General features: G+C 43.8%; 84 protein-coding genes, 2 tRNA genes and 1 pseudogene (2 of these 87 cut by a window edge). 62 read left to right on the forward strand and 25 right to left on the reverse strand.

Annotated elements, in window-relative coordinates; genetic code table 11:
* The 7 genes from V3V99_06640 to V3V99_06670 form a co-directional block, all read right to left on the reverse strand.
* Positions 1-1117, reverse strand: partial view of an NAD(P)-binding protein gene (locus V3V99_06640; GenBank protein ID MEE9442329.1) — the 5' portion only. 563 nt of this gene lie to the left of the window's left edge; only the first 1117 of its 1680 coding nucleotides appear in the window; it begins with the start codon at positions 1115-1117; its stop codon lies off the left edge, out of view.
* 76 nt (positions 1118-1193) lie between these two features.
* Positions 1194-2624: a cobyrinate a,c-diamide synthase gene (locus V3V99_06645; GenBank protein MEE9442330.1), complete on the reverse strand. Its 1431-nt coding sequence runs from the start codon at positions 2622-2624 to the stop codon at positions 1194-1196.
* Positions 2625-2653: 29 nt separating this feature from the next.
* Positions 2654-2899, reverse strand: coding sequence for a hypothetical protein (locus V3V99_06650; GenBank protein ID MEE9442331.1), 246 nt, complete (start codon positions 2897-2899; stop codon positions 2654-2656).
* Between the two features lie 9 nt (positions 2900-2908).
* Complete coding sequence (dsrB, locus tag V3V99_06655; GenBank protein ID MEE9442332.1) at positions 2909-3979, reverse strand: dissimilatory-type sulfite reductase subunit beta; 1071 nt, start codon at positions 3977-3979, stop codon at positions 2909-2911.
* A gap of 58 nt (positions 3980-4037) precedes the next feature.
* Positions 4038-5246 carry a dissimilatory-type sulfite reductase subunit alpha gene (dsrA, locus tag V3V99_06660; protein ID MEE9442333.1) on the reverse strand — a complete coding sequence of 403 codons (1209 nt, stop codon included), beginning with the start codon at positions 5244-5246 and terminating at the stop codon, positions 4038-4040.
* A 479-nt stretch (positions 5247-5725) separates the two neighbouring features.
* Positions 5726-7978 carry an FAD-dependent oxidoreductase gene (locus V3V99_06665; protein MEE9442334.1) on the reverse strand — a complete coding sequence of 751 codons (2253 nt, stop codon included), beginning with the start codon at positions 7976-7978 and terminating at the stop codon, positions 5726-5728.
* 3 nt (positions 7979-7981) lie between these two features.
* A complete protein-coding gene (locus tag V3V99_06670) occupies positions 7982-9259 on the reverse strand; it encodes a CoB--CoM heterodisulfide reductase iron-sulfur subunit A family protein (protein MEE9442335.1) in 1278 nt (425 codons plus the stop codon).
* Between the two features lie 432 nt (positions 9260-9691).
* On the opposite strand from V3V99_06670, the gene V3V99_06675 reads away from it, so the two are divergent.
* Complete coding sequence (locus V3V99_06675) at positions 9692-10876, forward strand: hypothetical protein (GenBank protein ID MEE9442336.1); 1185 nt, start codon at positions 9692-9694, stop codon at positions 10874-10876.
* Between the two features lie 282 nt (positions 10877-11158).
* Here V3V99_06675 and V3V99_06680 read toward each other — a convergent pair whose 3' ends face one another.
* Positions 11159-11395 (reverse strand): hypothetical protein, encoded by a 237-nt coding sequence (locus tag V3V99_06680; protein MEE9442337.1) that lies wholly within the window; start codon positions 11393-11395, stop codon positions 11159-11161.
* Positions 11396-11683: 288 nt separating this feature from the next.
* On the opposite strand from V3V99_06680, the gene V3V99_06685 reads away from it, so the two are divergent.
* From V3V99_06685 to V3V99_06730, 10 genes are all read left to right on the forward strand, one after another.
* The gene (locus V3V99_06685) at positions 11684-13105 is read left to right on the forward strand and encodes an MBOAT family O-acyltransferase (protein MEE9442338.1); all 1422 of its coding nucleotides are present in this window, start codon (positions 11684-11686) and stop codon (positions 13103-13105) included.
* 8 nt (positions 13106-13113) lie between these two features.
* Entirely contained in the window at positions 13114-14310 is a 1197-nt protein-coding gene (locus V3V99_06690; protein ID MEE9442339.1) for a hypothetical protein, read from the forward strand.
* A gap of 303 nt (positions 14311-14613) precedes the next feature.
* A complete protein-coding gene (locus V3V99_06695) occupies positions 14614-15324 on the forward strand; it encodes a hypothetical protein (protein ID MEE9442340.1) in 711 nt (236 codons plus the stop codon).
* Positions 15325-15532: 208 nt separating this feature from the next.
* On the forward strand, positions 15533-15949 hold the full coding sequence (locus V3V99_06700) for a helix-turn-helix domain-containing protein (GenBank protein MEE9442341.1): 417 nt from the start codon (positions 15533-15535) through the stop codon (positions 15947-15949).
* Between the two features lie 74 nt (positions 15950-16023).
* Positions 16024-16557 carry a macro domain-containing protein gene (locus V3V99_06705; protein ID MEE9442342.1) on the forward strand — a complete coding sequence of 178 codons (534 nt, stop codon included), beginning with the start codon at positions 16024-16026 and terminating at the stop codon, positions 16555-16557.
* Between the two features lie 9 nt (positions 16558-16566).
* The gene (locus V3V99_06710; protein MEE9442343.1) at positions 16567-17238 is read left to right on the forward strand and encodes a hypothetical protein; all 672 of its coding nucleotides are present in this window, start codon (positions 16567-16569) and stop codon (positions 17236-17238) included.
* A gap of 49 nt (positions 17239-17287) precedes the next feature.
* Positions 17288-19027, forward strand: a complete 1740-nt coding sequence (locus V3V99_06715; GenBank protein ID MEE9442344.1) for a response regulator — start codon at positions 17288-17290, stop codon at positions 19025-19027.
* Positions 19028-19066: 39 nt separating this feature from the next.
* Positions 19067-20521 (forward strand): PAS domain-containing sensor histidine kinase, encoded by a 1455-nt coding sequence (locus tag V3V99_06720; GenBank protein ID MEE9442345.1) that lies wholly within the window; start codon positions 19067-19069, stop codon positions 20519-20521.
* Between the two features lie 88 nt (positions 20522-20609).
* Positions 20610-20990: a response regulator gene (locus V3V99_06725; protein ID MEE9442346.1), complete on the forward strand. Its 381-nt coding sequence runs from the start codon at positions 20610-20612 to the stop codon at positions 20988-20990.
* A 221-nt stretch (positions 20991-21211) separates the two neighbouring features.
* Positions 21212-22642 (forward strand): cache domain-containing protein, encoded by a 1431-nt coding sequence (locus V3V99_06730; GenBank protein ID MEE9442347.1) that lies wholly within the window; start codon positions 21212-21214, stop codon positions 22640-22642.
* Between the two features lie 24 nt (positions 22643-22666).
* Here V3V99_06730 and V3V99_06735 read toward each other — a convergent pair whose 3' ends face one another.
* Complete coding sequence (locus V3V99_06735) at positions 22667-23461, reverse strand: PhzF family phenazine biosynthesis protein (GenBank protein MEE9442348.1); 795 nt, start codon at positions 23459-23461, stop codon at positions 22667-22669.
* A gap of 59 nt (positions 23462-23520) precedes the next feature.
* On the reverse strand, positions 23521-24858 hold the full coding sequence (locus V3V99_06740) for a reductive dehalogenase domain-containing protein (protein ID MEE9442349.1): 1338 nt from the start codon (positions 24856-24858) through the stop codon (positions 23521-23523).
* A gap of 128 nt (positions 24859-24986) precedes the next feature.
* Between V3V99_06740 and V3V99_06745 the strand changes: the two genes are divergently transcribed.
* Complete coding sequence (locus V3V99_06745; protein ID MEE9442350.1) at positions 24987-25733, forward strand: class I SAM-dependent methyltransferase; 747 nt, start codon at positions 24987-24989, stop codon at positions 25731-25733.
* Positions 25734-25761: 28 nt separating this feature from the next.
* Here the strand turns inward: V3V99_06745 and V3V99_06750 are convergent, their stop codons facing one another.
* Positions 25762-27891 carry a S9 family peptidase gene (locus tag V3V99_06750; protein ID MEE9442351.1) on the reverse strand — a complete coding sequence of 710 codons (2130 nt, stop codon included), beginning with the start codon at positions 27889-27891 and terminating at the stop codon, positions 25762-25764.
* Between the two features lie 199 nt (positions 27892-28090).
* Here V3V99_06750 and V3V99_06755 point away from each other — a divergent pair, with 199 nt between their 5' ends.
* The gene (locus tag V3V99_06755; protein MEE9442352.1) at positions 28091-28786 is read left to right on the forward strand and encodes a protein-L-isoaspartate(D-aspartate) O-methyltransferase; all 696 of its coding nucleotides are present in this window, start codon (positions 28091-28093) and stop codon (positions 28784-28786) included.
* A 4-nt stretch (positions 28787-28790) separates the two neighbouring features.
* Here V3V99_06755 and V3V99_06760 read toward each other — a convergent pair.
* From V3V99_06760 to V3V99_06780, 5 genes are all read right to left on the reverse strand, one after another.
* Positions 28791-28864, reverse strand: a tRNA-Arg gene (locus V3V99_06760).
* Positions 28865-28948: 84 nt separating this feature from the next.
* On the reverse strand, positions 28949-29935 hold the full coding sequence (locus V3V99_06765) for a Stp1/IreP family PP2C-type Ser/Thr phosphatase (protein ID MEE9442353.1): 987 nt from the start codon (positions 29933-29935) through the stop codon (positions 28949-28951).
* Positions 29936-30040: 105 nt separating this feature from the next.
* The gene (locus V3V99_06770; GenBank protein ID MEE9442354.1) at positions 30041-30691 is read right to left on the reverse strand and encodes a thiamine diphosphokinase; all 651 of its coding nucleotides are present in this window, start codon (positions 30689-30691) and stop codon (positions 30041-30043) included.
* A 57-nt stretch (positions 30692-30748) separates the two neighbouring features.
* The gene (locus V3V99_06775; GenBank protein MEE9442355.1) at positions 30749-32269 is read right to left on the reverse strand and encodes a Wzz/FepE/Etk N-terminal domain-containing protein; all 1521 of its coding nucleotides are present in this window, start codon (positions 32267-32269) and stop codon (positions 30749-30751) included.
* A gap of 170 nt (positions 32270-32439) precedes the next feature.
* Positions 32440-33366 (reverse strand): PorV/PorQ family protein, encoded by a 927-nt coding sequence (locus V3V99_06780; protein ID MEE9442356.1) that lies wholly within the window; start codon positions 33364-33366, stop codon positions 32440-32442.
* Between the two features lie 540 nt (positions 33367-33906).
* Here V3V99_06780 and V3V99_06785 point away from each other — a divergent pair.
* The 3 genes from V3V99_06785 (at position 33907) to V3V99_06795 (ending at position 38707) form a co-directional block, all read left to right on the forward strand.
* Positions 33907-35148: a fibronectin type III domain-containing protein gene (locus V3V99_06785; GenBank protein ID MEE9442357.1), complete on the forward strand. Its 1242-nt coding sequence runs from the start codon at positions 33907-33909 to the stop codon at positions 35146-35148.
* Between the two features lie 161 nt (positions 35149-35309).
* On the forward strand, positions 35310-36893 hold the full coding sequence (locus V3V99_06790) for a class I adenylate-forming enzyme family protein (GenBank protein MEE9442358.1): 1584 nt from the start codon (positions 35310-35312) through the stop codon (positions 36891-36893).
* Between the two features lie 194 nt (positions 36894-37087).
* A complete protein-coding gene (locus V3V99_06795; protein ID MEE9442359.1) occupies positions 37088-38707 on the forward strand; it encodes an ankyrin repeat domain-containing protein in 1620 nt (539 codons plus the stop codon).
* A 103-nt stretch (positions 38708-38810) separates the two neighbouring features.
* Here V3V99_06795 and V3V99_06800 read toward each other — a convergent pair whose 3' ends face one another.
* Entirely contained in the window at positions 38811-39743 is a 933-nt protein-coding gene (locus V3V99_06800) for a hypothetical protein (GenBank protein MEE9442360.1), read from the reverse strand.
* 337 nt (positions 39744-40080) lie between these two features.
* Here V3V99_06800 and V3V99_06805 point away from each other — a divergent pair, with 337 nt between their 5' ends.
* From V3V99_06805 to V3V99_06815, 3 genes are all read left to right on the forward strand, one after another.
* Entirely contained in the window at positions 40081-40887 is an 807-nt protein-coding gene (locus tag V3V99_06805) for a CARDB domain-containing protein (GenBank protein ID MEE9442361.1), read from the forward strand.
* Between the two features lie 135 nt (positions 40888-41022).
* Positions 41023-41376: an SCP2 sterol-binding domain-containing protein gene (locus V3V99_06810; GenBank protein ID MEE9442362.1), complete on the forward strand. Its 354-nt coding sequence runs from the start codon at positions 41023-41025 to the stop codon at positions 41374-41376.
* A 44-nt stretch (positions 41377-41420) separates the two neighbouring features.
* Complete coding sequence (locus V3V99_06815; GenBank protein MEE9442363.1) at positions 41421-41672, forward strand: hypothetical protein; 252 nt, start codon at positions 41421-41423, stop codon at positions 41670-41672.
* A gap of 58 nt (positions 41673-41730) precedes the next feature.
* On the opposite strand, the gene nadE is transcribed toward V3V99_06815, so the two are convergent.
* On the reverse strand, positions 41731-42699 hold the full coding sequence (gene nadE / locus V3V99_06820; GenBank protein ID MEE9442364.1) for an NAD(+) synthase: 969 nt from the start codon (positions 42697-42699) through the stop codon (positions 41731-41733).
* 140 nt (positions 42700-42839) lie between these two features.
* On the opposite strand from nadE, the gene V3V99_06825 reads away from it, so the two are divergent.
* From V3V99_06825 to V3V99_06930, 22 genes are all read left to right on the forward strand, one after another.
* Positions 42840-43094, forward strand: a complete 255-nt coding sequence (locus V3V99_06825) for an acyl carrier protein (protein ID MEE9442365.1) — start codon at positions 42840-42842, stop codon at positions 43092-43094.
* Between the two features lie 75 nt (positions 43095-43169).
* The gene (asnB, locus tag V3V99_06830) at positions 43170-45155 is read left to right on the forward strand and encodes an asparagine synthase (glutamine-hydrolyzing) (protein ID MEE9442366.1); all 1986 of its coding nucleotides are present in this window, start codon (positions 43170-43172) and stop codon (positions 45153-45155) included.
* Between the two features lie 215 nt (positions 45156-45370).
* Entirely contained in the window at positions 45371-46429 is a 1059-nt protein-coding gene (locus tag V3V99_06835) for a T9SS type A sorting domain-containing protein (GenBank protein ID MEE9442367.1), read from the forward strand.
* A gap of 170 nt (positions 46430-46599) precedes the next feature.
* On the forward strand, positions 46600-47331 hold the full coding sequence (locus V3V99_06840; GenBank protein MEE9442368.1) for a dockerin type I domain-containing protein: 732 nt from the start codon (positions 46600-46602) through the stop codon (positions 47329-47331).
* Positions 47332-47371: 40 nt separating this feature from the next.
* Positions 47372-48721: a DUF362 domain-containing protein gene (locus tag V3V99_06845; protein ID MEE9442369.1), complete on the forward strand. Its 1350-nt coding sequence runs from the start codon at positions 47372-47374 to the stop codon at positions 48719-48721.
* 128 nt (positions 48722-48849) lie between these two features.
* Positions 48850-50169 (forward strand): DUF362 domain-containing protein, encoded by a 1320-nt coding sequence (locus V3V99_06850; GenBank protein MEE9442370.1) that lies wholly within the window; start codon positions 48850-48852, stop codon positions 50167-50169.
* 29 nt (positions 50170-50198) lie between these two features.
* Positions 50199-51050 (forward strand): alpha/beta fold hydrolase, encoded by an 852-nt coding sequence (locus tag V3V99_06855; GenBank protein ID MEE9442371.1) that lies wholly within the window; start codon positions 50199-50201, stop codon positions 51048-51050.
* A complete protein-coding gene (locus V3V99_06860) occupies positions 51040-52032 on the forward strand; it encodes a hypothetical protein (GenBank protein MEE9442372.1) in 993 nt (330 codons plus the stop codon). Before V3V99_06855 ends, V3V99_06860 begins: the two co-directional genes overlap by 11 nt.
* Complete coding sequence (locus V3V99_06865; protein MEE9442373.1) at positions 51987-53171, forward strand: beta-L-arabinofuranosidase domain-containing protein; 1185 nt, start codon at positions 51987-51989, stop codon at positions 53169-53171. The genes V3V99_06860 and V3V99_06865 overlap by 46 nt, the downstream gene beginning before the upstream one ends.
* 84 nt (positions 53172-53255) lie before the next feature.
* Positions 53256-54692, forward strand: a complete 1437-nt coding sequence (locus V3V99_06870; GenBank protein MEE9442374.1) for an O-antigen ligase family protein — start codon at positions 53256-53258, stop codon at positions 54690-54692.
* Positions 54693-54790: 98 nt separating this feature from the next.
* Positions 54791-55849, forward strand: a complete 1059-nt coding sequence (locus V3V99_06875) for a FemAB family XrtA/PEP-CTERM system-associated protein (GenBank protein MEE9442375.1) — start codon at positions 54791-54793, stop codon at positions 55847-55849.
* Positions 55850-55855: 6 nt separating this feature from the next.
* Complete coding sequence (locus V3V99_06880) at positions 55856-57040, forward strand: aminotransferase class V-fold PLP-dependent enzyme (GenBank protein ID MEE9442376.1); 1185 nt, start codon at positions 55856-55858, stop codon at positions 57038-57040.
* Positions 57041-57068: 28 nt separating this feature from the next.
* The gene (locus V3V99_06885; protein ID MEE9442377.1) at positions 57069-57599 is read left to right on the forward strand and encodes an acyltransferase; all 531 of its coding nucleotides are present in this window, start codon (positions 57069-57071) and stop codon (positions 57597-57599) included.
* 4 nt (positions 57600-57603) lie between these two features.
* Positions 57604-59907 (forward strand): glycosyltransferase, encoded by a 2304-nt coding sequence (locus V3V99_06890; protein ID MEE9442378.1) that lies wholly within the window; start codon positions 57604-57606, stop codon positions 59905-59907.
* A 2-nt stretch (positions 59908-59909) separates the two neighbouring features.
* The gene (locus tag V3V99_06895) at positions 59910-61061 is read left to right on the forward strand and encodes a glycosyltransferase family 2 protein (protein MEE9442379.1); all 1152 of its coding nucleotides are present in this window, start codon (positions 59910-59912) and stop codon (positions 61059-61061) included.
* Positions 61062-61149: 88 nt separating this feature from the next.
* On the forward strand, positions 61150-62211 hold the full coding sequence (locus V3V99_06900; GenBank protein MEE9442380.1) for a polysaccharide deacetylase family protein: 1062 nt from the start codon (positions 61150-61152) through the stop codon (positions 62209-62211).
* Positions 62201-63928 carry a GNAT family N-acetyltransferase gene (locus tag V3V99_06905; GenBank protein ID MEE9442381.1) on the forward strand — a complete coding sequence of 576 codons (1728 nt, stop codon included), beginning with the start codon at positions 62201-62203 and terminating at the stop codon, positions 63926-63928. The genes V3V99_06900 and V3V99_06905 overlap by 11 nt, the downstream gene beginning before the upstream one ends.
* A 54-nt stretch (positions 63929-63982) precedes the next feature.
* Complete coding sequence (locus tag V3V99_06910) at positions 63983-65095, forward strand: glycosyltransferase (GenBank protein MEE9442382.1); 1113 nt, start codon at positions 63983-63985, stop codon at positions 65093-65095.
* Positions 65096-65138: 43 nt separating this feature from the next.
* The gene (locus V3V99_06915; GenBank protein ID MEE9442383.1) at positions 65139-66299 is read left to right on the forward strand and encodes a glycosyltransferase; all 1161 of its coding nucleotides are present in this window, start codon (positions 65139-65141) and stop codon (positions 66297-66299) included.
* Between the two features lie 306 nt (positions 66300-66605).
* A complete protein-coding gene (locus tag V3V99_06920) occupies positions 66606-67376 on the forward strand; it encodes a hypothetical protein (protein ID MEE9442384.1) in 771 nt (256 codons plus the stop codon).
* Positions 67373-68812: a lipopolysaccharide biosynthesis protein gene (locus tag V3V99_06925; protein MEE9442385.1), complete on the forward strand. Its 1440-nt coding sequence runs from the start codon at positions 67373-67375 to the stop codon at positions 68810-68812. Before V3V99_06920 ends, V3V99_06925 begins: the two co-directional genes overlap by 4 nt.
* 318 nt (positions 68813-69130) lie before the next feature.
* Complete coding sequence (locus V3V99_06930; GenBank protein MEE9442386.1) at positions 69131-70966, forward strand: hypothetical protein; 1836 nt, start codon at positions 69131-69133, stop codon at positions 70964-70966.
* 15 nt (positions 70967-70981) lie between these two features.
* On the opposite strand, the gene wecB is transcribed toward V3V99_06930, so the two are convergent.
* Entirely contained in the window at positions 70982-72085 is a 1104-nt protein-coding gene (wecB, locus tag V3V99_06935) for a UDP-N-acetylglucosamine 2-epimerase (non-hydrolyzing) (GenBank protein ID MEE9442387.1), read from the reverse strand.
* Between the two features lie 249 nt (positions 72086-72334).
* Here wecB and V3V99_06940 point away from each other — a divergent pair, with 249 nt between their 5' ends.
* Together V3V99_06940 and V3V99_06945 are read left to right on the forward strand one after the other, a co-directional pair.
* Complete coding sequence (locus V3V99_06940; GenBank protein ID MEE9442388.1) at positions 72335-73303, forward strand: VanZ family protein; 969 nt, start codon at positions 72335-72337, stop codon at positions 73301-73303.
* Positions 73304-73444: 141 nt separating this feature from the next.
* Positions 73445-73518, forward strand: a tRNA-Met gene (locus V3V99_06945).
* A gap of 451 nt (positions 73519-73969) precedes the next feature.
* Here the strand turns inward: V3V99_06945 and V3V99_06950 are convergent.
* From V3V99_06950 to V3V99_06960, 3 genes and pseudogenes are all read right to left on the reverse strand, one after another.
* A pseudogene (locus V3V99_06950) lies at positions 73970-74074 on the reverse strand (thrombospondin type 3 repeat-containing protein).
* Positions 74075-76197: 2123 nt separating this feature from the next.
* On the reverse strand, positions 76198-76710 hold the full coding sequence (locus V3V99_06955) for an FG-GAP-like repeat-containing protein (protein ID MEE9442389.1): 513 nt from the start codon (positions 76708-76710) through the stop codon (positions 76198-76200).
* Between the two features lie 271 nt (positions 76711-76981).
* The gene (locus V3V99_06960) at positions 76982-77362 is read right to left on the reverse strand and encodes a hypothetical protein (protein MEE9442390.1); all 381 of its coding nucleotides are present in this window, start codon (positions 77360-77362) and stop codon (positions 76982-76984) included.
* Positions 77363-77698: 336 nt separating this feature from the next.
* Between V3V99_06960 and V3V99_06965 the strand changes: the two genes are divergently transcribed.
* The 15 genes from V3V99_06965 (at position 77699) to V3V99_07035 (ending at position 108427) form a co-directional block, all read left to right on the forward strand.
* Positions 77699-78772, forward strand: coding sequence for a hypothetical protein (locus tag V3V99_06965; GenBank protein ID MEE9442391.1), 1074 nt, complete (start codon positions 77699-77701; stop codon positions 78770-78772).
* Between the two features lie 29 nt (positions 78773-78801).
* Positions 78802-79653 (forward strand): hypothetical protein, encoded by an 852-nt coding sequence (locus V3V99_06970; protein MEE9442392.1) that lies wholly within the window; start codon positions 78802-78804, stop codon positions 79651-79653.
* Positions 79654-81912: a hypothetical protein gene (locus tag V3V99_06975; protein ID MEE9442393.1), complete on the forward strand. Its 2259-nt coding sequence runs from the start codon at positions 79654-79656 to the stop codon at positions 81910-81912.
* 210 nt (positions 81913-82122) lie between these two features.
* On the forward strand, positions 82123-84063 hold the full coding sequence (locus V3V99_06980; protein MEE9442394.1) for an FG-GAP-like repeat-containing protein: 1941 nt from the start codon (positions 82123-82125) through the stop codon (positions 84061-84063).
* 515 nt (positions 84064-84578) lie between these two features.
* Entirely contained in the window at positions 84579-85535 is a 957-nt protein-coding gene (locus V3V99_06985) for a hypothetical protein (GenBank protein ID MEE9442395.1), read from the forward strand.
* Positions 85532-86056 carry a hypothetical protein gene (locus tag V3V99_06990; GenBank protein ID MEE9442396.1) on the forward strand — a complete coding sequence of 175 codons (525 nt, stop codon included), beginning with the start codon at positions 85532-85534 and terminating at the stop codon, positions 86054-86056. Before V3V99_06985 ends, V3V99_06990 begins: the two co-directional genes overlap by 4 nt.
* A gap of 899 nt (positions 86057-86955) precedes the next feature.
* On the forward strand, positions 86956-92088 hold the full coding sequence (locus V3V99_06995) for a cohesin domain-containing protein (protein ID MEE9442397.1): 5133 nt from the start codon (positions 86956-86958) through the stop codon (positions 92086-92088).
* A 132-nt stretch (positions 92089-92220) separates the two neighbouring features.
* Positions 92221-94575, forward strand: a complete 2355-nt coding sequence (locus tag V3V99_07000; GenBank protein MEE9442398.1) for a dockerin type I repeat-containing protein — start codon at positions 92221-92223, stop codon at positions 94573-94575.
* A gap of 540 nt (positions 94576-95115) precedes the next feature.
* The gene (locus V3V99_07005; GenBank protein MEE9442399.1) at positions 95116-96081 is read left to right on the forward strand and encodes a glycoside hydrolase family 130 protein; all 966 of its coding nucleotides are present in this window, start codon (positions 95116-95118) and stop codon (positions 96079-96081) included.
* A gap of 82 nt (positions 96082-96163) precedes the next feature.
* Positions 96164-97303, forward strand: coding sequence for a carbohydrate-binding family 9-like protein (locus V3V99_07010; GenBank protein ID MEE9442400.1), 1140 nt, complete (start codon positions 96164-96166; stop codon positions 97301-97303).
* A gap of 44 nt (positions 97304-97347) precedes the next feature.
* Positions 97348-99282: a sodium:solute symporter gene (locus tag V3V99_07015; GenBank protein MEE9442401.1), complete on the forward strand. Its 1935-nt coding sequence runs from the start codon at positions 97348-97350 to the stop codon at positions 99280-99282.
* A 24-nt stretch (positions 99283-99306) separates the two neighbouring features.
* Entirely contained in the window at positions 99307-102387 is a 3081-nt protein-coding gene (locus V3V99_07020) for a glycoside hydrolase family 38 C-terminal domain-containing protein (protein ID MEE9442402.1), read from the forward strand.
* Positions 102388-102391: 4 nt separating this feature from the next.
* Complete coding sequence (locus V3V99_07025; protein ID MEE9442403.1) at positions 102392-103453, forward strand: peptide-N-glycosidase F-related protein; 1062 nt, start codon at positions 102392-102394, stop codon at positions 103451-103453.
* Positions 103454-103980: 527 nt separating this feature from the next.
* Entirely contained in the window at positions 103981-107082 is a 3102-nt protein-coding gene (locus tag V3V99_07030; protein MEE9442404.1) for an amidohydrolase family protein, read from the forward strand.
* Between the two features lies 1 nt (position 107083).
* On the forward strand, positions 107084-108427 hold the full coding sequence (locus V3V99_07035) for an amidohydrolase family protein (protein MEE9442405.1): 1344 nt from the start codon (positions 107084-107086) through the stop codon (positions 108425-108427).
* Positions 108428-108492: 65 nt separating this feature from the next.
* On the opposite strand, the gene V3V99_07040 is transcribed toward V3V99_07035, so the two are convergent.
* The gene (locus V3V99_07040; protein MEE9442406.1) at positions 108493-109482 is read right to left on the reverse strand and encodes an ornithine cyclodeaminase family protein; all 990 of its coding nucleotides are present in this window, start codon (positions 109480-109482) and stop codon (positions 108493-108495) included.
* A gap of 38 nt (positions 109483-109520) precedes the next feature.
* Positions 109521-110567, reverse strand: coding sequence for a proline racemase family protein (locus tag V3V99_07045; protein ID MEE9442407.1), 1047 nt, complete (start codon positions 110565-110567; stop codon positions 109521-109523).
* Between the two features lie 180 nt (positions 110568-110747).
* Between V3V99_07045 and V3V99_07050 the strand changes: the two genes are divergently transcribed.
* Both V3V99_07050 and V3V99_07055 read left to right on the forward strand, forming a co-directional pair.
* Positions 110748-111335, forward strand: a complete 588-nt coding sequence (locus V3V99_07050; GenBank protein MEE9442408.1) for a DNA-3-methyladenine glycosylase I — start codon at positions 110748-110750, stop codon at positions 111333-111335.
* Between the two features lie 44 nt (positions 111336-111379).
* Positions 111380-111889: a hypothetical protein gene (locus tag V3V99_07055; protein ID MEE9442409.1), complete on the forward strand. Its 510-nt coding sequence runs from the start codon at positions 111380-111382 to the stop codon at positions 111887-111889.
* On the opposite strand, the gene V3V99_07060 is transcribed toward V3V99_07055, so the two are convergent.
* The gene (locus V3V99_07060; protein MEE9442410.1) at positions 111876-112580 is read right to left on the reverse strand and encodes a DUF2461 domain-containing protein; all 705 of its coding nucleotides are present in this window, start codon (positions 112578-112580) and stop codon (positions 111876-111878) included. The genes V3V99_07055 and V3V99_07060 overlap by 14 nt on opposite strands.
* Before the next feature lie 128 nt (positions 112581-112708).
* Here V3V99_07060 and V3V99_07065 point away from each other — a divergent pair, with 128 nt between their 5' ends.
* Both V3V99_07065 and V3V99_07070 read left to right on the forward strand, forming a co-directional pair.
* Positions 112709-113506 carry a hypothetical protein gene (locus V3V99_07065; protein MEE9442411.1) on the forward strand — a complete coding sequence of 266 codons (798 nt, stop codon included), beginning with the start codon at positions 112709-112711 and terminating at the stop codon, positions 113504-113506.
* Positions 113507-113752: 246 nt separating this feature from the next.
* Positions 113753-115343: the 5' end (the start) of a TonB-dependent receptor gene (locus V3V99_07070; protein ID MEE9442412.1), read on the forward strand. Its footprint extends 1772 nt past the window's final position; only the first 1591 of its 3363 coding nucleotides appear in the window; the start codon lies at positions 113753-113755; its stop codon lies off the right edge, out of view.

Here is a 115343-nt window from a genome sequence, read left to right on the forward strand (position 1 = left end):
TCGAAAATCCCAGTTCATAAGTATCACCTTCAATCGGCACCGGACGGCGACGACCGGAATCATCCGGTTCACCCAGTTCCATCCTCTGACAGGTCATAGAGGTCGCTGTACCGTTTTCCGATTTGATCGCAATCGGAGCGGCTAGAAATTCAATCTTGACACCTTCTTCCAACGCGCCTTCGATTTCTTCATCGATGGCCGGCATTTCTTCGCGCGTCCGTCGATAAAGAATTGTCGCTTCCGCGCCCAGACGACGCGCGACGCGAGCGGCGTCAATCGCCGTGTCGCCACCGCCGATAACCACAATCTCATTACCGATATCAACGGTTTCTTCCATATTGATTTTGCGCAGGAAATCTGTACCGGTCCGGACGTTTTCAGCGTCTTCGCCCTCAACCCGGAGTTTTAAGCCTTGATGAGCGCCGATACCGATAAAGATTGATTTATATTCCTTCCGCATATCATCCATGGAAATATCAACACCGATTTTGGTATTGAGCTTCAATTCCACGCCCAAATCTAAAATCCGCTGCATCTCGGCATCGAGAATATCCTGCGGAAGACGATAATCGGGAATGCCATAGCGAAGCATACCGCCCGATTTGGGAAACGCCTCAAACACCGTTACCGGATAACCGCGCCGTGCTAAATGGTAGGCGCAAGTCATCCCGGCCGGACCGGAACCGATAACGGCGATCTTCTCGGAACGCTTTTCTTCAGTCAACATCTTCGGAACCAGCTTTTTCTCCAAAGCAAAATCACCCAAAAATCTCTCAAAACTATTGATACCGACCAATCCCTCCAGAGCGACCCGGTTACAATCGGTTTCGCAGGGATGCGGGCAAACGCGGCCGCAGGTGGACAGGAAGGGAGTCGTCTCCATAAAAATGTGAGCCGCTTCCTCCAAAGCCTGCTCGTAGGGTTTACCCAGAGATTCAGCCTTGGATACCGTCATCAACGCCTCACGAATCCGGTTATGATTGGGGCAATTGCTAATACAGGGCGGAATCTTGGATATCTGTTTTGGTCGGAGCGGTGATGTCTCAACGCCTGATCCCCCGGATGAAAACGATCGACCTCTAATTCCTTTTTTCTTTTTCCTGACTATTTTGGCCATGATGGACTCTCTTGTTGAATTTTATGCCGTTTTTTGCCGTTATATCGACCGACAAAAATGCGATTTCCTTTACTTTTTATGCGCACCTGGCGCGGTTCCGGCTCGTCCCCGAATTTCCGCCGCAATTCTTGATATTCCTTGAATAATCTCGGGCACGGGTAATAAATTCCCCGGCCCAATCGGGAACGCCACCGGCATGGATATGCGTATAGCACGCCAGACAATTTCTATACAATAAACCGTCACGCCCGTTACCCAAACCGACGCCACGGCTAAGTTTCAGACAACTATCAGCATTCCGGCCATTCGAAGTTACACCGGAATAATGAAACTCGTGTCCCCGTACGACTTTGTCAACGGGGAAGAAGGGATTCGGTTTTTCGACTTTGAATTCCGTGTAACCATGCCCGACCGGCTTGACTTTCATTTCCAAATCGATTGGGAATATTCCGGCCATTAAATGCGTTTTGCCATCCCATTTAATCGAGCGGCACAGATAAATCAAGCCGCCGCATTCGGCATAAATCGGCATATTGTTCTCAACCGCCGATTTTACCGATTCCATCAGCGAATGATTCCGACACAATTTATCGGCCTGGGTTTCGGGAAACCCACCGCCGATATATAACCCGTCGATATCAGGCAGGATCGAATCAGCCAGTGATGAAATCGGAATTAGCTCGGCTCCATGATTTTCCAGAGCCTCCAGATTTTCGGGATAGTAGAAAGTAAACACAGAATCGCTAAAGTATCCGATACGAACATCTTGTTCGACCGCCTCGGGAAGATCGTCTTCTATGATTTTCAAAGGCGGCGCGGATTTAGCGATCTCGATAAGTCTGTCAATATCAATATTCTTTTCGGCAATCTCGGATAATTTCGCGGCTGCTTCAGTCCGCGACATAAATTCTGCCGGTGGAATAAGTCCCAAATGCCGTCCGGGGATCAACTTTGAGTCGTCGCCTAATTTGGGGATAACGCCAAGAGTCGGCAAACCGCAGTATTCCTCAATCGCCTCCCTGACGATTTTCTCATGGCGGGAACCGGCGACTTTATTGAGGATTACTCCGGCAATATTGACACTGCCGTCAAAAACCTGACAGCCTTTTACCAAAGCCGCAAGAGTCCGGGTAGTTTTGGTCGCGTTTACTACCAGTACCAGCGGAGCCCGCAATAGCCTGGCAAGCTCCGCGGTACTGTGAGATCCTTTTGCGTCCTTTCCGTCGAAGAGGCCGCGATTTCCTTCAATAATGGATAAATCATACCGCTGTGCGTACCGTCCAAATGACCTGGCGACACTTTCAGGTTCGACCATCCAAGTGTCGAGATTGCGACAGGGGATCCCGGCGCAATTCGACAACCAGGCCGAATCGATATAATCGGGACCTTTTTTAAAAGGCGCGATAGTCAACCCTCTTAAACGAGCAGCCGTAATGGTGCTCAGGCTAACTATCGTTTTTCCCGAATCGCCGGAAAGGCCTGCAATTATAAGGCGTGCGCTATTCATACCCTTATTTCCCTACCCGGATAGGGAAATTAGTCGTTTGCGGCGCTTTCCCTGTGAGGAAGTTCGATGAAACTACCACCGAAATATGTATAAACACACTTACCGGAATTGACGAGCTCTTTAATAGCCCCTTTACACAGCTTCTTATCGGCCTCATCGCCATAAAGTTCCCGCATGGCTTTTATCAGATCCGTCGGTTTTAGTTTCTTGATGCCTTGCGCATCTGTTACCATGTTTAACATGGCTTCCGCGATTTCTTCAACAGTCTTGGCCATGTTCGATCCTTAATATGTTAAATGTGTAGAACGCTTAAATGTCAATCCCGCGTACTTAAAGTCATCGATATGTTCTTTCTGGAACTTGATGCCGGTCATGCGGAAGAATTTCGGCCAGCCGATACGTTCAATCCACTCGCCCATGCGTTCATATTTATTGGCATTGGCCGCCCACAGTTCAACAATCTTCTTGATGGCATCGGTAGTCTCAGGCCAGCGAGGCGGATTATTGGGTATGAACGGTATTGCCAGCTTCGAGAACATCGGTTCATGGCGGGCATTGGATACCTTGCCGCCAACCCAAATCGAAATACCGTCGTTGAGTGGGTCGTTCATCGGCATCGCCGGACAGACAGTGTAGCAGTTGGCGCAAAACATACACCGGTCTTCGATTACTTCAACCGAAGGATGTCCATCGACCGTAGCCGGACGAATCGCCGCGGTCGGGCAGGAAGCGCTGACACTCGGGATTTCACACATCTTTTTCACTTTGGTATGATCAATTCTCGGCGGACGACGGTGAATTCCGAGAATCGCGATATCCGAACAGTGAACCGCGCCGCACATATTCAAACAACAAGCCAGAGCGATGCGCAATTTGCCCGGAAGTTTCATGGTTTCAAAGTATTCATGCAAATCATCCATCACGGCCTTGACAACACCCGAAGCATCGGTCGCAGCCGAATGACAGTGTATCCAGCCCTGAGTATGAACAATGCTGGAAATGGAATTGCCAATCCCGCCAACCATGTGACCCAGACCCTTTACGTCGGCAATCAACGGGTCAATGTTTTCTTCCCTGGTCAAAAGAAATTCAACATTATGACGACTGGTGAAACGAAGATATCCGTCGCAATACTTTTCCGCCAGATCGGCGTAATTGCGAATCTTTTCGGTGCTTACCAACCGTGGCGAGCCGACGCGTACTGTGAATAACTTGTCGCCAGTCTCAGAAACATGTACCATTACGCCCGGCTTCAAAACTTCATGATAAAGCCACTTACCGTAATTTTCCTTAATAATCGGCGGCAAAAACTTATCATATTTTGGCGGGCCAATATCTGTTAATCTTTCAGCCATTTTTCAAAACCTCTATATTCGAAAGGTTAAAGTCTTGTTTACGTGTGGTGTTGAGCAATTATTCCTCACCCTCGTCACCATCATCTTCTTCATAATATTCTTCATAAAAGACATATGGATTTTCGCGCGGATGAGCGACCATTTCCGGAAGTGGCTCAAGTCCGATCTCCTCAAGGAAATTGCCCATACCAACACGCTGGATGAATTCACCAATTCGCTCACGAGCCTTACCTTCTTCACACCATAGGTCGTGCATAGTTTCAACCAGGTCTTTCAAGTCTTCGTAGGGCGGTTCAGGTTTCCAGAATGGAATTAACACCGACGATAATAAAGCGCCTTCGACAATCGGTGCCTTGGAACCGAGAAGAACACAGGCGCCACGGTCTTTTCCGGGACGCAGGGCTTTGGGCATGACATTGATGCAGTGCATGCACCTGACGCAGTATTCGTTTTCAATCTTCAACTCGTTGCCATCCCAATCCATACATTTACCGGGGCAGTTGCCAGCGACATCGCGCTGAATATTCAACCCGTTATCGGCATACTTCTTGACTTCGTCCTGATTCATCTGGATGTCGTCGCGCCAGGTGCCGATGATGGACATATCGGCGCGGGCTATCGAGGCAACGCAGTCATTAGGACAACCGGACATTTTGAATTTGAACTTGTACGGAAACGCTGGTCGATGTAGTTCGTCCTGATAATGCATGGTCAAGTCATAAGTTAACGCCAGCGTGTCATAACAGGCCCACTCGCAGCGAGCCGGACCGCAACAACAACTCGGCGTACGGACGTCAGAACCGGAACCGCCAAGGTCAAACCCGGCTTTGGTCAAATCTTCAAAAACCGGTTCCAGCGCATCCGTGCGACAACCCAGAAAAACAATGTCACCGGTCGAACCGTGCATGTTGGTCAAACCGGAACCATGTTTGTCCCAAATATCGCATAGCGTGCGCAGAGCGTCAGCGGTGTAGAACCAGCCCGACGGCTGATTGATTCGAATTGTGTGGAAATGAGAAATGCCTGGAAATTCCTCCGGCATGTCGGAATAACGGCCGATGACGCCGCCGCCGTATCCCATAACGCCGACGATTCCGCCATGTTTCCAATGGCCGATTTTCTCATTGTAGGACAGTTCTAAAACTCCGAGCAGGTCGCGGGCCATAGGGCTGTTTTTGGCAGCCATCTTGATCTCTTTTACAAAACTAGGCCAGGGCCCCTTCTCGAGTTCGTCCAATTTTGGGGTGTTGGGGATTTGATCCGCCATTATGACTCCTTATCTACTTATGTTATTGGACAGTATAAAAAAGTTTCTATTTCCCACCCATAATTTCCTCAAATCCGAGATTGTGCTTTTTTTCACAATATCGGACATTTTTATCCAAAACAGGACAAAAAAACTAAAAATTAACTTTTCTTCATCAAACAATATAACCCAAATCCGGCCAGCAAGTCAAGCAGATTTTGTGAAATATTTCATTATCTTTAAAAATGATCAGGCCACCGAAATTATTAATTTTATAGCCGCATGGCTATTATAAGACGTTATTAATCATTGTATTATGAAAAATATGGGAGTTTTTTGCCGACCTTTATTTGAGTCTTGAAATTCCAACAAAAATCAAAAAGATGGTATAATTATTTATGGCTCGCTTTTATCCGCAAATCCGCATATTGAAAATCGCCCTCCAAAGAATTTTCGAAGGGCGAAAAGAAATGTGACTCTTTATAGTCCTGGTTTGCCAATTACATGCCTTTATATGGATTGGGACCAACCTCTTCCATAGTCTCCAAAAAGTCATCAAATATTTTTGGAATCTTATGATAATCGGAAAGAGCCAGCTCATGAATTTGAACGCGGTCTTCTTCGAGCACCAATTGTTGAAGTTTCTCGCGGACATTCTCCATTCGGGTATTGGCCAGTTCGCTGCCGCGGATAAAGTGACATTGATAATCATCACCGCGCCGACAGCCAATCAGCAAAACGCCGTCGAAACCGACCGACAGGGCGTCACCGACCCAGACGGAATTCATCGAACCCAGGCACCGCAGAGGAATAATGCGCACCATGGCGTTGTATTGCAAACGTTTCAGCCCCGCCAAATCAATAGACGGTATGGCGTCATTTTCGCACACGAAGGCGAGAATACGCGGTTTTTCTTCAAATTCATCGGGAATAAAAACCGACTTAATCATCGATGAAATCATATGAACGGTGTAATTCTTAAATGAAATTATTCGTTCCGGGCAAGCCCCCAAACAAATTCCACACCGCCGACAACGAAACGGATTGGGTTTCGGCGTTCCCTTTTCATCTTCATCCAGCGTTCCAAATGGACACTCTTCCGTACACCGCTTACATTGAGTACATTTCTGGAGATTGAAATCCGGGTATGTTATATCGCCCGAACGAGGATGAACCCCACGACCTTCAGCGATAGCATTGACTGCCTGAATCGATTTCATCGCCGCGCCATAAGCGTCATTAATCGATGAACCGAAATCCATCGGCGCCCGAACCCCTCCGGCCGCATAGATTGCAGTTCTTCTCGTTTCATATGGGAAACAGATAAAATGCGAATCCGGAAAACCGTACTTAAGCGTCGGTAAATCGGTACCCTGACGATAAGTCAGGTTAATGATCTTCGCGCCCTCTTCAGCTCCCGCGGCTTCTTTCTTTCCATCAGCCGTCTCGCCTTCGGCAGGTTTTTCCTCACCCTCGGACCCTTCCGCGGCTTCGCCTTCAACAACCGGCGCAACTTCATCAACTTTAGTCGTCGGTACCATGCCTGTCGCGAGAACCACCATATCAGCATTAACCCGAATGTTCTCGCCCAGCAGAGTCTCCTCGACATCAATCTGAATCTGTCCGTTTTCTGATTTAACCTGAGCGATTTCGCCTTTGGTCAGGAAAATCCCGTCGTCGTTTTGAGCATGAGCATAAAACATCTCAAACTGAGCCGGCGACCGGACATCCTTATATATCACGTACACTTTAGCATCCGGATACATCTCGCGCACATACATCGCCTGCTTCAACGACACCCGGCAGCAAACCGCCGAACAATAGGGGAGATGTTCCTGGTCGCGCGACCCGGCGCACTGAATAAATGCGACACTCTCAACCGGCTTTCCATCCGACGGCCGGTTGATCGCCCCCTGCGAGACCATCTCTTCCATCCGGATATTAGTCACAATATCCGGCGATGAGCCATACCCGAGATGGGTCAGCTTTTTCGCCTCGTATGGTTTCCAGCCGGTGGCCAGAATAATCGATCCGGTCTTCAACTGCCCGCCGCCATTACCGTTATTGAGATCGACTTCAAACATCCCCGGCTGTCCCGATGTTTTGGCGATAGTCGTTCCGAGATGAATATCGATATTCTCATGCGCCTTGACATCGCTGATGAGCTGTTTATATCCGGAATCCTCGAGCTGCCGATAAGGCGGATTTTTCGGAAAAACTTTTTTGAATTTCGTCGCCCAGCCGCCCAATTTATCTTCTTTTTCGACCAGTGTCACTTTATGTCCGGCATCGGCCGCCGCGCGAGCCGCCGTCATTCCGGTAATGCCGCCGCCGATAACAAGGATATCTTTGGAGGTATCGTCCGTGAATGGTTCGGGCACTTCCGCGACTTTCATCGCCGCCACGCCCATCCGAACCTGATCCTCGCCAAGCATCTGCGTATCTTCATCATTGGGCTTTTGACACCAGGCCACCTGTTCGCGCAAATTAGCCCGATGCGTCAATTTATCCGGTCCAAAATCAAACAGTTCCGGAAACACCCGCGGAGAACAGGCGCCGACAACGACACGATTCAATTCTTCGTTCTTGATTTCATCGCGAATAAGCTGAACACCTTCCGGGCTGCACAGGTAATCATGGTCTTTGCATACCGCCGCGCCCTGCTCGGTTCCGGCCCCAAGGATTTTCTCAACATCGAGGGATTTGCCGATGTCACAACCTTTACAAACGAAAACTCCGATCTTTGCTTCCATGGCCTATCTCCTCACCCCGCATGTTAGAGCTTTCAGGGCCGCTCCGGTCGCGTCCATGTTGGCTCCGGATACATCATAAGGACGGCTGGCGACTCCGGCGCCATATATGCCGTTATCATTATCCGGGGCGATAAATCCAAAATCATCGAGCCTGGTATCCAGAGGAGGCGGGTTATCGACTGCGTTGGGAACCATGCCGGTCGCCAAAATCGCCATCTCAACTTCCGTTCGAGTTATCTTTCCTGTTAGTGTATTTTCCGCTTCCAGAATCACATTTCCATTTTCCGGATTTTCGGTAACCTTGCCGACCTTGCCGCGATGGAAATACATTTTTTCGTCTTCCTGCATCTTAAAATAGAAATCCTCGAGCCGTCCCGGGGAGCGAACATCGATATAAAACAGGTGAATATCGGCCTCAGGATATTGCTCGCGCACATAAGTCGCCTGTTTCATCGAAGCCATACAGCAGATAGCCGAGCAGTAGGGGAGATGATTCTCATCGCGCGATCCGGCGCATTGCACAAACCCGATCGTCTTGATTTCCTTGCCATCCGACGGACGCACGATTTTTCCCTCGGTCGGGCCGTTCGGCACGGCCAACCGTTCCATCATAACGTTGGTCAAAACATTTTTTACTTTGCCAAATCCGAGATTATCAATTTTTGTCGCATCATACGGCTTCCATCCGGTCGCCCAAACGATTCCGCCGACTTCGGCCGTAACCGTTTTCTCCTTCATATCCAGATCAATCGCGCCGTACTCGCACGCCTCGGCGACCTTTTTCATCCGGTCGTCCGAAGCGTACTCGGGGTCAACAACGTGGCGCGGGGGATAGGCCAGCATATGCGGTTGATAAATCGCCTTGGTCTTCGACATGCCGTGATTAAATTCGTCATCCCGTTCGATTTCGCAAACTTTTTCGCATTCGCCGCATGAGGTGCACTTTGCGTTGACAAAGCGAGGATTGAGTTTGATAGTGACCGTCAATTTACCGGGCTGTCCGGAAATATCTTCAATATCGGCCAGCGTCAACACTCGAATATTGTTACTGGCGCGAATTCGTTTGAGATTTATTTCGATTCCGCAGGTGGGTGGGCACAGCTTGGGAAAATACTGATTCATCGCCGCCACTCGTCCTCCCAGCGTCGGTGATTTTTCCACAAGAATGACCTGCTTTCCCGTTTCGGCCGTTTCGATGGCGCTGGTAATGCCGGCGATACCTCCACCGACAACCATGACATCGGCCGCGAGTTGATTTTCGACAGGCTTAATCTCTGCCATAGGCTACTCCTTGGTCTTGGCCCAAGATGTTGGGTCGCTGTACGTTACAGACATTATATTCAATCGAGATTGTGAAATTTTTAACAAACCCATACAAAAAAAATCGGCTAAATCGCGTTTACCCTTAATATCCTTTTACAACCTGCCAATAAAAAAAGTTTTTCCCACTTTGTCAAGCAATTTGAAAGAGGCTTAATAGACAGATAAATCTTTTATTTTCAATTGTAGAGAAGAGGCAAGCCCTAACAATCTTTTGTAGGTCGAAACCCTTGCCGAAGGTCCTGAGCGCAGCGAAGGAGGTTTCGACAATTAACAGAAGGTTAGGTGTCTACATTATGCTACCTCAAGATAAAGAGGTTGATTTCCAATACATTTCCGTTGACAATTATGAACCGCCTTATATATTATATCTAATACTTACCAGGAGAAAAAATGAAAAGCCCAACAATCTATACTGTGACCATACTAATTGTATTATCACTGATTCAAATATGCAATGGTAAAATAATATTAATTTCTCCACAGGAAGGTATTGAAGTTGCAATTTCAAATGCTATTGAAGGCGATACTCTCCAATTTCAACCAGGAATATATACTGGTGTCTTAAATAAAAATATTACAATAAATACAAATGGATTATACATCACCTCCATTTCAGGCGCAGAAAATACAATAATTGACCTTGAAAATAATGGTCGAGCATTTAACATCGAAGGTAATGTTGATTCTACCTGCCTTATAGAGGGACTTACTTTTAGAAATGGTAATGTCAACCGCGTAAGCGGTGGGGCCATATCAACATTGTCCGCGACTCCTCGACTAAAAAATTGCATATTTGAAAATAATTACGCCGATCAGGCAGGTGCTATTAGAGGATGTTTCTATTCTGTTGAAAATTGTATATTCAGTGATAATAGAGTTGCGACACACGGAGGAGCTATGACTTTATACGGCGGCTGCAGTACAATTCTCAAAAATTGCCTTTTTGTAAATAATGATGCTATTGAGGGAAGTGCTGTTTCTTGTATTCAATCAAGTCCCATTTTTATTAATTGTACTTTTGTTAAAAATAAAGGTCTATCTGCTGTAAACTTATTTAGCTCGGCCAAGCCGATCTTCGAAAACTGTATATTGGCTTTTAATGAAGAATATGCATTTTCATACATGACATTTTCAGGTGACGACTATAACAATCCTTCATTTTTTTGTACGAATATTTCAGAAAACCAATATGATTGGGATTCAGAAATATCACATCATTTGGGACAAAATGGAAATATATCTTTAGATCCACTATTTTGCGATATTGAGAATAATGACTTTTCGATCTCTAGTGATTCCCCTTGTGCTCTGGCAAATAACGAATGCGGTGTTTTAATTGGGTGTTTTTATGTTCAGTGTGGTGCTCCATTTCAGTGCGGAGACATTAATGGTGATGGTTTAATGGCATTAGATGATGTTGCCTACTTGTCTGCTTTTGTTTTTTGTGAAGGGGAATATATGTATCCCGATAATGCAGGCGATTTAAATAATGATGATTTTATCAATATTGTTGATGTGATGCTCTTATATCGATATGTTGTTAATGACATTACACCGACTAAATGTCTTAATTGATGGATTAGCCGGGCGCCCCACATCTTGCTGAGAGAAAAGCGGTAAAAAACCAAGGGATAAAGAATATTAATATTCACTCGTTCGATCCTTGCCAGGGTGCCCCAAGTCTTCAGACTTGGGATTAGTTTTATCACTCGATAGTTTTGAATCATCTAAATTCATCCGCTTTATTGCCCAAGCTTCCGTTGGCCCCGCCGAACGGGCCAAAGACCGGTTTGGCGGGATTCCTGCCAACCCCCCCATTTCCCCCACAAAACCGCCATTGATTCATAAAACCTCCAATTAGTTGAAAACCAGTACATTCTGAACCGGGGAGAAATAATGGCAAAAATCCAGCTCATCCACGCGACAGCCATAAGGTGGCAATGCCACAATCACCACCGATTTGATATGACCAAAAACGTTAATCTGAGGAAACAAACCCATTTTGGAAGTTGCTCTCTGTGCCGTCGGTTCCTTAGCGAAGCGGTGAACCGACGGTAGGTCATCCGCGCGACAGCCAAAAAGTGGCGTCGCCACCCCGACAGCCAAAAAACAGGCCTTTGCACGTAAAAGGACAAAACGAACCCAATTCCCCGCAATCGAATACCCAACAATAAATTACAAGGAATTTTCAAAAATAAAAATGTGGATAACTCATTGTAAGTCGGGTTCTGAGGCCAATTGGCCAAAAAACCCGACAAAAACCTGTTGATATAAGCTCATCAAAAAATTATCATTTAAGCGATACCCGATAAATACTTAAAACAACAATGGAGAGACCATAAAATCGCACAATTATACGTAGAATAGGCGTATATATATGTTATGAATTTCGCGACTGTTTCATACTTAATATTCTTTGCCGTCGTATTTATCGTTTACTGGCATTTGCGGCATCGCTTCCAGAATATATTTCTGCTTGGCGCCAGCTATCTGTTTTACGCCGCCTGGGATTGGCGGTTTTTGAGCCTGATTATCATTTCGACCCTGACCGACTATATCAGCGGCCACATGATTTACCGAAGCGATTCTGCGTTGCGCAGAAAAATAGTATTGATTATCAGTCTGGTAATAAATCTTAGTCTGCTGGGATATTTCAAATATTTCAATTTCTTTGCCGATAGTTTTATCACTCTGGCCAATTCAGTCGGGTGGAATGTATCCTGGACAGCCGCCAACATTATTTTACCGGTTGGAATTTCGTTTTATACCTTCCAATCGATCAGCTATACGGTCGATATCTATCGCAAAAAGCTTAAACCGACCGCATCATTGATTGATTTCGCCGCCTTTGTCGCTTTTTTCCCGCAACTGGTTGCCGGGCCGATTGTCCGCGCCAGGGAATTCGTATTCCAACTTGAAGCAAAACGTGTTTTCAATACTCAGGAGTTTGAAGCGGGACTCCGGCGTTTTCTATTCGGTTTTTTCAAAAAAGCGTTCATTGCCGACACGCTGGCGATGCATCTGGTTGAACCGGCTTTCGCCAATCCGACCGAATACTCCGGCGCGACACTGTGGCTGGCGTTAATCGGATGGACGTTCCAGATTTACGCCGATTTTTCCGGCTATTCGAGCATGGCTATCGGCTCGGCGAAGATGCTGGGATTTAAGATTCCTGAGAATTTTGATTTTCCGTATCTTTCGAGGAATATTTCTCAGTACTGGCAACGCTGGCATAAAACGATGTCCCGTTTTTTCCGCGACTACGTTTATATCGGACTGGGAGGCAACCGCCGCGGATTGCGCCGCTCGCTAATCAATATCACGATAACAACGTTTGTCAGTGGTTTGTGGCATGGAGCCGGATGGACCTTTGTTACCTGGGGATTATTGCATGGATTTTATATAGCGGTATTCCAAACGTGGCGCAAATGGCGCAAAGATACCGGCCGGTGGAAAGACAATCCCGGCATCACGGGTATTATTCTGGCCTGGATTCTGACACAACTGGCAATATGCTTATCCCGGATTCTATTCCGCTCTCCTGATTTTTCAACTGCCTGGAATTATACCAAAGGGATAGTCCTGGGAAGCGGCAGCGGGACAATTGAGGTGCCCTTTTTGGTATGGGTTGCCTTTGGAGCGATTGTGATTGACCATATCTTCGGATGGTTTTTGGAACACCGGCCACATATTAAAGACAGAGTGCCGGGATATGTCAAGGTTGTGGTTTATGTCGCGATGATTCTGTTTTTGTCGAACAGTCTGCCGGATTTCGTCAACCCTTATATCTATTTCCAGTTTTGAGGTAATTCGTGAGCCCAGACAAACAAAATATCAAACTCTCAACCCCGGTCTGGAAACAGTTATTGAGTATAAGACGGACGGCTCCGATTGTTTTTTATACGATGATGATATACATGGCGGCAGAATTGATAACGGTATTTATTCTTCCGCAAATTATCCCTGATCATTATTATCTGAGATTATATCTGCATGAACATGCTATCGAGCGAACGGAAATATTTTTAAACAACGAAGATCCTTTTAACCAATCGGATGAATTACTCGGATGGCAAAACCGGCCTAACAGCCAGCATGATAATTGGAAAGTCGACAAATACGGCGCCCGGACGACCTTTACCGTATCGAAGCAACCGACCAGGCCGATTCGAATATTATTCCTTGGGAGTTCGCTCATTAACGGAGGACCTCAGATTTCGGTTGAAAACAGCATCTCGGCCCTGATTGAGGATTCGGTTACCGAGGCCGTCAATTTCGGTGTGATGAGATATTCTCTCGACCAGTCCTATCTGGCTTATCGTGAGGAGTTATATGAATTTCAACCCAGAGTATTGGTAGTTGAACTTCCCCGCGAACCGACAGGCGGACTAATAAATCAATACATTCCTTTTCGTCATCCTGAAGCGCACGGAATGCCATTTTTAAAACCCCGTTTTGAAATTAATTCCGGGCGACTGAATTTGATACCGCTGCCGCCGCGTCATATGTTTGACAGTCTCCTTGACAATTCGGAATTATTATGCTGGCTTGAGGTACATGACGGATATTTCGGAAAGTTTGAGGAATTTAAGAAATTCGGAATTTTGCCCATATCGAGGTTATTTTGGCATGGCTATGAGATGATCGAGAAGAAAATTCATTTTTCAAGAGGAAATGAAGAGGGTGCCGCTCTATTGAAAAAAATAATGACTGCATTGGTCGAAGACGCGGCCGCCAAAAATACTCACATCATTTTCCTCTCTTATCCTCATCAGGCCGACACTTATATACCCCGGTGGCGAAGTTTGTTTCCGGATTATTATGGATTGAGAATAGAAGAATTATCTGCTCCTGGATTTGAAATTATTGATTGCCGAGAGATTTTGCGCCGGAGCGGACGTCCGGCTTATGAATTGTATCAAGCGGATATGAGGCATATGACACCTATTGCCAATAAACTAATCGCGGTGAAGTTAAAAGAAAAAATCTCCGATATCCTCTCCGAATAATACGCGGACACCGGCGAGTGCCAAGCCGGTAACCACTCTTTGAATATTCTATAATCACCAAAAATCAATGACCAGTTTTATGTGTATTTTCATAACCCCTTGTTATGCGGCAACATAGGGCGCACGCGGGGATTGTTGAGGTTTGGCGTTAATCCTGCTTCGCAATATTCAGTTGAATAAAACTGTAATATCGAAAGGTAGATAATGAATAAAAACCAAATATTAATCCGCGCCATGATTTGGAGTTTGGTGCTGGTTGTAATTGGGATGAGCGGAGCCTCAGCTCGACACCAAGTCCCAACAATGATTAAGAAAAAACCTAAATCGGTGCAGGTGGGACAAAAGGTGAAAATACTAATCGAAGACAGAAGCATAGTTGAGGGCAAGGTTATAAAGATAAGTAATGATTCAATTCATATTGGACAGGAAGGGGAAGTTCAGATTTATGGTGTTATGAAACATGACAGCACATTTATCAATTTTGCTTATCCGGGCGCCCGATATGATTCTCCGGAACAGACGATAACCGGTAGGTTGGAGTCCGGCGAGAAAATTACCATTCCGCTGACTGAAGTTGAATATGCCGATGTTATCATTAAATTGCCAAGAGATACTGCTCATCTTAAGTTTAAGGCAAAAACAGTTCATGCCCGTTTTCGCTTCGGAGCCAAATATCCGGAATTACGGGTTATCCCGATTGAATCGATTAATGAAATTTATGTATGGCATTCTTCTCAGGACGGGCTAAAGCCAATTTGTACCTTATCCGGTCTGGTTGTAGGGATAATCTGGGGCACCGCGGAGTACCATAATCAGGAAGATAGTTTTATATCGTTCCGAAAGGAATTCTTTACAATAACCTGTGGAGGAATAGGATTATTATTGGGAGTGGCTGTTGGAAAAATCGCGGCCGGTCATGATCATTGGGAAAAGGCTTCAGTTAGTCAATTCAACATTGGCATTGGACAAATCAATAAAGATGCCGTTGGTGTATCTATGGTTTATAGATTTTAACGGTAAATTCTTATAAGAAATGATAAAAAACATTTCCGAGGTAAATATAATCAGGATACCAATTTACAGGTTTTTGATAATAATATGTATTGCTATACAGTAAGTTAGGCGTAAAGTTTGTGAAATATTTCTCAAAAAGGGCTTGACAAATCAAGATGAATACGATTGATTCCGATAATAGTCAGAAAAATCAGAATAGCCATTCATTATGGGTAAAAGGCATTTTACAACATCTGAAGTCGCCAGACTTCTTTCGGTGGCGCCTGACACGGTTCTTAAGTGGGTCAAGGCGGGAAAGATAGCTTCATATCGAACTCCAGGAGGTCATTCTCGAATTCCTGCTGAGGCGATTGAAAAGATGTTGCCCGATGATCGACTTTTGAAAAAGTCAAAAGAGCTTCATCCGGACAGAAATGATTCCTTTCAATATTGCTGGGAATTTTTTGCCAAGTCGAGCGGACTCAATGAAAACTGCCAACATTGCATTGCTTATCGCAGCCGTTCGCAAAGATGTTATGAGATGAAGCATATTCCCAAAGAATTTGGCCATCTGAAATTATATTGTAAAGATAGCTGCGAAGAATGTGAGTATTATCTTCTGACTCATTTTGAGAATAAGTTATAGGGCGATTACAGATCGCCGACGGTTTATACCGGAGGCTTTTCTGTAATTAAATATAAATAAATTGGGAGGGATAAATGAGTGACACGTTGTCTATCAACGGGGGTACTATTCGTCTAATTCAAGATGATATTACTCTCCTTAAGATTGATTCATTCGTATATTATGCCCGTCATGACTTGAATCTGGGTTCTGGATTTGGCGGGGCGATTAGCATCCGGGGTGGTCCTTCGATCCAGGAAGAGCTAAAAGATAAAGGGTCTCTTGAAACTACTGATGTTTATGTATCGGGGGCTGGGGATTTGGAAATGAATTATATTGTTCATGCCGTTGGCCCTCGTTTTCAGGAAGAAGATTTAAATGAGAAGCTCGAACAAACGATTGCCAAAACTCTCAGCGCCGCGGAAGAAAAAGGGATCAATAGCATCGCTTTTCCTCCAATGGGATCGGGGTTTTATGGCGTTCCAATTGATGTTAGCGCCGAAATCACACTGAAAGCGGTTAAGGAATATCTCTCCAATAATCCGAAAATCAAAGATATCGTTGTTTGCGCCAATGACAGACGGGAATATCAGGCGTGCCAGAATCAATTAAGGAAGATGGGAGGGTAGGGATTCAATATGAGTAGTCAATTACATTTTGCCGAGCATACTCTACAGGAGATAGCCCTGGTCTTCATGGCCCTTGTCTATATTATTCGGTTATTCTGGCTGACCCGATTTATGGCGGGCAAGGAACGGCAGGCGCCCACGGGCATTGGTATGCTAAAGCCTCGCAAGAGTATTATATACTCCTGGGCGAATGTCGCCATGCCATGGGCGATGGAAAGTACGCGCACCAAGCTCTTTTTGTATTTACAATTTGTAATCTTTCACCTGGGAGTTACGGTGGCTATCGCGCTGTCGTTTATTATTCCGTATCTGCCGAATTTCCTGATGATTACAGGGGTCATCCCCGCGCTTCAGATTATAATCGGAGCGGCGTTTATTGTCGGATTGATGAGAATTATTCGGCGGGTCGGAAGCAAATATATTCGGGCGATATCAACTCCCGATGATCATTTTTCATTGTGGTTTTTGACAATCTGGTTTGCCTTTGCCTTTTTAGCCGTGCCCAATGATATTTCGGGCGGCGAGACTCTGATGATGATTTACTTTTACCAAACGGCCTTTTTCTTAGTTTACGTTCCGTTTTCCAAGATTTCGCATTATCTGTATTATCCGTTTACTCGTTACTATCTTGGAAAGACGTTAGGGCGACGGGGAGTATATCCGATGCGCCGTTCGTCATGAACGAAGAGCAAAGCGGATAATATATTGATAATGAAAACTGGAGATGGATATGTCTGAAAATAATAGATCACACAAAGCCAAAAAAGTTTTGGAGCGGATGGGTAAAAAACTCAACCGCCAGATAACCAGTTCATTGATAGCCTGCGTTCATTGCGGCAATTGTACCGAAGCCTGCCATTATGTTCTGGCCAATCCTGGCGATCCCACTTTCGCTCCCGCCTATAAAGCTGATAAAATTCGCTCGATATTCAAGAGACATTTTGACTGGACCGGTCGGGTGATACCCTGGTGGGTCCACGCTAAATCGGTTTACACCGATGATGATTTGGAAGAGTTAAAAGATACGGTCTTTGGCAAATGTACTAATTGCCGTCGCTGCACCATTAACTGTCCCATGGGCGTCGATTATGCGACGTTTAATCGTATGGCTCGCGGGCTATTGGTGTCCGTCGGGATTATGCCCGAGGGCGTAGCCGTGGTTAGTAAAGACCAATGGGAACTGGGTAATCAGATGGGGGTTCTCAAAGAGGATTATATCGATACCCTGGAATGGCTAACCGAAGAGCTACAGATGGAGCACGGTGATACTTATCCCGGAATTCCGATTGATAAAAAGAACGCCGATGTTGTATATTCGATAAACCCTCGTGAAGTAAAATACGACCCGCGTACGATCAGCGACGCGGCCTTGATATTTAATGAAGCCGGCGAAGACTGGACGATGCCGTCAGACAGCTGGGACATGACTAACTTTGGCCTATTTTCCGGCGATGATGATTTGGGCGGAGCCGTTGCCCGACGTCTTTATGAAAAAGTAGAAGAACTTGAGGGAAAGAAGCTGGTAATTTCCGAATGCGGTCACGGTTATCGATCGACTCGCTGTGAGGGGCCCAACTGGGCTAAGCGCGATGTTAATTACGTGATGGAAAGCTCAGTTATAACAATGCTGAGATATATAAAAGAAGGCCGAATTAAAGTTGACAAATCTAAAAATCCGGAGCCGGTTACTTTTCATGATTCCTGCAATAATGCCAGAAGTTGCGGATTGTTTGAAGAACCTCGCGAACTTATGAATTTGGTCTGTGAAGATATCCGGGAAATGTATCCCAATCGGGCCGAAAATTATTGCTGTACCGGCGGCGGCGGGGCCATGTCGATGTCGGAATACACGCCGATGCGTTTGAAATCGGCCAAGATCAAGGCTGATCAGATGACGGCAACCGGAGCCAAGTATGTCGTAACTTCCTGTCACAACTGCGTCGATGGATTGGCCGATTGTATCAAGCATTACAAACTTGATATGAAAGTCACCCAATTGGTTAACCTGGTGGCCAATGCCCTCGTGATCGAAAAGGTTGAAGAACCTGTTATCGTGCCTCCGGAAGAAGCGGCGATTGAAGGAAAACTGGCGGGATTTACGATTCTTGTTGTTGACGACGAGCCTGATTTTGTTACATTTGCATCAACGCTCCTTGAAGATAACGGTGCCAAAGTAATAAAGGCTTACACCGGTGAAGAAGCGCTTGAAACCGCGCGCCGTGAAAAGCCGGATTTGATTACTTTGGATTTGAGTATGCCCGGTCAATCGGGTTCTGATGTCTTTGAATCGATTCGCAAAGATCCGGAATTAAGGGGCATGATGGTTTGCATTATTACCGGCAAACCGGAATTACGTCGTTTGATTTACGAGCGAACAGTGAAACCGCCGGATGGTTACGTTGATAAACCGATTACGGAGGAGACGTTGCTCTTTAATGTTCGTAAGATATTAGATACTATGCATAAATAGACAATCGGATATAACGGCCCTTGGAATCGAGAAGTGGGTATGGATAATCTATATAAGACTTATTTTAAGGCGTTACCCTGCTATCTTACGATTCAGGATCGCGATTTTAAGATTATTGATGCCAACGAAAATTTCGTTAAGAATTTTGGAGATTTTAGGGGCCGTTATTGCTATCAGATATATAAGAAACGCCCGGAAAAATGCGAGGACTGTCCGGTTGAAAGAACTTTTTTGGACGGTAAAAGGCACCGCAGCGAGGAATTGGTCAAAACCCTGGACGGTCGGGAAGTTTCCGTAATCGTTTATGCGACACCCATACATGATGAAGACGGAAAAATTACTTCGGTGATGGAAATGTCAACCAATATCACCGAGATAAAAATGCTTCAAAAGCAACTTAAAAACAGCCAGGAAAAGTACCGCCTGCTTTTTGAGGAAGTCCCCTGCTTTATCTCCATACAGGATCGCAATCTCCGCATCGTCGAAGCCAATCGTTTGCATCGTGAAGCATTCGGGACGTTTTATGGCTGTAAATGTTATGAGGTTTACAAGCATCGGGACAAAGCCTGTCATCCATGTGCGGTCCTGAAAACATTTGACAGCGGTAAAGTTCATTTACATGAAGAGGTTGTAGTCGCCCGCGATGGCCGGCAAATGAATGTTATGGTAATGACGGCACCGATTTATAATGATGATGGCGAGATTGAAAGCGTTATCGAGATGTCCACCGATATTACCCAGATTCGGGAACTGCAGACTAAGTTATCCTCGGTCGGGATGATAATCAGTACCATCTCACACGATCTCAAAGGCCTTCTCAACGGCATGGACGGAGGTATTTACCTGGTTAATACCGGAATGCAGAAAGAGGACCGGGACCGCATCGACAAAGGCTGGGAGATGGTTCTGCGAAATGTTGACCGGATTCGCAGCACCGTGCTGGATATCCTGTATTATGCCAAGGATCGCGAACCTGAATGGTCGGAGCTTAGGCTCAGTGAAATTATCGAAGAAATTTATTCGGTTATGAAACCCAAGGCCGAAAGCCTCAAAATTGATTTTTCTAAAGAAATTATTCTGGATAATGACACGTTTAAGGCCGATAGCAATGCGATTCGTTCTATGCTCATAAATCTGATTGATAATTCTTTTGATGCTTGCCGGGTTGATAAGCAAAAAGAGAACCATGAAGTAATGATAAATATCACAGGTGATTCCGAAGAAATAAGATTTGAGATTTCCGATAACGGTATCGGTATGGATCAGGAGACTCGCGAAAAGGCTTTTACACTATTTTTCTCATCCAAAGGATCCGGCGGTACCGGACTGGGACTCTTTATCGCCAATAAAATCGCCCAATCTCACGGAAGTAATATCGAGATCGAGTCGGAGCCGGGGGTGGGTACGAAAATATCTATCGTCATGCCTCGGGACCATGTCGATTCCGCCGCGAGTAATGAATCTGAAGACTCCCAGTCTACTAATAAACCTTAAATTTTTGATCACCAACCTTAAAAATCGTATAAAGATATTGATTGATTGCAGGGCATAGAGTATAATATATACTTGGGAGGATAATGAGATGTCAGATAAAAAAAAGATTCTGATTGTAGAGGATGAAGCCGATCAGAGAGATTGGCTGACCACATTTTTTGAAGATAACGGTTACGACACAATTACAGCCGAAGATGGGCAAAAAGGTTTCGAGCTGGCCAGGACCGAAAGTGTTTCCCTTATCACTCTTGACATAAGTATGGATAATGAATCCGGAATCAAGGCGATAAGAAATCTGCAGGAAACGCCGGCGACCGTCAATATCCCGATCATAATAATAACTGGAGTATCAAGTGATTTTAAGCGTTTTTTGGAGCGTTCCAAAAAAGTAAATCCACCGCAGGGTTATTTTGATAAACCGGTTGATCGGGATGAGCTTCTTAAGAAGGTCAAAGAGCTAATCGGTTAATTATTCGACTTTCAATAAGAAAATTCCCATTATTCTTGAGCGTAATAATCTTGCCCTCTATCAATTGTTTATAGAATTTAAATATCCGCCGATATTATTGATACATATTATAAATTATTTTTTTGAGGACGGGGATAAAATTGACAAAAACGCACAGTCCAGACCTTTATAATTTTCGCAGCCCTTTAATCCTATTGATTTCCGTATTTCTCGGCTTAAATTTGGGCTGTACGAAAAGCGAGACGAAATCATTCAGGGACAATACCTTTTCTCTTTTAGAATCTATAAGAATTGAAAATAAGAATGAAATCCTTGATCATTTTCAAAGTCAATTTCAAATCGCCGGACGGGCCGCCAATGATCCCCGGCTGATTGATATATTTCTTGAATATTATAATCAGGGGCGGAAGTGGAGTATAAATTCGAATCTTGAGTACAACCTCGATAAACATTTTGTTGAACATTATGGCGAGTTTTATGATTTATTATTTCTTGATACGACGGGATTTGTATTCCATAGCATCAGGCAGGAATCCGATTATAAAACGACTTTGATCTCCGATACTCTGCCGGTTAAACTAGCCAAAAGCTTGAAATCTATAAACTCATCTTCCTTTATAGATTATGAGCATTATTGTCCTTCGGATGAGCCCGCGGCATTTATGGTTACTCCGGTTAATATTGGGACGTCCGGCGCGGGTTGGCTCGTTTTTCAGGAACCGATAAATCGCGTTAACGCAATTTTAACCAACCGTCAGGGAATGGGACGGACCGGCGAAGTGTATCTCGTCAATAGTAAAAACGTTATGCTGTCCGAGTCTCGATTTATAAAGGGCCAAACCGTACTTCGCAAGAAAATCCGGACCGAGGCCATCAATACAGCTCTTAGAGAAAAACATGGGAACAAAATAATTGCCGACTATCGCAATGTACCCGTCTTCAGTTCTTTTGAGATATTTGACCTACTCGGCACTGACTGGATTATCATTGCGGAGATAGACGAGGCCGAAGTTTTAACTGAATATTACCGCCAAGTCTCAAAGGAAATTTACGATAACCTGATAACATCAATTAAAAACGCGGCCGGTCCCAAAGAAATATCCATTCCGCGAATATTGTCGTCGCAAAAGGTTGACATGAATGAGTTTGTTGGCGTACGACCGGGACAGACGGCGAAAACTAAAGGCGTATCGACCTGTACCGCTGTCGCGATTTCATTTCCCGGGAAATTTTCGTATCTGGCCCATATTTCGCCAACCGATATTTCTTATGAATCTGAGGATTCGCGGTTCATCTTTGGCGATGATAGTCAAAATCTATTGGGCCGTCTGCTGCAACGCATTCTCTATTTCGATATTTACAACTATGAAATTGACAGCCTGTCGGTGACACTGGTCGCCACCCATGAAGAAAGTTATGAGGGTATTTTGAAGAACCTATTTGAGGTCGGCATAAAAATTAATCAGATTAAATTTTTATTCAATCCAGCGGCAAATTACGTCGATGTCATCGTTGACCCCGTTGACGGCCAAGTGACCGCGGAATGGTATAGTATGAATAATTCATTTCCCTCAATCGAAAGCGACCTATATTGTAAAAACCTGGAACAGGTATTCAAGCGGACGATTTCTTATGCCAGAGAATTACCTTAAGCGAAATTTAATTTCTTTCCGGAATTAGGTATACAATTCACCTCTGATAACAATTACGGCCTTGCCTGCCAAAATTACTCGATCATCTTCTACCCGGACGCGAACCGCGCCTCCTCGAGGTGAAGCCTGATAACCGACCATTTCCGTTTTCCCCAATACATTCATCCAATAGGGCGCCAGGACGCAATGGGCTGAACCGGTAACGGGGTCTTCGGGGATTCCTACCGCCGGTGCGAAAAAGCGAGAAATGAAGTTATAATCGCCGCTACCCCGGGCGGTCACGATCAGTCCGCGCGTCGGGAGTTTTTCAATGGCCGATATATTTGGTGTGAGATTTCGGATTGTATCCTCGGAATCGCATACTGCCATGCAGTCTTCACCAGCTTTCGCGAAATATGAGGGTTTAAATCCTAAAGCACTTTCAAGATTCTCCGGGATTGATTCCTCTCTGGGGATTTTCGCAGGAAAATTCAACTCAATCCACTCCCCATTAAGTGAAGCGTAAAGCGGGCCGCTTAGCGTATGGAATGTAATCCGATTGTCATGCGGTACATGATTGTCTTTGAATAAAACATGGGCCGACGCCAGTGTGGCATGTCCGCACATTTCCACCTCGGCAACAGGAGTAAACCAGCGCAGATTATAGTTATAATCTTTTCCCTGTTTGTAAAAAAAGGCGGTCTCGGACAGATTCATCTCGCTGGCCACCGACCGCATCCAGCTCTCTTTGGCCGGACCATCGAGAAAACAAACGCCGGCAGGATTTCCCGCGAAAGGTTTATCGGTAAATGAATCGACCTGTATGATAGACTGTCTCATGATAATCTCCTCCATTATTTATTTCCCAGAAATGTTGTTACTTTAAATGACGAAAAATATCAGAGATTGTTCATTTTTTGAAAGGGCACCCTTTTACCATAGAATAAATCCTCACCGTACACCGAAATCTTGCGCGCGATGGCCGAATTTTTAATGCCAACCCTGACGAGATTATGTATTAATGACGGCGGATGCGAATACGGACACACTTTCATACACAGCCCGCAATCGGTGCCAATGGAGCACCAGTATTTAAAGCAGGCTTCGATATTTAACGGCCATTTTCTAACTCCGCGAATGGTTTCCGGGGCGCAGTCGGGTATCGCAGCCGAAGGGCAATTTACGGCGCATCTTTTGCATCGATCGCAGAAATCCTGAACGCCAAAATTAATGGGGTTATCAATTTCCAACGGTAAATTGGTTGTGACGGCCCCGAGTCGTATTCGTGATCCATAAGTTGGCGAAATGATATAGCCGTGGCGGCCAATTTCACCAATCCCGGCATCATAGGCGACCGGCGGAAGCATAATTTGATAATTACTGTCGGAGATATGCGCCCGGGCCGGATAGCCCATATCCCTGACGTGGCGGGCCAGAGAAATTGAAATCACGGCCGCTTTTAGATATCCTCGCGCTGTTTCTTCAGTGATGTCAATCCGGGGAGCCTCTTCGACTTTTTCATAATTCATTTCAACCGAAAAAACTATTACATTTTGGTGTCTATTTTTAATCCCCGAGCCATACGGTTCCGGGCCGCATCCGACGTGAGAATAAACATGGTTTTGCCGCAACTTCGCGACGCCGGTTTCAACGGCGTCCAATTGCATTACTAAATTTTTTATCTTATGAGTGAATTTCTCAGGGGATTCGATAATTTTATTCTTTGAAATATCACCATCCACGCTTGCTGTCATGGAAGCGATAGTCTTGAAAATTGCTTCTATATGTTCGGCTCGGATGGCATCATAATATTTACTGTCGGGAGATAATAAACCGGGAAGTTTACGCAGGTTATCATCGGCATCTTTTAGTTCAGGATGCCGTTTATAGTATGAATCGTATTTGGTCGTTCCGGGTTTGTATCCGGCCCGGGCAAACATCGTATCGCGTTCATCAACCTTTTCCGCATTGTCCGTAATTTCTATTCTTCGACCGGTCCCAGTCGGTACAAAGAATATCAGAAAAACGACAATCAAGAAAGCCGGGAAAACATATAAAGCCAAAGAATTTGATTCTGCTACATTAATAATTATGATCCCGGTCGCGATTATTATGATTGCGAAAGTAAAACTGATAATAGCCGCTCTTGGTCTTTTTTCACGGATTGAGGTGACGACAAACATTAAAAAAATAATGGCCGCTAATGAAATAGATAGATAATGAATAATTATCGCCATAAAATTCTCACCATATTGTCAGAATAAAGTACCATAATCAATTAATTTTGGCAAGCGGGTTAATCAATTTGACAATTGTGTACGTCAAGAATACATTAACTGCATCAGCGTTCGCAGAGGAGACAAGAATGACAGAAATGAATCGCTACAACGATTACAATGATTTTGCATGGTTCTATAATCGCTTTTGGTCGGAAAGATTGATTAGACAAATATTTGGAACAATTGAAGATCATTTACTTTCGAAACTAAAACCATCCAACCGCATTCTCGATATATGTTGTGGCAACGGGCATTTGGCCAAGATGATGACCGAGAAGGGTTTTGTGGTAACGGGTATAGACGGATCGGATGAAATGATTAGGTATTCCCGGGAAAATTCGCCGACGAGTGAGTTTCAAATTGTCGATGCCCAGGAATTTGAGTTTGAGCCTGTCTTTGATGCCGCAACGTCGACCTGCGATAGCTTCAATCATATCATGTCGATAGATGAACTGCGCCGTACATTTACAAACGCCTACAACGCAATAAAACCCGGGGGATATTTTCTTTTTGATCTCAATAATCTTGAAGGATATCATAAATACTGGAAAGGTGAATCACACGGTAAGGTTGATGATGACTGCGCTCTTGTCATTAAATTTCTCTATAACGAAGACAGCAAAATTGCGACTATTGATTCGGCATTCTTCAGATTGATTGACAGCATCTGGCGGCGAACCGATTTGCATTTGACGCAGAGATATTATCCGCCGGAAGAAGTTCTCGCGATGCTTGAAGATATCGGTTTTAAAGATATTGAAATGTATGATGTCGAAAAAGATTTGGGGGTTGAGGGAACCGGGAGAAATATGTTTGTCATGAGAAAGGGGTAGGCGAGGCTTACCCCCATCGCATACTTTTTTAGTTCATTTCCAGAATATCCAAAATATAGGCGTATTCAAAAGCTATATCGCGAATGCGATCGTAGCGGCCGGAATAGCCGCCATGACCGGATTTCATATTCGTTTTTAAAATTATGATGTTGTTGTCCGTTTTTGTCGCCCGCAGTTTGGCCGTCCATTTGGCCGGCTCCCAGTATTGAACCCGGGGGTCATAAAGCCCGGCGGTTATCAGCATATTAGGGTAAGCCTGGGCGGAAACGTTATCATACGGTGAGTATGATTTCATGTAATCATAATATTCGATTTCGTTGGGATTTCCCCATTCGGTGTATTCGTTGACGGTCAGCGGAATGGTCGGGTCCATCATGGTATTGATAACATCGACGAAGGGCACTTTGGCAATGGCGGCTTTGAACAATCCCGGGCGCATGTTTACCACCGCTCCGATCAAAAGCCCTCCGGCGCTGCCACCGCCAATAATTAATTTTTCAGGCGACGTGTATCCTTCGGATATTAGATGTTCGGCGCAGGCGATAAAATCCGAAAAAGTATTTTTCTTTTTTAGATACTTTCCATCTTCATACCACCATCGGCCCATGTCGTTGCCGCCTCGGATATGACCCGTTGCGTAAACGATACCTCGATTGAGAAGAGTCAGACGAGTTTTGCTGAAATAAGGCTCACGTCCGAAGCCGTATGAACCATATCCATAAAGATACAGCGGCGCGGGACCATTCTCTATCATGCCTTTTTTGTACACTAATGTAATCGGAACCTTGATACCGTCATTGGCTTCGGCGTATAATCTTTCAGTGACATATTCCGATTTATCATATCCGCCAACGATCTCTTCCTGTTTTTTCAGAGTCTTTTCGCGTGATTTCATGTTGTAGTCGAAAATGGTTTTGGGAGTTATCATCGAAGAATAGCTGACTCGCAGCACGTCGGTATCGAATTCATGATTGCCGGTGCCATAAACGGTATAAATCGATTCGGGAAATTCAATGTAATGCGATATATTGTCATTAAAATTTATAATCCGGATTTGGCGCAGGGCGTTTTCTTTCTCGTACAATACCAGGTAATCCTGAAATAGGTTAAAACCTGTTAACAGAGTCGAATCTCGATGCTCGATTAGTACGCTCCAATTAGAAACGGAAATGTTGTTGTCAGGCGTTTTCATTAATTTGAAATTTTGGGCTTCCTCATTTGTCCGGATATAGAAGAAATTGTCGCGATGATCGATTTCATACTCAACATCAGCAACCCGACTTTTGAATATTCTGAATTTTCCGGTTGGACGGTCGGCCCGGAGGAATCGATATTCAGTGGATCCAATCGCCTCCAAAACCATTAGCAGGTATTTCTTATCGGATGATTTGTGGATATAAAGGTCGAAAGCCCTGTCCTTTTCATGATAAACCAATACGTCGTTTTTGGTTTTTATTCCCAGGACATGCCGGAAGAGTTTATATGGACGTTCAATGTCATCGAGGGTTGTATAAAAAAGGGTTTTGCTGTCATTAGCCCAGACGACTTTACCGTCGGTAGCATGGATAGTATCCGGAAGAATTTCGCCCGTTTCCAGAATTTTTGCATAAATCGTATATTGCTCTCTTCCCGTAGTGTCCACCGTGTAAGCCAATAATTTATGATCGGGACTTATCGAATTACTGCCCAGATAGTAAGTGTCATATCCCTCAGCCAACCGGTTTACATCGAGGATTACCTCTTCCGGGGCTTCCAGAGAATAGAGTTTGCGGCAATAGATATTGTATTGCTTCCCCTCCTCCGTACGCGAATAATAATAAAACGAATCTCTTTTGACCGGAACGGTTAGATCGGTCTCTTTCATGCGGCTTTTTATTTCTTCGAAGAGTTGTTCCTGAAACGGCTCGGTATGCTTCATGACCGAATCTTTGTAAGTGTTTTCCGCCCTCAGATAATTGAGAACATCCTCGCTATCTCGCTCCCGAAGCCAGTAATAATTGTCAATAATGGTATCATTATGGTAGATGAGTTTTTTGGCAATTTTTTGCGCAACAGGCGGTTGATACTCTGTTTTCCCGCATCCGATATATCCGGCAATGAATAAGGAAATAATCGCGATGGCGAATATTTGCGAAATAATCCGCGCTTTGTTACTCATAACTTCATCCTCTCTTTCAATGTCCTAATTCCTTAAGCCGATATTATAAGACAATATGCACCGGTCGCCAAGCTGATTTCGTCACATTCCGCATCCTCTCCGAATGAGAATATCTCTTGACAAGTCGCAATTGCGGAATTTACTTATTAAAAGTATGCGATTATTGAGATTTAATATTTGTCTCGTTTTGTTCCCGGCGGTGATTTTGGCGCCGGTATTGAGTTGTCAGGCAACCGAGAAATCAAAAAATAATTATGAACCAGAACGCCGCGAAATGGTTCGTACTCAAATTGCGGCCCGAGGAATATCCGATTCAACTATTCTTGAGGCTCTTAGACGAGTACCGCGGCATCTTTTCGTGCCCCCTCGATATCGCGCTTTTTCCTATATAGATTCACCGCTTCCGATTGGGAATAACCAGACTATTTCCCAGCCTTATATTGTTGCCTTGATGACGGAGTTGCTTCAATTGAAGGCCACAGATAAAGTCCTTGAAATCGGAACTGGATCGGGTTATCAGGCGGCGGTTTTGGCTGAATTGGCCTCGGAGGTTTATACAATTGAAATTATAGAGCTGTTGGCGCATTCAGCCGATTCACTTCTAATTTCACTGGGGTATAACAATATCTTTGTTCGAGCCGGAGACGGATATAAAGGCTGGCCGGAGGTAGCCCCGTTTGATGCCATTATTGTAACCTGCGCTCCTTCGGATATCCCGGAGCCTCTAATCGAGCAGCTAAAAGAGGGCGGGCGGATGGTTATTCCTGTCGGCGAAAATAGTCAGGAACTGGTACTATTGAAAAAAGAAGACGGGAAAATAATTCAACAGGATATTATACCGGTGAGATTTGTTCCGATGACGGGCGAGGCGGAAAAACTCATAAAAGGCAAATAAAAAATACGCCCAGGAGGATTTGAACCCCCAACCTTCTGGTCCGTAGCCAGACGCTCTATCCAATTGAGCTATGGGCGCATATAATATATATTTTCAGGCGTTTAATATACTAATCGGAATGAAATTGTCAAACAAAAACGCTTAATCGAAAATGCTTGAAAATCAATTCTTGAAGATTATATAAAAAATTGCGACTAATACAATTATTACGAAAATAGCGGCCAGATACGAGACGCCTTTTTTCTTAGGTATAATGACCGTTTCCTCGGTATCGCCCGAAGTCTCGGCGCCCTTTACCGCCCATTCTTCTTCGACTTCATAATAATTTTCGGATTCACCCCCAACAGTTACGGTATCGAGTTCCGGCAGGTACGAGGAATCGACTTTGCCGGTTATCTTTATTGCGACAACGCTGACATTGTCCGAGCCGCCGCGGTCATTGGCGAGCTGAACCAGGTCATCGCAGATTTTATCGATATCCTCATTGCACGCTGCCGTGACATCACGAATATCGCCGTCGTCAACGAATCCACACAGGCCGTCACTACATAAAATATAAATTTCATTTTCAACGATTTTGCGTACGGCGACATCAATGTCAACCGACACTTTGACGCCCAGTGCCCGAGTGATAACGTTTCGATTAACGAGATTTTTGGCCTCTTCGGTCGATATATTTTCATTCTGTTCCAGCTCAGCCGCCCAGCTATGATCGATTGTCAAAGGGGTTAGCTTTTTATTGGCAAATTTGTATATGCGGCTATCCCCGGCGTGGAGGATAGTAATGATATCTTCTTCGATCACTACGGCGACAATGGTTGTTCCCATCCCGGTCAGGGCGGAATTATCGGACGCTTTCTTATAAATCCAGTGATTAGCGATTCTCACCGCCTTGGTCAAAACATCGGTTGACGGGGGAAAGATACGCGGCAGTTTTAGGCGATCATCTTTGAGAAGGTCGGTATAATGATTACAGTATAGACCCTTAACGATATCGCAAGCAGTTGCCGATGCCACCTCTCCTGCATTATGGCCCCCCATACCGTCACAGACAATGAATAGATTTGCGGAAGGAGCCAATCTGATGGAATCTTCGTTTAGTTTCCTGACCAGACCGATATCGGTTTTTCCGGCAGATTTGATAATCATGGACAAGAATCGCGCTCCTTTGCACCTTCCATAGCTTCTCCGTAATATTTTACGATAATGAAATTTTGAGGACAAGAGAATTATTCAATAAATTGCAATAATTTCTCACTTTTTGATAATTAGAAGAGCTTTGCCTTTGATTGAAACCGCGACGCGATTCGACGTTATTTCGTTACGCAGAGACAGCGTTCGGCCTAATCTGAGAGTCTGATTCTTTGCGCCATATTTCACGCCTTTCACGGATAGTATTACTCGGCTTGAGACCGGAACTATCGATAATCTCTCGTTTTTACGCCCGGAAATCATAATCTTATCATTGCATAAGGCGATTATTTCCTGTTTGCTATCAATGAATTTAATTCTCATTCCGGATTTAATACTTGCATTATTTAAAGGCAGCAATATGTTTCCCATCAGGTGATCGGTTTCATAAGCTCGATCATACCAGCCGAAAATCGTTATCAAGGCGGTTTTTTGTTTTCGGCAGTAATCCAGCGCCAATTCGCTATCGGTTTTATCTTTTTCAGAGGGATAGATTTTGATTTCAACGTCCCTGAGAAATCCCTTCTTTATCCGAGGGGCTGAATCCAGGTCGCTAAGCCAAATATCCGGTTTGATTTTTATTTTTTGCAGAAAAGCGATTCCGCCATCTACGGCTATTATTTTCCTTTTGCCTCTGGAAATTCTCAGGATTTTCCTGACAAGACCGGAATCGTTTTTATGATAATAACCGTTCAGGAAGATAAATGCATTCATAAATCGTTCCTGAATCGCATGCCCAAATGGCCGGGAATAATTGCTGGCATAAAAAAATTAACCGGCTTTTATTTTTCCTCTGATTGAGGGAATGTTTGGGATGCTGGCCAATACCGGGGCTTTTAAGATTTCTTCCACATCTTCGATTTTTCTGAAAGAATGATCAAACAATTCCGCCAGAATCGCTGCGGCGCCTCCAATGATCAAACCCAGCACCATACCCATCAGGGATAATTTGAGGCGATCGGGCTTGACGGGCTCCAATGGCATTGACGCCGGCTCCATGACACGATATCTTGATTCCGCGCCGCCTCGCATTAATGATTGCGATATTTCCGATCCAGTCAGCTGATTTTTGAAAGTTTCATAAATATCCCGAGCCGATTGAACGTCATTGGTAAGATTGCTTAACTGAATCTCATATTCCGGTTCGCGGGCGATACGATCGCGTAAGATAGAAAGTGATACCTCGAAATCATTTAATTTTTGCCTCAACACCATTTCCTGAAATTGAAGCGAGAAAAATTCTTTCAAAGATGAGTTGTCTTCATCGGGAGCTTCGGAAAACTGCTCATCCACGGCCAGGACTATTAAATCGTCAACTTCACGGAGCTTGCGGTTGATGGCCAGGTTGGCATTCAATACTTTGGGGTCCGACCAGATATATTTGGACATAAAATCAGCCACACGCCCGGAGTTGTCAAAAATCTCATTTTTGAGATTACTATATTTATCCCCGTGATTTAACTTCAGCTCAGATTTTTTATATTTGTTCAAAGCCTTCCGGACTCGAGTCTGGTTCCTGATGTTTTCATCAATGACAAGCTCGATATTATCAATATCAGCCATAATTGCCCGGATATTAGTATCGGCCGTGACTGATTCATCAAGTTGATTCTGCAAATACTCGGCTTCAAATTCGGTTTTGCGACCCTCTGCGTCAGATAAATTTTTCTGATATATAGCCAGCTGTTCATCGGTAAAATCGAGAGCGCCTCGGACGCCGCTGAGTTCTCGTTTAAGTTGCTCGTCTTTAAAAATCTCAGCCAACCGGGTGGCGAAATTCATTGACAATTCCGGGTCATTAGATTCGGTGGTAATCTCTACGATATTTTGGCCGTTAAAGGCGACCCTGATATTCTCCCGTAAATCCTCAATGAGAATGCGATAAACAAGATTTTGGACGGAAACCTCAGGAAGAGTAATATTCATTTTCTGGGCTTCTTTGATAATATCCTCATCCTGGTATAATCCCAATTCATTTATCAGACGGGAAAGATATCCTGTGGAAATTATTTCATTTCGAATCGAAATCAATTTATCCTGCCGCCTCCGGACGGCCGCATAACCGCCGGGATCCTGCCCTGGGACAAATTGCTGCAATTCCTGGGAGAGATAAAGGGTCTCATCTATGACAACCATGGTAGAAGATTCATATCTCTTTTCAAGCAGAAATGATAAACCGAAGACAATTGCGGTCACGAGAATAAAGGGGAGAATAATGAGCCATTTTCTTCTTCCCAGAATCGAAAAGATTTCTTTGAAATCGATCATTCCGTCTTTGTTTACGAAATCCATATTTTATCCCATCCGTATTATTGCGCCGGTAACATTTTATAAAATCGGCCAATTCACGCGATTATTGACTTTATGTAATTTCTTTCAGGTCCTCATGTCAAGTTATAAAAATCTTGGTATTTATCTATTATACGCCGAGACAGATGGTAATGTCGAGAATATTCGGGGTTTTATAATTGAAAACGCACCGTAAATTGGTGGAGGTATTCCGATGTTATTGAAATCCCGGGGGAAAATGAATAATCAAGATGGCTTGATCCAAGTCTTAAACCGCCTCCCAGAGAATAGCCGCCTGCCATATTCTCCGCGTTATTGTCCTGCGAGATACCATAACCGGCCCGGAGGAAATAATGATCAGAAAATGAAAGCTCAATGCCGTTTTTGTATTTAACCCGATTATAAAACGGAAAATCAACTTCTGAAACGAGAATCAAACTCTGCCCCGAAGGTTTTATTGAAAAGCCGGCGCGGATAAGAGCCGGTAGTTTATTTTGTTTTTCACGGAATATCAGATCAGTACCGATGTTTGCGGCGGTTATGCCTATTGAACCTATTTGAGAATTAAGTCGAAGGCCGAAATCAAAGGCGTTCGCCGACGCTTTAATTCCGGCCAGAGAAACGATTATATGCTTGGCCGTCAAGCCAATTGTCAGTTTGTCTAAAATCCGGTAGCCCAGGGAAATTCCGCCCGCGAAATCATAAGTCGAATTAATATCTCCCGTAGGATTATCCGAAATATCATAACCGGTAATTTCACCGTATGATAAAAAGGCGAAGCTGACCGAAATCGTAATCTCCTCGTTTAGGGGCATAGCGGCAGCCGCATATTCAAATGAGATATCCTGATACCAGCTCTGGTGCGAGCATATCAATTGAATCGAATTAACATTAGCGAGACCGGCCGGATTCCAGAATGATGCCGTGGCGTCATCCGATGCCGAAGTTAATGCGCCGGCGAGGGCCGTTGACCGCGCATCGACGCCAATGGTCAAAAATCCGGCGGCCGTTTGGCCATTGTCAGCGCCCCAGGCTGCGCAGTGCGAAAAAACCGAGATAAGGGCAATTAATAAATGATATCTACAAAACAAACGTTTCATTTTTGAACATCGCCGGTTCGAGAAAATTCCAAAACAGGTAGTATGTTGGGGAAAAGAAGTATTCTTGTAGATACCTGAATCTGTAAATCCCTTATAACCAGCGACTTCCACCATATATAAATTTTTATATATTGTACCACCTTGAAATACAAAATGATACACTCACTCATTGAAATATCCTCAAAAAACAGTCAAAAAATTCATAAAGCTAAATAATAAAGGCGTTTAGTTAAATTATTGTCAACAAAAACTTTATATGGATTTCCGAGTCGTCTTTTGGCAAATATCGTAGATTGCCATTTGGGGATAAAGTTCGGGAGAAGCAGAGTGTTCAAGAAGGGCAATGTTTCATTTTGCTGTTCAAGTTTTGCCGGATGTTTAGCAATGAAACATAATTTTTGACCATTTTCACACCCAAAATCTCTTCAGATATTCCCCAAGTTATTGCGACCTGAGAGGTTATTTAATCACCTCTCATTTTGGCCTGGAATTTGATATACATCAGCGCACATAAAATCAAAAATTAAATTAAGGAGCAGTATGCGAACCTTGGTACTTAAAAAAAACCAACATTCGAGGGGATATTTCAGCCTGATAATCGCCGCTTTAATGACTATTTTGATCTTGGCCGCATCCAATGATATCCTTGCCGCCGATGCTACGCCGACAACGATTACTGTTTACTGGACCTCTCCCGGTGATGATGGCTCTTCGGGAACCGCCTCCGAATATGATATTAGATACTCGACATCGATGATTAACGCCGGTAACTGGGATTATGCCACTCAGGTCACGAGTGAATCTTCGCCGCAGATTGCTGGCAGCCAGGAATCGTTCACGATTACAGGGCTGACTCCATCGACAACATATTATATTGCGATCACTACGGCTGACGAAGTTCCCAACTGGTCGGGGTTATCCAATGTCATATCGGTGACTACTTTGGCCGAAGACACTCCGCCAGCTCGTATCGCCGGTTTATCCATTGATACTAAAACGTCAACTTCTGTGACGCTCAACTGGACGGCTCCGGGCGCGGATGACGATGTCGGGACGGCTTCGGTTTATGATATCAGATTTTCAACGTCTTTTATTACCGCCGCGAATTGGGATGCGGCCACGCAGGTCACCGGAGAACCGTCTCCGCAAGCCGCCGGATCGAATGAATTATTTACTGTCACCGGTCTGTTCCCCAATACTCAGTATTATTTCGCGATTAAAGCGGCGGACGATACCCCCAATTGGTCAGAGCTTTCCAATATCGTGAGCACCACCACTGACCAGGAATCGACAGCCCCGGCTTCGGTTGCTAACTTAGACGTTCAGTCTGTTACCGGCAGTTCTGTCGTATTAACCTGGACCGCTCCGGGTGATGACGGCAACAGCGGCACCGCTTCCCAATATGACATTCGTTATTCATTGTCTCCGATCACCGATGCCAACTGGGATGCGGCGACGCAGGTCGCCGGTGAACCTTCACCGCAGGCCGCCGGTACCGGCGAATCGTCTACGGTCACCGGTCTTAATTCGGACACGCAATATTATTTTGCCATCAAAACGGCGGATGAAGTGCCCAACTGGTCGGGATTGTCCAATGTCGCCACCGCAACAACTCCGGATATAACGCCACCGGCGTCAATTATGGACTTAAGCCGGCTTTTTGAGAAAAATAATAATTATCAGGCAAGCAACACTCTCCCCCTGCATCAGGGTAATGTCTATACGGTTTATCTCAGGCCGGAAACAGGTATTCGGGTCAGCCTGTCCGGGCAAACCGTTTAACACACCTCTCATTTTTTGTACTTCTGTCGCGGAAAAACCTCCCTTTTTCGGGAGGTTTTTCTTTTAAAATTTATACCCACATTTATTGATGATTTTTCGTTCGGGATAGTATATATATCAACGATATGAATCGTACAGGATATTCAACCGATAGATAAATCATGAAACTGATTGATATTCTCAAACGAGGTGGAGCTACTTCGCCCAATAAAATCGCGATCACGCACGGCGATAATAGTATTTCCTACCGAGATCTAATCGGGACGGTTGTAACCCTTTCGGAATATTTGAAGAGCTCACAAATTCCGGCCGGATCATGCGTCAGCATTCTCTATGAAAATTCGATTGAATATATCGTCTCATTCTTTGCGATTACTGCGGCTGATTTAATTCCGGTTCCACTCGATACGTCTTTGAAGCCGGATAAATTCAATTTCATTCTTCATGACTGCGGAGCCAAAGGGCTCATCATCCAGAAAAAATATACCCGGCATATCGACCGGATCATTGACTCCGATTCCCCAGTTGAGTTGGTAATTTCTGATCGCAAAATGGATTTATCTTCATTAGGTAAACGAACCGAATTGCTATCTGATATTTTGGGAAATTCTGAGATAAAAACCGATTTTGAGTCGTTCACGGGTGATATGGATAACAAATTACCGAACGAAAGTCTGACTCATACCGCCATCGGAAATACCCCCCATGAGCTGGCGGCGATTTTTTATACTTCGGGCAGTACCGGTACGCCCAAAGGTGTCATGTTGTCGCATCGTAATCTCTTATCAAATACACTGACAACGGTCGAGTACCTTGAATTAACCTCGGATGATTCGATAATTGTCATTTTGCCGTTTTATTACATCTATGGCAACTCGCTTTTATTAACGCATATTCTGGCCGGAGGACGCGTCGTAATCGATAATCGCTTCGCCTTCCCGCAGGTTGTTTTGGAAACAATGGCCGAAGAAAAAGTGACCGGTTTTTCGGGCGTACCTTCCAATTTCATGATACTATTGAACAATCCAAATTTCAGTTCCGATAAATTTCCGGCTTTACGTTATCTCACCCAGGCAGGGGGAGCGATGGCGCCGGAAGTTATCCGAAAAGTCATGAACGTTTTCTCAGGCAAGCAGATTTTTATCATGTACGGACAGACCGAAGCATCGCCGCGAGTTACCTATCTGCCGCTGGATATGCTCGAAAAAAACGTCGGTTCGATCGGCATCCCGCTTCCGGGAGTGACAGTTCAGATAATAGGCGAGAACGGTCAGGAGGTTCCGATCGGGGATGTGGGCGAAATTGTCGTCTCCGGCGACTGTGTGATGATGGGATACCGCAATCAGCCGGAAGAACAAGCCGAAGTTCTAAAAGACGGCAAGCTCTTTACCGGCGATCTGGCCCGGCGGGATGAAAATGGGTTGATATACATTGTATCCCGCAAAAAAGAGATTATCAAAGTCGGCGGCAACCGGGTCAGCGCCCGCGAAGTCGAGGAAAAGCTTCTTGAGCATCCGGGAGTCTCCGAGGCGGCAATTATAGGCGTCTCTGATGAGATTCTGGGCGAAGCGATCAAAGCTATTATCGTTATCAAAGAAAATCAGTCCATCGAAACCAAAGAAATTCAGGATTTTTGTAAAGCGCATTTGGCGATGCACAAAGTTCCGAAATATGTGGAATTCCTGGATGCCTTACCCAAATATCAGTCTGGTAAAATCAATAAACAGGCGTTGAATGAGATGTGAATTTGATTGAATTTTGGTTCTTATTGGTTAGTAAGATATAGTTTGCAGATCGATAATTTGTCTAATCCCTTATAGTTTAAATTCTGACTAATAATTAGCGAAAAATTCGCATTTGACTTGCGCATGATTAACAAATTATTTAGAATTCAGATAAGAAATTATTAAATGACGGAACTTTTATGGAGTAGATTAACATGTCGAGCGTTATACTATTTTTTACTGTTATCGGGCTAATTTTAATTAATAATACCACGGCCGCTCCGATTCATGATGCGGCGGCTGCGGGAGATATAGAAAAAGTTAAGAAATTAATTGAAGATAACCCGACTTCGGCCGGTTCATTTGATAATGTCCGGCTCCTGCCGATTCACTGGGCCGCCCTGAACGGACATTTGGAAGTAGTCCGCCTGCTTATTGAACAAGGGACCGGGGTTAGCGCTGGTGACGGAGACAACACTACGCCTCTCATATGCGCCGTCGGTCGCGGTCACCTTGATGTTGTGAAATATTTAATACAGCAGGGTGCTTCAGTAGATGAGCGCGATAATTACGGTAATACTCCGATGTTATCCGCAACACGCTCCGGAAGTGTAGAAGTTGTTGCGTATCTGGCTGAACATGGAGGTAATCTTGACGAAAAAACGGAGCATGGCTCGACTTTGCTTCTTATCTGTATTTCGCGAAACCACCCCGAGCTGGCCAGATATCTATTGGAACGAGGGGCCGATGTCAATGCCTGTCCGGATCCGCAATCCCTGCCTATTCTGCGTGCTGTACGAGAAGGCAAGACTGAAATTGTTGAAATTCTTCTGGAATTTGGAGCTCCGGTGGATTATATCGAAGAAAAATACGGGCGGAGTTTTCTTCATCTGGCGGCAATTAAAGGTGATTCGGCTATGGCGAAATTATTTATCGATCATGGTGCGGATATAAATAAATTGGATAATGCCGGTAAGCCGCCTCTCTTTTACGCTTTAAAATATTCACACTCGACTGTGGTTAAATTCCTTAAAATTAAAGGAGCCGAGCGGGATGATGGAAATGCCCAAATGGGCAATACCAATTTATTATCATGTGAACTTAAAAATAAGGAAGCGGTTGTTTGGTATCTCGGTCATTCGGGCTGGGCGGTTAGAACCGCAAATCACTTTCTGATTTTTGATTATTACATCCGGGATACGCAGCCTGATATACCTTGTCTGGCCAACGGATGGATTATTCCTGAAGAAATAAAAGATCTGAATGTCATTGTTTTTTCAACTCATGAGCATTCCGATCATTACAGTTCGAAAATATTCGTTTGGAAGAATGATATACCGAATATTTCTTTTGTTCTGGGGCATAAACCCAATGTGGATGAGGATTTTTTGTTTACGCCTCCAAGAAGCAATCATTCGATTGATGATATAAATATCAAAACCATAGCTTCTATTGATGCCGGTGTTGGATTCGTGATTGAAGTTGACGGTCTGGTAATATTTCATGCTGGCGATCATTCCAACGGGAAGGCAGAGATTGATTCTGATTACACCGTCGAAATCGATTATCTCGCCGAACTTGATTTAGATATTGATTTGTGTTTCCTGCCAATAAGCGGATGTCAACTGGGAACTCCGGAGACAGTTCGAAAGGGTGTGATTTATGCATTGGAAAAACTTGCTCCTCGAGCGTTTTTCCCGCAGCATCTTGTCCACGTTGAATACCTTTTCAGAGAATTTGTCAATGATTTGCACTCAAATGGATTTACCGTTCAAGCGGGTTGCGCCGAAAACGGTGGTGACAGCTTTCTATATTGTAATCAAAGACTTCAATAAACTAAATAGCGATTTGATATAAATAGAGATATCTGTATCCTCGCCATATTACTTTTTGCCGCCAGGTTGCTACTTCATTAATTGCCTGATAGATCCTCTTTAATTATTCAAACGGTTCATCATAATTGCTATTTGGCTTCAGATATAATTTCAGATTATTGTAATCGAAAATAACATTGAACCGTCTCAGGGCGTCGCTCCCAATAATGCCATCGGCGCCCTCTTGCTTGGAGCGAACTTCTGCTTTTGCAAATGCGGTCTTCACATCGGTCATTTCGAACGATGCCAGTTTTAATTTGGCAATGCGTCCGTACCGTCCGTAAATATCACCGCTGAGGCCTGTGCCGAGATATGACTCGGTCAGACTTTCGGGTAAAGTAAATTTCATGTCGGGTCGCTCTAAAAGTTCCAATGCTTCGCCCGCCGCGAAATCGATATAACAAGTGATGGGGATATCATCTTCGCCGGCGATACTAATGGCGGCATCAAGGAAAGGAATATTCTTTTTCAGGTTTATATCCAGAGCGGTCCATGAACTATCAATTGTTAATTTTGCCGGATCGTGCATGGTTATTAGCATTTTATCATAATTTATTTCGACCGCATACGGTCCCAACAAGGTCCATCCGGTGACGCCGTCGGATGAAAAAGTTTGAGTATATTCGCTTTGAGAAATTATTAGCATTTGATTTTCAAATACCATATCCCCGATAAAAGCCGTTGCCGAATCGGCTTGCCATGCTTTCGAACCTTCTCCGCTTCCCGCTCCGGGAACGATTACTTCGCGGAGAGTATTTAAATTCAATTGCTCTTTTAGTTCCTTATGAAAAAAGTAAAACCCTTCGAAACCCATCCCGCTGTCGAGGATGATATCCAGAGTATCCGATGCTCCAATTCTCACCGGTAAAATAGTCCTATTGCGATCTATTCTAAATGTAAAATATCCGACGATAGAGGATGCACACATGCCGAAACCAGAGCATAATAGGATCGTTATTGCCGCAAAAAGCAATCCTGTTTTCAAATCAATTTTCATATTTGATATTCCAGGTATTTACAGGTCAATGATGCCTTATATTCAATATTGTGAATTGGCCATGATTTGTAAAGTGTTCTTAAATGGCATAAGATTTTCAAAATAACTTCTCAGAATTGATAAAATCCGGAATTTTAATATTGACATTATAAATAGTAATAGCTAATATAGAAAAGCTCTTGGGAAATTCTCATTTTGTGTCCTTCGATGACAGCTATATGCAATAAGAGTGTTTGGTAGATCAGAGTCGCATAAATGTGAGCATAATAAATCAATGATATTCTATGATTATTATGGAGTCTGTGTGCATTAAATTAAACAAAAGAAAGGAGAAATTATGACAAGGAGGATTATTGTCGGAGCGCTCTTTTTAGGGGCGATGTTTCTGTTTTCATCGGCAATCAATGCGGAAAGCAGCGCATTGTACAAGTACACCGTAAAATTCATTTGCGGAAAGGAGGGGGGCAAAATATTGGCTCCGGGAGCTTATTGGACCGCGATAAATGTATTAAACGCAAATGATTCTACTGCTTTATATCGTAAGAAATTCGCCATTGCGCTGCCCGGCGAGAAACCAGGACCCGCAACTGATTTTTTTAAGAGTGAATTGCCACCGGGAACCGCTATGGAAATAGACTGCGATGATATACGGAATCATACCAGATCACGCGAGGATTTTATAAAGGGTTTCGTTATCCTTGAAAGCATGGTGAAACTCGATATTGTTGCCGTATATTCCGTTGCCGATCTAAACGGTGAAGTCAAATCCATCGACATCGAACGCGTTTGGGCACAAACTTCTGAAGAGAGCAGATGTCCCGATCTTATTGTTGAAAAGATTGAAAAGCCGATATTTGATGAAAAGAATAAAGGCACCATCGTTAGAGTGACTATAAAAAATATTGGCAATTCAACGGCCGGTTCATCAATTGCGCGCGCAATGGACAAAATAGCTCCACAAAATAATAACGCGATTGCGATAACTCCGGCTCTGGGTCCCGGTCAGAGTGTTCAAGTGGTATTTTATCTGTCAGATTGGGTATTCAAACCCAATGCGATTATTGAAGTAATGGCCGATTACAAAAACATGATTCCGGAGTGTAAAGAGGATAATAATACAAAGGAATTCAGGGGTGTTGGATAATTGTGATATCTCGTAAATTGGCTGAATACAATAGTGTATGAAAATTAGCTCCTTATCTTCCCGCAGGTTGCGATGCCTGCGGGAAGAAAGTAGATATTTCATGATGCAATTTAATAATTTTGAAAGGAGATTTGTATGAAATCTTATCCAAAGCTTCAAGATTATCTTAATAAGGTTGACGGTAATATAACTCAAGCGCTGACTATCATGTCAGAGAAAATGGTGTCAGTCGGAGAGCCCGTCAGTATTCAGTTTGCCATTTATCATGGAGAGATACCTAAGTATATCTTGGTGCATGCTGATAAAGGAAGATTTGGAGCAGAAAAAAGCAAAGTTGATAATCCTGATATAGAAATTGCTCTTGAGCCGGATACTTTAGAAAAAATAATAAGCGGGAAACTTGCTCCGATTACTGCTTTTTTTACTGGTAAGTTGCGATTTCGCGGGGACGAGGAATTGGTTTTGAAAATTGTGGAATCATTACGCTAAAGTAAAATATTTTTATAAAAGTTTTCAATGGAAAGGGAAATAAGATGAGTACGACGGATAAAAGTAAAGTAGATTGGTTGAAGATAAATAAAGCCCGGGCAATGATTAAAATGTCTTCAGGGTATTTGTATGTTTTGTGGGATGATGGTGATAAGCCATTTTCCGCGGACCCGGACTTATATAAATTGTGGGTATCTCAACTAGAGTTAGCGATTGATCGCAATTTTGATATTACGATTCAAATAGAATCGCCTACTGATGGGACGGTAGTATCAGTTATATCATGGGCTAATTGACAGTCAATTGGCCACAAATTAGAAGTCAATAAATTCCCTTGATTGGGTTTATAAGTTCTCAATCATCAACATGAACCGGGGGCATGCGAAGGTAACGGGTGCCACGCATTTTCTGCTGAATATCTTTGTAAACCCGCTCGACCTGTTCGGTCGTCAGGCCTAATGCTTCGGCGACTTCTTCGGGGGGATAGTCGTTTTCAAGGCCGTACCAGCAGGGATCCATAATTTCAAACGGCATCCCGTAGAAAAATTCCTCATGAGTAACTTCGGCGGTGTAAGTATCGGTTGTCGGTTGGCGTTTACGGATTTCTTCAGGGACCGGTAGAGTCTCAGCCAGCATATAAACCTGCATTTTGAATAGATGCGCAATCGGCTTGAAATCGGCTCCGCCGTCGCCGTATTTGACAAAAAATCCAAGTTCGTGTTCGTCTTTCTGACCGGTACCGGCTACGGCGTAATTAAGGCGTTCGGCCTGATAATACAGATGCGACATGCGCGTGCGTTGTTTATAGTTGGACGCGGCGACAATTTGCAAATATTCATCACGAGGCAAGCGTTTGGTTTGTTCGGTTCCATCGGGAGCTATAATTGTGGCATTAAAGAAATTGAACGATGCTTTTTCGAGAGGGCGGGCAGCATTGGTTATTTTGACATCATAACCCTCGCCGTATTCGGGAAAAACTCGTTTCAGAGCATCATCCCGTTTCCGATAACATTCGAAGCCTTCCAGAGCCGGAGCGATATTCACAACGATTGATTCGATACCTAAGCCGTCAGCCAGAATCTGAGCCAGGTTTTTACTATCCGGGCTCGATTCTTTTTCGGGGAGCATAACTCCCAGGACTTTTTCCGGGCCGAGGGCTTTAACGCACAGGGCCGCTACGACCGATGAGTCAATTCCTCCTGAGATGCCGACGACGACACCGCCTCGTTTTAAATCCTGCCTCACCTGCCGCTTAATGGTCCTGGCGATAAACTCGGCTTCCTGTTCGGCATCTATCCTTAAAATATCTTTATGAAACGCCATATTCATACCCCGTAATACTCGGTTAATTATATTGCCTTACGTCTCGATATAACATATATATTGAATTTTTATAAAAGACTCCATACATTTTTGATATTCGGACGTAAGGGAGTATAATTAACCGGATTAAATGGAAGACTATGGATAGACAGGAAATTAGCAAAAGGGTAGCGGAATTCATCTCCGAGCAGTTTATTTTCGATGAAGATTTAAGTATCGGAAATGATGACTCACTTTTGGAGTCAGGGACGATTGATTCGACCGGTATTTTGGAACTGGTGCTTTTTCTGGAGGAAAATTTCTCTATCAAGGTCGAGGATGAGGAATTAATACCCGATAATCTCGATTCAATAAGCAAGATCGCCGATTATGTGACCGCCAAAACGGCGGCATAAGTTCTTTTCCATTCAACTCGCCTGGGGAAAGTTATTATATTTTAGGCGCGAGATTGATAATAAGAATTATGTATTATGTGTGGAATCGCCGGATATTTTCAACTCAATCAAAATACCACTCCCGATTATGATTTAATTATCAGAATGGTGTCAATCCTGCGCCACCGCGGCCCGGATGAATTCGGAGCCTATTTCGATAATCGTTGTGGATTGGGGCAGGCGCGTTTATCGATCATCGATTTGTCGACCGGGTCGCAGCCTCTCTCCAACGAAGATGAAACAATCTGGATATCTTTCAATGGCGAAATATATAATTATGTTGAGCTTCGCCCCGAACTGGAATCGCTGGGGCATAAGTTCAAAACCAAATCGGATACCGAAGTAATTGTCCATTCTTATGAAGAATGGGGCAAAGATTGCCTGAGTCGATTCAACGGCCAGTTTGCTTTTGCTATATATGATAAATCAGAAAAATCTCTATTCATTTCCCGCGACAGATTGGGTATTCGACCGGTATTTTACGCGACTCATAAAGGTCGGTTGTATTTCGCCTCGGAAATGAAGGCGATTTTTTGTGACCGGTCAATTTCGCGCCTGATTGATTATAAAGCTCTCGATGAAACTTTCGCCTGGTGGACTTCGGCGCCGCCGCGGACGCCGTTTGAAAATATCAATGAACTCGAAGCGGGAACATGGTTGGAGATAAAAGACGGTCAGATAAATCAAGGCCGCTATTGGCAAATGGATTTTCCGGCTGAATTTGATTATTCTCGCCCGGTCGAATCATACGCTGAAGAATTAAAAGAAAAATTAACTGAGGCTGTCAGGCTGAGATTGCGCGCCGATGTTCCCGTCGGGGCTTATTTATCGGGGGGGTTGGATTCGTCGGCGACGACGGCATTGATACGCCAGCTTGATAAAACCCGGTTGGAAACTTTTTCGGTAGCCTTCGAGGATAAAGCCTTTGATGAATCGGTTTATCAGAAAGAGATGGCCAAATATCTGGGGACGAGTCATCATGTCGTAACCTGCGATTATAATACGATTGCCGAAGCCTTTCCAAAAGTTATCTGGCATGCCGAGCGGCCGCTTATCAGAACCGCTCCAACACCGCTGTATCTGCTCTCGGCTCTGGTCCACGAAAAAAATTTCAAAGTGGTTCTTACCGGAGAGGGTTCGGATGAAATACTCGGCGGGTATGATATTTTCAAGGAAGCGATTATTCGCGAGTTCTGGTCAAGAAATCCCGATTCGGAAAAGCGGCCCAAATTACTCAAAAAACTGTACCCGACTCTTCCGGTCTCGGGGGCGCGAGCCAAATTTTATCTTGAAACGTTTTATAAATCCGGACTCGAAAAAACAAGCGAATATTATTTTTCTCATATTCCGAGGATTAACACGACATCGAAAATTAAAGATTTCTTTACCAAAGATATTCGCGACAGGGTTGCCGGGCACGATGCCATTTCAGCTTATGGCAACAACCTCCCGAAAAACTATCCGAGATGGCATCATCTGGCGCGGGCACAATTTCTTGAGGCGAAATCATTGTTGGCCGGTTACTTACTTTCTTCCCAAGGTGATCGCGTGGCAGCCGCTAATTCGATTGAGGGGCGCTTTCCGTTTCTGGATCATAACTTTGTCGAATTCGCCGCCCAGATTCCTCCGGGTTACAAGATCAGCGGCCTGAACGAAAAATATGTTCTCAAAAAAGCAATGGCTGATGTTCTTCCCGACTCCATTACCAGGCGGGTTAAACAGCCGTATATGGCTCCCGATTCCAATTGCTTTGTGCAACCGGATTCACCGGAATATGTCGATGAAATGTTGTCTGAGAGTTATTTGAATAAAGCCGGAGTATTTAATCATTCGGCGGTGTCCAAATTAAGAACTAAATGCTCAAGATTTTCGGACACTCATCTGTCATTCAAAGATAACATGTCATTTGTGGCGATTCTGTCTTTTCAGATTTTGTATTGGCTATATATCGATGAATTCGATGACGCACCTCAATTAAAACGAGAATCTTTTTCCATCTGGCGAGACGAATCGACCGACTGAAAAATTGGATTTTTACCATTAACTTTAATCCTGTATAATTCTTGCTCAGTTCTCAATAATCGAACATTTCCGGTATGGGAAAATCCCCATAATTCTTTATTTTTCCGCCTCTAACCACCTGTCAGATAATGCACTTAACATTTCCGTTTATTCGGCCCGAATTTTGTATGTAATCTTTTCGGACATGCGACCGAAGACTTAAATGGGAGTCAAAGATGAGTACCAGGATTTATATACTCGGATACTATGACATGAAAAAACTAATTTTCATATGCCTGATTTTTCTATTGACGATAATGCTTCTGTGTAATTCTCAAACATTTTCCGCCGCTGTGACGGATAATGCCGCTATTGTATCATGGACGGCGCCGGGGGATGATGGGCAGTTTGGTTATGCCGCCCAATATGATATCAGGTATTCCACCGTACCTATTACGGAGGCCAATTGGGATTCGGCGACTCAGGTGCAGAACGAGCCTACTCCCAGTGTGGCCAATACAACCGAGTCATTCGCGATTACCGGACTGGCTTCAGGCGTTCAGTATTATATTGCCATTAAAGCGGCCGATGAAGTCCCTAACTGGTCGGGATTGTCCAATGTATTGACTATAACGACCGCAACGGTCGATACTCTGGCTCCCGATCCGGTTGCTGATTTGCAGGTTGAAACCGGCAGCTACGGAGAATTAATCCTGAGCTGGACTGCTCCGGGTGATGACTGGAATTTGGGCCTCGCCAATCGATATATAATTGCCTATTCGACCGATACATTGACGGCCGAAAACTGGCAATCGGCAGACTTATGGGATACTCCGCCCAATCCGGTACAATCTGGCAATCAGCAGACCGTGACCTTAACCGGATTAATCGAAGCCCAGGAATACTGGGTCGCCGTGGTTTCAATCGATGAGTCGAATAATGAATCGGAAATATCAAACGTTACTCATGGTGAAGCCGGTTTCGATTTTGTCCAGAATGACGATGATGGATTGCCGACCAGATTTGAATTATCTCAAAATTACCCCAACCCCTTCAATCCCTATACTCGATTTGATTATACCATTCCGATTGAATCACATGTTACGATTGCCGTTTACAATATTTTAGGACAGCAGACGGCCGTTTTGGTCGATGAGTACCAGAATGAGGGCGTTTATACGGCCGAATGGGACGGACGCGACAAAAACGGTAATCAAGCCTCTTCCGGAGTGTATTTTTATAATATCTTCACTGAAGATTATTCCGAATCAAAGAAAATGGTTCTTTTGAAATAGTAGCCGGGATCAATATCGATATCGTTTTATAGTGACATTGATCCCGTCTATCTGCGAATTCATCCAGTCAATTAAATACTTTACGCTTGACGTATATGTCTTTGAGTGACATCTTATATAAGTCTGCAAAATAGGGGACAAAAACTGCGGTTTTTGATCCGGGAAGGTTTATGAGAAAGTATGTTCTAATATTTATTCCGATAATCTTACTGATTCCCGTTAATAACGGCTTTTGCCAGGACACCATCTACCCGTCAGGATCTAATATCAATTGCACATACTCATTGAGCGGAAATCAATTTCGCCTTGATGATACTTTGACTATCATCCGAGAAGTTACAAATGATGAATCTTTTACATTGATGGGTCTTTATTTTTCGGAAACGCTGCCTCCCGAGTTTGAAATTATTTCAACGGGCGTTACCATAAATTCATTAAATATTAATCACCGCTATATAGAAAGCGCGATCGGTGAGATTGTCGACGGATATTCGACACATTATTTCGTTTTGGACGATCCCGACAGTCAATCGGTTTATAATAATGTCCTCAATCCGGGGAATACCGCTCGAATTGTCCTGAAAGTAATTAGCAGTCAATCCGGTGATTATCAGTTTCCGATACATTCGGCGGTGATGTATTCCGCGACATCAAACTTTTTTACTATCGCTGACGCCGTCAATGTCAGCGTTCAGTATTTATGCGGAGATGTTAACCGGGATAACAGCGCCGATATCGGGGATATCGTGTTTTTAATTAATTGCGTGTTTAAATTCGGGCCATTGCCGGATCCGATCACTGACGGAGATCTAAATTGTGACGGCAGGTGTAATGTCGGTGACGCGGTTTTTATGATTAATTATGTCTTTAAGGATGGTCCGGATTTATGCTGTGGCGGTTAACTTATTTGAAAGATATTAATTCCCGAAGTCTGAATTAATTATGGCGGAAGATAAACTAACCAGGCGTGAATTTTTACGGCGAGTCGGCTATTATGCCGGAGGCGTAATGGCGGTCGCTAATACTCCATTTGAGAATTTGGTTCAATGGAATCCGGTAGAAAGCAAAAACGCTTCAAATGTCTTTTATGTCAAGAACGGAACTCCAGCCCAGAATGTCGAGAAGATATTTGATATTATGGGTGGCATCGGTAATTTCATTGGCGGCGATGATGTCGTTGTTATTAAGCCCAATTGCCAGCAGGTGTTACAGGGGGGAACCAACACCGATTGCCTGAAAGGTCTAATAGACACCATCCTGAATATTCCCGGTTTTACCGGTGAAATAATCCTCGCTGAGAATATCCATAAAACCAGCCCCGATACAAGCACCAATAATTTATGGAATACTCCTGATATGACGCACAACGGCGCCATGAATGTCAGTACTCTTTTGAATTATTACGAAAATAACCGAGGTTTATATCCTGCGATTCACGATCATGGCGGGGAAATAAATGTCAGCAAATATCATTTACTTGACGTCGGTCGAGGCAGTCAGGAAGTTACCGGCCCTTCTGACGGTGACGGGTATGTCAGAAGAACCGATTTGGAGTATTTTGTCCCTGAGGGCGGATGGGAATTCAATCAGAACCTTAGTTATCCTTCTACCATTATGACTTATCCGATCTTTACATCGACTCATTCGGGAATTACGGTCGATATCAAGAATGGTTGCTGGCAGGGTGGGCAATATCTATCGACTAAATGTTTTTTTATCATGATGTCGGCACTGAATTTCCATAGTGGTTACGCGGGCGTTACCTCGGCCGTTAAGAATTATTACGGTCTCGTGGAATTATCGGGCGCTTTTTACGGCCAATATTCGGATTTCCACCGCATTGGTTTTCCGGCCGGAGGCGGTGCAGTCGGTATGTTTGTCAAGCATATTAGGCGAGCCGATTTGTATATTACTACCGCTGAATGGTGCGGTCATCAGGGACGCCAGGACCCCAATCCGATTCAAACCAAAACAGTCCTGGCATCAACCGATCCGGTAGCGTTGGATTATTGGGCCTCAAAACACATCGTCTATCCGCTTGGCGGTTGGCGTCAGACTTATAATGACCCTGATAATATGGCTGGGCCATTACGGAAATATATGAATAATTATCTGACAGAAGTCGATTGGGGTACCATTGATGAAGCCCAGATGGTTGTCCAGGGCTATGATTTTAATAGTCCCAGTGTCACGCGATCCGATATTGATCGAAAAATTATGCAATTCCGCAACGGTCAGGCAACGGAGCAAGAAGTCCTTAATTTAATTGAGCAGTACAAAAACGGCAAATAAATTCCCCTCAGAAAGTACCCAACATTCAATTGCTCAATTTATGATTAATTATAATTGATTTAGCCGCCGTATTTATTAATGTTTACAAAATATCCCGGACAATGATATTGACGCCTGGGGATTAATTAATGATAATGGATCGCAGACAATTTGTTAAGAATTTACTGATTTCTTTGGCCGGGCTGTGGGTCTTTAGAAAGAAAAAGAATATTTTGGCCGCTGTGAAATCAACGCCGACTAAAATCTTGGTAAGACAATCGGTACCGTCCGATGTCTTTTTAATTAGAAATGGAACTCCGGAAGAAAATATGAGCCGTCTCATCGATTTGATGGGTGGGATTGAGAGTATTATCGGCCGAGAAGATATAGTTATTATCAAACCGAATTCTCAATGGTGGCTTCAGGGAATGACCAATACCGACAGCATGGCCGCTCTGATTCAGATTATACTTGATATTCCCAATTTCAAAGGCGAGATTATCATCGCCGATAATCATCAGTTTCAGGATGACAACTCCCGCGGCTGGACCACCCTGGTGCCCAACGGCCGCTTTAATCTCAATCAATTGGTCGAATATTTCCAAAAGGCCGGATATAAAAATGTAACCAAATATCATTGGCATGACGGTGGCAGTAATCCATCTCCTATGCAGGGCGACGCTTTCGGAGATAGCGTCGTTTCCGGGCCCGAGGCAGGAGATGGATATGTCTGGGACGAAAACAATTATTATCTGGCCAGAAACGGCAATAAATGCGTTATGACCTACCCGATTATGACCTCTTCGTATAGTGGAATTACAATTGATTTGAAAAATGGAGCCTTTGAAAACGGCAAATATACCGAACAACCGGTAAAATTTGTCAATATGCCATCGCTCAATCATCATGGCGCTTATTGCGGCGTAACTGCCTCGGTGAAAAACCTCATGGGTGTGGTCGATATGTCATGCGGGTTTCCGGCTCCCCAGCCAAAAGAAACCTTTAATACTCATTATGTTGGGCTGACTTCCCCCTTTTGGGAAAGATTTCGGCGAACTGCTAATTTCCATTGGCGGGCTCGAGATATGATGAACAGGTTTTTGAAAGAAACTGATTTGGTCGAATTTCATCATACCGGAGGCGCCCTGGGGTATTGGATTCAAAACGTCAGGAAACCGGATTTGAGTATTATAACAGCCGACTGGGTTGGATATGGCAGTCGGATTGTAAAAGCGTTGTCGGCCAGACCAAAGGCATTAGTTGCTTCGACCGATCCCGTCGCCGCCGATTTTATTGCCGCTCAAAAAGTTCTCCTGCCGGTGACCAAAGAACATGCCCCAAAAAGCCGATATGTTCAATTAAATGACCCCGATAATCCGGATGGGCCATTTTATAAGTTTTTGGAATATGCGGCCCGTGAATGCGGCGGAAATCGCGAAAATTCAAGTATCAGGGTCATTGAAAGTTGATAACTTCACAATTGAATTTGAGGTAGTTTTTGTTCAATCAGGATAACTCAATCATCCCGGATCGATGTTTTTCACCAATTGACGGCCATGACCTGTTCATTTCACACTATCAACCTCATGAGTCAAATCAAAATGGTATCGGGATTTTGTTTTGCGATCCGATTTTAGAGGAAAAGCAGGATTCCCGGCGGGCGCTGGCAAACTGGGCCAATTATCTGGCTCAAAATGGATATAATGTTCTGTGTTTTGATTTCCGCGGTCAGGGCGAATCAACCGGGATGTTTTCTGATTTCACTCCCGAAGATGCTTTCAAAGATATTGAATTTTGCTTTCGAGAGTTAAAAGATAAAAAGGGTGTGGAGCGGATTGGATTCTTTGGCATGCGTTACGGTTGTAATCTTGCCGCCCGTGCAGCAATAGAACTGAAGCCTGATTTTATGATTTTGTGGGGGGCAATGATAAACGGCGGGCAATATGCCGATACGATTTTGCGCGCCAACTTGACAACCCAGCTTTTGGTTCACCGCAAAGTCATTACCAATAGAAAAACGTTAGTAGAAAAAATGCGGGCTGGCGAAACCGTAAATATTGACGGATACGATTTGTCCCTGGACTGGTATACATACATGACTGAGCGAGATATCGCGAAAGATTTGAGGAATTTTCAAGGAGCGCTTTGTCTGTTGGAACTCGACCCCAAGCCTCAGCGTCGCGAAAAGAAATGGAATGATTTTACTGAAAGTGTTGAATTGAATGCCAACGGAAACATGTCAGCGATAACGAAATGCGATCAATTCTGGAAATTGATTCCCCGATATATCGCCTGGCCCGACGAACCGATTGAAAAAACGATGGAGTTTTTGAACTCAAATGCCGGATAAGATTCGAAAAATCAAACGGGAAGTGATCCGATTTAAATCAGGTGATAATCATCTTAACGGAATGATTCATCTGCCGGATGAGAATAATCGGCGGGAACTGGGTGCTGTTTTATGTTCGGCAGGACTCAAAAACCGGATTGGTTACGGACGCATAAACGTTATCATCGCTGATTTTCTGGCCGGACATGGATATCCGGTCATGCGTTTTGATTATCATGGGTGCGGTGATTCTCAGGGACATTTATCGCCAACCGGTGAGGTGAACGAATTGCATGCCGATATAAACGGTTTTATACAGACCGGGCTGTTTTCCAACGATGCGTTAAATGCGATTGAGGCGCTTAAGGAAAAATCGGGATGTAAAAAATTTATTCTGACCGGTTTATGCGGCGGTTCAAACACATCGCTATATACAGCGGTAAAATCGGAAGAGGTCATTTCTATCTTCTTATTGAATCTGCCGGTCGCCCTCGATTCCAATCTGGCTCGGCAGGAACGGGCGGGGGAGATGAGTGAATGGCACCTGAAATTTATGTACGAGTCATATTTGAAAAAAGTATTTTCACCCCGCGCCTGGTTGCGGATTTTAAGCTTCAAATCCGATTTCCGAGGCATTGCTCAGATAGTTAAATCGAAATTTTCAGGGGGTAAAAGTACAAATTCTGCCGGGCCTTCCAATGAAGAGAAAAAATTCAATTTTAATGATGACTTATTGGCGAAATTTGACGAATATTTTACCAGCGGGCGCAAGGCGTATTTTGTATTTGCTGAAAATGATCCCTTGAAAAACGAATTTGAGAAATATTTTGAAAATGACAAAGGAGCACAGATACTTGAGAAGTATCGGGAAAGCTATTTCAAAAAGGTCATAAAAGACAGCAATCATAGTTTTACCGAATGGAACTGGCGGAAGCAATTGTTTGAGGAACTGCTCAGATGTATAAAACAGGAAACGAAGACATCCAAAAAAACGGCGGTATAGGACGATTCGGTCTCTATCTTTTAATGATTAAAGACCGACTTGGCCTGTCTAAATCTCAACCGACAGAACACACAACTCATCTGGCCGAAGCGATTAGCTGGCTCACCCGGGCGCAGGATGCGACGCCGGATGACGGTTTCGCTCGGGCATACAATTTGATTCTGGGGTGGGAACCTTCATATCCCGAGACGACCGGCTATATTATCCCAACGCTGATTGATTATTATCATCAGTCCAAAAATGAGGCAATTCTGAAGATAGCAATAAAAGCCGCCGACTGGCTTTTGGGACAGCAATTCCCCGAAGGGGGGATTCCCGGAGGCACGGTAGCGACGATGCCCAAAAAACCGACCATTTTTAACACCGGCCAGGTAATATTTGGATGGGTTAATACCTACAATGAGACAGGCGATGAAAAGTATAAGGACGCTGTCGATCGCGCCTGTAAATGGTTATTTGAAGCCCAGGACGAAAACGGAGCTTGGACTAAACACGGTTCGGTTGTGGCAACGTATGGTTTGAACACTTATAATGTCCGCACTGCCTGGGCTATGATCCGAGGGGGCGAAATCACCGGGAACGATGATTTTATAAACGCCGCGCTAAAAAATATTGACTGGGCCCTGACGCAGAGAAACTCGAATGGATGGTTTGAAAATAATTGCCTGACCGATAATAATAAGCCGTTGACGCATACCATCGCCTACGCAATTCGAGGTATTCTCGAATGCGGATTGGCGGCCTCACGAACTGATTATGTCGACGCCGCCATTGATTCCGCCCGGAAAGTATTGGGCAGATTACGAGAAGACGGGTATCTGGCCGGACGATTCGATAATAAATGGAACGCTGCCGCCGGTTACAGTTGTTTACCCGGAACCTGCCAGATGTCTATTATCTGGAGTAAACTATCATCATTGGGTAAGGACAAAGAATTTCTTGAAGGCGCCGGAAAGGCGCTTGATTATGTCTGTTCGATCCAAAATGTAACAACGGGAAATTTAAATACGCGTGGTGGAATAAAAGGATCTTACCCTATCGATGGACAATACGGGAGGTTCGAATTTCCAAACTGGGCAGCTAAGTTTTTCGCCGACGCTGTCATGGAATTTCAAAAGGCATCAGATAAACAGTTGTAGGCATTATCGCTTATTTATTCGTATAATGTATTATCATTCGAAACAGGGATGTTGTTAAACTGGGAAGAATTTTCGCTGGAGAAAATGACAAGTTCCAAAGATACATTTAGCCGTATGCCGGATCGGCAATTGCAGGCAGCACCGAAGCTGACCTGGCTCTATCTTCTTATAATTACCGCTTCTTTAGCTGGAGGAGTAGGATTAGTTATTGGTGATCAAACGGTGGTTTTCGCGATCATTCTGTCGGTATTGGGGATGGCAATGATCATTCTATATCCATTCTGTGGTTTAATCATTTTTGTTATATTGAATTTTATCAGGCCAACCGATATTATGCCTGCCCTGGCGGTTATTCCACTGGCCAAGATAATTGGCGGAGCGACGTTAATTGCGCTGATCTTTAGCCGCATAAGATCCAGAGATTTTGAATTAGGTGGCCGTCAGGCAGTATTACTGATTGCCTTTGCTGCGACTCTTTTTATTTCAGTGCCTCTTTCTTTTTGGCCGACCAAATCGTTGGACGTGTCGCTGGATTTCCTAAAAATCATCCTCTTCTACCTTCTCTTTGTTAATATTGTCCGGGATCTTAAGAAACTGCGTACAATCACATTGATCGCGATTGCCTGCATTGTCGTATTATGCCTTTCGACTATTTATTCTTTTATTTCAGGGGATATTAGAGCCGGCTCTCTTATTGGTCAGGGGATGTTTGGTGACGCAAATGACGTCGCATTAATATTGGTTACCGCGATTCCCTTAACAATATTTTATAAATTAAAAAACACTCCCGTACCTTATTACAAAATTATTCAGTGGGGTGTCATAGTTCTTCTCATTCTCGGCGTCGTAATGACCAAATCCCGGGGAGGTCTTCTGGGCCTTTTGGCCGTCGTTTTTTTTATGGCTATGAAAGGCAAAAACAAAGCAATCGGATTGGTAGTATTTTTAGTTGTAATCGCGCTAATACTTATGTTGCTGCCTTCTGAATTTACCGATCGATATTCAACAATCGGTACTTATAATCAGGATGCCTCAGCGATGGGCCGAATATATGCCTGGCAGGCAGGCATAAATATGATGATAGCACGACCGGTTACCGGAGTAGGAGTAGGATGTTTTGAAACGGCCTTTGGATTGGCCTTCCGACCGGCCGGATTCGGGGCCGCCAAATGGCAGGCGCCACATAATACGCTTATTCAAGTTGGCGGTGAAACCGGATTGATTGGATTGGCAATTTTTATGTATTTATACTTGTATTGCTTAATGCTGATGAGACGATTACAGCCGGCCGGTACGGATGAGCAGAAGAAAAAGATAACTTTGATAAAAGACGCCATTTTTACAGGCCTGATTGGCTTTGGCGTCAGCGCGTTTTTTCTCACCCAGGCCTTTAATTACATGCTTTACTTCTTGATCGCGTCAACGGCGAGCCTAACGGCAATAAATAGTCAATTAATGAAAACAACCGATAATAATAAGATAGAGAATACTCATGCATCGGAACTCAAGAGGCTAAACTAAGATGGATTTAATACAGAATTTTCAGATGAGTTCAAAATTGCCGACAATGGTGAGAAAATTACTAAAACCGATAGCAATATCACGGGTAGCGATAGTTTATGAACGCCGGTTCTGTTGAAATAAATACGACCACGGTTCGGCGGGTGAGAAACGATGATGGCCAGCGCTGGAATGAGTATGCCGAACAAAATCCGTACTGTACCTATTGTCATCAATGGGAATGGCAGGCTGTTTTTCAAAACTCATTCAAAGCAATGCCCTACTATTATCTGGCAGAACACGATAATAAAATCGTCGGGATTTTTCCCAATATCTATATGAAGAGCGTGCTTTTTGGCCGTTATATGATTTCCCTGCCATGGCTGGATTATGGCGGGCCGGTCGCCGATTCGGCGGAAATTGCCGAGCTATTAATTTCAAATGCCGGCAATGAGGCGCGTGATTTGGGATGTCAGTTTTTAGAAATGCGAGCCGTCGGCATGCATCTACCAAATTTAACAGAGAAACTTGATAAGAGGGAATTTCATCTTGATTTAACGGGGGGGCAAGACAAAGTCTGGGCATCATTCGATGCCAAGGCCCGCAATCAGGTTAGAAAAGCTGAAAAATCAGGACTTATCGTATGTTTTGGTAAAACTGATTTGCTTGATGAATTCTACAGGATATTCTCCCGTAATATGAGAGATCTGGGAACACCAGTCTGGCCCAAAAGTCTATTCGCCGAGATTTTTAATCATTTTGGAGATACTTCTGAAATCGCCCTGGTCAGGATGGACAACGAACCGATTGCCGCGGCGTTGCTTCTTCATTATCGGAAATATTCAACGGTACCGTCGGCATCGGCCCGCCGTGAGTTTTTGAAATATTGCCCCAACAATATCATGTACTGGGAAATAATCAAGCGATGTATAGAAAAAGGCTCGAAAGTTTTTGACTTTGGCCGTAGCAGTGAAGGCGCTGGAACCTATCGGTTTAAAAAGCAATGGGTGAAAAATCCCAAAGAGCAAGTCTGGCAATATCAGCTCTATGCCAAAGACTCTCTTCCGGAATTAAATCCGAATAATCCAAAATTTAAACTGCTTATTGGAATATGGCGAAAATTGCCGGTGCCTATAGCGAATCTTATAGGCCCTAAAATCGTAACCAAGCTTCCTTAACGAATTATGTTTAACACTTTGCCCCCGACCGGCGTACCGATTGACAAACTCGTTATAGACGGGAACGCTTCTTCAGCAGATTCGAGTTTTGCCGAAATGATTTCCGTTAGATTAGGCGGCGAAACATTTTTAACGAATTCGGGCCGGACGGCTTTGTATTTATTGTTAACGTCTCTGAAGAAAATTTATCCGGATAGAAACGAAATCATTATCCCTGACTACACTTGCTGGTCGGTACCGTCAGCGATAATGAAGGCCGGTTTGAAAGTCAAGCCGGTTGATATTGAATTAAATACTTTGAGCATAGATCCCGATATCCTTGTGAATTCAATCGGCGAGAAAACCTGTGCCGTGATCGTAACACACCTCCTGGGTATCCCCGGAGCAGTAGAGAGAATTGAGGAGATTTGCAAAAACAAGGGAGTAGCGCTTATCGACGATGCCGCTCAGGCTTTTGGGGCAAAAGTAAAATCTCGGGAAGTAGGGTCGTTTGGCGATGCCCTGGTCTTGAGTTTTGGGCGAGGCAAATGCATCACGACGCTTCATGGCGGAGCGGTCGTAGTGAGAAATAAAGAATTACTCAGGGAATTTGAAATTCATTATTCCAATCTGCCGGAAGAAGAATATTCGGATAAAAGTGACCGGTTTCAATTGAAGGTATATCAAAAATTATTCAATCGCCGTTATTACTGGATACCGGATAATATGCCGTTTCTAAAAATCGGCGAGACAATTTATGATCCTGATTTTCCCGTTAATAAAATGCCGGATAAAAGGACCCGGCGGGGCCAAATAATGATGGAAAGACTCGATCAGATTAATGAAGATCGCATAAAAATCTCTAATAAATACAGGGCGGTTTTAAGTGGAATAAATGGTATAATGCTCCCGGAAACCCCGATAAATGACGAGCCATGTTATCTAAGGATGCCTGTCCTGATTTACGATAATATAAAAAGAGAGAAAATTTTGAAAAAAGGCCACCCGTTGGGGATTTCCGGCATGTACCCGGGAACGGTTAGCGCCATACCGGAACTATCGTCAGATATGACCAGAGATAGTTATTGTCCCATTGCTGAGAAAGTGGCGGATGCCTTGATTACATTGCCAACGCATTTTGGAGTTACCGATAGGGATATAGATAACATCGCCATTCTATTGGAATCGGCGAATAAATTAAAGAGTAATTAACAATCGACGCGAATTGTGCGGAGGTTTTATGGAAAATTATTACATTATGAGCGAATACCGAAAACAACGGCCCAAAAGATTGGAGCGTTGGGATTGGTTTTTCAAAATCCTTAGCAAATTTACCCGCGATTGGGTCTTCGGCTGGAAAATGAGAAGCCGTTTATATCGTTTTATGGGCGTAAATGTCGCTATGGGCGATGAACCGGCTTATATCTGCCGTGAGACATGGATAGAAGATAATTTCCCCGAACTTGTTACTATTGATGAGGGCGTCGGGATTGGCTGGCGATGTACGATCTTTGTCCATAATACTCAACGAGAACCGCATATTGTCGCCCCGGTGCATATTAAAAAGAAAGTCCTCCTGGGACACTGTGTAACGGTTATGCCGGGCGTAACTATCGGCGAATATAGCCAGATAGGTTGTGGCGCACTGGTTACGAAGAGCATCCCGCCGTACAGTGTTGCTGCCGGAGTGCCCGCCAAAGTGATTCGCCAGCTTACTCAGGAAGAGATCGATATGCGTAATAGGGAAAAGGCGATCAAATCATCACGGTGAGGCTGTGGAAAACAACGGAAATCGCCAAAATGATGCCTTAGTATGCTACGCCGAAGATTGGGGGCGGCTCCCGTCATCGACGCAGCATTTGATGCGAAAATTGTCATCCAATCATACTATTCTTTGGGTTGATAGTCTCGGTTTGCGTGTTCCATCAGTATCTAAAGGCGATGTCGGCCGGATTTTCTCAAAGATTGGCAAATTTTTCGCCGGAGTTAAGGAAGTTGAACCGAATATATTTGTTCTCTCGCCTCTGGTCATTCCGCTTTTCAAATATTCCCTGATTCGGTGGATTAACCGCCAGATTCTCAAATTTAATATCCAACGATATTTAAGGAAAAATAATATAGCCTCGATTATCCAGTGGTCGTCCTGTCCGACCGCGGCGATTATGCTCGATGCCCTGGGTGAAAAAGCAAATGTTTATTACATCGGGGATGAGTTTTCGGAATTTACGCAGTTCGATAAAGATTTGGTCGCTTCGCTGGAACGGCTTCTTTTGATTCAATCCGATCTGCTTCTTGTGGTTTCCGACCGGCTGGTGGAAACCAAATCGAAATATAATCCGTCGATATATAAACTACCGCATGGATGCGATTATGAACATTTCGCGCAAACCGAAAGGTTAACCGAATCAGATATCCCCGGTGATTTGCGCACAATAAAGAAATCCGTTATCGGCTATTACGGTTTGATACGGGACTGGTTCGATTTTGAGATGCTCAAAGATATTTTTTCCCGGCATCCGGAATGGTCGCTGGTTCTTATCGGTCCTTGCGATACCGATACCTCGCTTATTGATAATCTTCCCAATGTTCATCTATTGGGTCCAAAACCGTATGAGGAATTGCCCAACTATCTGAAAGGCTTTGACGTCTGTATCATCCCATATAGAATCAGCGAAATAACGATAAACGCTAATCCGCTTAAACTTCTTGAGTATATGGCTTCCGGCAAACCGGTGATAACGACCGATCTTCCTTCGGTGCATTCATATTCCGAGGGCTTGACAATCGCCAAATCAGCCGGTGATATGGAATCAGGGATTGAAAATCTTTTGTCAGGTCAAACGGATGAGATAAAATCAAAACAGGTTAAGATCGCGCGAGAAAATTCCTGGACAAATCGCGCCGAGAAAATAGAGAGTCTTCTCGAAGAAAAAGTTCATCCGATATATCGAAAACCGAATCGTCCGGTAATCATGCACGTTATTGCCGCGATGGAAATCGCCGGAGCCGAAAAAGTACTTTTAAATTTGATTGACAGAAAAGACAATTGTCCGTACGAAATGCGAGTGACTTCATTTGTCCGGGGATCTGACGGAACCGGAACCAAATTTCTGAAATCTGTGTTCGCGACTGATACGACCGTTGATCGGATTCCGATGTGTCGCCGCTGGGATTTACGGGATGTGAAGGCATTGATGCGAATTATAAAGCGGCAAAAAGTCAGTCTCTTACATACTCACGGTTACAAGAGTGATATCGTGGGAGTTTTGGCGTCTAAATTAACCGGCGTGCCCATTGTCGCTACATCACATGGTTTTACATCTGCCGATGAAAAGTTGAAAAGAAACGAAAAAATCGATCGATTCATATTACGATTCGCCCATAAAATCATTTGCGTTTCGAAAGGGGTTTACGATTCACTGGTCTTTTCGGGAATTGATAAAGATAAATTGATATTAATACCCAATGCGATTGATTTTGAATATTTTTCAAAACCGCCTGATAAAAATTTTCGTGAAAGCTGGGGCGTGGCATCGGATGAGATTATAATCGGCACTGCCGGTCGATTGTCTCTGGAAAAGGCGCATACCGATCTTGTCAAAGGGCTGGCAATAATACCAGAAGATATGCGGAATAGATGTCGCCTGGTAATCGCCGGAGACGGACCGGAAAAGGAAAAGATTCTTGAAGCCGCCAAAGAAAATGGAGTCGCTGATAAACTTATCATGGCCGGGTATGTAAATGATATGCGGTCGTTCTTTAATTCAATCGACGTATTTTGCCTGTCTTCTCTGGCCGAAGGCACTCCCTTGACCGCGCTGGAAGCGGCGGCTTCAGGATTGCCCCTGGTTATGACTTCCGTTGGCGGAAGTACGGCCTTGATAAATGACGGTGTAGATGGTTTTCTGATTGAGCCGTCAGCGCCGAATCAATTGGCGGATGCATTAAGTAAGCTGATTGATGATGAAAAGCTGAGAAATCAATTCGCGCGGGAAGGGCGAGATAAGCTCAAATCGGAATACGATATTGTCAACTGGTCGGAAAAGTTTTTTGATATTTATCGGGGAATATTGAGATAAATATGGAACTGGCAGCTTTAAACATATTCTGGATTTCCCTGGGAGTTTTGTTTTATACTTATATTGGTTATCCGGTGTTGATGTTTGTCCTGGGAGGATCAAAACGAACAAATAATGCCAATAACTACGACCTGCCAAAGGTTTCCCTGATAATATGCGCCTATAACGAAGAAAAAGTAATCGCCGAAAAAGTCCAAAACGCTTTGTCTTGTGATTATCCATCTCATAAGTTCGAAATTATAATTGTTTCTGACGGTTCAAGTGATGCCACAAATGAAATTGTTTCCGAATATACTGACGCGCGAATGAAATTTTTCGCCAACCCCAACCGCGGTGGCAAAGCGACGGCGTTGAATACCGCATTTGGAAACTGTACCGGTGAAATATGTGTATTGACTGACGCGAACGTGATGTTTGAACCTAACGCCGTCAAAAAGTTAGTAAATAATTTCTCAGATGATACTGTCGGAGCGGTCGTCGGCAATGTAATCTTAAAATCGGCCGACGGTGAGATAGCCGGGGAGTCGCTTTATTCGAAATATGAAAAAGCAGTTCACACCGCCGAAAATAACTGGGCGACGATGATTACCGTTGACGGAGCGATGTATGCCATCAGAAGAAAATATGCCCGGACTATTCCTACCGATACAATCACGGATGATTGGTTTCTCGCTTCACGAAGTCTGCTGGATAAGAAGTGCATGATATGCGATTCCCAGGCAATTGGATATGAAGATGCCGCGGCTTCGGTTTCCGGAGAATTCAAAAGAAAAGTACGAATGATTGCCGGCGGATTTCAAATGATGTTTCGGCGAATGAAATTATTTTTCAATCCATTTGCGTACCCCAAAATCTCGTTCATGTTTATATCTCATAAGCTGCTTCGCTGGATAGCGGGATTATTTATGATAATTCTATTGCTGTCTAATATAGTCCTGCAGGGTACCGAGAATATGTTTTACGGATGGATGTTAGGAATCCAGGTTCTTTTTTATTTACTGGCATTAACAGGATGGCTCGGCAAACGCAACCTGACTAATTTTCTTTTTTATGTGCCGTATTACTTCGTGGCCGTGAACTTCGCCTCGATTTTGGGAATGCTAAAATACCTTACCGGTTCCCAGAAAGCGGCCTGGGAAAAAAGCAGGGAATGAATTATAATTGATTTTTGCGTTATCGATAACTTATTTAAAATCGTTGCAGACTATTTGAGTAAATTCATATTCGTATTTGGCAAAACTGATGAGCGTTTATAAGAACACGATAAAATCAAGCATTAGATATTTGCAGCTCTGGCGAATCGCCAAAGCCGTGAATAAAAAATCTCCGTTGGCGCTAATGTATCACGGAGTCACAAATAACCCTGATGTGACAGACTGGACCCAATTATCGCTTCCTGAATTTGAACGCCAGATGAATTATATTAAGGAATTTTATAATATAGTCAAGCCGGAAGAACTATTTGAAATGCTGAAAACGGGATCAATTATTCAGAATACGGCGATACTGACATTTGATGACGGTTATCAAAGTGTTTTTGAACATGCCTTTCCGATCCTGAGGAAATTGAATATTCCCGCGGCCATTTACATAACCAGTCGATTTATTAGGGATAAGGCAGAGAAGATATCGTTTCTGTGGCCAGACCGCGTAAAAATACTGATTAAATCGTCGGGTGAAAAAAATCTTAATTTGGAATCATTTGGCTTAGGACAGTATTCACTAATATCTCCTGAAGAAAAAAGAGACTCAATCAGACAATTAAATTACAGGCTCAAATTAATCCCCGATAGTTTTAGGAAGAGAGTCATTGATCATCTTGAATCGCATTACGGCAGTGAGTTTAAAGCCGGATTAGAAAATCTGTATAATCCGATGTCCTGGAATCAGGTTCTGGAATTGCATAATAGCGGACTTTTTCATATTGGGGCGCATACGAGAAATCACCCAATATTGAGTCAGACGCCGGTTGATGAATTGCGTGATGAGATTTTAGGAAGCAAAAATGATTTAGAGACGAAACTTAATATTAAGATCGCGGGATTTGCCTATCCCAATGGCAGACTCCAGGATATATCCAAAGAGTCTTACCGCCTCGTATCCGAAAATTTCGATTACGCTTTCACTACCGAATCGGGCCGAGTAACGTATAAAGACAATCGTTATCTTCTCCGACGGATTGGCATAGGGAGTGCTGTCCGGTTTAATGATTTTAGAATATTGGTCTCGGGGGCTTATTATTTAAATAAAAAGCCCCTTGAAATGGAGATGCTGGCCACGGGATCGCAATATAATGAGCGATAATATGAGCAATTCTCAGATTGATAGGATTAACACGGTTGATGAGTTTGATGGTTTATGTCAAGTGTGGAATGAATTGGCTGAATCGCAAAAGAATTATTCGATCTTTCAATCATTTAAATGGGCTTCGATATGGTGGGAATGTTTTGGCGATGGACATGACCTTTATATTCTTACCGTAAAAAGAAATGATGATATTGTCGGTATCGCCCCCTTAATGAAGACCGATTTTAATGGCCCCGGAAGACATAAAATAATAAGCTTTTTGGGCGGTAAAGAAAACGATTATAACGGTTTTATCGGGACGGATATCAATTTCATTGTCGATGCCACTCTGCGATATTTAATGTCTCATAAAAATGACTGGACTCATATCGATTTCTCGGAACTTCCGGAATATTCGCATTCATATAAATGCCTCCGAAATATTCTCAATAATAAATATTCCAATTATCGGATTCTGGAATCTGATGTGTGTCTGGCATATGAATATAACGGAAAAAGCATCGAACGCTCAGAATTCTCCGTCAGGAGGAACAAGACTTTTCGAAAGAAATTTAACTATTTTAAAAAAATTGGCGATGTCGAATTAGAAGTCATAAAAAATCCCGATGATGTCGGTCGCCAGATGTACTGGTTTTTTCATAATCATATTAACCGTTGGTTTGAAAAAGGCGGCATTAGTGAATTTGTAAATATCCGCCATCAAAGATTTATTCGGCGGCTAATTGAAGAGCTTTGTCCCGGACAACAAATGTTTTTGTTAAGTCTCAAATGCGACGATACCCGTCTGGCTCAGATGATCGTATTTCACTATCGTTCGTCGATTCATAATTATCTTCTCACACATAACATGTATTATGGCCGAAAATCTCCGGGATTTATTATCTATCTCCAATCTCTCGAGAAATTTATTCGAGAGGGAATGGATATTGTTGATTTTGGCCGCGGCCGGACACAGTATAAGGAATTATTGTGCAATGCGGAGCGCACAAATATGCGAATTAAAATTTATTGCGGTAAGTTTCAATATTTAAATTCCGTTATCTATGATAGTTTAAAAAAACTATTACTTGTTAGGCTTTTTCCGGGGACTGGGATTATAGAGCGCCTGAAAAGCAAATTCAAGTTTTACAAAGCATTTTATGGCTTGAAAGCGACATTCGGCAAAATGCTGACAAGCATATCTCGCAGGATATTCGAATATCGCGTTTTCATAATATTCAACTACAATGGTATCGCAGAAAACGACTTGAAACCAAGAATGGATGGAATTCATTGCCGGAAACTAACACCTAATTGGATAGAGCGGATTGTGTCATTTTACGGCGCTGGAATTGGATCAGATAAGGATAAAACTGTTCGGGCTCGCTTTCAAAATGATTGCGATTGTTTTGCCGCCTTATATAGAAATGAAATCGTCGCTATCACTTGGGGAATATTCACATCCGATACGGAACCGGAGTCAGGATTTACGCTTACTCCGGGGGAAAACGAAGTAATATCATCAGATACGAATACATCTCCGGTATTTCGAGGGATGAGAATCGGACCGTATCTATTGGCTTATGTCTTTGATAATTACAAACAAAAGGGTCTCAAGGTTATTGGGGCAGTCGATAAATCAAATAAAGCGCAAATGCGCAGCAACTTATTTTTGAATCCTACGCCAGTAAGATCGAAAAGGATAGTAAGGATATTTGGCAGAAAAATAAGTTAGGATGGAGATAATAACATAGGGGCCGGCCATTTTTGGTCAGGCCTGCAATCTGTTATGAGTAAAATTTCGGTATTACATATTGTTTTAACAACCGACACCGGCGGAATGGAAAACGTGGTATATAATCTTGGGGTCGGTGTTGATCCTTCACGCATACATACTCAAGTCGGTTATCTGTTATGGCGCGGCCACCTCTCGGATTTACTGGATAAACGCAATATAAAATCAGAGATGATCCCCAGGGGATTTCCTGTTTTATCGCTCATCTATCCCCGCCAGATGATTAAATATATTAAAAGCAGCGGTTGTCAGATTGTCCATGCCCATTCCGGATGCTGGTTCAAAGTGGCGGCGGCCTGCGCACACCTGCCCCATATTAAATTGATTTACACTGATCATGGCCGAACCTATCCCGAAAAAAAACTCCAGATAATGATGGATAGATTCTCCATGCGATATACTGATAAAGTCGTGGCGGTGGGTTCAATCCTTCAGAAATACCTAATCGATGGAATTGGCTTACCGTCAGAAAAGGTTATTAATATCAATAACTGTATCGATACTGGTAGATTCTCCCCGTGCGACACCAGGATTGAGATTCGTAAAGAACTGGATTTTTCGGAGGATGATCTGTTGATCGGTATCGTTGCCCGCCTTGCCCCGGTCAAGAATCATCGATTCTTAATAAAAGCGTTCAAACAAGTTTCTCAAAAATTTCCGAGGGCGAGGTTATTAATAATTGGCTCCGGACCGTTGAAAAATGACCTCGAAATGCAAGTTGACGATTTAAATTTGAAAGAGAAAATAGTTTTTATGGGGGATCGCCAGGATGTCCCCAGACTGCTAAACGCCATGGATTTTACGACTTTGAGTTCCTTAAGCGAGGGAGTTAGTTTAACGATCTTAGAAGCCATGGCCTCCGGACTACCGGTTGTAGCCACGGCTGTAGGGGGGAATTCATCAATTATTAAATCCGGTCTTAACGGAATTCTGGTTGAATCCGGAAATCTTACTGAATATGTAATTGGCCTAAACCGATTACTAGAATCGAAAGTTGTACGTGTCGATATGGGTAATAAAGCTCGGAAATATGTTGTTTCTGAGTGGTCGCTTTCGACAATGACCACAAAATATGAGGATTTATATGAAAGTCTCCTCAGAGAATAAATCAGTACCATTGCAAGGAAAGGACATTATTTGTGTGTCCAGTATGCCGTATGTCGGCATGTGGACCCGCAAACAGCGGTTAATGACATTTCTGGCGGAAGCCGGGAATCGCGTTCTATATGTGGAACCGGTAGAAACCGCATTTGCCACCGATGGCAACAAGGGAAAATGGAGCGACTCGATACAAGAGATTAAGAATAACTTATGGATATTGAAACCTCCCGGAAGATTACCGTTGGCTCGCTTTGCGTTTATGCGGAATTTGAATTTTACAAGATATGTCAAATCAATTCAGAAGCATGCTCGCAGGCTCAAATTCAAAAATCCGGTATTATTTACCTATAATCCGGTAATCCATGCCCATTCTCCATTTATGCAAATGAAGGGATGCTTCGATGAATCCATTCTGGTTTATGATTGTGTCGACGAGCATTCGGAAACAAGACGGCTATTTGGAAAGTCTGCTTTAGCGGTAAAAATAGTCCATGAAATTGATCTCAATTTGACAGCACGAGCCGATATTGTTTTTGTTACTGCCCGCGGTTTATATGAGGATCGAAAGCATCTGAATAAAAATCTCTATTTCTCGCCCAATGGTGTCGATGTCGAGCATTTTTCCAGAGCCTTACTTGACGATACAAAAATCCCGGAAGATCTGAAGACAATTCCAGCTCCGCGAATTGGATTTGTGGGTGGCTTATCCCGCTGGATCGATTTTGATTTAATCGGTAAAATTGCCGATCGTTATCGGGAGTACAATGTTGCTTTGGTGGGACCCGTAGTTCCCGGACCACATATTGAAATGCTCGAAGCCAAAGGCAACATTTATTTCCTCGGCAAGAAAAAACTCGAAGAATTGCCGGGTTATTTGAAGGGATTTGATTGTGGCATAAATCCTTTCAAACGAGTTGGTATTTCCGAAAAAGTGAATCCTTTGAAAGTGTACGAATATCTGGCCGCCGGATTGCCGGTTGTCTCAATCGACATGCCGGAAATATTGCCGTTTGAAGGAGCTATATTGGTTGCCCGAGACGATGAGCAGTTTGTGGATAGCGTCGGCAAGGCCATTTCCGGAGAATTCACTCCTGACCCTGATCAGGTTTCCGAAATCTTAAATCATCATGATTGGCAAAATATTTTTAGATTGCTGATTGAAAAAGTCACACAAATAATTAATCAAACGGAGAGGAATGAGGCAAAATAGGCGATTAACTATTTTAGAATAATGGCAATTTACATGCGCCCTTAGAATGCCCTGCTGGCTATGCCCATTAAGATAATTTCAAATATTCACGGAATAATTGATGCAGACGTGAAGAACACTCAATTCTGTGTGTATAAATACCCTCTTCATCGTCCCAATGTTTTTGGCTTTCTGAAAATATTCCTGCATTCTTTCAGCTATGACTATATTCTTCTCAATTGCGCCTCATTCGATATAATTCTATTTGCATTTTTTAAATTTATCTGCCCTTTTAATAATTGCAAACTCATATCAGTTGATATTGTTTTGAGAAAACCCCATGGGTTTGTCGGCAGTGTATTTCGCGTTATTAGAAAGATATTATTTAAAAAAGTCTATATGTTTGTTGAGCATTTTAGGAATACGGAGGGTTATGAGAAATATTTCGGTATTCGTAAAAGTCAATTTATGTATATCCCATTCAAAATAAATTCGTATGAATTGATATTGAATACTACTATATTTGACGAAGGATATATTTTTTCCGGTGGAAATTCTCTTAGGGATTATCCAACTCTTATAGAAGCGGTCGAAGACCTGGACATTCCCGTCAAAATCGTTACCCAGCCTAATGACATAATTAAAATACATGGTACTTTTGTAGATGAAAGTAAATTACCGACAAATATTGAAGTTATTCGACATGACGGAAACCAAAAATCATTTATTAATTTTATTGCTGGTTCACGATTAGCTGTTATTCCTCTGAAAAAAGATACAATAGCAGCTGCAGGAATCAGCGTTTATCTAATGTGCATGGCTTTGAGAAAGTGCACTATTTTGTCTGACCTGCCAGGGGTTTCGGATGTATTGGATAAAGATCAGGCGATAATTGTCCCACCGGAAAAACCAGATATATTGAGACAGGAAATAATAAAAACCTATAACGATAACATCTATCGAAGTAAATACGAAGACAATGGATACAGGTATGCCATAGGTTTGAAAGGTGAAAGGCAACTTTTTAGGTCAATAGCGCAAATGTTAGTTGATGATTTCAATGAAAATAAAAAGTATCGAAGTGGGTATAGGCGATGAATATAAAGGCCAGTGTCATATCCGGATTAAAATGGAGTTCCGGCGCCAAGCTGGGGACCCAGATTATCAACTGGGCGATTACCATCTATGTCATGCGCCTTTTGAATCCCGATGATTACGGCCTTCTTGCAATGGCCATGGTCTTTGTCGCATTGTGTTTGATGCTAAACGAGATGGGTTTAGGCGTCGCGCTGGTGCAGGTAAAAGAGCTTTCGGATAAGTTGCTTAAACAAACATTCGGTCTGGTTATTGGACTCAACTGCCTGCTTTTAGTCCTATTGATTTTGATTTCAGGGCTTATCGCCGGAATTTTTGATGAGCCTCGCCTGACAAAAATAATTCTTGTCTTATCCCTGCAATTTCCCATCATGGCGCTATTCGTTATTCCCAATTCTATTTTGCAGCGGAATATGAACTTCCGGGCGATTTCAATCGTCACGGTTTTCGCCGAATTAATCAGCGGTTTCAGTACATTATTTATGGCATGGCAGAATATGGGGGTCTGGGCGCTGGTTATCGGCAGCATCGTTAGAGCTCTGGTAATGAGCATCGGAATCAATATCGCTCAACCGTTTTTTAAGATGCCCAGTTTTAATTTTAGTGGTTTTGCCGAAGCGGCCAAATTTGGCGGCTACGTATCCCTACAGAGAATCCTCTGGTATATCTATACCCAGTCTGACGTTTTTATAATCGGTAGAGCTTTGGGTTCAAATATCCTTGGCTATTATTCAGTAGCCATGCATATCGCAACAATGCCCCTCCAAAAAGTCAGCCTTATGATGAGTCAGGTCGGTTTACCGGCCTATTCCAGGATTCAGGATAATAAAGAGCTGGTCGCTCGTTACGTCATTAAAACTAGTCGAGCCATTTGTTTTGTCGGAGTGCCTGTATTTTTTGGTATCTCCTGCGTCGCCCCCGAAATGATAGAAGTAGTTCTTAAAGAAAAATGGCTCCCCAGTGTTATCCCGCTACAGTTAATCAGTCTTATCGTTCCGCTGCGGGCACTCAATGTATCCTTAACTCCAGCAATAAACGGTATCGGCCGCCCCGACATAAATGCCAAGACACTGGCTATTGCCTGCATTGTTCTGCCTGCTGCCTTTATAATCGGAATTAAATGGGGTTTAGTGGGCGTCAGCCTGGCATGGTTAATTGCCTACAGTATATGGTTTTTATATATGTTATCTCAGGTTTTGCCTGCCGTTGGATTGAATATACTTCGATATTTGAATGTTCTCTGGGTTCCATTCATATGGGGAGGAATTATGTATGGCGCCGTCTACCTCACCCGGATATTCACGCAGGCAATTCAATTGGCTCAATTGCCGACATTGGTGGTTTTGATCATTATTGGCGGAGCTGTGTACTCTACTGGCATGTTTATATTCAGTAAAAATACTACTAAAGAGGTCATTTCAGTTTTCAGGAAATCCTGATCGCCGTCCTGGATACCGGCATTTATTAGTTTGGAAACCAATTATCCTATAGTTATGGATGTAGAAATTGTTGTTTTTGTTGACACTCTGATTAAATTCCTTACAATTGCTTCAGCCTGTTGCACGATAATGGATTAAAAGCTGCATTCACGATTAATTTGTGCTGATGGTAGACCGATATACAGAATGAATTTTATGAATCAGTTGGTTGCGCAGTAAGTTGTTACAAGTCATTAGATTAAAAACAGTTTACTTTTTGGCGGCGGCATGGATTTTGATCCGTATAATACTGTGGAAAAACTATAGAACGGGAGTTGAATGATGATAAAATCACGGATTATCCGGGAAGGCAATAATGTTAAATTATTTTATTCATATTTTGCCCTATTTGTATTTGCACTCCTAACATGCGCTTCGTCTGTGATGGGGCAATCCTGGATGGTCAGTACCGACTGGTCGAATAATCAGCATATTCGTACTGCGACAATTACGTACTCGGCATCAGATTTGGCGGCCCTACCATTTGTGGGGCGCAATTATGATTTGGTTATAAATCCCAATGCTATGATGGCTAATAGTCTCAGGAAATATAATCCTGATATAAAACTGTTGAAATATGTGACTCTGAGCAGCATCCGCAGTGAAGACTTATCGGCGATTCCGAGTTTCGCTTCTCAGCGCGGGTATGGCGATTCATTGTTTTATCATTGGGTGTCGGGAGATAGTGTCGTTGTTTACGGCTCCGGTGGTTTGTGTAATGAGACGATAACGAGAAGTTACCGCGGTCAACGAATCCAGTTTTGCGGATGGACCGAAAACCGTTACCTGGCTAATTTTACCAATGAGGAAACGCAGGCCTATTTCAGGTGGAAGGCTTTCAACTCTATGGGCTCAACCTACGATGGAGTTGCTGAAGATGAAGCTCATTATTATACCGGGGCCAATCATATGATGTTTCCTTTCCGGGCTACCGGAAGCGATGAATTAAAGTGGATTGAAGGCACAACTGTATCAGATGTTCAAGACTGGGAAGGATATACCTATGAACAGGCCCGTGATAGTCTAAAAAAACTACGAGTTAATCCTGCCAAAGGTACCGGCTGGTTAAAAGCGTTTTGCGATACGTTGTATGCGGAAGAAAAAATGCATCTGGCCAATGTTACAAATTATGGTATTATTCACCCGTCGACTGATCCCTGGCTGGGAACCAAGGAATTCGGCATGGGCGCCACCCTTTTTGAAACCTGTTCCTCGCCGGTTTATTTATCAATGTGGGGATCGTATATCTGGACTTATATGGATTCAATTATCTCCTGGGATACGGGCTATGCCGTTGTATTCTTAACCGTTTATGACGATGAGGCGACAATCCTGGGCACTCTGGATCGATGTCAGATGGAACGGCTTACTTTTTATTACATGGCGGCCGTTCCTGAAAGATTCTTCTTTATGTTAGTGGGTAATTCCGCAACTCATCCACCAGGTGATTATAAGGTCGCAGACACCACGTTTAAATGGTTTAATGCTATTAATCATGATGTAGGGTATCCAACGGCTCAGCGATACGTTATTGCCAGCGGCACTGACGGGGCCGGGCAGGCATACAATCTCTATCGAAGAGATTATACCAACGCTTTGATGCTGTATCGCATGAAGGGAGGATCGAATTATGGAGACGCCTCGGGAGTTTCATATAATCTGGGAAGTAACTTCCAGGAACTGTACGCTGACGGAACCCTGGGACCGATTGTTACCTCGGCTTTGATCCGAAATACGGAGGGCAAGATATTCATTCCGGAAGGCAGTAGTATTATCGACACCATTCCACCCGATAGCATCGATGATCTGGGTCAAAATAATCCTGATCCTGAAATTCCTGAATCTCAATCAATGGTTTCAACCGAGCCGCATTTTTATCCCAATCCGTTTGATATGACATTCACTCCGACGACGACATTTACAGGAGTCTCGGATGAGGCGACGCTGGTTTTGATGACTCCGACCGGTGATATAATAAGGTCATGGGATCATTTATCGGGCGAAGAAATAATCTGGGATGGAACTAACGCCAACGGTTCTGAAGTGGCCTCCAGCGTCTATTTATGGTATTTGGCCGACACCGATTATAAAGGCAAGCTGGTGGTCATTAATTAGGAGATATCTGCCGCCTTAAAATTTATCATAAATTTCTTCAAGAGTTTTGATGATTCTCTGAGCCGTATGGCCGTCCCAGAGATCGGGAATTCGCCCTTTGGGATGTTTTCCATTAAATACGTTATTGGCCGCCTTTATTATCTTATCATATTCCAGTCCCGCTAAAACATTGGTCCCCACTTCCGCTGTAATCGGCCGCTCGGTATTTTCCCGGATGGTAATACATGGGATTTGCAGATAGGTCGTTTCTTCCTGAATACCCCCCGAATCGGTCAGTACGAGTCTGGCGTTTGCCTGCAAATTTAGAAAATCCAAATATCCCACCGGGTCAATGATTTTGAAATTATCATTAGATTCAAAATTAAATCCAAATTTCGACAATGCGTTTTTGGTTCTGGGATGACAGGGAAATATTACCGGTAATTTTTGACTGACTTCGCCGATCGCTTTCAGTAATATATCAAGTCTATCCTTATTATCCACATTGGCCGGGCGATGGAGTGTCAGAACTGCATATTCTTTTGCCTTGATTCCCAATTGTTCAATTATTTTTGATTCTCGAGCCAACTCAAGGTTCTTGACTAAAGAATCAATCATAATATTTCCAACAAAAAATACTTTATCTTCGGATACACCTTCCTTATGTAAATTTTCACTTCCTGATTTTTCTGTTATAAAAAGAAAATCGGAGAGGCGGTCTGTTACTATTCGATTGATCTCTTCGGGCATGGTATTATCAAAACTTCTCAACCCGGCTTCAACGTGAGCCAGTTTCAGACACATTTTGGATGTGACGATTGAGGCCGCCAGCGTCGAGTTGACATCTCCAAAGACAATAACAAGGTCAGGCCGATTTTTCTCGAATTCTTCTTCCAATCCGGTCATGATTTTGGCCGTTTGCCGGGCATGGCTGCCCGAGCCAACTCCGAGATAGATATCAGGTTGAGGCATTTTCAACTGTTCGAAGAACAACTGTGACAGGTTATGATCGTAATGCTGGCCGGTATGAATTAAGAAGGGATCAAATTTTTCAGTATGGGCGCTTAATTCTCGCATCAGGGGAGCGGCCTTAATAAAATTTGGCCGGGCTCCGATAATCAACATAATTTTCTTAGGCATTTTATCTTTATTTCTCCATTTTCCAAAACACTACGTTAACCCTACTAATATCGGCTAAATATTATTGTAAATTATTTCAATTCAACTGTGAATAGTGAACCTTAAGTCAGACTCAGTATAGGGTTGGTGGCAACCTAAGTCAATCTTGAAAGCAAAATCCGCTCTTTTATCTTTTATTGTTAAATGGCGATATGTTATCTTGGATGATGATTAAATTATGTGAATCCTTATGAAATGAGAAATTGGCTCATGAATAATAATTCCCGGAGTATTATATTTTTCGCCATCGTATTGCTTGCCATTATATCGCTGGGATTTATCCGACCACCCGGAAAATCTTTTCTGCTTCAATCGGTCAGTAATACCGGCCATATCCCGGCTTTTGGCGTTCTTGCTCTGGTACTATTTAATCTGTCAAAAAATTTTCTATCCCGGAAGTTGAAAAATCCATTTCAACATTATATAATTACCTTCGGTATCTCCAGCCTATTAGGAATCCTAACCGAATATATTCAGATCTTCGGTCCTCGCGACGCGGATATCTGGGATATCGTTCGAAACGAAATCGGAATTATAATCTTTTTAGGATTTTGTTTATGGCGCGATACAAAACCTGTTAGCCTTTTTTCACCGGCGATGAAGAACCTGCGTAAAGGATTAATCTCACTGTTGTCTTTAATGGTGATATTATCGCTTATGCCAATAATTTTATGGAGTGGGGCCTACATTCATCGGAATAATTCATTTCCCGTAATTTGCAGTTTTGATTCTTCGCTGGAAGAGATGTTCTGGGAAATTGATCAAGCCGAAGTCTCAAGAGTAACCGGGCCGGTAGAGTGGGGGAAAGCCGATAGTGATAAAGTTGGCCAGGTTATGTTTATTCCTAAACAATATAGCGGTTTTGGAGTTTTAGAGCCCGTTCGGGATTGGAGTTTTTACAATTCTTTCGAGTTTGAAATCTATTCCCCGCTCAATACAATCTCCTGGCTTGCTCTTCGGATTGAAGATTACCGCCATGACCGAAGCTATTTCGATCGCTTTAACCGCCTGCTTGAAATACACCCGGGACCCAATCATGTCATAATACCAATTTCGGAAATTGAAAACGGCCCGAGGGGTAGAAAACTTGATATGAATTCCATCGCCGCGATAATTTTCTTTGCCGACAAACCCGCTCAGCCTTTTTCGTTCTATTTCGATAATTTAAGACTTAATTAACAGCATTTCTATTTTTGAAATTCATTTGACCTTATTGTCCCAAAAGAGTTTTTTAAAAACTATGAATTTGAGATTGAATTAATGTTCAATAAAGGGATTGACAGGCCGATAATTTTTATTAGATTATCAAACCTGAAAAATGGCGGAGTAGCTCAGCTGGTTAGAGCAGCGGAATCATAATCCGCGTGTCCGGGGTTCAAGTCCCTGCTCCGCTATTAATATTTCTTGCGGATTTGCCCGGGAACGAGAAGAGGTAACGATGGTATTTACCTTTTCAACAATGGCTCCCAGCATCTGTGGGTGCATTAATACCGTTTGTATTTTCGAAAGTACTTCTTCCTCAACCGCGAAACGCGAAATGTTCCATTATTGGCAGCATCACAGGGATGCTGCCCTACTGGCCAATAAAAAAGGCCGATCAACATTGGCCTTTTGAGTTTTAATATTCATATCAATTTACGGACACCCCGCACACGGCGCCGGGCCGCCTTTGAATACATGGCTGATGATATAAACCGCGTCGCCAACATCGGTATTGCCGTCACAATTGGCATCACCAGCAACAACGGGGTCAGGAGCCGGGCCGCCCTTGAAAACATGATTGATAATGAAAACCGCATCGCCAATATCAGAATTCCTGTCGCCATTGGCGTCACCGCAAACGTAGTCACAGGCGTCGCCGATACCATCTCCATCGGAATCAGTTTGCAGGGGATTAGCTATTTCCGGACAGTTGTCAAGACCGTTACAAATGCCATCACTATCATCATCAATGCTACAATTAAGAAAAGCGATAATCTCGCGGAGGATCTTTTCGCGATCGGTCCAGCCCTGTTGATTATTGTCAATAGCCTCAAAACCAAAGCTGAAAAAAACGGAGCGATAATCGCCATTGTAAGAGATAGCGCCATAGTCCGATCGGGCACAGTATATCAGAGCAGGGGCGCCATCATTTATTGGGGCAATGTGATCATAGACAATCTGATTATTGGCGGCATCAGAACCAGAAAATTTGATTTGATCTGCCAGATCGAACACCTGATTGCCGGTATCTGCGTACATACAGGGCCAAGATAGATTCATCAAATACTCTGCACGCAGGTAGTTATGTAGAAAATCCTGATCTGTTGTGTCCAGTTGGCTGGCAATTCCCTGACCGGTAAGAAATAAGTTACCGCCGCTGTCCAAATAGTTTTTCATGGCCGCAATCTCATCTGAATCGAGCAATTGCGCTCGGTGGTCGCCGGTGAACCAGACAACCACATCGAAATTACTCAGGAATATACCCTCCAGAGGAAAAGTAAAGGCGGCATTCCAGATATCATAGATATCATATGGACAATCTGCCAAGTTCAACGCCTCTTGATAATATTGGTAGATATCATTATTGTCATCGTTATTGACTAATAGAACCATTTTTTCACCGATGGGTTTCCCAAGCTCAAACTGATCCTTCTCTGTCCCATAGTTACTCGTGTAAATCATTTCCAAATAAAATGAATCCATTTGGCTTTCATATTCTGGCGGTATTTCAAACAAGATTGGACTGGCGTTGTTATTCCCTGTGGACCTCGCCGGGATACCCCCGATGCTTGCCGACCCCTGAGTAATTATCAAATCTCCGGAAACGGCATATAACTCTATGCTACAATCTGTCAAGGGCAGAAAGTGCGGATTCTTAAAGGTGACAACCAATTCTATAGTTTCTCCACCTTCGAGTATGTTATCTCCATCACCGCCGACGACATCCGTATAAGTCTTCCCAATCAGCTCCGGCCGATCCATCTTAAGGAAATTTACATAATTGCCAATGAAATTGGGAATCGCAAGGACATGATCATGCGGATTATAGTCAATGTTACAGGGGCCATTATAACCTGTCGCAACAAGCTCAGGAGGAGTGGTAAAATTCGAATCATACCGATAGATCGTACCACTATTGTAACCTGCAGCATAAGTATTACCAAATTGATCTCGGGCAAGCCCGTCGCTATGTTCAAATTTTACAAGGTTAGTAACGCTTGAATCTTCAAGACTAACAGCCTGAATGTAAAGCGGACTCCCTATACCGACTACAAGCAGGCGATTGTGTTCGGCATCAAAGATCACATCTCGTGGTCCAAATCCAAGACCCGTATTAGTGTTTACAAATTCTGAGATTGAGCCATCGCCTAATTGAATCTTCCAAATTCGGTCAATCGGACCGTTACCGTTCGCGGTAGGCATATCCACAATGTATAGATTTCCTGAACTATCAGCCGTGCACCCGCCTAAGTATCTCGAATAAGGAATATAGACATTGGAAACCATATCCGCTGTCGCAAGATCGTACCCAATTATTGATGTCATCCTGCATTGGTAAAACGTGTTACCCACGATGCAGGCGGAATTGAAATATGGTGCCGAATCTTTGAACATGGTGACATTTCCGGATGTGTCGATCTGGATTATGTCTCCATCATAAAATAAAGAAATCAGATAGCGATTGTAAAGCGAATCCCAGGTAGCGCACTCGGGACTAGGTACTGAGATTTGTGCCCAGCCGGGGACCGAAAATGCTGCAATCAGTATAGCCGTCATCGGGATAATTAATTTATACATATAAATCGTTTCCTTGATTCCAGGTCGAGCCCGTTTCAACATGTTATATAAACCAAAATTCGGTACGCCAGTAATAAAGACTATTGAGACTATGCTCAAGAGCACTATTATTATAGGTATGGTAAGGTTACAGACTGTAAGTCAACGTAAGTCATCCAAAAACAACCCCTGACATATCGCTTGATAACCATATAACACATCATTGTTTTTTTTTATTGTCTCCTTTATGATCACTTACTATGTTATACTTCATTACGTGAAAGCCTAAAGACAACTCCATGTATTTACATAACTTACGGTTTTAATGCCGCCGTACCCCATGTTGCCAAGCTATCCATTGACATCCCAACCGGCTTGATTATAATCCAGTTATTGCCGTTACCTTTGTTTCGGAACAACTCATTTCTCAGAAAGGCCGGATTGTTTTCACTATAGGGATCATAGCTGGCGAAGTAGAGATCCAGGTCGCCATCATGGTCGTGGTCAGCCCAGGCGGCAGCATGGGAAGGCTCATTGTCGGATGCAATTTCACCGTTGGTCATTCTTGTGAATGTACCATCGCCGTTGTTGTGGTAGAGATAGTATACATCGGTGATACTGCCGAAATTATCGTCGCAGACAAACAGGTTAGGGTAGTTGTCGCCATCATAATCTGCCCAACTGGCATCGAATGACCAGCCGCCGTCCGAGACGATTGGACTGGTTGCGACTCGAACGAACGAACTCGGATTTGGCGGCGAGGCTTCGACAGCCACTGTGCATGAATGCAATAGCATCAAGAGCCAAACGGAGACACTGATTGCCATAGTCGCCCCTTATCTTAGTAACACCTGTTATTGCCAAATGGCACGCCATGTGATACATCTTGCTGCTTCATAAACAGAATCCCCGATGTCCACAGTAATGTATATAGCAGCGGAATGTGCTATTGGCGGTTATAAGGCAACATCTGCCTATAGGGAAAGACGACTCTCATTACTTATTTGTTTAATCTCTTGAGAGCCTTTCTTGCATCTGCAAAGTCCTCGCCTGGCTCAAGGCATTTTTCGTGGCACAATATTACCTTTTCTGTTTTAGCTAATTGTTCATAGGCAATCCCCTTGCGCCACCACGCCCCAGCGATCGTCGGTTGTGTTGATTCGTCCGCCAGTGAGATATACTTATCGAGCAGGTTGATTGCTGTTTGCTGGTCGAATTCTCCCAGAATCCGTGTTCAGATAGTGAAAGCAGGTACAAAACAACTCCCAGGATTACCTCCATTGCTAAACCACTGAAGTTTTTGCCGCCGGCAACCGGTGATGAGAAGTCCGTCATCACGTTCACGTAGATACTGAAGCCGAAAATGGCGTGCCGACTAACCATAATATCACCACCGATCCCAAATTTTGCACATAGCGCGGTTTCGAGTTCCGATCGCGAGAGCGGGATCATACTGTATTTGATTACCGAACTGATCATGGACTTATCACTGAGACCCAGGACCGGTCCCAGTCCGGCGTGAACATAGCATCTTGTCGATGAATCTTGCAGCTTTGACAGCGGACAGAAGCGGATACCAATGTTGAGTGATGATATCGATGCTGATGATATTGATATTGTGGCTACAAACGCTACCGGATCGTCAGACCACCCATAGCGCCGTTGGCTTTAAATTAAAAAGTAAGCAAAGCTATTTCGCCAATAAAATAATTCCAGGCTTAATATTCGGCGAGTAGAAATATTTCCTTGATAATTTTCTCAAATTCAATATTATAAGTATGTTTCACAAGGATGCCCTTATTTTTAGCAGGCAGGATGAAAGCTAATATGCAAAACGGGGATACTATTCTACATTTCCTAAATGATTGTCATTCTCGTAAGGAGTTCAATGCCTTTTATGAACTCTGTTATCGGTCAACTATTGGATATTTACACTTTTTACGAAATAAGGGCTATCAATTGCCTTTAGCGTTGGCAACCGATAGAAATCCGGTGGTTGATCTTAGTCTGGATATTTTGGGTTCCTTTCTACGCAGCGCCAAAAATAAACCATTTTATTTAATCTTTGACTATTTCCATCAAATTGGAATTACTGATTTTCAAAATGCCGAACCGGACGAATTATACGAAAAGTTTACACCGCTGTTGTTCCGCTTCATACGGCAGGATCTCAGTAAATTAAAAAACGAAACCGACCCGCAGATAGCCAATCTCAAACACAGGGTAAATGATATTTTGAAAAGTGATAATTATACTGTCGTGTCTTCAAATTCGGGCAGAATAAAGCGCGTTATGCTGTCGAAAAATATACATTGCAATCGTGCTGAATTACCAATAATTCCTTATGAGGAAACCTTAAAAATAGTTGAAGAATCCTATCTTAAAAGCAACAACCGGGTTGAATGGTGTAAAAATATATTTGAAACTCTGGATAAGACACCCAAATATCAAAATATCTTTATAAAACATGAACTGATTAGCGCGATAATTGCCGTCAATATGAAATACGTCGAGGTTGAGAATATTAAACCGGTATTTACTCACGATGCCGAAAGTGAAATATTATTGCGAAAAGCTGAACGGACTATCCGTGAGGTTTTACCCTGGTTTCGTATTGATGTTCTCGAAAAATATATTGGAAAAGGCAGATTGACACCGGAATATGCCGCCAATTTTGAACGAGCAATCCAGCTGTATCTGAGAGATTTTGTTTTCTCCCCACCGACGGATCTGTTACCGGTATATTTCCGTGAAGTCATGCCCCCGGAAGAACATAGGAGATACCTGAAAAAGTATAAATATATTTTCGAAACGGCAATTCAAAAGGCTGAAGAAGAATTTCTGAGGAGATTAAAAAATCCTACAATCGTCAGAAATAGTAGCTATTAATATTATGGGAAGGCAGGAAAGGAATATAAATGCATCCGGATAAAGAAAAGCTGAGTTTGTATGTCGAAGGGCGGCTGGGAGATACGGACAGTGATCTGATCGCGAAACATCTTACTCAATGCGAGTTTTGCTGTGAGTTTTGCGATAATTATGTTTTGCTGTCGAAATCAATGGAATTATCCGAAACTGAAAATCTTCCGCCGGAAGCATTGGATTTGGCCGACCGGCTCTTTAAGCATTCAATAAAATCAAATATTATCGAGCTTAAGTTACTCGGGAGTTCTTATGGTAGAGTAAATCACCTGGCCGCGGATGGTAATGAAATTAAACGGGAGCGGACAAAAAACATTGCGACTCTATACTCCCAGGACCCCGAAGTTGTCCTCAGGGTTATGCATGATTCGAAGCAGAAGCATGATTATCTGCAGCTTATCAGCGACGATATTAATCTTGTCTCCCGAGTAATGATTCAGCTTCCCGAGTTAGGGCATGAATTTATCACAGATGAAAACGGTTATGCCGATGCAAGAGATACTGTTTTGAGAGACTGCGATAAACTTAAATGGCAAATCAAAATGCCCGACGCCATTTTCAATTTAGAACCGCTCGTTTATGATCCGGAAAAAGTGGAATATCAGGAAGGGACTATATTTGAAACAGAAAAGCACGATAAAATTCGGATTACGTTTCAGGGTAAGACCGTCGGGAAGCAAATAACTCTGCAGATTCTTGAACTTGAAGGTTCTTCCGATTTTGATACAATCAAAGTAGTTGTATCGCAGGGCAAAGCGACTAAAATAATCGACGCGGGACCGGATGAGGCGGTGACTTTTGATATTTCTGATCCCGCAAATCCTATAAATATAAGGTTGTTTCAATAAATGAGTGTGTCGCCGTTACAATTCGCGCAGGAGTTCGAAAAATTCAAATCTGAACTTTCGAAAATCCCGGCCGAGGATATCCAGATTCTTCGCTTAATGGATTTCTGGCCCAATCTCAAAGAAAAAGTTACCGATCGAAGCTATCAAAGCTATTTTGAAGAGTATCATGCCTATCTGGTGTCACTGTTAAATCACGATAATTTGAATGACCTTACAATCGATGAATTAAAACAACTTGCCGAAGCTATAATTGATATTCAACATTTTCAAAGTGATGATGAATTTATTGAATCTCTCAATTTTGTTTATACAAAATTGGCCTCATTGTACTTCTACGTCGGCGATATTGACGAGGGGTTGAAACTATGCGGGACGATAATTGGGGATGAGAGCTTATCAATTCCGGATATTATATCAGCAAGCCAGGATGCATATTCGGCCTTTAATACTGTTTACGATTATTTTAAGGATTCCCATCCTCAGTTTTTCCGACTTTTATCACAAATCCACGATGAGTGGGAATCGGTGCGAGACGCCTATTATTATGACCGAGTTTATTGCCTCTTTGTCGAAAAAACCGATCATGGCCGGTCACTTAGGGGGCGAATGAGGCTTCTTAAAGGCTCAGTGGAATACTTTGATAAGAATGCCACCACCGACGAGATCACTTTCGATAATCAAATAAAAACACCGGACGATCCCTTTGTCGGGGCATCTTATGATGCCCTTAAGGCGGTGCGTGGAATTTTTAAGAATTTGAATTACAAAACCGAATCAACTTCGTTCTATCATGCTCATTTTGCGATCCATGAAAGCGGGCAGACTTTTACCGGAGATTCCATCGGGCTGGCGACGGGACTTTTGGCATATACCCAATTAATGCGCCCGGATATTTCGAGAGTTGACCGCTTTCTCTCGGCCGAGATAGCCTGCACCGGAGGGATTGAAGAATCAGGTCAAATTACTAAAGTCAACGATGAATCCTTGAAATACAAAATTGAAAGAGCCTTTTTCTCGCCTGTTAAATATCTGGTTTTGCCAAAAGACAATCAGACTGAAGCAGATAATTATCTCAAACAACTTCAAAAAAGATACCCGAAGCGCAATCTAATTATAATTGGCCTCTACAAATTCAGCGACGCTATCGAAAACCGCAATATCCTTCGTGATGAAAAAGTCTGTATCGGCGAGTTTGTCACCAAGAAAGCAATAAAATATTCCCGCGCCGCTAAAATCCAGGTCCCGATACTTCTGGCTTTATTGTACGCACTTATATGTATCATCTATCCCAAAGCGTGGATCGGCTTCGATTGGAATCCGCAGTATGTGCAACCGACTGAAACCGGATTTATTGCACTGAATGCTGATTCGGTACCTCTGTGGTCGGTTGAATTTGACAGTGAATCACTTACAAACTCATCAAAATGGAAAATCGGAGATCTTGATGATGATGGAAAGAACGAGGTGGCGTTTATTCCAACTACACTGCCAGTTTGTGATATTAATGCTAATCTTTTCCTATACGATGATGACAAAGACCTAATTTTTCAAGATACATGTGTTATATTGAACGAATATATAGGGGACACAACGCTGCAACAGCCATATTTCCCTGGAGATATCGACTTTATTTCTAAAGAAGAAAGTCCAATAATAATCTCCAGAATTAAGAAATCCTTTCCGGCACGCTTACATCTAAAATTCTGGAATATGAATGGTGACCCACTTGGGTGGTATATTAATGCGGGATTCAGCGGAGCAAGTGGTAAGTGTTTTGCAAATGTCCAAGATGAAGGATTGTTCTTTCTGAGTTATAATAATCGCATGGATTGTGCATGTTTATTTGTTCTTGACCCCGATTCCAGCTATGGCACATCGCCACCCTATGGCATGAATAATAAAAAGGGCAAACAAAAATGTTACATATTATTCCCCAGAACAGATTTGAATAAGGTCAACCTTTGCAAATATAACTATCCCGGAAAACTCGTTGTTGAATCAGATAGTCTATTTATGGTAGAAATCGGCGAAATGAATAATCTGAGTTCTCGGATCAGGTACTATTTTAACAAAGATTTTCGAGTGTTTGATGTTAAAGCTGAAGATCCGTTTATTAATGCAAGAGATAAAGCGGTTAGAGAGAGTAAACTTGATCCAATAGAGTGGCAAACTTACTTGGAAGATCTACGCGATGGAGTAACGTACTGGATTGATTCTGATTGGGTTACCGAAGGCGAACTTCGCGCCGCCGAAAAATAAAAAAATAACTTACCTTCCCGCTAATAACTCAAAATATTTTCTATAAACCAGCCATCTCGTTCCTATTACATCTATAGATACAGATTAGCCAAAGGGTCAATAATAATAGCCAAAGAAAGTTCGTGATGCTAAAAAACAAAATGTACCATGCAAAATACCTAATTGGGGTATTTCAAAGACTACTTAACTCCATTTCGAAAGGATAATGCTATGCTAAAATCTCTGATGACCTTACTCATCATATTTGCGGTTCTGTCGGTGGGGGGGAGGCTCGCAGCAGAACCTCTCTTTGATGCAGCTGTCAACTATCCAGTTGGTGCCGTTCCGAATGATATCTTCTCGGCTGATTATGACGGTGATGGCGATGAGGACCTGGCTGTAACCAATTCTGGTTCGGACAACATAGGCATCCTTATGAACAACGGTGACGGTACCTTTGCGACGCCGGTTGATTATTACGTTGGTGAGAACACGCATTCCGTGTTTTCGGAAGACTTCGATAGAGATGGTTACCCTGACCTGGTCGTATCGAATTACAACAGCAGCAGTTGCGTAGGTGTTGTCTCAGTATTGATTAACAATGGCGATGGGACGTTTGCACCGCCTGTAAACTACGTAGCCGGCGGTTGCCCACAATCCGTTTTCTCGGCGGATTTCGACGGCAACGGCTCTCCTGACTTGGCGGTAGCTAACGCCGGTTCTGATGATGTGTCGGTCCTGATCAACAACGGTGACGGCACCTTTGCAGCCCCCGTCAATTACCCTGTTGGTAACTATACGGTTTCTGTCATCTCGGCAGACTTTGACGGTGACGGCTGTTTGGACCTTGCCGTGGTCGGCTTCTGGACTTATGATGTTTCCATCATGATAAACAACTGCGACGGCTCGTTTGCACCACCCGTCAGTTATCCGGTAGGCGCGCTACCGACATCAGTATTTGCAGCTGATTATGACGGTGATGGCGATGAGGACTTGGCTGTGACAAATGGTGGCCCCGACAATGTCTCTGTCTTATTGAACAATGGTTACGGCATTTTTGGGCTGGCTGGTACTTATCCAGTTGGTGCAGGACCGCGTTCCGTTATTGCTGCCGATTTCAATGGCAATGGCTTCGCCGACTTGGCAGTATCCAATCAGAACTCCGACGATTTATCCATCCTAATGAACAACGGTGATAGCTCGTTTGCGGTGGCTTTCAGTCTTCCAGTCGGTGACCAACCGTACTTTATCTCATCGGCCGACTTCGATAACAACGGCTTTCCGGACCTTGCTGTACCCAATAAAGGTTCCAACACTGTCTCAATCCTGATGAATCAGTTGTCGATGACGCTCCCCGTCCACCTCGACATCAAGCCAGGATCATGTCCCAATCCGCTAAACGTTAAAGTGAAAGACCCGGATTTTTATTACTGGGAACCTCCCGAAAACAATAATGGCGGTGAATCAGGAAATGAAAGTTCGGATGCCTATAAGCAAATTCCAAATGGACCGATAAAAAAATGGGCTGTAGTACCGGCAGCGATCTTGGGCACGGCTGATTTTGATGCCAGCGATATTAACCAGTCGACAATTACACTTGAAGGGATTCCAGTTGTACGCTGGAATTATGAAGATGTCGCTACTCCGATGCCAGTCGATGCAACCGAATGCGATTGCAACGCCGACGGCCCGGACGGTTTTTTAGATTTAACTCTCATGTTTGGCCGAAGTGAATTAAAAGAAGCGCTGGGTGAGGTTAATGATGGCGATGTTATTACTCTGACTATCTCCGGAGAATTAAATGACGGAACACCCTTTGAAGGAACTGACTGCGTTATTATCAGGGGAAATCCGGAGCCCGAGGGGATACCATTTGCCAACAATACAAGTTCAGACCAATCAATGTTATTGGGCAACTATCCCAATCCGTTCAATCCGTCAACGACAATTGGCTATAATCTTGTTCAGGGCGGTCATGTCAAGTTGGAGATATTCAATATCTCAGGACAGAGAATCGTCTCTCTGGTCAATGAGGAAAAGGAAGCCGGATTGCATTCAGTCGTTTGGGACGGCAAAGATAGCTCCGGCCGTCAGGTTGCCAGCGGAATCTATTTCTACCGGCTGGAGGCTGGCGAGTTTTCTGATACCAGGAAGATGATTCTGATGAAGTAGAGGGGGATGTGATAAACGGGGATGGACATCTCAATCAATGGACCATTGACTGAACATAATGCCCGGCGGGGATCGTGCTCTCCTCGCCGGGTTATTCTATGAGTAAATAACGGAAAAACGTAATCCCGGCTTAAAATCATTTCTCCTCTTTAATTTATTTCTCCCATATAATTTTCTAATGGATACTCATAAGATTCATGCCTCCCACCGAAACGGAAATTGGGAACGATTTTTGCTTGAATAGTCCCGAACAGTATAATTTTATGCAAAAATCACCGGAAATCCGGTGGCAGAGAAAGGATTATTAGGATACTGCGCCGATTCGAGAGAATGTAAAACGCAATGAATTGCATTATTAATGAAGGCTCATGCTGTGACTTTTGATCGATTGTCCTGAAAAATTTACGCCTTCTCCATATTCTCCTGAGTTAATAGTAAGACCGTTTCAAAAATTGCATCGACCGTTGTTTCAAGCCAATTACTAATGGCGTAACCGGTAGAAATCAGTGTGACTTATGAAGAAATTGACTTTTACGGTAGTCGGATACTTGATATTGCTGGCGTCAATCGCCTCATCCCAGGAAGTAATCATAACCGATTTTCCGATAGGCGTCGGCTCCAATGCAAATAAGGAATTCTTCGCGCCGTATCTTGATGAATTGCAAGCGATAACAGATACGCTGCAAAAATATCCTTTGGCCCGGGCGATAGTTACCGGGGGAGCTGACGGCGAAAAATATAAACAAAATAACGATGCCAAAAATCCCGGCCTGGCGCTCGGTCGCGCGCACGTTCTGCGCAATCTCTTAATCGATGAATTTAATGTCGACTCCTCTCAAATTATTATTCAATCGGCGGATACAAAGGTAAAAGGCGCGAATTATCGATTCGCCGGCGTTCGGATAATAAACGAGCTTTCAATCCTGAACAGGCGCCTGGAAGCCCTTGAAAACAGGCCGCCGGTTGAAAAACACTTTACCGAAGTCAAGGAAATCACCAGTGAATTCAAAGAAAGTCTGGGGCTGCAATTTGGCGTCGGCCTTTATACTTCACCTTTCGGCGGGATACCGATTGTGGCCGGGGGTATATCGTGGAAAAGTATTTTATACGCCGAAGGATTCGCCGGTCATACATTCTGGAACAGTTCTTTTGAATTTGAAGGAGTAGATCTGGATACCCGGCGACGAATGATCGGCGGCCAGATAATTTATTATCCATATGGACACATACCTGTTGGCATTGTAGGAGGTTGGATTCGTATTGAGGAAATCTCTCAAGAGTATTACAAATATGCCAAATTGTCTGAAGGTCCTCTGTTTGGGTTGCGGGCGTCGCCTTACGATTATATTTCAGTTACGGGCGCATATAATCCGGCGAAACATCTTATTGCCGGAGATTCAAAATCCAAATCGAAAAACGGCCAGTTTTTATTTACAATAACGATCCATATTGGATTCGGAGGCGAGAAGTGAAAAAACCTATTATTTGTGCCGTCTGGACTTTATTGTTAACCGGCAGCATAATCTTCGTAAATTGCTCCAATCCCCTCGAAAGTTCCGATTTGGCAGGAACGGATCCGGTTCCCAGTATAGATACTTTGTTCAGCATTGATACTCTGCATACGATCGACACTTTAACGCAAATTGATACACTTACAATAATAGATACAATAACAATCATTGAACCGGGGATAGGCGAATCTCAAATAGTGTGCGGCCGGATATCAACGACTCAAAAAGACCTCGTCTGGATGTTTCGAAATCCTGAGGGAACTTATAATCTTGAATTTACGGCGTTAACCGATCGGGATAAACCGGCACAGGAATTAGCTCTTGATATCGACGGCCAGGAATTTTTATGGAATCCCGGAGAAAATCCCGAATTAATAACGGAACTAATCTTATCTCAAAATGCCGTTTTCCGCATTACGACTAATAAGCCGCCATCACTGGGTCACGCGATTGACATCTGTCTCAGCATAACCGCACATTAATAACACCTATTCTTAAATATCATTGATACGGACATACCAATCCACTAAGGCGTGTAAAGACAACAATATTTACGAAAATTAATTCACATTTTCCTTGACTTCGAATCGGTAATTGTTATATTCGAATAGTAGGCCCATCTAGATTAAACAAAAGAGCATAACCAAAAGAGCACAACATGAGCACATATACTTTTTTAGGATTGTGTACCAATGTTAACTGGAGGATTGCTTATCGATTAGTCAGTTGGGGTAATGATAGAGTGAAGCGAAGCTTAATTTCTGCATGGAAAGCTGAGCATAGCTACAACTCACCGGGGTAATTTCGAGATATCGACTAGGGACAACGATTATGCCTTTAGGGGTGTATACTGGGGACATCACTGGGAATAACTGGGAACCGTTGGGAACGCTCACTGGGAACATGCGCTAAGAGACGACAAGGATATTTCTCGTCGCTTCTATTTACTCGCCTCGACTTTTTATACAACTTAATATTTGTAATTAGAGTGGTCAAGTAACAGGCTTTGATCAAGGCTTAGTAGTGTGTTTTAACCTCTTGGATGCGAAGGGGGGTGATAACGGGCCAAAGTATTACATGATATACACTCTTGTAGGTGTACTTACCACGAGATGATGTTAGGAAATGTAAGTTTTTTGTGGAGGTCTCTCACCTAACCTGGGACGGTTCTATACGAATCCGCATATCTTTGCTATCCTGCATTTCTCAATGGTAAACAGTTTCTCGGCGCTTCAATTCTGAAGTGCCGAATGATACAGGGATTTCTTCCCTAACCGGAAATCCCTGTATGTGGCGATTTACGCCGCAAAATCCCGTTACTGCAGTTACAAATCTATTTCGTAACGCAGAACTTTTAAAAAACCTTAATTGGGAAGGTTAAATGATGACAATGACAAAGAAACTATTTTTTTTAGGTTTTCTGGTATGCCTTTTCACCGCCGGTCAGGTCTTCGCGACAGCGCGTCACGTTGTCGGACCGGGCGCCGGATTTGGCGAATACGAGACAATCCAGGCCGCTCTTGATGACTGTATCAACGGTGATACCGTTCATATTCATGTCGGTGTGTATCAGGAAACCTGCACCGTAACCGATAACGATCTCCTAATCCTCGGTGATGGCAGTGTCGAATTAATTGCACCGACCTATCAAGTCGGTACTGCTTTTAATCTTACCGGCACCGATGGAGTCATAATGACAGATATGACAATAATGAGCTATGCCACTGGTTTAGGTGGATCCGGGGTAACCAATTTGTCCGTATCCGACGTGATCTTGGATGATAACCTCGGCGGCGTCTCAATGAACGTGGCCGATGGAATGTTCGACAATGTCGTCGCGTCCAACGGCACCTGGGGATTCTGGATTTACTCCACCGGTTCGCTAAACGCTGACAGAAATACTCTGAATGTATGTCAGTCATTCGGTCATACCGGAAATGGTGTTGCACTTGATAATAATGCCGGCGCCTCTGCCATGGATATGTGCGCTGTTAATTTATGCGATATTCATGACAACGGCAGTGATGGTATTAGGATTGCCGGGCAAACCACTAACGCGTCATTGACTGATAATACCCTGGCCACTAACGGCGATGATGGTATTGATGCTACTGACGGGACTTCAACTGGTTTGACCTGTACAGGCAACGATATCTCAGGCAGCGGCGACGATGGAATCATTGTCGCTGGTGATGGTGCTGTGTCGGGCAACGTTATAAATGGAGGCGCTAGTGGTATTGTAATTGGTCCTTCAGTTGCTTCCATAGCAGTTTCCGGAAATGACATTGATGGAGCTGTCGGCAATGGTATTACCGTTGCTGGTATGGTAATCGGTGCAATTTCCGGTAATGACGTTCAAGGTTGTGCGGTTGGTATTAATGTTGTTTTCGCATACCCCATGACAGGACATTATTTACGGATTCACACCAACTGCCTGAATAACAATGGCGTATCCGCAATGGATGTTAATCCATTTGCCTCGCCGTGGGACGTGCTATGGGAGTCTGTCAGCAACGTGGGCAACTTTTATTCGGATAATGTCGCCAGCTTGTCGGTGTTCCCGATTCCGGGCGGCGCCAACATGGGTCGTTACGCCATAATGGCGACCAATACTCCGACTCCGGATAATGATGATCTGGCTCTGGGTGAAACCATGGTTGTGGATTTTGTCTATGATGCTGGTGATTGCGATCCGTTCATGGCTCTTAAGGCGGCTGATTTTGTCATTAGCTATGATGACGCCCTTTTGGATGTTGTCTTAATCGAAGCCGGTGACTATTTACCGGGTGAAGTCGCTTTTGTTTATGACAATTCAACAGCAGGCACAATCGCTATCGATATCGGTAGTGGTGATTCCGAGGCCCAAACGGCCTCAGGAACTTTGGTTACTGTTACGTTTGAAGCCAAGGGTGACGCCGTCGGTGCGGGAAGCATAACTGTTGCTTCATCCTATAAGGATATGAACAACGATCCGATCCCGGCCATGTCACCGGCGATGGCGTTTTCGGTCTCCGATCAGGTTTCTCCGTGGTTTGTCAGCACCGCTCTCAGCGGTTCGCCGACCGGGGACGATGTCTATTCGAACGCTTTTGACATGACTCTCGATTTTGAACTGGGTGATGACTATTGCCTGTTGGGTCTCTATTATAAGATAGACGGTTTAGGCGGATGGATTCCTATAGTCTATCCGGGTGGAGCCGGCGTCTTAACCTATACCGGTTCACACCTCTTTGATATCAGCGCTCTCGTTCCGACCACTGGCGATCATACTTTGAATCTGCTTCTTTATGATTGCACCGCTTGGGGCACGAACCACGTTCTTCTTGACCTTGCTTTCTCGGTTGACAATACCGCTCCGGCGACTCCGGCGTTTGATCTTACTTCGCAGGATTGCGCCGAAGCTGGTTGGACGCACGTTGTTGGCGTAACTATCGATGTTACGACCGATTACAGCGCCGACCCGACCGATCAGGGCGAAGTACAGTGGGCATATAGTAGTGATTTGCGTCTGATTCAGCCGTTTGTGGCCTCATTTAACGTCGATCTGGACAACACCACCTATCCGGGTGATATTGTTCATACACTTTATGTCCAGGTGACGGACGTTTATGGCAACAAGAGTGGCTGGGGCAGCAACAGTATTGAATACAATACCAGCGCCCCCGATAATTCGCTGTACTCCTTTAATGTCCCTACTCGGTCAAGATTTACTACGGTAAATGGATATGTCGAAAATTGGGGCAACTACGGCGCTACTATGTATGCCTATTCGATTAACGACGGCGGAGCCAGCTTGACATGCGACGACGCAGATTGGCAGGCTTGCTACTGGCCGATTGGAAATGCATTCCCATTCTCAGTCTATTTGGGAGACGATCCGCTTGACGACGGCGATTACGAAGTCTCATTTGCCGTTCAGGACGACGCCGGTAATGTATCCATAGTTGAATCGGATGTCATTACTCTTGATCGCACTGTTCCGGTTATTGAGAACTTTGTAATTTACGATCCGGATGGAAGCGAATGCTCCAACAACTGGAATCATAAATATGATCTCGGAGTTTCGGGCACGCCTAATCGCTTTAAAATGGGCGATGTCTCCGGAGCCGGTACCTATTCTGTGTTAGGTACGCCTGACTCAGTTGGCACCGACGGATTCACATACTATTCCGGAATGTATCTCTACACCAGCGGCGGTTCGCCGGGTGATGTTATTAGCGTCTTTGCCAGCGTTAAAGACAATGTTGGTAACGTTAGTGATGAAGCCGAAGCGACCAGCATGATGATGTGGGGTACAACCAGTGTCGGTACTCTGGCGATTAATAGCGGCGATGTCTGGACTAATGATTTAACCGCTAATCTCGCTCTGACCGGCGCTACCAGCAACATTACTCATATTCGTATGGGTATGTCCGGTAGCTCGGCCGCAATGGTTCTAACTGGCGAGCCGTGGATTGAGTATGTTCCGGGCACTCATACATTTGATATGACCGGAGCGAATGAATGCAACTGGAATTATATCCATCTCGAGGGCAAGAACTGCTCCGATATGGTTACCTCTGTCCAGGCTTGGGACAGAATAGCAGTCGATACCGAAGCTCCTGTTATTGACCTCGTTGAGATTCGCGGTGGAGCGGCAAAGACCAGATATCTTAACAATCCGATAACTCTGACTTTAACCGAAAACTGTTACAGTGGTGTTCCTTACCAGATTAAGATTTCCGAAGATGGAACCTTTGGCGATCCCGCTAAAGGTGACATTGCCTATCAATCTTATACTGGTGCCGAAACGCATACTTTTGACGTTGGCGATGGCCTGCGAAAAGTATATGTAATGATAAATGACCGTGCAGGTGGCGAAGATCTTGATTCCGCTACCATTATCCTCGATCGTGAGAAACCGACCGGTGTTCTGGAAATCGTAGGTGATCCTGCTTGCGGCGCGGCCGCCGGTTATACCTGTTCGCAGACTGGCAATACTCTTGAGGTTACCGCTATTTCCGGTGATGCTGTTTGGGTGAGATTCCGCAACTGCGCTCCTTCCATGGAAACATCATGGATAGCGATTACTCCTCCCACCATTTTCTATAACCCGTGGACCTTACATTCAGCGGGCGAAGGAACCAAGTGTGTGGAAATGCAGTTGAAAGATGATGCCGGTAATAAATCGGCTTGGATTTCCGACGATATCATCCTTGATACCACGCCTCCGCTCTGGTCGTCAATGGGAAGCCCGTCATTTACTGCGGTGCCTTCCGAAGGTGACGGCAGTAAGAACGGTTGGCCGGCCAGTGTCGATCTAAGCTGGTCCGAGCATACGAATGCTCAGATGTACGGCGTAAACTGGCAACGAACGAACGATTATCCTCAATATGATGACGTTCTTCCGACCCATCCGCCGACCATTACATCTGACTTCGTTGGCGCTCATGATATTGCCGGATTAGAGCATACCTTTGTCGCCGAAGATATGGTTCCGGATATTTATTACTTCAGCCTCTTTATCAGAGATGATGCGGGTAACTGGAGTACAGATTATCTGACGACAGAAGGCCAGAACTACTTCGGCGCCGACTTCAATGTGGACGGTGAGATTGAGTTCTCAGAATTCCTTACCATGGCTAACGCCTTCTATGCTCTTGAGGCTAAGACCGGTGTCTGGAATGACACTTGCGATATCGGTCCGACGACAACTGGAGATTATAATGGCTATACTACAGTCGATGGCAAGATTGACTTCGATGACTTCCTGATCTTCCTCTTCTCATTCGATGCCATGGCTGCTGAGAAGAGCATCGGTCGCAATCCTGTGATTGCCAAACCGGCCATTGGAGATGTCACTATCTCGGCTGAGATTCCTCAGGAATTCAAAGCCGGCGATGATGTCTATGCGACAATTCGCGTCAATGAATCCGCATCGGTCAAGGCTCTCAGCCTGACAATGACCTATGATACGGATTTATTGGAAGCGGTCTCAATTGAAACCGGTGAGATGTTTGATAATGACCGGGCGGTTCTGGTTAACCAGATCAATGGTTCCACAGTTAATATTGATGGCGCCATATTTGGTCAGGATAATCAGTTCGAATCATCCGAGATTGCGGTAATCAAATTCCGCGCCTTACAAGACGGCAGCTTCGAATTCTCAGAGCCTGAAATGGATTTGAGAGATTTCAATAATAATCATATCGATGTTGCCTTTAGTTCGGTTTACTCATCGGGTGCATTACCTGAAGTATTTTCAATATCTCAAAACTATCCCAATCCGTTTAACCCGACAACCACTATTGATTTCGCTCTTGCCCATTCCACCGAATGGCGAGTTGAGATATTCAATATTGTTGGGCAATCGGTTATGACCTTCTCCGGTAACGACGGTCCAGGCATGGTTAACATAACCTGGGATGGCAGCGACCATAATGGTGAAAAGGTTGCTTCCGGTATTTACTTCTACAGGGCCAGTGCGAATAACAATGGGTATGTCAAGACCCAGAAAATGGTTCTGATGAAGTAAGCCAAATATTTGATCAAAGCCTTGAGGGGGGTTTTGAAGCGGGTGAAGCGGTGCGGCGCATACGAAGCCGTACCGCTTCGCCGCAAAATTAGGAAAGAATAGACTACTTTTTTGGTTTCTGGAGGAAAGACAATGTTAACAATGAAATCTTTGATTATCATCCCGATTGTCCTCCTTGTGGGGACGATTATGTGGGCGAGCGGGGATGTTGCGGCTCAATCATTATATCTGACGCCGGATTCGGTCAAAATATCGAGCGGTCAGTCAGAAACATTTGATATCGAACTTTGGGCCGACGACGCGGTATCGGGAATGAATCTCTATACCGTATATATAAATTACAATAAAGAACTTTTAGATTTATCTTATCTGGCCGATTCGACATTTTGGATCTGCGCGGCTTTTAACGTCGATACCACCTGCCTCGATTCATTCTGCACCGATTGGTTTTATGATTCAATACCCACCGATTCAATCTGCCTTACATATTTGGAGGATTCGACGTGCGTTGATTCAGTATATTTCGAGTGGTTGGTTGATACGTTATGCATCGATTCAATCTATGTAGTTGAAACTTATGACTCTACCTGCATGGATTCTGTATTTCTCGAATGGTGGGTTGATTCCACGGCAATCGATTCGATCTGTATTGAATGGCGGACTATAGATTATACCTGTATTGATTCCATGTTTGTGGAATGGGAAGTGGATTCATCTGCCATAGATTCTCAATTTATCGAATGGGATGTTGATTCTACTGCCATTGATTCAGCCTGTACGGAATGGCAGGTCGATACTACCTGTATCGGAACCTGGACTTGTATTGAATGGGATGGGGAAACGTGTATAGATTCGGTGTGCTCCGAAGAACAGATAGATTCCACCTGCATCGGCCTATGGGAATATACTGCCTGGGATTTGGATTCAACTTATATAAATGACTGGGTTATAATTGAATGGTTTGTTGATTCCACCTATTTTAATGATTGGGTATGCCTGGAGTGGGACCCTGTTCAGGAATGCGTCACCTGGGAAGCGACAGCCTGGCATCTCGATTCAACTCTTTACAATAATTGGCATTGTACCGTTTGGGATGTCGACACTACGGTCGTCGATGCGTGGGTATGTACGGAAGATCAATTCGACTCAACTTATTTTAACGACTGGATATGTCAGGCCTGGGATCCGGAGCATATATTTATCTGTCTGGGTTGGAATTATACGGCCTGGGACGTCGATTCGACCTGTGGTGGGGGTTATGAATGCACTTATGCCATTTATGATTCAACTTGCGTTGGAGATTCGGTAGAAGCAGATCCCGTTTCCGCCAATAAGATGAATGTCGATACAACTCAGTATCCCGTGGATGAGGGACCGTTGATGCATCCGCCTAATGCCGTAACAGTACCTTTTTATTCCCGATTTAATGAAGATTCGACCAGGCTTATTATCGAATCATTGATATTCTGGGAGCGTATCGCTGTTGACGGTCCGGGACATCTGGCGACTATTCATCTAAAAAATATTGGCAGCGGTATCCATCATATGACCATTGATTCGATTTATGTCAGCGATGTAGATGGTGTTGAATTACCGGTATCGGGAGAAGGGAGTGTTTTACTCCTAAACGCGCCGCCTCAGGAATTTAACCTGATACAACCAGTCAACCTGTTTGAAATGGAATTCGAAATAGGAGATTCCCTGAGTTTTTCATGGGGAGAAGCGGTTTCGTATTATGATTTGGATCCGATTATATACGAGCTACAAATTTCGGATACTCCGGATTTCACTCCCGGGCCGGATACAAAAGTCTTTTCCGGAATTATCGGAACCTCGATAAAACTCGATGCCACCTCCGATCTCGGAGTGGGGCAATTGTATTGGAGAGTAAAGGCGATAAGTAGTTATGGAGCCGAGAGATTATCGACGCAAACAGATTGGTCGATCATTTTAAGCTCATTAATGCTTCCACCGGGAGAGTTTGATTTAACGATTCCTATTCATGACAATCACATTAATACTATAGACGGACAGGATGAAGAATTTAACTGGACCAAACCCGCTTCGAGTATTCCTGATGATACCCTGACTTACTTACTTCATATTTGGCTGGAAGACGAAGATCCTGAATTCGAAGACATAATCCTTGATAATCTGGATACGAATTACGCTCCGATTCCGTTGAGCAATTTTGATCTCTATTTCGCCTATAATTGGAGAGCCAAATGTATCAATCGCGTGGGCTTATCGACCTGGTCAAGCCAAACTTTTAGAATGAGTTTTTACGTGAGAGGCGACGCCAATGTAGATGATAACGTCAATATCGGGGATGCGGTTTACATTATAAATCATGTTTTTAAGGGAGGGCCAGGACCGGCCCAAACTCTATACGGGGATGCCAACTGCGACGGAGAACTCAATGTGGGGGACGCTGTTTATTTAATAAATCATGTATTTAAAGGAGGCTCACCCCCGTGCTCTGATTGACGACGTAAAAAATAGGGATTAACATCCCTAACCCGCCCCTCGCAATTCCTGGTTTGTCTTTCCCCAGGAAAGCCCCTTTCGGCGCTGAATCACCATTCGGCGGCAAAGGGGCTATTTTTTAAATTATCGGACATTTCCCCATCAAAATCACGTAATTTCGCAATAAACTTTTTAATCATAACTGCCGATTTTATATATGGATCAAAGGAAAAGCTGCCAAAGTGTTGAAAATAAAGTGCTCTGATTTCTTTCCGAGTTAATAAGAACCTTGACAGAATTGAGTTTCGATATTAAAATGACATAACGGCTCCAGTAAATTTAATGGCATGCACGGGGTTTCAATACTTCCTAATGTCGTTCCCAGGTTAGGTGAGAGACCTCCGCATGCCTTAAAAAAAGTATAGATAAGTATATTCAATTGCCATTTTCGTCGAATCATTGCTTAAAATAATCATATTCCCTTAAAATATTTGTTATATCATGTCCGATTTTTTCTTATAATCTCATAACTGATTAATCATATTATTTAGGATAAATCAAGTGCATCGTTACCCACATAACCCAATCTTAACCAGAAATGATATACCCCCAATCCAACCCCACTTGATTGATGTCAGTTCGGTTTTCAATCCCGGAGCGATAATTCATAACGGCAAAACGGTTTTATTGCTCAGAGTGCAAAATCGGGGCCGGGAAACCTTTCTCATGAAGGCAAGCAGCCCAGATGGCTACAAGTTTGAAATTGATAGTCATGAGATAATACTCAACGGTATAGAGAAAATAGAATCCGATATTTTTCATATTTATGATCCCCGGATAATATATCTCGATAGCCGTTATTACATCGTCGTCACGATGGATCTGGAATCCGGCTGCCGACTTGGTCTGATTGTTACCGATGATTTCGAAAAATTCGACTTTTTGGGCATTTTGTTTGACGAAGATTCTCGTAACGGAGTTTTGTTTCCGGATAAGATTAACGGCAAATATATAATGTTGGATCGACCTAATGTGATTCGAATGGTTGGCAACGCTCCAACCGGTTCGGCCATCAGACTCATGGAATCCGATGATCTTTTGACTTGGTGGCAATCAAAAATCTTAATGAAAGGGAAAGAACATTATTGGGATGAACTTATCGGAGCCGGACCTCCGCCCATTAAAACCGAGCAGGGCTGGCTTTTGATTTATCACGGGGTCGCCACCCATTTTGCCTCTTCAAATATTTATCAAGCGGGTGTTGCCCTTCTCGAATTATCTAATCCCGGGGAAATAATATCGCGCGGCAAATATAATATTCTGGAGCCGCGCGAAGATTATGAACTGATCGGCCAGGTGCCCAATGTAATTTTCCCCACAGGGGCGGTAGTGCCCGGATTACCCCTCGGAGATACCGCGAAACGCAAAGACGAACTATGGCTTTATTATGGCGCCGCTGATACTTCCATCTGCCTTGCCACCGATAAAATAGGTGACTTGATCGATGCCTGCTTTGCCGGTTCGTAAAAGGAGATCATAAAATTTGAATGATATAAAAGAAAAACGCCAATAAAAAAGGCAAACCGACACAATTTCAGAGGTTTCCGATATGAGAATAAATTTATGTATTGTATATTTAATCTGTGTGTTATTACTCCTGTCCTGTCAAACCAATTTCGATGGGGCGAAAACAAAAAAAATCTCTGATGACAGCTTTCCCATTCCTCAAATAGATTTCTCGCCGAAAAATTATATCTGTTACATGACATCAGGCACCATAAATATAGATGGAAAATTGGATAAGCGTTGCTGGTCGCTCGCGCCGTGGACGGATTGTTTTATCGATATCGAAGGAAATAATAAATCGAAACCCCGGTTTAAGACGCGGGCCAAAATGCTCTGGGATAGCTCCTGTTTTTACATCGCCGCCGAAATGGAAGAACCCCATGTCTGGGGCAAACTCCAAAAGCGAGACGCCGTCATTTACCATGATAACGATTTTGAAGTCTTTATTGATCCGGATGGTGATACGCATGAATATTATGAACTGGAAGTAAACGCTCTTAATACCCAATGGGATTTATTGATTAACAAACCCTACCGCGACGGCGGCCCGGCCATTAATGCCTGGGACATTCAGGGCTTGAAAACAGCTGTTTATATCGATGGGACAATAAACAATCCCGGTGATATTGACCGCGGTTGGAGCATTGAGATAGCGATTCCCTGGAATGTTCTGAAACAATGTGCCCATCGCCCCGCCCCACCCAAAAACGGAGATATCTGGCGAGTCAATTTCTCGAGAGTAGAATGGCAAACCTTCATCGACGACGGACAATATATAAAGCAAACCGATTCCGCGATAGGGAAGATTCTTCCCGAAGATAACTGGGTCTGGTCGCCGCAGGGACTAATCGCGATGCATTATCCCGAAATGTGGGGATACGTTCAATTCTCAAATACCGTTGTCGGCGATGGAGAAGATGTATTTATCGATCCGAAAAACGCTTCGGCTCGATGGTTTCTTCGCAAATTGTATTATGCTGAACAAACCCATCGGATGCAATACGGCCATTTTACAATCGATTTATCCTCATTGAATTTGGATGTTACGGCCATCGAAGGTTATATTTGGCCGCCCGATGTATCTATATCAGAAACTCAATTTGAGGTCATACTAAAATCATCGGGTCAAAATTCGAATCTTCATATTACTCAGGATGGCAGAATCTGGAGTTCCGAAAACTGACAGAAACTTATGATATTGAAAAATGAAGAAGGAAAATCCATAGAATGAATTTATCCCTTATTGATTGGGCCATTGTATTTGTTGTACTGGGACTGATGTTTTTCTCCGTATTTGCCGCCAGACGTCTAATGCGCAGCGTCGCCGATTTTCTCGCCGCCGGTCGTTCGGCCGGACGATACGTCATCAGCGTTGCCAGCGGCGTGGCCGGTCTGGGAGCTATCACTATCGTTGGCAATCTCGAAATGAATCTCATCGCCGGGTTTTCCATGGCCTGGTGGGGGATGAGTTCGGCCCTGGTTGTACTCGTTATCACTGTCTCGGGTTGGGTCATTTATCGTTTTCGCCAAACCCGGTCTTTGACTCTACCGCAGTTTTTTGAAGTCCGCTACAGCCGCAATTTCAGAATATTCACAGGGATGATCGCGTTTCTCTCAGGTATTATCAATTTTGGAATTTTCCCCGCCGTGGGTGCGAGGTTTTTTATTTACTTTTGCGGATTGCCGCATGAGATATCATTGATGGGATTATCCGTCAGTACGTTTCCTTTGATTATGATAATTCTGTTGAGTATGTCATTATATTTTGTCTTTTCCGGGGGACAGATCGCCGTAATCATCGCCGATTTCTTTCAGGGACTTCTCGTCAATATTGTCTTTGTCGCCATCATCATCTACATGTTTATATCGTTTGACTGGACACATATCTTTGAGGCTTTATCGTCGGCCCCAACAGATGCGTCTCTCATAAATCCATTTAAAACGAGTCATGTCGAGGATTTCAATTTCTGGTATTTTCTGGTTGGGATTTTTGGAATAATGTATGGCACGATGTCCTGGCAGGGAACTCAGGGGTACAATGCCTCTGCCAAAAGCGCTCATGAGGCCAAAATGGGCAGTGTTTTATCGGGTTGGCGAGGATTGCCCCAGACCTTACTTTTTATGTTTATACCGATTGTCGCCTACACGATGTTAAATCACGCCGATTTCTCAGGGATCGCTTTGCAGGTGCAAGACGCCATTGCCGGAGCCGAAACCGAGGCCGTCCGTAATCAATTAAAAGTACCGATGGTGCTCTCTCATATTCTTCCCCGGGGATTGATCGGAGCCTTTGTCGCGGTTATGGTCGCCGCTTTTATTAGTACCCATGATTCCTATCTGCATTCCTGGGGCAGTATCCTGGTGCAGGACGTGATAATGCCGTTCCGAAAAAAACCGTTTACCCCAGGGCAGCATCTTAAAGCGCTGCGCCTCGCAATAGTATTCGTAGCCGTCTTTATATTCTTCTTCAGTCTGTTATTCAAACAGAGTCAATATATATTTCTGTTTTTCGCCATTACGGGGGCCATCTTTGCCGGCGGTTCCGGCGCGATTATTATCGGGGGATTATACTGGAAACGAGGCACTACCGCCGCGGCTTGGGCGGCTATGATTACCGGATCGTCGATCGCCGTCGGAGGGATTATTATTCATCAAATCATTGATGACTTTTTTATTAATGGTCAATGGTTCTGGATGATAAGCATGTTCGGCAGTTCGGTGGTTTATATGGTCGTTTCTCTTTTGGGTAAAGCTCCCACTCATAATATGGATAAACTTTTGAAACGTGGGCAATATGCCGTGAAGGATGAAAGTATAATCATCGCTAAGGTTCCTTCTCGTGGTTGGAAAATGCTTGGTATGGGAAGAGAATTCACACGCGGCGACAAATTCATTTATATTGTCAACTATATCTGGACCGGCGTCTGGACAATTATATTTATTGTCGGCACAATTTATAATCTGACCCATGATGTCGGCGACGAGAGCTGGATGACTTTTTGGAAAACGTATATTTTAATTCAAGTCGTGTTGGCGGTTATTTCCATTGTTTGGTTTTCCATAGGCGGCTTCCGAGATTTGAATAAGATGATTAGCCGGCTGAAAACGATGAAACGGGATGATTCTGACGACGGCTTTATAACCGAAGATAATCATTCCTGAGATCGAAATTGCGTGGAGTAGTTAGTGAACAAAAAAGAAGAACAAATATATATCAATCGATTTGATAAGTTTCGAGATCGAATCGCCCATCGGATTATTATCGATTCGATTCCCTTCAAAGCCGAGTATTATAATTGCAAAGAACCGGTCGCGTTTTCCAATCGATTAGACGGAAATTACCAAAAAATTAATGCCGGTGAAATCTGGGGGCAGGCATGGCAAAGCGCATGGTTTCACCTTGAAGGAAGCGTTCCCGATAATTGGAGCGGCGGCAAAATCGTGGCACATCTCGATTTTGGCGGGGAAGGATTGGTTTATAAACCTGACGGTGAGATAATTCAGGGTATTACTAACGGCTCAGTCTTCGACGCGGATTTTAGCCGGGATATTGTTCATCTCGATAGCACTATTCAAGCCGGGGATAAGATTGAACTCTGGGTAGAAACGGCAGCCAATGGACTTTTTGGAGTTATCACAAATCCCGATCCCGGTCTCGACGCACCAGACCGTTACGGTATATATGACGCCCGAGTGAAGGCAATGAGCCTTGCTTTATTCGATTCCGAATTATGGCATCTCTGGCTTGATTTGAAAATTCTTATAGGTCTTGTTAAAACTCTTCCCGAAGACAGTATCCGTCGATCCAGGATTATAAGATACCTTAATAAAGCTATCGATGTTTATGCCGACACGAGAGAAAATCTCGACAAGTGCAATGCCATATTAAAAAGAGAATTAAACAAACCGGCGTCTGCTTCCGATTTGACCGTTACTGCCGTGGGGCATGCTCATATCGACACCGCCTGGCTCTGGCCGGTCAGTGAAACGGTTCGTAAATGTGCTCGAACCTTTGCCAATCAATTGAAACTAATTGATGAATATCCAGAATACGTTTTTGGCGCTTCGCAGCCCCAGCATTATCTCTTCGTGAAAAATCACTATCCCGAGCTTTATGAAAAAATTAAATCTGCCGTCAAATCCGGACGCTGGGAACCGCAGGGGGGAATGTGGGTCGAAGCCGACTGTAATATCATTTCAGGAGAGTCGATGATTCGGCAGATATTACATGGCAAAAATTTCTTTAAGGATGAATTTGATTATGAAGTCGAAAATCTCTGGTTGCCGGATGTTTTTGGATATTCTCCGGCGCTGCCGCAAATAATGCAAAAAAGTGGTCTCAAGTATTTCCTGACGCAAAAATTAACATGGAATCAAATCAACGAATTTCCGCACCATACATTTATCTGGCGCGGAATAGACAGCCGTGAAGTTCTCGCTCATTTCCCGCCGGAAAATAATTACAACAGCCAACTCGGAACCGATTTTCTTGTTCCGGCTCAAACCCATTTCAAAGAAAAAGACCGTCTGGATCAATTTCTTAGTCTCTTCGGCGTTGGTGACGGAGGAGGCGGCCCCAAAGAAGAAAATATCGAACTGGGTCGTCGGATGGCCGACCTTGAAGGAAGTCCTCGGGTTAAGTTCGGACGGGCCCATGAATATTTTGACTGGCTTGATTCTCAGCGTGATAAATTGAAAACCTGGGACGGAGAGTTATACCTCGAACTTCATCGTGGCACCCTGACCTCTCAAGCCAGAGTAAAGAAAGCCAACCGAGAACTGGAACTGAAACTTCGCGCTCTGGAAATGTTATGGTCAACGCTTCCTCTGGATAAATATCCACATGATGAAATCAACGAAATATGGAAAACCGTACTCATAAATCAATTCCATGATATCATTCCCGGTTCGAGCATAACCAAAGTCTATCAAACCACTCACAAAGAGCATACCGAAGCTCTCGAAAAATGTGAAATGTTATTTGAAACCGCCGCTGAGCAACTATTCGGAAAAGACAACGATTCATTGGTATTATTCAACAGTCTGGCCTGCCCCTATGACAATTCGATTGCATTACCGGAAGGATGGACGGCTTGCAGTCAAGTGGATAAACCAAATGACATACTGCCTGCGCAGGATGAAAACGGAAAAACGATTTCAAAAATCCATATCGAGCCTTATTCCTTCCTGACATTAAAAAAGTTAAATAACCCCTCATTGTCTATCACACTAAAAGATTCTTTGATCCTCGAAAACGGTTTAGTGAAATACGAGTTCAATTCAGACGGCCGACTCATAAGCGCCTATGATAAAGAAACGCGGCGGGAAATTATGCGCGAGGGCGATGCGGGAAATCTGCTTACTCTCTATGATGATCATCCCAACAATTGGGACGCCTGGGATATCGATATTTTTTACGAAGGCGCTATTGTTGATCGCGCCAAATCATGCAAAAATTTCGAAAATATATCAGGACCGGTTCGCAGTATATTGACATTTGGAATGAAAGTCGGCAACTCATGCATCACACAGAAAATTATTCTAACCGCAGACAGCAAAAGACTTGATTTTAATACCGAAGTTGACTGGCAGGAAAAACATCGCATGCTCCGCGTTTCATTTCCGGTAAACGTATCGTTTCCTCAAGCCTCATTTGATATCCAGTACGGCTATATAAAAAGACCGACGCATTGCAATACATCATGGGATAAAGCCCGCTTCGAAACCGTTGGCCATCGGTACGCTGATTTATCCGATAACGAATATGGTGTGACCTTGTTGAACAATTGCAAATATGGATACAAAGTGCATGATAATATTCTTGATCTAAATCTCTTGCGTTCGCCCAATTATCCGGATCCCGATGCCGATATCGGACACCATAAATTTACATATAGTCTCTTACCGCATCAGGGTGACTTGATTCATTCCCGAGTCATAGCCGAAGCGGCCAAATTAAATCAGGGAATTGAGATATTTAACGGATACAAATTTGACTGGCGCGAGATGCCCATTTCAATCGACGGAGACGGAATATCTTTGGAAGTTGTCAAAAAGGCCGAAAAAGAAAATTGCCTGATTTTGCGTCTGTTGGAAACGAAGGGCAGAGGTTCGCGAGGCCGATTATATGTCAAAAATAATAAAGATCGCAATCTTATTGAAACCTCGCTGATGGAATGGAAAGACGAAAGATTGTATCCTCCGCAGGAAACCTACGAGATAACTCTCAAACCGTTCGAAATTAAAACCTACAAATTAAAGGGATAATTTTATGTCCGGAAAATTCCCAAAAGCCAAACATATCTTGTTATATGCCTTTACTCTTTTGTTTATTTTCAGTAACTCATGTTTTTCACAAGAATATTCAATTGAAATCTTTCAAAAAAACGATATCCATTTCTCACTCGATGAACCGTCAAAATACGCGACGACCGAAGTCCTCTCGGCCGATAACGGAAGAGAGATCTATAGCGAAAAACAACTCCCGACTATTGGCGATCAAATGAGAATCACCGCTCATGTCGAACTTAACCCGATTCCCAAAGACGAAATTACCGTGCACGATAAATGGGATCGAGCCGGAAATATAAGATTGAGTAAAGATGGGATGGCCGATATCGAAATTGTCAAGTTTATTACGTCCTACGGCGGGCATACTGTTTATAACGTTGACGTATCGCATCTGGCCGCGCTTTTGCAGGACAAATGCGTTTTCAAGGGATTTGTCGACACCTGGGTTTCGCCGGCCTGGAAGGTCGATTTTTCCCTGAAGTTTGAACCTATCGAAGATAGTACCGGGGAAGATATATATATCGATTACGTCTATAATCCTGACTGGGTGGAAGGCATCATGTTCACTGAGGCCTACACTTCCAAAGAGCACGGTGAAAAGGGCGTGGAAATCGATGTGACCGTCCCGGATGATATGAAATGCGTCGTAATGAATTATTTTGTCTCGGGACATTGCACTGACGGTTCGGGAGCCGATGAATTCATTCCCAAAGACAATGTTATCTACGTTGACGATCGAATCGTCTATCGGTTTCAACCCTGGCGCGATGACTGTCGTCAGTTTCGAGAAATAAATCCGTACACCCGCCGCTGGTCCGACGGTTACTGGTCGTCCGATTACAGTCGCAGCGGATGGTGCCCCGGCGACAAAGTCGATCCGGTTCAAATCGATCTGTCCGATTATCTCAAACCGGGTCAACATAAAATAAAATTCGTGATTGAAAACGTCCGCCCGGATGATGAGAAAAACAATCATGGCTACTGGCGAATATCCAGCCACCTGCTGGGATGGAAAAAGAAGGCTAACCTGATCAAGTGGTAAACATCATCCCTCATCCTACTGAATGTATCTGAGAATAATATGCTCTTTTAAGCATGCGATTATCCCGGTTTTTGTCATGGCTTCCAGAGTTTGATGGGAGTAATTCCCGAATTCAAAAATCCATCACCTCCAATAATGATTCCAGCCATTGAAATATTTGACTATCCTGCCACGACATCGGATCAAATCCGCAGAACCTTTCCGGTCAGCATGATGAACATATTGATGAAAATATTGAATGTTATCAATGCCATGCCTCGACGGTCAACCCAAATTTGGCAATCACCGGTTTAGGCCAACATATCAATGGCTCAATTGAAGTAGAATTTTCAAGCGGCGACGGGACTTTTGCAGGCGGCCAGTACAGCAACGTCGGCTGCCACGATACCGAAAGCTGGTAGACTTTCTGAAATAAATCCAGAACTTTCACTCGGTTGCATAAAATCGCTTGCATGTTTGGAAAATAATCTATAATTTCAAAGATGCTTCGCACTATCCTCGCAACATTTTTTTAGACTGGATTAATTATGAATCATTTTATCAATCTGTTTATGGGATCATCCGCCCGGATGACACGCAAAATGGGGCTGATATTTTTCGTACTGATGACTTTCGTGTCAATCGGATCGGCGTTATCACAGACAACGCCGGTAATCGGTATCCGTGATAAGACACCGGATGTGAAAGCGTTTATAAACGCAAAAATAATTGTATCTCCCGAAAAAACTATTGACAGCGCAACGATGATAATAGGAAACGGTAAGATCCTGGACATCGGCCGGGATGTCAAAATACCGGATGAGGCTGATATAATCGACATCAAGGGAAAAACAATTTACCCGGGATTTATTGAAACCGTTTCAGAATACGGGTTACCGAAGGAAAAAGACGGTCGTTCCACAGGACGGCGCGGATCAAACCCGCCCAAATATGAAGGCGACCGTATCGGTGGAAATGCTTGGAATAACGCCATCCATGCCGAGAAAAACTGGGGTCAGTCTTTTCGCCCGTCTTCTGACGATTCCAAGCAGTTTTTGTCGATGGGTTTCACGATGGTCCAATCGGCCAAACTCGACGGCGTATTTCGCGGTCGCTCATTTGTGGCGTTGCTCGGTGACGGCTTGCCCAATGATTTACTGATTAAGCCGTACGGCTCGCATTTCGCGTCGTTTGCCAAGGGCAGTTCACAGCAATCATATCCCGGCTCGTTATTTGGAATCATTGCCATGATTCGCCAGACATTTTATGATATTGATTGGTATCAAAAGGCGCATCAGGCTTATTCGCAGAATAATAATCAAAAGATGCCCGAATTCAATTCGGCAATAGAAGCATTACGCAATTTAAAAAATGAAAAATTGATATTTGAAGGCGACACCGGCAGTCAGACAATATTGCGCTCGGCTCGGATCGCCGATGAATTCGGATACGATTTTGTGCATATTACCGGTGGCCGAGAATATGCCTGGTTAGACGAAGTCAAAAATACCGGTGCGACCTTAATCGTCCCTCTTAATTTTCCCAAAAAACCCGCATTGGAAAATCCTCTCGACGGCCTGGATAATTCATTATATACTTTGCGTCATTGGGAAACAGCGCCTTCAAATCCGGCCCGGCTGGAATCAAAAAATATTACCTTTGCATTAACCACGCATCGCCTGGAGAAAAAAAAATCTTTCTGGGAAAACCTCCGCACCGCCATGAAGCGAGGCTTAACCAAAGAAAAGGCTTTTGCCGCCTTGACGACGATTCCCGCCGAAATTTGCGGTGTTTTGGATATTGCGGGTACTTTGGAAAAAGGAAAAATGGCTAACTTCTTCATTTGCGACGGTGATATCTTCGAAGAGGAATGCGATATATATTCAGTCTGGGTAGCCGGTAAGAAAAACGATATTACTCCTTTTCCGGTTACTGAATTTTCAGGCGAGTATGACCTGACAGTTAACGAACAAGCGCTGACGCTGATTCTGGAAGGGAAACCGACAGGGCTTTCCGGTAAAGTTCAAATGGATGAATGGAAGGAAAAAATAAAAAACGTCAGCACTGAACGTAATTTTGTTTCCTTCTCGGCTATTATTGACAGCGTTAAAGACGCGGGTTTATCGCATTTTACCGGTCGTAAAGAAAACGATAAAATTACCGGGAAGTGCACTTTGCCGAATGGAGCATTTGTTGATTGGAGCGCGATTAGAATAGGCGATGTCCCCGAAGAAGAACCGGAAGCTGATACAACAGCCACAGATGAGAATAAAAATGATAAACCGAAGAAGAAGGGCAAGAAAGACAAGGATAAAAAAGAAGAATTCTTTGCCGGTTTCACTTATCCCAACATGGCTTTCGGCATTGAGTCATTACCTGTTCAGGAAGATGTTCTAATAAAGAATGCCACGGTCTGGACCGCCGAAGATGCCGGTATTCTGGAAAGCACGGATATTCTCGTCAAGGACGGGAAATTCGCGAAAATCGGTCAGAATCTGGAAGCGCCTTCCGGTGTCAGAGTAATTGATGCCTCCGGAAAGCATGTTACTCCCGGAATTATCGATGATCATGGTCACATCGCGGCATCCGGCGATATTAATGAGGGTACTTTTGCGATAACTCCTGAAGTAAGAATCGGCGATGTTGTTAACCCCGAGGATATAGCGATATATCGTCAGCTGGCGGGAGGTGTAACAACGGTTATGTGCCTGCATGGTTCGGCCAATCCTATCGGAGGTCAAAATCAAACGATGAAGTTGCGCTGGGGCTCGAATGCAGAAGAAATGAAATTCAAAAACGCCGCTCCTACTATAAAATTTGCCCTCGGTGAAAACGTCAAGCAGAGCAACTGGGGCGATAATATGCGGAGCCGTTATCCTCAATCCCGGATGGGCGTCGAATCAATCATGAGGGACGTGTTTCAGGCGGCTCGCGAATATGAACAGGATTGGGAAAAGTATAATGAACTTTCCAAAAAAGAAAAAACGCGAACCATCCCGCCCCGCAAAGATATTGGTCTGGACGCAATTGTTGAAGTCTTAAATTCGAGGATGATGGTTCATTGTCATTCCTATGTTCAGAGCGAAACTCTGATGATGATGCGGCTGGCGGAACAATTCGGCTTCAGGATTGATGTCTTTGTGCATATCCTGGAAGGCTATAAAGTCGCCGATGAGATGGCCCGACATGGTGCTATGGCCACGACTTTCTCGGATTGGTGGGCATATAAATTCGAGGTTTATGATGCCATACCCTACGGCGGTGCTTTAATGGCCGAGAAAGGTGTTAATACGTCCTTCAATTCAGATAGTCGAGATGTGGCCCGGCGCTTAAATCAGGAAGCCGGGAAAGCAATCCTGTATGGAGGAATGGCTCCTGAGGAAGCCATCAAATTGATTACGATTAATCCCGCGACACATTTGGGAGTTGATCAATATGTGGGAAGTATCGCCGAAGGCAAGGACGCCGATTTCTCAATTTGGAACGAATACCCGCTTTCAATTTATGCCAAAGCCGAACAAACCTGGATTGACGGTAAGAAATATTTCGATATTGAAACCGATAAAAAACTGCGCGAGGCAGTCAACTCGGAAAGAAATAAATTGATACAAAAAATCCTGAAATCCTCTAAAAAAGGCGGAGGTAAGTAAAATGAAAACAGCATACGAAATTAGAGGATTTATTCATTCCATTAATATGGCAAAAGCCATGACTATATTTTTAGTCGTGACCGTATCTTTTTATGTTAGCGTTGCCGCGCATGATTATGTACCGGGCGAAAAACAATCCCAGCCCATCCTTCTCAAAGGAGGCAATCTGCATACAATCAGCAATGGTCTCATGGAAAATACCGATATACTTTTTGAAAATGGACGAATCGCAAACATTGGAACAAATTTGACATTGCCTGATAATACTGAAATAATTGATGTGACCGGCAAAGAAGTCTATCCGGGAATTATCGCACCTGCCACCAATATCGGACTTACGGAAATCGGGGCCGTAAGAGCTACGAATGATACTCGCGAGATAGGTATGATTAATCCCAATGTCAAATCTCGCATCGCTTATAATCCGGATTCGGAGATTATTCCATCGGTCAGGGCTCATGGTATCACAACGGCCCTGATTGTGCCCGGTGGTTCGGTAATCGCAGGTATTTCCAGCCTGATAAATCTCGATGGCTGGACGGTCGAGGATGCCGCCGAAAAAATCGATCTCGGCTTACATCTTAATTGGCCCGGTGTATTGAGCGGGGGAGGACGATTCGGGCGCCGACAGGATCCCGGTAAAATACGCGAACGGCAAATTCAGGCCCGGGAAAATATATATCAAATGTTCAGAGACGCTCGCGCCTATTATAATGCCCGTCAAACCGATGCGGATATGAAGATTGATGAACGCTGGGAAGCGATGATGCCGGTTTTCTCTGAGGGAATGCCGGTCTTTATCAGTGCCAATGATTATCGACAGATTGAACAGGCCGTTAGTTTTTCAAAAGAATTCGGTCTCAAAATGATCCTGGTCGGAGGTGGGGATGCCTGGATGTGTACCGATTTACTAAAAGAAAATGATGTCCCGGTCATCACTCGTTCAGCCGAAGGCCGGCCTATGCGCGCAGATGAAGCCTACGATATGGCCTTCACCTTACCGGCTAAACTCGCCGAAGGCGGCGTTGATTTTTGCATTGGTCAAGCTCGCGGAACGGGCACGAGAAATTTGCCGTTTCAGGCTGGACGAGCGGCTGGTAACGGTCTTTCAAAAGAAGAAGCCCTGAGAGCTATTACTCTTTCTACAGCTGAGATCCTTGGAGTTGCCGATGATCTGGGTTCTCTCGAAGTCGGCAAGAAAGCGACCATTGTCGTATCCGAAGGTGATATTATGGACATGGTGACTCAAAACGTTGTCCTGGAATTTATCGAAGGCCGCAAAGTCGATTTGAACAATAAACACAAAGAACTTTACGAAAAGTACCGTCAAAAATCATTGAATTGATTTTAGTAATTCATTCAATATTAAGACCGTCTGATTTTTTCAGGCGGCCTTTTTTATATTATGCATTATAGCCTTATTTTCGTTCCCAATCGCAACTGACAGGCATTTTTCAAAACGACCGACGCTGCCGCCAAATCCTGCACGGCATTTCCTACCGACTTAAAAAATGTTATCTCATCATCTGATTTTCGACCTTCAATTTCACCTGATGCGACCTGACCAATTTCGCCTACGATATCATGCTCTGATATAATTCCATGCCGGAGAGGAATTATTATATCACCCGCCTCTTCCAGATTTGAAGTAATCGAATCGACAAAAATTCTTGACCGGGCTACTGTATCCAAAGGAATCTCCTGCATTTCCGGCGTGTATGATCCGACCCCGTTAATATGAGTTCCGTTCGATACATTATTATCTCCAAAAACCGGTTCGGAAGAATTTGTGGCGGTACAAATTATATCTACTTCGCACAGGCGATCCATATCATCCGCCGCAACTAAATCTACCTCAATCTTATCCTTAAAATCGTAAATGAATTTCTCGGATTGATTTGGGTTGCGATCGATTATGTATACTTTTTCAATATTTCTTACCGCGCACACTGCTTCAAGCTGCTTTCGTCCCTGCCTTCCGGCGCCGATTATCGCAGCCACTCGTGTGTCTTTTCGAGCCAGCAAATTGGTCGCCAATCCGGACGCCGCGCCCGTTCGGATGGCCGTAAGTGACGCTCCATCCATAATGGCCAGCGGTTGACCCGTCTCCGCGTCGAATACAGTCACCAGGGCATGTATCAGTGGCAATCCTTTTTCAGGATTCTTATTCGAAACGGTAACGGTTTTGATTCCGATTTTGGTTTCGCTGGGGAGATAAACCGGCATAATTAAAGTCATGGCGTCATGCTCATTTATTTTTGTGTGAATTCTTTGCGGCACGATAGCCTTCCCCGATGAAAGTTGAACAAAAGCGCCGCGCATGGCTTCAATCGCGTCCGGCATTGACAGACAAGATTCGACATCGGAACTCGATAAAACTAAAATTGATTTTTCAGACATAACAGTTCTCAACTTAACTTTTCAATATCATTTAATTTCTATCGCAGAATAAATCCATGTTTCAAAGGATCATCGGGATCAATTACGAATTCATGTACTCCGGTTATGTACGCCCGCCCCTCAACTTCAGGAATAACTGCTTTATGAGGTCCGAAAACAGTCTCTTTGATTATTCGACCTGTGAATTTGCTGCCGATAATGCTCTCTATCACATACGGTTCATTTAAACCGATTTCCCCGCGGGCATAATGAATCGCCATAAGGCCGCTAACGCCCGTTCCGGTCGGACTGCGGTCAACTTCTCCTTCGGCGAATATACAAACATTACGACTATCGGAAGAATTGTCTTCGGGCGGACCAATAAAAATCGTCCCGTATAAAAAATTCAAATCATGTTCAAATGGATGCTCAATTCTGTGGGATTTCATAACCGCCCGCTTGATCATCATTCCTTTTCTGATTAATTCATAATGATCTTGCGGCAGGCAAGTCAATCCCACATCTTGTGCCTGAACGTAAGCGTAATAAGCCCCCCCAAAAGCGAGATCATATCGAACCCGACCCAGTTCGGGCACTTCAACTTCGGCGTCGAACGTATCAGCATACGAGGCGACATTATGAAATCGAACGCTTTCAACGTTTCCATTTTTTATTTTGGCGTACGAGGTAACCATACCGGAAGGCGTATCGATTCTGATAACGGTCTCCGGTTCCCGTATTTCCATTAACCCTGTTTCCAGGACAACTTTAGCTATAGCGATAATCCCGTGTCCGCACATGCTGCTGTAACCTTCATTATGCAAAAACAATATCCCGAAATCAGCCTCCGGCGATACGGCGGGAGTTATAATACAACCGTACATATCGGCATGGCCGCGCGGCTCCCACATCAGGGCGGTGCGCAAATAATCATATTTTTCAAGTGCGTGCCGCCTTCTTTCCAATATCGTTTGTCCGTCCAGTTCGGGATAACCGGCTATTATTACCCGCAACGGTTCGCCTTCGGTGTGAGCGTCAACAGTTTTAATTTTGACCCATTCGTCCGGAGGTTTCCAATCTGAGAATTGAATTGGAAATGTACTCATTTTTTTCTCCCGTTATTTAATGTTACCCAATCTGCCCGGGTGAGTATAACAATAAATATAGATTAAATCCGTCTTCAACATATGGCAAGGAACATTTTGAGATTGTATATGAAATTGAGAAATTATATTGTCTGTCAGCGAGTTAAGATAAGCAGAACTCTGAAAGATTGGTGGAAGAATATGAAAAAAAGATGCGCCTGGGCCGGTGATGATCCTCAGATGCAAACCTATCACGACGAAGAATGGGGCGTCCCACTATACGATGATCAAAAACTCTTTGAGTTTTTAATTCTCGAGGGTATGCAGGCCGGACTAAGTTGGTCAACAATTTTGAAAAAAAGGGATAATTTTCGGAAAGCGTTCGATAATTTTGGCGCCTCTAAAATCGCCCGCTACCGCGGCGCACGAATCGAGAAATTGATGAATGACGCGAGCATCATTCGCAATCGGATGAAAATCAAAGCCGCCATTTCGGGAGCCATAGCCTATTTGAAAATTCAAAATGAGTTTGACTCCTTCCATAAATATATCTGGCAGTTCGTGGGCGGTAAACCGATTGTTAACAAATGGAAAACTCTCAATGAAATTCCGGTTTTCACCCCTGAAGCAGAAGTAATGAGCAAAGATTTAAAGAAACGCGGATTCAACTTCGTCGGGCCGACAATTTGTTATGCTTTTATGCAGGCAACCGGCATGGTCAATGACCATACTATAGATTGCTTTCGATACAAGCAAGTTTTGAAATGGAAGAGGCGATCATTGGAATAATCTTATAATTGCAGCGACGGCGAATATTTATTATTGGGGTGATTATGGAAAATAAAATGCTTGAGAAAAGGATTAAATATCTACTCATTTTTTTTATCACTGCTATGATCTTAAGCGGGTTAACGGCATTCCCCATAGAAAAAGGTCTTGGATTTCTTAATTCTAATTTCGGCCCCGGTACTATTATGGAAAATTACTGGCCGGCTATGTCGCAGTGGATCGGGCGGGTGTTTGCGGGAGTGGTTAATACATATCACCTTTATCCGTTCATCGCCTATGGCACCGATTGGCTGGCCTTCGCCCATATCGTTATCGCAATCGCCTTTATCGGACCGCTGCGCGAACCGGTCAAAAATATATGGGTTGTGGAATTTGGCATGATTGCCTGCGCTCTTGTTTTGCCGCTGGCCTTGATCTGCGGGCCTATTAGGGGCATACCCTTTTTCTGGATTCTGATAGATTGTTCTTTTGGAGTTTTGGGATTTATCCTACTCTGGGTAACACGAAAGTATATTTTGAGATCGGCGACAATATACTCATCTAACGATCAATGATGTTTTGCAGAAATTTGTATAACGGTTTCAACAGCAGGAATTGCTCATTTAGATATTTCGCCAGCCTTGATGATAACAATAATGAATCAGGGTGTCTATATTGAACCAGGTAAAAGCTCTTCTTTTGATACCATTCCTGCAACCAATCCGGAATATCCCCGCTTAAAGACCGTTTATATTCTTCACCGGCAAGATCAAATGCTTTCCCGCGAACAAAAGGGGCGATAACCTTTTTAAAAGCCCCCGGATTAGCTTCCAATTGGTCGCGAAATCGATCCATCGTATCGCGCGAAGCTCGATAAAACCCCATCCCATAACGGTACATATTATCATCTGACATTATTTCAAAGAAGAATCCGGGATAATCCTGCCATTGTTTACCGTTTCTCTTAAACACCAACCACATGTTTTTTTTGAACAAAGATTTATCTTTTGAAAAACGCGTGTCACGGTACATTTTGGTAATAGTCTTATTGATATTCGGGCTGGTTTCAATCTTGGGATCGATTTCAAGCATAGTTCCGCTCAATCCTGAAACCAGGTTTCTGAAAGGCGTTAATACATATTCTTCATATTTCATGCGATTTTCTTCAAACCATTTCTTGTCATTTTTCTTTCTATTGTTCTTGAGAAAAGATATGGTATCCTTGTGGAATCCATTGAACTCCAGTTTATTATGTTTACTTTTCACCTGGAATACTCCATTGCTTAAACGATTAAATCTATAGTTAACAATGAATGCCGAACAAAACAATCACATTTTATTTATTAATCGCACTCTTTACATCCCGAAAATAATTTGGTATATACCAGCCACCTATGAGCAAATGGCGACTTATCGTAGACGGAAAATGTCAGGCGTCATTCAATATGGCGGCTGATAAATATTTATTTGAATACGCTGTGAAAGATTCATCCGTTCCCGTCCTCAGGATTTATGGCTGGAACGAACCTTCAATTACGATAGGAAATCACCAATCAATTGAGCGCGCACTGGATCGGTTCCGCCTCGGCGGAACACCGGTCGTCAAACGAATTACCGGCGGGCGGGCTCTATTGCATGAAACCGACGAAATCACTTATGCCGTTGCGGGTGATTTTCTGAAATACCGGCAACTGGGAAATTCCCTAAATGAATCGTATAACCTTATTTCCAGCGCCATCGTTCAATTTTATAAATTCCTGGGCTGGGCGGCTGAAATTAATCGCCGAGATAATCCCGTCTCATTAAGTAATTCAGCAACACTGCAAAAAGGGTGCATGGCCGCGGTTTCTCATTATGAAATCCTCGTCAATGGCCAAAAAATGGCGGCCGGATCGCAACGCCGTGCGACGCATTCTTTTTTACAGCATGGGGCAATCAAACTATTCCCGCCCCAATCTCACCCGGCAATTCGGGGAGGTATGGAAGATGTTGGCTTAAAAGAAGTTGAGGGGATTAAACAAGGGCGCGATGATTTGATAGCCGGGCTCGTAAAGAAGTTTGAAGACGAATTTAGTATAGAATTTGAAAAGCATCATTGGGATTTGGGCGAGAGAAAATATATTACTGAAATAGAATCGGATTTCGGTAATTTAAATCCGGCTCAAATTGATTTAAACAAACAGGTCAGTTAAAAAGTCAATATGTTAGGGAGTTGAATTTATAGGGAAAAAATCGCTTGACTAGAGGGCGTATAATGTTGTATTTTTGACTTCTGCTCATCCGTTAAATAAACGGATGCGAAAGGCATGTAATTTAGGGTTGAGATTGGAAAGGTTTGGGTGTAGGATTTGACGATTGATAATAAATCTCGAATCAAATTTATCCCTCACATAAAAACAAATCGCATTGACACTTATCCCAGTGAGGAGGGTCTCTGTATGTCGAGCCGTGGTACAAAACCAATTCTTTGGATCTTTATGGCGTTCCTGATTACCGTTTTCCTGACGTCATCTATATTTGGCGCGTCGGTAGGCCGTATTAAAGGAACCATTACTGACGAAAAAACCGGCGAACCGTTATTCGGTGTTTCCGTTCAAATCAAAGGCACTACAATGGGTGCCAAAACTGATTTGGATGGGAACTTCTTGATTCTGTCGGTTCCTCCCGGTACTTACACATTATCATTTTCATCGGTTGGATATCGAAGCGTTGATATGACTGATGTTGCCGTCAGGACTGACGAAACTGCCGAGAGAAATCAGCAGCTTAAGGAATCAGTCCTTGAAACCGGCCAGGTTACGACCGTTACCGGTAAGAGAAAGGGTATTGATTTTAACCAGACCGGAACGGTTACGGTCAAAACGGCTGAAGTCATTCAGGCGGCGCCCGTGGCCACGGTTGATGATTTGCTGGCGCGTGAAACGGGAATCACTGTTGACCCGCAGGGACAATTGCATATTCGCGGTGGTCGCGCCGGCGAAACCAACTACCTCGTTGACGGCGTTAGCTACTCCGACCCCCTTGGAGGACGAGCCCCCGTTGATGCCGGTATCAATATTTCGTCATCGGCGGTATTGGAGCTGAAGATTATTAAAGATGGCTTTGACCCCGAATACGGCGAAGCTCTCTCCGGTGTCGTAACGATTACTTCTCCGGAAGGTTCGCCCGAAAAAACTCGCTCGCGCGTACAGTTTTATACCGACGATTTCGGCAGCAAAGACCTTAATAAGTATTCCGAAAATTACGATATCATTGAGTTCATCATGAGCGGCCCCGATCCTCTTTTAACCAGTCGCATTCTGCCGGCTCTGGGGATAGATTATTTCGAGGATAAGTCGTTTACATTCTATATGTACAGTCGAGCCTATAAAACCGATTCTCGGCTGGCATACTGGAAATACAATACTCCCGGCACCCGGAAGGTTTATCCGGACTATAGTATTTTGGGCCTTGACATACCGGAAAGACAGCAAAACACGTATAATCTCGATGTCACCCTGGCGTACGATCCGACCAGCAACATGCACGTTAAAGGTCTTTACAAGGGTACCTGGAGAAAATATACCAGCTTTAGTTGGGCTCATCGTTATTCCCCGGCCACGGCGGCTATAAACTGGCAAAATACCAAAACCTTTTCACTGCAAATGAAGCAGGTTCTTTCAAAATCGACCGACTATGAGATTAACCTGTCCTACTTTGGTACCGATTTTGTGCGGAAACCGGGCGATCCGAATCATCCCGGAAAAGGACTTGATCCCGATCAGTTCTTATTCACCGATGAATATGAGACCTACGATGATTTGAATTCAAATAATCAGTTTGACAGCTATGAACCGTTTTTAAATATTTTCCCCGATTCGGTCAGATGGGGCTCCATACATGTCCCTAATAGGAATCCGTTCGATATCATCTTTTCGGCCGACGATCAAATTGGTGGAAACTGGCGAGCCGAATTTGACCTGAACAACAACGGCCTGCTTGACGCTTATGAAGGTGAGCCGTTTGTTGATATGAATGGCAATGGCATCT

It is taken from the genome of Candidatus Zixiibacteriota bacterium (assembly GCA_036480375.1).
Classification (GTDB): Bacteria; Zixibacteria; MSB-5A5; order GN15; family JAAZOE01; genus JAZGGI01.

What these genes read in the sequence shown, in the direction of transcription:
- V3V99_07025 (MEE9442403.1), top strand. Translation starts at nt 102,392, where the DNA reads ATGTCCGGAAAATTCCCAAAAGCCAAACATATCTTGTTATATGCCTTT.
- asnB (MEE9442366.1), top strand. Translation starts at nt 43,170, where the DNA reads ATGTGTGGAATCGCCGGATATTTTCAACTCAATCAAAATACCACTCCC.
- V3V99_06825 (MEE9442365.1), top strand. Translation starts at nt 42,840, where the DNA reads ATGGATAGACAGGAAATTAGCAAAAGGGTAGCGGAATTCATCTCCGAG.
- V3V99_06865 (MEE9442373.1), top strand. Translation starts at nt 51,987, where the DNA reads ATGTATAAAACAGGAAACGAAGACATCCAAAAAAACGGCGGTATAGGA.
- V3V99_07055 (MEE9442409.1), top strand. Translation starts at nt 111,380, where the DNA reads ATGGAAAATAAAATGCTTGAGAAAAGGATTAAATATCTACTCATTTTT.
- V3V99_06815 (MEE9442363.1), top strand. Translation starts at nt 41,421, where the DNA reads ATGAGTACGACGGATAAAAGTAAAGTAGATTGGTTGAAGATAAATAAA.
- V3V99_06915 (MEE9442383.1), top strand. Translation starts at nt 65,139, where the DNA reads ATGCCGTATGTCGGCATGTGGACCCGCAAACAGCGGTTAATGACATTT.
- V3V99_07045 (MEE9442407.1), bottom strand. Translation starts at nt 110,567, where the DNA reads ATGAGTACATTTCCAATTCAATTCTCAGATTGGAAACCTCCGGACGAA.
- V3V99_06765 (MEE9442353.1), bottom strand. Translation starts at nt 29,935, where the DNA reads ATGATTATCAAATCTGCCGGAAAAACCGATATCGGTCTGGTCAGGAAA.
- V3V99_06895 (MEE9442379.1), top strand. Translation starts at nt 59,910, where the DNA reads ATGGAACTGGCAGCTTTAAACATATTCTGGATTTCCCTGGGAGTTTTG.
- V3V99_06790 (MEE9442358.1), top strand. Translation starts at nt 35,310, where the DNA reads ATGAAACTGATTGATATTCTCAAACGAGGTGGAGCTACTTCGCCCAAT.
- V3V99_06900 (MEE9442380.1), top strand. Translation starts at nt 61,150, where the DNA reads ATGAGCGTTTATAAGAACACGATAAAATCAAGCATTAGATATTTGCAG.
- V3V99_06735 (MEE9442348.1), bottom strand. Translation starts at nt 23,461, where the DNA reads ATGAGACAGTCTATCATACAGGTCGATTCATTTACCGATAAACCTTTC.
- V3V99_06720 (MEE9442345.1), top strand. Translation starts at nt 19,067, where the DNA reads ATGGATAATCTATATAAGACTTATTTTAAGGCGTTACCCTGCTATCTT.
- V3V99_06685 (MEE9442338.1), top strand. Translation starts at nt 11,684, where the DNA reads ATGAATTTCGCGACTGTTTCATACTTAATATTCTTTGCCGTCGTATTT.
- V3V99_06970 (MEE9442392.1), top strand. Translation starts at nt 78,802, where the DNA reads ATGCATCCGGATAAAGAAAAGCTGAGTTTGTATGTCGAAGGGCGGCTG.
- V3V99_06810 (MEE9442362.1), top strand. Translation starts at nt 41,023, where the DNA reads ATGAAATCTTATCCAAAGCTTCAAGATTATCTTAATAAGGTTGACGGT.
- V3V99_07050 (MEE9442408.1), top strand. Translation starts at nt 110,748, where the DNA reads ATGAAAAAAAGATGCGCCTGGGCCGGTGATGATCCTCAGATGCAAACC.
- V3V99_06780 (MEE9442356.1), bottom strand. Translation starts at nt 33,366, where the DNA reads ATGAAACGTTTGTTTTGTAGATATCATTTATTAATTGCCCTTATCTCG.
- V3V99_06955 (MEE9442389.1), bottom strand. Translation starts at nt 76,710, where the DNA reads ATGGCAATCAGTGTCTCCGTTTGGCTCTTGATGCTATTGCATTCATGC.
- V3V99_06840 (MEE9442368.1), top strand. Translation starts at nt 46,600, where the DNA reads ATGAGAAAGTATGTTCTAATATTTATTCCGATAATCTTACTGATTCCC.
- V3V99_06940 (MEE9442388.1), top strand. Translation starts at nt 72,335, where the DNA reads ATGAATAATAATTCCCGGAGTATTATATTTTTCGCCATCGTATTGCTT.
- V3V99_06740 (MEE9442349.1), bottom strand. Translation starts at nt 24,858, where the DNA reads ATGGCGATAATTATTCATTATCTATCTATTTCATTAGCGGCCATTATT.
- V3V99_07035 (MEE9442405.1), top strand. Translation starts at nt 107,084, where the DNA reads ATGAAAACAGCATACGAAATTAGAGGATTTATTCATTCCATTAATATG.
- V3V99_06930 (MEE9442386.1), top strand. Translation starts at nt 69,131, where the DNA reads ATGATGATAAAATCACGGATTATCCGGGAAGGCAATAATGTTAAATTA.
- V3V99_06715 (MEE9442344.1), top strand. Translation starts at nt 17,288, where the DNA reads ATGTCTGAAAATAATAGATCACACAAAGCCAAAAAAGTTTTGGAGCGG.
- wecB (MEE9442387.1), bottom strand. Translation starts at nt 72,085, where the DNA reads ATGCCTAAGAAAATTATGTTGATTATCGGAGCCCGGCCAAATTTTATT.
- V3V99_07015 (MEE9442401.1), top strand. Translation starts at nt 97,348, where the DNA reads ATGAATTTATCCCTTATTGATTGGGCCATTGTATTTGTTGTACTGGGA.
- V3V99_06905 (MEE9442381.1), top strand. Translation starts at nt 62,201, where the DNA reads ATGAGCGATAATATGAGCAATTCTCAGATTGATAGGATTAACACGGTT.
- nadE (MEE9442364.1), bottom strand. Translation starts at nt 42,699, where the DNA reads ATGGCGTTTCATAAAGATATTTTAAGGATAGATGCCGAACAGGAAGCC.
- V3V99_06725 (MEE9442346.1), top strand. Translation starts at nt 20,610, where the DNA reads ATGTCAGATAAAAAAAAGATTCTGATTGTAGAGGATGAAGCCGATCAG.
- V3V99_06835 (MEE9442367.1), top strand. Translation starts at nt 45,371, where the DNA reads ATGAGTACCAGGATTTATATACTCGGATACTATGACATGAAAAAACTA.
- V3V99_07065 (MEE9442411.1), top strand. Translation starts at nt 112,709, where the DNA reads ATGAGCAAATGGCGACTTATCGTAGACGGAAAATGTCAGGCGTCATTC.
- V3V99_07000 (MEE9442398.1), top strand. Translation starts at nt 92,221, where the DNA reads ATGTTAACAATGAAATCTTTGATTATCATCCCGATTGTCCTCCTTGTG.
- V3V99_07010 (MEE9442400.1), top strand. Translation starts at nt 96,164, where the DNA reads ATGAGAATAAATTTATGTATTGTATATTTAATCTGTGTGTTATTACTC.
- dsrA (MEE9442333.1), bottom strand. Translation starts at nt 5,246, where the DNA reads ATGGCGGATCAAATCCCCAACACCCCAAAATTGGACGAACTCGAGAAG.
- V3V99_06750 (MEE9442351.1), bottom strand. Translation starts at nt 27,891, where the DNA reads ATGAGTAACAAAGCGCGGATTATTTCGCAAATATTCGCCATCGCGATT.
- V3V99_06960 (MEE9442390.1), bottom strand. Translation starts at nt 77,362, where the DNA reads ATGATCAGTTCGGTAATCAAATACAGTATGATCCCGCTCTCGCGATCG.
- V3V99_06985 (MEE9442395.1), top strand. Translation starts at nt 84,579, where the DNA reads ATGAAGAAATTGACTTTTACGGTAGTCGGATACTTGATATTGCTGGCG.
- V3V99_06695 (MEE9442340.1), top strand. Translation starts at nt 14,614, where the DNA reads ATGATTAAGAAAAAACCTAAATCGGTGCAGGTGGGACAAAAGGTGAAA.
- V3V99_06965 (MEE9442391.1), top strand. Translation starts at nt 77,699, where the DNA reads ATGAAAGCTAATATGCAAAACGGGGATACTATTCTACATTTCCTAAAT.
- V3V99_06700 (MEE9442341.1), top strand. Translation starts at nt 15,533, where the DNA reads ATGGGTAAAAGGCATTTTACAACATCTGAAGTCGCCAGACTTCTTTCG.
- V3V99_06805 (MEE9442361.1), top strand. Translation starts at nt 40,081, where the DNA reads ATGACAAGGAGGATTATTGTCGGAGCGCTCTTTTTAGGGGCGATGTTT.
- V3V99_06870 (MEE9442374.1), top strand. Translation starts at nt 53,256, where the DNA reads ATGACAAGTTCCAAAGATACATTTAGCCGTATGCCGGATCGGCAATTG.
- V3V99_06710 (MEE9442343.1), top strand. Translation starts at nt 16,567, where the DNA reads ATGAGTAGTCAATTACATTTTGCCGAGCATACTCTACAGGAGATAGCC.
- V3V99_06880 (MEE9442376.1), top strand. Translation starts at nt 55,856, where the DNA reads ATGTTTAACACTTTGCCCCCGACCGGCGTACCGATTGACAAACTCGTT.
- V3V99_06675 (MEE9442336.1), top strand. Translation starts at nt 9,692, where the DNA reads ATGAAAAGCCCAACAATCTATACTGTGACCATACTAATTGTATTATCA.
- V3V99_06795 (MEE9442359.1), top strand. Translation starts at nt 37,088, where the DNA reads ATGTCGAGCGTTATACTATTTTTTACTGTTATCGGGCTAATTTTAATT.
- V3V99_06770 (MEE9442354.1), bottom strand. Translation starts at nt 30,691, where the DNA reads ATGAATGCATTTATCTTCCTGAACGGTTATTATCATAAAAACGATTCC.
- V3V99_06800 (MEE9442360.1), bottom strand. Translation starts at nt 39,743, where the DNA reads ATGAAAATTGATTTGAAAACAGGATTGCTTTTTGCGGCAATAACGATC.
- V3V99_06670 (MEE9442335.1), bottom strand. Translation starts at nt 9,259, where the DNA reads ATGGCAGAGATTAAGCCTGTCGAAAATCAACTCGCGGCCGATGTCATG.
- V3V99_06980 (MEE9442394.1), top strand. Translation starts at nt 82,123, where the DNA reads ATGCTAAAATCTCTGATGACCTTACTCATCATATTTGCGGTTCTGTCG.
- V3V99_06650 (MEE9442331.1), bottom strand. Translation starts at nt 2,899, where the DNA reads ATGGCCAAGACTGTTGAAGAAATCGCGGAAGCCATGTTAAACATGGTA.
- V3V99_06910 (MEE9442382.1), top strand. Translation starts at nt 63,983, where the DNA reads ATGAGTAAAATTTCGGTATTACATATTGTTTTAACAACCGACACCGGC.
- V3V99_06860 (MEE9442372.1), top strand. Translation starts at nt 51,040, where the DNA reads ATGCCGGATAAGATTCGAAAAATCAAACGGGAAGTGATCCGATTTAAA.
- V3V99_07030 (MEE9442404.1), top strand. Translation starts at nt 103,981, where the DNA reads ATGAATCATTTTATCAATCTGTTTATGGGATCATCCGCCCGGATGACA.
- V3V99_06975 (MEE9442393.1), top strand. Translation starts at nt 79,654, where the DNA reads ATGAGTGTGTCGCCGTTACAATTCGCGCAGGAGTTCGAAAAATTCAAA.
- V3V99_06775 (MEE9442355.1), bottom strand. Translation starts at nt 32,269, where the DNA reads ATGGATTTCGTAAACAAAGACGGAATGATCGATTTCAAAGAAATCTTT.
- V3V99_06645 (MEE9442330.1), bottom strand. Translation starts at nt 2,624, where the DNA reads ATGAATAGCGCACGCCTTATAATTGCAGGCCTTTCCGGCGATTCGGGA.
- V3V99_06995 (MEE9442397.1), top strand. Translation starts at nt 86,956, where the DNA reads ATGATGACAATGACAAAGAAACTATTTTTTTTAGGTTTTCTGGTATGC.
- V3V99_06850 (MEE9442370.1), top strand. Translation starts at nt 48,850, where the DNA reads ATGATAATGGATCGCAGACAATTTGTTAAGAATTTACTGATTTCTTTG.
- V3V99_06745 (MEE9442350.1), top strand. Translation starts at nt 24,987, where the DNA reads ATGACAGAAATGAATCGCTACAACGATTACAATGATTTTGCATGGTTC.
- V3V99_06665 (MEE9442334.1), bottom strand. Translation starts at nt 7,978, where the DNA reads ATGGAAGCAAAGATCGGAGTTTTCGTTTGTAAAGGTTGTGACATCGGC.
- V3V99_06785 (MEE9442357.1), top strand. Translation starts at nt 33,907, where the DNA reads ATGCGAACCTTGGTACTTAAAAAAAACCAACATTCGAGGGGATATTTC.
- V3V99_06925 (MEE9442385.1), top strand. Translation starts at nt 67,373, where the DNA reads ATGAATATAAAGGCCAGTGTCATATCCGGATTAAAATGGAGTTCCGGC.
- V3V99_06875 (MEE9442375.1), top strand. Translation starts at nt 54,791, where the DNA reads ATGAACGCCGGTTCTGTTGAAATAAATACGACCACGGTTCGGCGGGTG.
- V3V99_06845 (MEE9442369.1), top strand. Translation starts at nt 47,372, where the DNA reads ATGGCGGAAGATAAACTAACCAGGCGTGAATTTTTACGGCGAGTCGGC.
- dsrB (MEE9442332.1), bottom strand. Translation starts at nt 3,979, where the DNA reads ATGGCTGAAAGATTAACAGATATTGGCCCGCCAAAATATGATAAGTTT.
- V3V99_06885 (MEE9442377.1), top strand. Translation starts at nt 57,069, where the DNA reads ATGGAAAATTATTACATTATGAGCGAATACCGAAAACAACGGCCCAAA.
- V3V99_07040 (MEE9442406.1), bottom strand. Translation starts at nt 109,482, where the DNA reads ATGTCTGAAAAATCAATTTTAGTTTTATCGAGTTCCGATGTCGAATCT.
- V3V99_06705 (MEE9442342.1), top strand. Translation starts at nt 16,024, where the DNA reads ATGAGTGACACGTTGTCTATCAACGGGGGTACTATTCGTCTAATTCAA.